The organism is Streptomyces rhizosphaerihabitans, from assembly GCF_025399795.1.
In the GTDB taxonomy this organism is placed as follows: domain Bacteria; phylum Actinomycetota; class Actinomycetes; order Streptomycetales; family Streptomycetaceae; genus Streptomyces; species Streptomyces rhizosphaerihabitans.
In genome coordinates, this window is sequence record NZ_JAODTZ010000023.1 from 1 (window position 1) to 115,343 (window position 115,343).

93 protein-coding genes and 5 pseudogenes (1 of these 98 running past the window's edge) are annotated in these 115,343 nt (G+C 70.7%); 42 read left to right on the plus strand and 56 right to left on the minus strand.

Annotated features, from left to right (window positions below; translation table 11 throughout):
- The 3 genes from N4G66_RS22775 to N4G66_RS22785 form a co-directional block, all read right to left on the minus strand.
- A partial coding sequence (locus N4G66_RS22775; protein WP_261706012.1) for a hypothetical protein occupies positions 1-412 on the minus strand: 412 nt, incomplete at its 3' end.
- Positions 413-438: 26 nt separating this feature from the next.
- Complete coding sequence (locus tag N4G66_RS22780) at positions 439-828, minus strand: hypothetical protein (RefSeq protein ID WP_261706013.1); 390 nt, start codon at positions 826-828, stop codon at positions 439-441.
- Positions 829-854: 26 nt separating this feature from the next.
- Positions 855-2,204, minus strand: coding sequence for a GH25 family lysozyme (locus N4G66_RS22785; protein WP_261706014.1), 1,350 nt, complete (start codon positions 2,202-2,204; stop codon positions 855-857).
- Positions 2,205-2,610: 406 nt separating this feature from the next.
- Between N4G66_RS22785 and N4G66_RS22790 the strand changes: the two genes are divergently transcribed.
- The 3 genes from N4G66_RS22790 (at position 2,611) to N4G66_RS22800 (ending at position 6,902) form a co-directional block, all read left to right on the plus strand.
- Positions 2,611-3,231: a toll/interleukin-1 receptor domain-containing protein gene (locus N4G66_RS22790; protein WP_261706015.1), complete on the plus strand. Its 621-nt coding sequence runs from the start codon at positions 2,611-2,613 to the stop codon at positions 3,229-3,231.
- A gap of 303 nt (positions 3,232-3,534) precedes the next feature.
- Positions 3,535-5,037, plus strand: coding sequence for a TIR domain-containing protein (locus N4G66_RS22795; RefSeq protein WP_261706016.1), 1,503 nt, complete (start codon positions 3,535-3,537; stop codon positions 5,035-5,037).
- Positions 5,038-5,048: 11 nt separating this feature from the next.
- On the plus strand, positions 5,049-6,902 hold the full coding sequence (locus N4G66_RS22800; RefSeq protein ID WP_261706017.1) for an SPFH domain-containing protein: 1,854 nt from the start codon (positions 5,049-5,051) through the stop codon (positions 6,900-6,902).
- Positions 6,903-6,977: 75 nt separating this feature from the next.
- Here N4G66_RS22800 and N4G66_RS22805 read toward each other — a convergent pair whose 3' ends face one another.
- The 11 genes and pseudogenes from N4G66_RS22805 to N4G66_RS22860 all read right to left on the minus strand — a co-directional run.
- Entirely contained in the window at positions 6,978-7,835 is an 858-nt protein-coding gene (locus tag N4G66_RS22805) for a S8 family peptidase (RefSeq protein WP_261706018.1), read from the minus strand.
- The gene (locus N4G66_RS22810; RefSeq protein WP_261706019.1) at positions 7,832-8,197 is read right to left on the minus strand and encodes a hypothetical protein; all 366 of its coding nucleotides are present in this window, start codon (positions 8,195-8,197) and stop codon (positions 7,832-7,834) included. The genes N4G66_RS22805 and N4G66_RS22810 overlap by 4 nt, the downstream gene beginning before the upstream one ends.
- A 12-nt stretch (positions 8,198-8,209) precedes the next feature.
- Positions 8,210-8,461 carry a hypothetical protein gene (locus tag N4G66_RS22815; protein ID WP_261706020.1) on the minus strand — a complete coding sequence of 84 codons (252 nt, stop codon included), beginning with the start codon at positions 8,459-8,461 and terminating at the stop codon, positions 8,210-8,212.
- A complete protein-coding gene (locus N4G66_RS22820) occupies positions 8,458-9,330 on the minus strand; it encodes a LamG domain-containing protein (protein ID WP_261706021.1) in 873 nt (290 codons plus the stop codon). Before N4G66_RS22820 ends, N4G66_RS22815 begins: the two co-directional genes overlap by 4 nt.
- Before the next feature lie 33 nt (positions 9,331-9,363).
- Entirely contained in the window at positions 9,364-9,663 is a 300-nt protein-coding gene (locus tag N4G66_RS22825; protein ID WP_261706022.1) for a hypothetical protein, read from the minus strand.
- Between the two features lie 17 nt (positions 9,664-9,680).
- Complete coding sequence (locus tag N4G66_RS22830) at positions 9,681-10,817, minus strand: cyanobactin maturation protease PatG family protein (RefSeq protein WP_261706023.1); 1,137 nt, start codon at positions 10,815-10,817, stop codon at positions 9,681-9,683.
- Positions 10,818-11,296: 479 nt separating this feature from the next.
- Positions 11,297-11,992 carry a hypothetical protein gene (locus tag N4G66_RS22835; protein WP_261706024.1) on the minus strand — a complete coding sequence of 232 codons (696 nt, stop codon included), beginning with the start codon at positions 11,990-11,992 and terminating at the stop codon, positions 11,297-11,299.
- 66 nt (positions 11,993-12,058) lie between these two features.
- Positions 12,059-12,772, minus strand: coding sequence for a GvpL/GvpF family gas vesicle protein (locus N4G66_RS22840; RefSeq protein ID WP_261706025.1), 714 nt, complete (start codon positions 12,770-12,772; stop codon positions 12,059-12,061).
- A 658-nt stretch (positions 12,773-13,430) separates the two neighbouring features.
- The gene (locus N4G66_RS22845) at positions 13,431-13,799 is read right to left on the minus strand and encodes a low affinity iron permease family protein (protein ID WP_261706026.1); all 369 of its coding nucleotides are present in this window, start codon (positions 13,797-13,799) and stop codon (positions 13,431-13,433) included.
- Positions 13,800-13,801: 2 nt separating this feature from the next.
- Positions 13,802-13,978 carry a CsbD family protein gene (locus N4G66_RS22850; protein WP_261706027.1) on the minus strand — a complete coding sequence of 59 codons (177 nt, stop codon included), beginning with the start codon at positions 13,976-13,978 and terminating at the stop codon, positions 13,802-13,804.
- Between the two features lie 630 nt (positions 13,979-14,608).
- Positions 14,609-15,118: pseudogene (locus N4G66_RS22860) on the minus strand (DUF5709 domain-containing protein); the annotation flags it as partial.
- Between the two features lie 178 nt (positions 15,119-15,296).
- Here N4G66_RS22860 and N4G66_RS22865 point away from each other — a divergent pair.
- The 4 genes from N4G66_RS22865 to N4G66_RS22880 all read left to right on the plus strand — a co-directional run bounded on the left by N4G66_RS22865 (position 15,297) and on the right by N4G66_RS22880 (position 23,400).
- Positions 15,297-15,470 (plus strand): CsbD family protein, encoded by a 174-nt coding sequence (locus N4G66_RS22865; RefSeq protein ID WP_261706029.1) that lies wholly within the window; start codon positions 15,297-15,299, stop codon positions 15,468-15,470.
- A 529-nt stretch (positions 15,471-15,999) separates the two neighbouring features.
- Entirely contained in the window at positions 16,000-17,472 is a 1,473-nt protein-coding gene (locus tag N4G66_RS22870) for an MFS transporter (RefSeq protein WP_261706130.1), read from the plus strand.
- A 578-nt stretch (positions 17,473-18,050) separates the two neighbouring features.
- Positions 18,051-20,339 (plus strand): M4 family metallopeptidase, encoded by a 2,289-nt coding sequence (locus N4G66_RS22875; protein ID WP_261706030.1) that lies wholly within the window; start codon positions 18,051-18,053, stop codon positions 20,337-20,339.
- 517 nt (positions 20,340-20,856) lie between these two features.
- The gene (locus N4G66_RS22880) at positions 20,857-23,400 is read left to right on the plus strand and encodes a discoidin domain-containing protein (RefSeq protein ID WP_261706031.1); all 2,544 of its coding nucleotides are present in this window, start codon (positions 20,857-20,859) and stop codon (positions 23,398-23,400) included.
- 121 nt (positions 23,401-23,521) lie between these two features.
- Here the strand turns inward: N4G66_RS22880 and N4G66_RS22885 are convergent, their stop codons facing one another.
- The 8 genes from N4G66_RS22885 to N4G66_RS22920 all read right to left on the minus strand — a co-directional run bounded on the left by N4G66_RS22885 (position 23,522) and on the right by N4G66_RS22920 (position 30,539).
- Complete coding sequence (locus tag N4G66_RS22885) at positions 23,522-23,815, minus strand: hypothetical protein (RefSeq protein ID WP_261706032.1); 294 nt, start codon at positions 23,813-23,815, stop codon at positions 23,522-23,524.
- A 364-nt stretch (positions 23,816-24,179) separates the two neighbouring features.
- Positions 24,180-25,046, minus strand: a complete 867-nt coding sequence (locus N4G66_RS22890) for a Ppx/GppA phosphatase family protein (protein ID WP_391858866.1) — start codon at positions 25,044-25,046, stop codon at positions 24,180-24,182.
- A 281-nt stretch (positions 25,047-25,327) separates the two neighbouring features.
- Entirely contained in the window at positions 25,328-25,804 is a 477-nt protein-coding gene (locus N4G66_RS22895) for an ATP-binding protein (protein ID WP_261706033.1), read from the minus strand.
- A 115-nt stretch (positions 25,805-25,919) separates the two neighbouring features.
- The gene (locus N4G66_RS22900) at positions 25,920-26,360 is read right to left on the minus strand and encodes an OsmC family protein (RefSeq protein ID WP_261706034.1); all 441 of its coding nucleotides are present in this window, start codon (positions 26,358-26,360) and stop codon (positions 25,920-25,922) included.
- 154 nt (positions 26,361-26,514) lie between these two features.
- Entirely contained in the window at positions 26,515-27,192 is a 678-nt protein-coding gene (locus N4G66_RS22905) for a response regulator (RefSeq protein WP_261706035.1), read from the minus strand.
- Entirely contained in the window at positions 27,189-28,547 is a 1,359-nt protein-coding gene (locus N4G66_RS22910; RefSeq protein ID WP_261706036.1) for a sensor histidine kinase, read from the minus strand. The genes N4G66_RS22905 and N4G66_RS22910 overlap by 4 nt, the downstream gene beginning before the upstream one ends.
- A 211-nt stretch (positions 28,548-28,758) precedes the next feature.
- Positions 28,759-29,607 (minus strand): ABC transporter permease, encoded by an 849-nt coding sequence (locus tag N4G66_RS22915; RefSeq protein WP_261706037.1) that lies wholly within the window; start codon positions 29,605-29,607, stop codon positions 28,759-28,761.
- Positions 29,604-30,539 (minus strand): ABC transporter ATP-binding protein, encoded by a 936-nt coding sequence (locus tag N4G66_RS22920; RefSeq protein ID WP_261706038.1) that lies wholly within the window; start codon positions 30,537-30,539, stop codon positions 29,604-29,606. The genes N4G66_RS22915 and N4G66_RS22920 overlap by 4 nt, the downstream gene beginning before the upstream one ends.
- 239 nt (positions 30,540-30,778) lie before the next feature.
- Between N4G66_RS22920 and N4G66_RS22925 the strand changes: the two genes are divergently transcribed.
- The 3 genes from N4G66_RS22925 (at position 30,779) to N4G66_RS22935 (ending at position 34,562) form a co-directional block, all read left to right on the plus strand.
- Positions 30,779-31,399 carry a TetR/AcrR family transcriptional regulator gene (locus N4G66_RS22925; RefSeq protein WP_261706039.1) on the plus strand — a complete coding sequence of 207 codons (621 nt, stop codon included), beginning with the start codon at positions 30,779-30,781 and terminating at the stop codon, positions 31,397-31,399.
- Positions 31,396-32,163 (plus strand): DUF2993 domain-containing protein, encoded by a 768-nt coding sequence (locus N4G66_RS22930; RefSeq protein ID WP_261706040.1) that lies wholly within the window; start codon positions 31,396-31,398, stop codon positions 32,161-32,163. Before N4G66_RS22925 ends, N4G66_RS22930 begins: the two co-directional genes overlap by 4 nt.
- 251 nt (positions 32,164-32,414) lie before the next feature.
- Positions 32,415-34,562: an MMPL family transporter gene (locus N4G66_RS22935; protein ID WP_261706041.1), complete on the plus strand. Its 2,148-nt coding sequence runs from the start codon at positions 32,415-32,417 to the stop codon at positions 34,560-34,562.
- Positions 34,563-34,729: 167 nt separating this feature from the next.
- Here the strand turns inward: N4G66_RS22935 and N4G66_RS22940 are convergent, their stop codons facing one another.
- The gene (locus N4G66_RS22940; protein WP_261706042.1) at positions 34,730-35,758 is read right to left on the minus strand and encodes an NAD-dependent epimerase/dehydratase family protein; all 1,029 of its coding nucleotides are present in this window, start codon (positions 35,756-35,758) and stop codon (positions 34,730-34,732) included.
- A 123-nt stretch (positions 35,759-35,881) separates the two neighbouring features.
- Here N4G66_RS22940 and N4G66_RS22945 point away from each other — a divergent pair, with 123 nt between their 5' ends.
- The 9 genes and pseudogenes from N4G66_RS22945 (at position 35,882) to N4G66_RS22985 (ending at position 47,329) form a co-directional block, all read left to right on the plus strand.
- Complete coding sequence (locus N4G66_RS22945; protein WP_261706043.1) at positions 35,882-36,460, plus strand: TetR/AcrR family transcriptional regulator; 579 nt, start codon at positions 35,882-35,884, stop codon at positions 36,458-36,460.
- 226 nt (positions 36,461-36,686) lie between these two features.
- Positions 36,687-37,517, plus strand: a complete 831-nt coding sequence (locus tag N4G66_RS22950; RefSeq protein WP_261706044.1) for a PP2C family protein-serine/threonine phosphatase — start codon at positions 36,687-36,689, stop codon at positions 37,515-37,517.
- Between the two features lie 224 nt (positions 37,518-37,741).
- The gene (locus N4G66_RS22955) at positions 37,742-38,737 is read left to right on the plus strand and encodes an MASE1 domain-containing protein (RefSeq protein WP_261706045.1); all 996 of its coding nucleotides are present in this window, start codon (positions 37,742-37,744) and stop codon (positions 38,735-38,737) included.
- A gap of 270 nt (positions 38,738-39,007) precedes the next feature.
- Entirely contained in the window at positions 39,008-40,648 is a 1,641-nt protein-coding gene (pgm, locus tag N4G66_RS22960) for a phosphoglucomutase (alpha-D-glucose-1,6-bisphosphate-dependent) (RefSeq protein WP_261706046.1), read from the plus strand.
- Between the two features lie 193 nt (positions 40,649-40,841).
- Entirely contained in the window at positions 40,842-41,309 is a 468-nt protein-coding gene (locus N4G66_RS22965) for a DUF5990 family protein (protein WP_261706047.1), read from the plus strand.
- Between the two features lie 176 nt (positions 41,310-41,485).
- Positions 41,486-42,517, plus strand: a complete 1,032-nt coding sequence (locus tag N4G66_RS22970; RefSeq protein WP_261706048.1) for a medium chain dehydrogenase/reductase family protein — start codon at positions 41,486-41,488, stop codon at positions 42,515-42,517.
- A gap of 61 nt (positions 42,518-42,578) precedes the next feature.
- A complete protein-coding gene (locus N4G66_RS22975) occupies positions 42,579-43,157 on the plus strand; it encodes an ester cyclase (protein ID WP_261706049.1) in 579 nt (192 codons plus the stop codon).
- Between the two features lie 179 nt (positions 43,158-43,336).
- Entirely contained in the window at positions 43,337-43,720 is a 384-nt protein-coding gene (locus tag N4G66_RS22980; protein ID WP_261706050.1) for a DUF2267 domain-containing protein, read from the plus strand.
- 523 nt (positions 43,721-44,243) lie between these two features.
- Positions 44,244-47,329: pseudogene (locus N4G66_RS22985) on the plus strand (BTAD domain-containing putative transcriptional regulator).
- A gap of 157 nt (positions 47,330-47,486) precedes the next feature.
- Here the strand turns inward: N4G66_RS22985 and N4G66_RS22990 are convergent.
- On the minus strand, positions 47,487-47,819 hold the full coding sequence (locus N4G66_RS22990; protein ID WP_261706052.1) for a putative quinol monooxygenase: 333 nt from the start codon (positions 47,817-47,819) through the stop codon (positions 47,487-47,489).
- A gap of 254 nt (positions 47,820-48,073) precedes the next feature.
- On the opposite strand from N4G66_RS22990, the pseudogene N4G66_RS22995 reads away from it, so the two are divergent.
- Positions 48,074-48,190 (plus strand): annotated as a pseudogene (locus tag N4G66_RS22995) (helix-turn-helix domain-containing protein); the annotation flags it as partial.
- 39 nt (positions 48,191-48,229) lie between these two features.
- Here N4G66_RS22995 and N4G66_RS23000 read toward each other — a convergent pair.
- The 5 genes from N4G66_RS23000 to N4G66_RS23020 form a co-directional block, all read right to left on the minus strand.
- Positions 48,230-48,901, minus strand: coding sequence for a VOC family protein (locus N4G66_RS23000; protein WP_261706053.1), 672 nt, complete (start codon positions 48,899-48,901; stop codon positions 48,230-48,232).
- Between the two features lie 61 nt (positions 48,902-48,962).
- Positions 48,963-49,769, minus strand: a complete 807-nt coding sequence (locus N4G66_RS23005) for a phosphatase PAP2 family protein (protein WP_261706054.1) — start codon at positions 49,767-49,769, stop codon at positions 48,963-48,965.
- Positions 49,770-50,723 (minus strand): YihY/virulence factor BrkB family protein, encoded by a 954-nt coding sequence (locus N4G66_RS23010; RefSeq protein WP_261706055.1) that lies wholly within the window; start codon positions 50,721-50,723, stop codon positions 49,770-49,772.
- The gene (locus tag N4G66_RS23015) at positions 50,724-52,466 is read right to left on the minus strand and encodes a diacylglycerol kinase family protein (RefSeq protein WP_261706056.1); all 1,743 of its coding nucleotides are present in this window, start codon (positions 52,464-52,466) and stop codon (positions 50,724-50,726) included.
- 359 nt (positions 52,467-52,825) lie between these two features.
- Positions 52,826-53,323: a lamin tail domain-containing protein gene (locus N4G66_RS23020; protein ID WP_261706057.1), complete on the minus strand. Its 498-nt coding sequence runs from the start codon at positions 53,321-53,323 to the stop codon at positions 52,826-52,828.
- A gap of 234 nt (positions 53,324-53,557) precedes the next feature.
- On the opposite strand from N4G66_RS23020, the gene N4G66_RS23025 reads away from it, so the two are divergent.
- From N4G66_RS23025 to N4G66_RS23040, 4 genes are all read left to right on the plus strand, one after another.
- Positions 53,558-53,872: a DUF6400 family protein gene (locus tag N4G66_RS23025; RefSeq protein ID WP_261706058.1), complete on the plus strand. Its 315-nt coding sequence runs from the start codon at positions 53,558-53,560 to the stop codon at positions 53,870-53,872.
- Entirely contained in the window at positions 53,859-54,116 is a 258-nt protein-coding gene (locus N4G66_RS23030; RefSeq protein ID WP_261706059.1) for a hypothetical protein, read from the plus strand. Before N4G66_RS23025 ends, N4G66_RS23030 begins: the two co-directional genes overlap by 14 nt.
- Positions 54,117-54,511: 395 nt before the next feature.
- Positions 54,512-55,003: a hypothetical protein gene (locus N4G66_RS23035; protein WP_261706060.1), complete on the plus strand. Its 492-nt coding sequence runs from the start codon at positions 54,512-54,514 to the stop codon at positions 55,001-55,003.
- Between the two features lie 573 nt (positions 55,004-55,576).
- Positions 55,577-55,948: an alpha-amylase gene (locus N4G66_RS23040; RefSeq protein ID WP_261706061.1), complete on the plus strand. Its 372-nt coding sequence runs from the start codon at positions 55,577-55,579 to the stop codon at positions 55,946-55,948.
- A 101-nt stretch (positions 55,949-56,049) separates the two neighbouring features.
- On the opposite strand, the gene N4G66_RS23045 is transcribed toward N4G66_RS23040, so the two are convergent.
- Entirely contained in the window at positions 56,050-56,550 is a 501-nt protein-coding gene (locus tag N4G66_RS23045; RefSeq protein ID WP_261706062.1) for a cysteine dioxygenase, read from the minus strand.
- 37 nt (positions 56,551-56,587) lie between these two features.
- On the minus strand, positions 56,588-57,478 hold the full coding sequence (locus tag N4G66_RS23050; protein WP_261706063.1) for an amidohydrolase: 891 nt from the start codon (positions 57,476-57,478) through the stop codon (positions 56,588-56,590).
- Between the two features lie 146 nt (positions 57,479-57,624).
- Between N4G66_RS23050 and N4G66_RS23055 the strand changes: the two genes are divergently transcribed.
- Positions 57,625-58,629, plus strand: coding sequence for a LacI family DNA-binding transcriptional regulator (locus tag N4G66_RS23055; protein WP_261706064.1), 1,005 nt, complete (start codon positions 57,625-57,627; stop codon positions 58,627-58,629).
- Positions 58,630-58,671: 42 nt separating this feature from the next.
- On the opposite strand, the gene N4G66_RS23060 is transcribed toward N4G66_RS23055, so the two are convergent.
- The 4 genes from N4G66_RS23060 to N4G66_RS23075 form a co-directional block, all read right to left on the minus strand.
- Complete coding sequence (locus tag N4G66_RS23060) at positions 58,672-59,361, minus strand: hypothetical protein (protein WP_261706065.1); 690 nt, start codon at positions 59,359-59,361, stop codon at positions 58,672-58,674.
- Positions 59,358-61,007, minus strand: a complete 1,650-nt coding sequence (locus N4G66_RS23065; protein ID WP_261706066.1) for a serine/threonine-protein kinase — start codon at positions 61,005-61,007, stop codon at positions 59,358-59,360. Before N4G66_RS23065 ends, N4G66_RS23060 begins: the two co-directional genes overlap by 4 nt.
- 210 nt (positions 61,008-61,217) lie before the next feature.
- Positions 61,218-61,793 carry a hypothetical protein gene (locus N4G66_RS23070; protein WP_261706067.1) on the minus strand — a complete coding sequence of 192 codons (576 nt, stop codon included), beginning with the start codon at positions 61,791-61,793 and terminating at the stop codon, positions 61,218-61,220.
- Positions 61,794-61,853: 60 nt separating this feature from the next.
- Positions 61,854-62,714 carry an oxidoreductase gene (locus N4G66_RS23075; RefSeq protein ID WP_261706068.1) on the minus strand — a complete coding sequence of 287 codons (861 nt, stop codon included), beginning with the start codon at positions 62,712-62,714 and terminating at the stop codon, positions 61,854-61,856.
- Positions 62,715-63,083: 369 nt separating this feature from the next.
- Between N4G66_RS23075 and N4G66_RS23080 the strand changes: the two genes are divergently transcribed.
- A complete protein-coding gene (locus tag N4G66_RS23080) occupies positions 63,084-63,824 on the plus strand; it encodes a flavodoxin family protein (RefSeq protein ID WP_261706069.1) in 741 nt (246 codons plus the stop codon).
- A 1-nt stretch (position 63,825) separates the two neighbouring features.
- On the opposite strand, the gene N4G66_RS23085 is transcribed toward N4G66_RS23080, so the two are convergent.
- Positions 63,826-64,881, minus strand: coding sequence for a PucR family transcriptional regulator (locus tag N4G66_RS23085; protein ID WP_391858862.1), 1,056 nt, complete (start codon positions 64,879-64,881; stop codon positions 63,826-63,828).
- A 237-nt stretch (positions 64,882-65,118) separates the two neighbouring features.
- Positions 65,119-65,688: a TetR/AcrR family transcriptional regulator gene (locus N4G66_RS23090; protein WP_261706071.1), complete on the minus strand. Its 570-nt coding sequence runs from the start codon at positions 65,686-65,688 to the stop codon at positions 65,119-65,121.
- 71 nt (positions 65,689-65,759) lie between these two features.
- On the opposite strand from N4G66_RS23090, the gene N4G66_RS23095 reads away from it, so the two are divergent.
- A complete protein-coding gene (locus N4G66_RS23095; RefSeq protein WP_261706072.1) occupies positions 65,760-66,251 on the plus strand; it encodes an FBP domain-containing protein in 492 nt (163 codons plus the stop codon).
- Between the two features lie 347 nt (positions 66,252-66,598).
- Here N4G66_RS23095 and N4G66_RS23100 read toward each other — a convergent pair whose 3' ends face one another.
- Positions 66,599-67,249, minus strand: a complete 651-nt coding sequence (locus N4G66_RS23100; RefSeq protein ID WP_261706073.1) for a hypothetical protein — start codon at positions 67,247-67,249, stop codon at positions 66,599-66,601.
- A gap of 463 nt (positions 67,250-67,712) precedes the next feature.
- On the opposite strand from N4G66_RS23100, the gene N4G66_RS23105 reads away from it, so the two are divergent.
- Positions 67,713-68,138: an ATP-binding protein gene (locus tag N4G66_RS23105; RefSeq protein WP_261706074.1), complete on the plus strand. Its 426-nt coding sequence runs from the start codon at positions 67,713-67,715 to the stop codon at positions 68,136-68,138.
- Positions 68,139-68,472: 334 nt separating this feature from the next.
- Here the strand turns inward: N4G66_RS23105 and N4G66_RS23110 are convergent, their stop codons facing one another.
- The 3 genes and pseudogenes from N4G66_RS23110 to N4G66_RS23120 all read right to left on the minus strand — a co-directional run bounded on the left by N4G66_RS23110 (position 68,473) and on the right by N4G66_RS23120 (position 72,797).
- Entirely contained in the window at positions 68,473-71,118 is a 2,646-nt protein-coding gene (locus N4G66_RS23110; RefSeq protein WP_261706075.1) for an alpha-L-rhamnosidase-related protein, read from the minus strand.
- A gap of 376 nt (positions 71,119-71,494) precedes the next feature.
- Positions 71,495-71,629 (minus strand): annotated as a pseudogene (locus N4G66_RS23115) (IS5/IS1182 family transposase); the annotation flags it as partial.
- A gap of 67 nt (positions 71,630-71,696) precedes the next feature.
- Positions 71,697-72,797, minus strand: a complete 1,101-nt coding sequence (locus N4G66_RS23120; protein ID WP_261706076.1) for a winged helix DNA-binding domain-containing protein — start codon at positions 72,795-72,797, stop codon at positions 71,697-71,699.
- Positions 72,798-73,194: 397 nt separating this feature from the next.
- On the opposite strand from N4G66_RS23120, the gene N4G66_RS23125 reads away from it, so the two are divergent.
- Positions 73,195-73,719: a hypothetical protein gene (locus N4G66_RS23125; RefSeq protein WP_261706077.1), complete on the plus strand. Its 525-nt coding sequence runs from the start codon at positions 73,195-73,197 to the stop codon at positions 73,717-73,719.
- Between the two features lie 123 nt (positions 73,720-73,842).
- Entirely contained in the window at positions 73,843-75,735 is a 1,893-nt protein-coding gene (locus N4G66_RS23130; protein ID WP_261706078.1) for a glycoside hydrolase family 15 protein, read from the plus strand.
- A gap of 58 nt (positions 75,736-75,793) precedes the next feature.
- Here N4G66_RS23130 and N4G66_RS23135 read toward each other — a convergent pair whose 3' ends face one another.
- Positions 75,794-76,615 (minus strand): maleylpyruvate isomerase family mycothiol-dependent enzyme, encoded by an 822-nt coding sequence (locus N4G66_RS23135; protein ID WP_261706079.1) that lies wholly within the window; start codon positions 76,613-76,615, stop codon positions 75,794-75,796.
- 412 nt (positions 76,616-77,027) lie between these two features.
- Positions 77,028-77,531 carry an AAA family ATPase gene (locus N4G66_RS23140; protein ID WP_261706080.1) on the minus strand — a complete coding sequence of 168 codons (504 nt, stop codon included), beginning with the start codon at positions 77,529-77,531 and terminating at the stop codon, positions 77,028-77,030.
- 460 nt (positions 77,532-77,991) lie between these two features.
- Here N4G66_RS23140 and N4G66_RS23145 point away from each other — a divergent pair, with 460 nt between their 5' ends.
- Positions 77,992-78,339, plus strand: a complete 348-nt coding sequence (locus N4G66_RS23145) for a DUF1330 domain-containing protein (RefSeq protein WP_261706081.1) — start codon at positions 77,992-77,994, stop codon at positions 78,337-78,339.
- 158 nt (positions 78,340-78,497) lie between these two features.
- On the opposite strand, the gene N4G66_RS23150 is transcribed toward N4G66_RS23145, so the two are convergent.
- Both N4G66_RS23150 and N4G66_RS23155 read right to left on the minus strand, forming a co-directional pair.
- Positions 78,498-79,730 (minus strand): carbohydrate-binding protein, encoded by a 1,233-nt coding sequence (locus tag N4G66_RS23150; protein ID WP_261706082.1) that lies wholly within the window; start codon positions 79,728-79,730, stop codon positions 78,498-78,500.
- Between the two features lie 253 nt (positions 79,731-79,983).
- Entirely contained in the window at positions 79,984-80,631 is a 648-nt protein-coding gene (locus N4G66_RS23155) for a TetR/AcrR family transcriptional regulator (protein WP_261706083.1), read from the minus strand.
- Positions 80,632-81,205: 574 nt separating this feature from the next.
- Between N4G66_RS23155 and N4G66_RS23160 the strand changes: the two genes are divergently transcribed.
- Complete coding sequence (locus tag N4G66_RS23160) at positions 81,206-82,645, plus strand: lipase family protein (protein WP_391858863.1); 1,440 nt, start codon at positions 81,206-81,208, stop codon at positions 82,643-82,645.
- A gap of 80 nt (positions 82,646-82,725) precedes the next feature.
- Here N4G66_RS23160 and N4G66_RS23165 read toward each other — a convergent pair whose 3' ends face one another.
- From N4G66_RS23165 to pnuC, 3 genes are read right to left on the minus strand one after another with little or no spacing between them, the layout of a single operon-like run.
- Positions 82,726-83,457: an NUDIX hydrolase gene (locus N4G66_RS23165; RefSeq protein WP_261706085.1), complete on the minus strand. Its 732-nt coding sequence runs from the start codon at positions 83,455-83,457 to the stop codon at positions 82,726-82,728.
- Positions 83,454-84,545: an AAA family ATPase gene (locus N4G66_RS23170; protein ID WP_261706086.1), complete on the minus strand. Its 1,092-nt coding sequence runs from the start codon at positions 84,543-84,545 to the stop codon at positions 83,454-83,456. The genes N4G66_RS23165 and N4G66_RS23170 overlap by 4 nt, the downstream gene beginning before the upstream one ends.
- Positions 84,542-85,150, minus strand: a complete 609-nt coding sequence (gene pnuC, locus N4G66_RS23175) for a nicotinamide riboside transporter PnuC (protein WP_261706087.1) — start codon at positions 85,148-85,150, stop codon at positions 84,542-84,544. Before pnuC ends, N4G66_RS23170 begins: the two co-directional genes overlap by 4 nt.
- 257 nt (positions 85,151-85,407) lie before the next feature.
- Here pnuC and N4G66_RS45690 point away from each other — a divergent pair, with 257 nt between their 5' ends.
- From N4G66_RS45690 to N4G66_RS23190, 3 genes are all read left to right on the plus strand, one after another.
- Positions 85,408-86,343 (plus strand): hypothetical protein, encoded by a 936-nt coding sequence (locus N4G66_RS45690; RefSeq protein ID WP_315903682.1) that lies wholly within the window; start codon positions 85,408-85,410, stop codon positions 86,341-86,343.
- A complete protein-coding gene (locus tag N4G66_RS23185) occupies positions 86,271-89,216 on the plus strand; it encodes a hypothetical protein (protein ID WP_261706088.1) in 2,946 nt (981 codons plus the stop codon). The genes N4G66_RS45690 and N4G66_RS23185 overlap by 73 nt, the downstream gene beginning before the upstream one ends.
- 259 nt (positions 89,217-89,475) lie before the next feature.
- Positions 89,476-92,271 carry a hypothetical protein gene (locus tag N4G66_RS23190; RefSeq protein ID WP_391858864.1) on the plus strand — a complete coding sequence of 932 codons (2,796 nt, stop codon included), beginning with the start codon at positions 89,476-89,478 and terminating at the stop codon, positions 92,269-92,271.
- 154 nt (positions 92,272-92,425) lie between these two features.
- Here the strand turns inward: N4G66_RS23190 and N4G66_RS23195 are convergent, their stop codons facing one another.
- The 3 genes from N4G66_RS23195 to N4G66_RS23205 all read right to left on the minus strand — a co-directional run bounded on the left by N4G66_RS23195 (position 92,426) and on the right by N4G66_RS23205 (position 95,942).
- Entirely contained in the window at positions 92,426-93,313 is an 888-nt protein-coding gene (locus N4G66_RS23195; protein WP_315903683.1) for a nuclease, read from the minus strand.
- Positions 93,314-93,798: 485 nt separating this feature from the next.
- On the minus strand, positions 93,799-94,629 hold the full coding sequence (locus N4G66_RS23200) for an aldo/keto reductase (RefSeq protein ID WP_261706090.1): 831 nt from the start codon (positions 94,627-94,629) through the stop codon (positions 93,799-93,801).
- A 158-nt stretch (positions 94,630-94,787) separates the two neighbouring features.
- Positions 94,788-95,942, minus strand: coding sequence for a S1 family peptidase (locus N4G66_RS23205; protein WP_261706091.1), 1,155 nt, complete (start codon positions 95,940-95,942; stop codon positions 94,788-94,790).
- Positions 95,943-96,466: 524 nt separating this feature from the next.
- On the opposite strand from N4G66_RS23205, the gene N4G66_RS23210 reads away from it, so the two are divergent.
- Both N4G66_RS23210 and N4G66_RS23215 read left to right on the plus strand, forming a co-directional pair.
- Entirely contained in the window at positions 96,467-97,639 is a 1,173-nt protein-coding gene (locus N4G66_RS23210) for a serine/threonine-protein kinase (protein WP_261706092.1), read from the plus strand.
- Positions 97,640-97,976: 337 nt separating this feature from the next.
- Positions 97,977-99,731, plus strand: a complete 1,755-nt coding sequence (locus tag N4G66_RS23215; RefSeq protein ID WP_261706093.1) for a tetratricopeptide repeat protein — start codon at positions 97,977-97,979, stop codon at positions 99,729-99,731.
- A 131-nt stretch (positions 99,732-99,862) separates the two neighbouring features.
- On the opposite strand, the gene tnpA is transcribed toward N4G66_RS23215, so the two are convergent.
- Positions 99,863-100,291, minus strand: coding sequence for an IS200/IS605 family transposase (gene tnpA, locus N4G66_RS23220; RefSeq protein ID WP_261706094.1), 429 nt, complete (start codon positions 100,289-100,291; stop codon positions 99,863-99,865).
- Positions 100,292-100,338: 47 nt separating this feature from the next.
- On the opposite strand from tnpA, the pseudogene N4G66_RS23225 reads away from it, so the two are divergent.
- Together N4G66_RS23225 and N4G66_RS23230 are read left to right on the plus strand one after the other, a co-directional pair.
- A pseudogene (locus N4G66_RS23225) lies at positions 100,339-101,581 on the plus strand (RNA-guided endonuclease InsQ/TnpB family protein).
- A 330-nt stretch (positions 101,582-101,911) separates the two neighbouring features.
- Positions 101,912-103,180, plus strand: coding sequence for a family 16 glycosylhydrolase (locus N4G66_RS23230; RefSeq protein WP_261706095.1), 1,269 nt, complete (start codon positions 101,912-101,914; stop codon positions 103,178-103,180).
- Between the two features lie 124 nt (positions 103,181-103,304).
- Here the strand turns inward: N4G66_RS23230 and N4G66_RS23235 are convergent, their stop codons facing one another.
- A complete protein-coding gene (locus N4G66_RS23235) occupies positions 103,305-103,586 on the minus strand; it encodes a glutaredoxin domain-containing protein (protein ID WP_261706096.1) in 282 nt (93 codons plus the stop codon).
- A gap of 252 nt (positions 103,587-103,838) precedes the next feature.
- On the opposite strand from N4G66_RS23235, the gene N4G66_RS23240 reads away from it, so the two are divergent.
- Positions 103,839-105,932: a SpoIIE family protein phosphatase gene (locus N4G66_RS23240; protein WP_261706097.1), complete on the plus strand. Its 2,094-nt coding sequence runs from the start codon at positions 103,839-103,841 to the stop codon at positions 105,930-105,932.
- Positions 105,933-106,021: 89 nt separating this feature from the next.
- On the plus strand, positions 106,022-107,101 hold the full coding sequence (locus N4G66_RS23245; protein ID WP_261706098.1) for a YihY/virulence factor BrkB family protein: 1,080 nt from the start codon (positions 106,022-106,024) through the stop codon (positions 107,099-107,101).
- Between the two features lie 3 nt (positions 107,102-107,104).
- On the opposite strand, the gene N4G66_RS23250 is transcribed toward N4G66_RS23245, so the two are convergent.
- Entirely contained in the window at positions 107,105-109,171 is a 2,067-nt protein-coding gene (locus N4G66_RS23250) for a SpoIIE family protein phosphatase (RefSeq protein WP_261706099.1), read from the minus strand.
- Positions 109,172-109,426: 255 nt separating this feature from the next.
- On the opposite strand from N4G66_RS23250, the gene N4G66_RS23255 reads away from it, so the two are divergent.
- Positions 109,427-111,892 (plus strand): SpoIIE family protein phosphatase, encoded by a 2,466-nt coding sequence (locus tag N4G66_RS23255; RefSeq protein WP_261706100.1) that lies wholly within the window; start codon positions 109,427-109,429, stop codon positions 111,890-111,892.
- 43 nt (positions 111,893-111,935) lie between these two features.
- On the opposite strand, the gene N4G66_RS23260 is transcribed toward N4G66_RS23255, so the two are convergent.
- On the minus strand, positions 111,936-113,717 hold the full coding sequence (locus N4G66_RS23260; RefSeq protein WP_391858865.1) for a SulP family inorganic anion transporter: 1,782 nt from the start codon (positions 113,715-113,717) through the stop codon (positions 111,936-111,938).
- A 54-nt stretch (positions 113,718-113,771) separates the two neighbouring features.
- Positions 113,772-115,343, minus strand: partial view of a cation-translocating P-type ATPase gene (locus N4G66_RS23265; protein ID WP_391858867.1) — the 3' portion only. Its footprint extends 1,146 nt past the window's final position; 1,572 of the gene's 2,718 nt are visible here — the last part of the coding sequence; its start codon lies beyond the right edge, outside the window; the stop codon is at positions 113,772-113,774.

Consider the following 115,343-nt stretch of genomic DNA (forward strand, 5'->3'; position numbering starts at 1 on the left):
AGGCGAGCTGGAACGTCACGTCGTGCACGTCGGTGTCATAGGCGTGGATGCGCAGGACGAAGCGCGTGCCGTCCTTGACGTCGGTCGCGACGGTGCCCCACTCGGTGCCGTGCGTGGTGTACGCGTTGTTGTTGCACAGGCTGGTGTGGTCGACGAACACCACACAGGCGTCCAGGAACGCCGCCTCCGGCGTGTTCGCGCCGAGTCGGATGTTGATGTCACCGCACCGCGAGGAAGTGGTGTAGGTGCCGTACTCCTTGGCGGCTCCCTGGTAGTGGTACGTCAGGGTCTTGGCGCCGCCGTAGCAGCTGACCGCGGCGGCCGAGGACTGTGCGGAGGCGGGCGCGACTCCCACTCCCAGCAGCGCGGCCGCGGTGAACAGAACCGAGGCGAACGCCCTGCTTCTGATCATGGTGGTCTCCGTTCGGGTGAGGGGGGTCAGAAGGCGATCTGTATGGTGGCCGAACTGCCTTCAAGGTCCACGCCGTTGGGCACGGTGAACCTGGTGCCGTCCAGGACGTCGGTGGCGATGGTCGTCCAGCTCCGGCGGACTTTGGTCCAGTAGTTGCAGACCCCGGTCTTCTCGAACGTCACGCAGGCGACGACGTAGTCCGCGTCGCCGCCGGTGACGCGCATGTTGATGTCCGTACAGCGGCTGGTGGTCCGGTACGGGCCGAAGTCGCGCACCTCCCCGTAGTGCACCGTGACTGCCCCGTCGTAACAGCTCGTGGCGGCGGCGGTGGTGGCGGCCGAGGCGGGCGCCGGAACGGTGAAGCCCAGGGTGACGAGCAGGGCTACGAGGGACGCGCGTGCGAACCGGTGGGGCATGGGGATGCTCCCCGGTACGGCCGGGATCACCGGTTGGCCAGACGGTCCAGATCGGCCTGGGTGCCGTTGAACACGTCCCCGGTCGCCGGTGCCTGAACGCCCGGGAAAAGTGCGGCGTCGGTGTACTGCCACATCGCCCAGGTCGTCGAGCCGTTCGGAACTGGCGGCTGGGTGATCGACTGGCGGTAGTCCGCGAGTTGCAGCGGATACCGGGCGAAGGCGGTGGTCGAACCCATGCAGTCGTCCAGGAAGGACTTCTGGGTGTAGATGATCGGAGTGCGGCCGAAGGCCGCCTCCACCCGGTCGAGCCAGGCCTTGGCGTCGCTCACCGTGCCGTAGGTGGGGCAGCGCCCACTGCCGTCGTCCATGCGTTCCAGGTCGAATATCGGCGGCAGGTCGCCCGCACGCTGCCCGGTGTACCCGGTCGCCCGCACCGCGGCGATGAACCGGTCGGCCTGCGCGGCACCCGTGTCGGCCGCCGTGCCCGTGTAGAAGTGGTAGGGCGCGACGGCCAGCCCTGCGGCCCAGGCCTCCTGAAGGTCGGTGGCGAGGTATTCGTCGGTGACGTTCATGCCCCGGGTGGCCTTGACCGTCGCGAACTCGGCACCCGAGGCCCGCACGGCCTTCCAGTCGATCGGCGCGCCGCCCGGGTGCTGGTACTTGGCCGTGTCCAGGCCGTCGATCGCGTAGCCGGCCGGGCGCGGTGGCGTGCAGTACGTGTTACGACTGGACCAGTCCACCAACTTCGCCCAGGTGTTCGGGCCCGCCACGCCGTCGGCGCTGAGGTTGGCGCAGTGCTGCAGCTCGATGACCCGGGACGCGGTCCCGCCCCCGAAGTCGCCGTCGATCGTCAGCGGCGGATAGTGGAACGCGTCCATGGCCAGGTTCAGACGGCACTGCAATTCCTTGACTTCAGTGCCCTTCGCGCCCTGTTGCAGTGTGGGGCGCGTGTCGGTGTGGCCGCACACGGTCGTCTGCGCCGTGCTCGACGTGCCCTTGGTCGCACAGGTGTGCGGTTGCGCGGCCCAGGTGTTCAGCGCCGCCCAGGTCTGCGGGCCGAGCACACCGTCCGCGCCCAGCCCGGCACACCGCTGGAACTCCTTGACGCGTGTTTCCGTTCCGGCCCCGAACGAGCCGTCCGCCGCGATCGGCGTGTACCGGCTCGGCTTCGTCGCCAGATCGAGTTCGCACTGCGCTTCGACCGCCGAGTCCCCCGTCGATCCCCGCTGCAGCGTGGGCTGTGCGCTCGTGTGCCCGCAGACCGCGACCGCGGCGGTTGCGGAGGACTGCGCCGCCTGTACCGCCGTCGGCCCGTACAGGGGCAGGGCCGCTGCCACGGCGAGGGTCAGACCCCGCAGAAGCGTCCTTTGTCCCATCTGGTGTTCCCCCTCATGTGAGTCGCCGGGAGGTCCCCGGCAGGGCCATGCTGGCAGCGGTCGTCCTGGAGGCCGGATCCCCTTGCCCGGATTGGGACGCCGGGACAGTCACGCGCCTGTGACCTGCGGGGGCGGGTCACCGATGGGATGAGCACGGGACACGGGCGGCGGAGGCGGAGCACGACGGGGAGGCGCAGCGGGGTGCTGAGTGAGGCGGAAGATGTCCGGTCCCGGGTTTCGGCGGCGCGACGCGGCGGGGTCGGTGGGCGACCGGCCGTGCTTGGCGGACAGGATGATCGTGGTGCTGCCGGCCAGGTTCCGCTCGGCGATCTCCGAAGCAAGGGCACCGAACCGGGCGTTGACGAAGTCCCTTTATTGTGAGGCTTGTCGTCCTAGACTCCCGCCCATGGACGGGATCATCGGTGACGTGGCCACGGCCGTCGGGCTGGTGACCACGCTGGCGTCAACGTACTTCGGCTACCTCGGCGTTCGGCATTTGATTCGACGACGGCACGGCGGTCGGCCCGAGGGGGAACCGGTGGCGCAGCCGTTGTCGGGACCGACCGGATCAGTGGCCGCCCCTGGGGACAACCGCCCTGGCGCGCAGGGTGCGTACGACGTCTTCGTGTCGTACGCGGACACGGAGAGCGGTGCGGCGGAACGGCTGGCGGGGTGCCTGCGGGAGGCGGACGCCTCGGTGTTCCTGGTGCGGTGGGTCGAGCCGGGGCTGATCCCGCTCATGGAGGCCGAACGGGCTCTGGAAGGAGCCGCGTTGGGGGTGCTCCTCTTCGGGCGTACGACGATGGATGACGCCCGGATCGCCGACGAGTACGCGGCGCTCCTCCAGCGCGCGCACCAGGGCGGCCTCCGCTTCGTACCGGCGCCGGTCGACGATGTCACGCTCCCGGCGTTCGCCGCCGTCCGTCAGCCGGTGGACCTGCGCGCCCCCGGCTCCGCCCGGTACGAGGCCGAGGTCGGGCGGCTGATGCGGATCGTGCGTGGACGGCGCCGCGTGCCGGACGCGTGATGCCTCATGCGATCCCTCACCTGACGCCTGACGCCTGACGCCTGACGCCTGACGCCTGACGCCTGACGCCTGACGCCTGACGGACCGGTACAGGCTGCTCCTGGGGGGACGTTCGTGGGGGTGCAGGGAAGCGCGTGCAGGCACCAGGATCCTCGTCCTACCGCATTGGGTGCCCGTAGGGGACCAGTTACGCGAAGGCCGGCCGGAGAGGGGTATTCCGCCCGTACTTTGGTCGCCCGCAGTGGACGGTTCGGTTCTGCCGCGTACCGGGAGTCCGGCGGTCGGTCGAGGAGGTCCGCACGGTTGAACCAGTCCCTCTCCGAGGAATTGCCACCGCCCTACGACGTGTTCCTCTCCTATGCGGCCGACGACGCCGCCTGGGCCAGGACCCTGGCCGAACAGCTGGCCGGGCACGGGCTGTCGCCCTTCCTCGACCAGTGGAGCATCGAGCCGGGCGACATAGTCCTCCACCGAGTGGAGGACGCCCTGCGCGCCTCAGCCCACGGGATCGCCGTGATCAGCCCGGCGTCCGTGCGCGACGCGCGCGCCATGGACGAGTACGCCGTGCTGGCCACCGAGGCCGCTTCGCGCGGCCTGCGCTTCATCCCGGTGCTCCTCGGACATGTGCCCACGCCCCCGTTCGCCGCCCACCGCGTCTGGCGGGACTTCAGCGACGCCACCGGCCGGGAGTTCACGCTGCGGGCCGCCGAACTCGCCGCCGTCATCGCGGACCGCCCCGCCGGGGCGGACGGCTCCCCTTCCCCGGACACCCTCCGCGCCACCCACCCCACTCCGCCCCGGCCGGTCACACCTCCGCCCCGTCCCGCCTTCGTCGTCTGCTACGCCCCGGGTGACGCCACGTACGGCTCGCGGCTGGCCGGGCAACTGCGCGTGGCCGGGCTGCCGGTGTGGTCGACGGACGATCTCCGTCCCGGAGACGCCCACTTCTGGACGATCAGACAGCAACTCCGTCACGCGGTAGCGGTCGTTGTGGTGATGACTCCCCGGTCGCAGGACTCCGACGACGTCACCCGCATGATCCTGGAGGGCCAGGTACACGGGAGGCCCTTCGTGCCCGTACTGCTGGACGGCGACGTCAACTACCACCTGGCCGCCACCTGGTACGTGGACGCCCGCGACGGAGCCCTGCTCGACACGGCGCGACTCGACCTGCTGCGCCAACTGCACGAGGACGTCCGGGAGAACCGCCCCGTGCGGCTTCCCGAGGCGGCACACCGCTTGTCCGGCGGCTCGCGGCGCCCGGTGGTGGCCATGACGGGCTCCGCCGGGCTCGAAAGGCTGCGCGCCCATCTCGCCGAGGACGAGTACGAGCACGCCGACCTGCTCACCACGCGGCTCGTCCTGGAGGCGGCGGGCCGTCTCACGGAGGGCTGGCTGCGCGAACGGCAGGCCAACGGAGTCCCGTTGGACCTGTTGGCCGGCATCGACGCGCTGTGGAACGCGCGTTCCGACGGCCGCCAGGGCTTCGGCCGACAGCTCGCGCAGACCCCCGCCCGTGGCCGACGTGCCCCGCGCTTCACCGAGTTGGGTACGGCCCTGGGCTGGCGCGACGCCCCCGAGGCCCCCGTGCCCCGGCTCTACCGCGATTTCGTACGGCGGTCCGCACCCGTCGGCGAACTGGGCGGACCCAGGGCCGACTTGGAACCCGGCCCGCCCCGGCTCCCCGGATTCTTTCCCACCCTCCGGGATCCCGGACACGAGAACGACCCCGACTGGTACGACCGTTGGAGCTCAACCGTGCTGACTGCGCACGCACGGCTGCGCGAGTGGAAGGCTGCCCGCTGATGCTGATCCTGATGGTGTTTCTACTCCTGCTGGGGGCCGCCGCGTGGGCCGGCTGGGCGGGACGCGTACTGGTGCCCGCCGATCACGTCGGCATCGTCACCCGCCGTTTCGGCCGCTCCCACGACGATCCCGCGTTCAACGAGATCAATCCCGACAGCGCGAAGGGTGTGCACGCGCGCACCCTGCTCCCGGGCGGGTTCCACTGGCGCGCACCGGTGCTGCACACCGTGGAGTACGTCCCCCGCGTACACGTTCCGGCGGAGATGATCGGCCTGGTCACAGCCACGGAGGGCAGGGACCGCACCGACGGGCGCATGCTGGGCCGCCATGTCGAGTGCAACAGTTTCCGGGACGGCCAGGCCTTCCTGCGCGGCGGCGGCGAACAGGGCGTCCAGGTGACGATGCTGGCCGGCGGTCAGTCGTACTACCTCAACACCCGGCTCTTCAAGGTCGAGATGCGCCCACGCACCCATGTGCCGGCGGGCACGATCGGTCTGGTGCAGGCCAAGGCAGGGGCCGTACGGCCGCCGGACCAGCGGTTCGGCCGCCATGTCGAGTGCGACAGCTTCCAGGACGGCCAGGCCTTCCTGTCCGGCGGCGGCGAGCAGGGCAAACAGCTGGCCATTCTGGGCGGCGGTACCTCGTACGCCATCAACCCGGCCCTGTTCGACGTCATCACGGTCGACAACGTGGCCGACTCGAGCGAGGGACTGACCAAGGCCCACCTCCGGGAGATCGCCATCAACGAGGGGTACGCCGGAGTGGTCGTCACCCTGGACGGGACCGAACCCCGGCAGGACGACGAGTCCGGCACGGTGGCCCCGCGGGTGCCAGGCCACAGCAGCTTCCGCCGGCCCTGGGACTTCCTCGCGAACCAAGGACTGCGCGGTATCCAGGCGGAGACGCTGGGACAGGGCACCACGTACGCCCTCAATCCCTGGTTCGTCCGCGTGATGCTGATCCCGACCCGGGTGCTGATCCTCACCTGGCACAACAAGCAGGGCGCCGAGACCGACAACTACGACGCGGACCTCGGGCAGATCGTCGTCAACGTCCAGGGCTTCGACCTGGCGGTGACGCTCTCGCAGAACCTGCAGATCCCGCCGCGCGTGGCGCCGAAGCTGGTCAGCCAGTTCGGCAACGACCGCGACTCCGACCTGGGCGGCCTCGTGAACGACCGGGCCCCCATGAAGCGGTTCGTCCGGGACGTCCTCGGCCTGGCCGTCGCCGGATACTTCGCGGAGATCGCCACGACCAGCTCGGTGCTCGACTTCCTCGCCAGCTACCACGACGTCCGCAAGGAACTCACCGACCGGGTCATGCACGCGCTGGAGAAGTGGGAACTGGGCATGCTGGGCACCACCCTCGGCAGCTTCACCCCCACGGACCCGGTCCTCCTGGAACGCCTCAAGGAGAAGTTCTACGAGGAGATGCGCGGCGAAAACCTCGGCGTGAGCCTGCAGAACGCCAAGCTGGAGGATCTGATCGACAAGTACCGCGCCCGGCAGGAATCCCGGCGGGTCGCCCTCGACCTCAAGGCGGAGGTGGCCCTGCTGGGCCCCGACAACGTGTCGATGATCCGTATCGTGCGGGAGTTCGCCAAGTTCGACGTCCCGGAGTACATCGGCGGCGGCGACATCTCGGCACTCGTCCAGGCCCTCCCCATGACCACCATGCAGGACCTGCTCGCCCGGTTGCGCGAGCTGCGCACGGGCCAGGAGATCGCGGCCGCTCCGAAGCGGCGGGAACTGACCGAGGACGGGACGGAGACGATCGACGCGGACACCGACGGGGTCGAGTACGAGGATCTGGGCGCGGACGCGGACGAGGAACACGACAGGCACGACGGGCACGATGAGGAGTAGCCGACGACGACCGTCTCGGACCCGTCATCGGGCGCCGGAACTCCAGCCTCTCCGACCCCGCGACGGGGCAAGCGGTCAAGGTCCGAGTGCCCGCAGGCTCGCCGACCCGTTCAGCAGAGGTGGCACGACGCTGCGCCGTGCCGACCCGGGCAGGCAGAGGGCCGCTCGGATCCGGGCTGCGGGCAGGTCTGGTGTGGTGGACCACAGCAGGGCGGCCGTGCCGGTGACGAAGGGCGCGGCGGCGCTGGTCCCGCTGAAGGGCTGGTAGCCGCCGCCCGGTGCGGTCGTGAGGACCTGCAGGCCGGGTGCGCGCAGGCCTGAACGGCCGATGCCGATGCCGAGGTTGGCGCCGGGCAGCGGTCCGCCCAGCGGGTCGCAGGCAGTGACCGGCAGCGCCCAGGGATGGGCCATCAGCGGGGCGGGGCCGATGTGGCCGTGGTTTCCGGCGGCCACCACGACGAGAACGCCGCGGCTCCTGGCGTGGTCGAAGGCGTCGTCCAGCGCGCGGCTCCGGGTCAGCGCCCGGCCGCCGGCCCCGAGACTCAGATTGACGATCCACGCCCCGGCCTCCACGACGTCGACGACCGCCGTCGCGAGCCCGTCCGGGGTGAGCACCGGGCAACTGCCGCCCGACGGCGCCTCGCACAACACCGGCCGCAGCAGCAGGGTGCAGCCGGGGCAGAGCGCCGGAGCGGCGGAGCCTCGCCGCGCGCCGAGGATGCCCAGCACCGCCGTGCCGTGCCGGCAGGCGGCGCTGTCCGCGATCCGGCAGGCTGCGGGAGCGCCCGGCAGGGTGGTGATCCGGGCGCCCGCGAGGTCGGGATGACCGAGGTCTCCGGGCCCGTCGACCACTGCGACGACGATCTCGGGACTGCCTTCACCGGCCGTCACGGGCCCCGACAAGTGGGTGAGCTCCGACCACCAGGCGGTCACTGCACGTACTGGGTGATGAGGCCCGCGGGGAGGTTGTGCGGCTGGAGGGCCTCCAGTGCGACCCTGGTTTTCGCTCCGCAGAACGGCTTGCCGGTCGTATCAGTGAGCGCATAGCAGTCGTCCGTCGCGCAGCACTCGTACTGGTTCCAGAAGTCCTTCTCCCCGAAGCACGGCACCAGCCCTTGGGGGCAGTTGTTGGGCGCGGTGCCGTTCTTGATGTTGATCATTTGGTTGACGTCCGTGACGGTGGTGAGTGCCATCATCCGGACCCCGGACACGGCCTGCGCGCCCGTCGAGGTGGTCGCGTACACGCCGATCGCGCGGCCTGTCGCGTGCTCCGCCGTGAGCCTGGGTATCTTCAACTGCCTTCACTCCTAAGTGGTGTTGAAGCACGTCGAGATGCAACGGGTGTCCGTGACGCCCGCACAGGTCTGCCAGCAGCCGACATTGGAGCCGCAGAGGCTCCCGCAGTGGGCGGCGGCCGTCGGGCCGACGCAGCCGCTCAGGCAGGAGACCGTGGCCATCGGCCGGACCCCCGGTGCCGGGCCCGAAGGCGGTCCGGGGGCCGCGTAGGTGAAGGCCGCGGGGCCGATAGCGTGGTCCGCGGTGAGCCGGGGGAGTGTCATCGGGCGGTGCCTCCCGCGTTGAGCAGGCGGGCCATCGGCTGTGCCGTCTCGGCCCGTACGAGGGTGGTCAGGTTGGCCACGGTCCAGACGGGCTCGGTGGCGGGGTCACCGTCGCCCAGGCGCAGGTGGTTGCCGGGCGGTGGCTGGTAGCGGACGGGCAGCAGCGGGCCACCGGGGGTGGCGTAGTCGAAGGCGACGGTCCCGTAGCCCTCGTTCATCCGCCAGTCGGCGGCCAGCGAGTCGGTCACGGCGTTCTGGAAGCCGATCGGCTCGTCGTACATCCCGGCCAGCGCGCCGGCGGTGTCCAGGGCGATCCGGCGTACCCGCAGCCGGGTGAGCATCCCCTGGAACGGGGCGCCGTCCTGGCCGGGGGAGCGGCCCAGTGTGAGAGTGCGCGGTTCGTCGCCGAGCAGCAGCTGTGGGGCGAGGGGGACGACGGCGCTGACGGAGGTGGGGCCGCCGTCGCTCACCAGGAGCGTCAGTTGGGTCGGGTTCGGGCTGTAGACCAGGGCGACGTGGAGCCAGTTCGAGGTCAGCCGGTCGAAGGGCAGTTCGCTGAGGTCCGGCCTGGTGCCGGGCAGGGCGCAGGCCACCTTCCGGCCCGGCCCGTACGCCAGGGAGACCACCGGACCGCTCGCGCCCCGGACGTCGAGGACGGTCTGCGGGGCCTCGGACCCCGCGGTCGGGCCGCCCGCGGTCCAGGGGGCGGGCCCGGGGCTCATCCAGAACGTGACGGTGAAGGCCAGGTCGCTCGCGTTCTGCGCGAACAGGTCGGCGGGAAGGGACGCGGTGGCCAGTTCGCGCCCGCCGTCGAAATACAGCGCCATGTTCAGGAGCGGGGCGAAACGCGGCAGTGAGACCGTGGTCATCCGGCGGTCATCCTTCCCTCGGGTCGGCCCGGTTCAGTTCAGGCACTCGCGGATGCAGCTCAAACCCGCCGCCGGGGCCTTCGACACCCAGCACGCCGGGTCGAAACCACAAGTGGTGGCGAGGGACACCGCGTTGGGGATTCCGCAGCCCAGCAGGCAGGGCACCTTGCCCAGTACGCCGCTGAACACGCTGCCCAGGGTGTCGAGGAAGCCCGTCCCGGCGACCGTACCGGGCGCGGCCGCCGCCGCTGTCCCGGTCGTCGTGCCGTAGGCGGAGTAGACGTGAAGCGCGGGTCCGAGGCCGGCCTCGGCGGTCAGGCGGGGTGTGGTCACGGCGGTTCACTGCTCCCTCAAGGGTGGTCGAAGAAGAGCGCGAGTTCGTTGAGGAGGAACGGGAACTGGCCGGTCACGTCGATCCGGGTGAAGTAGCGCGTGACCTCCTGCGTGTCGGTCTTGGTGAAGAGCAGGATGACGTCCTGGATCCGGCGGGTGCGGGCCAGCGGGTCGGGCTGCGCGGTCACGGAGTTCAGCCGGAAGCCGTTGATCTCCCGTTCGATCACCTTCTTGTACAGCGCCAGGGACTTGAAGGTCAGGTAGTTGATCGCCCGGTGCTCGTCGGTCTGGCCGGTGTTGTCGCTGAGCAGTGTCAGCGTGGCGAAGGCATCGCTCGCCCTGGCGGCGATGAAGTCGTCGGCCGACTGGCTCAGATGCTGGTCCGCGATGTACTGGCCGATCGCGGCGACCAGAGCGGTGTCGTTCCTGATCTCGGCGACGATGCTGTTGACGAAGGCCTGACCGGTGAAGCTGAACACCTGCTCGCAGGCGGCCAGCGGCAGTTGGACGCCGTTGCACATCGACGGCGGCGCGATGCCGCCCACCGAGCCGACGACCAGGGCGAAACTGAGCAGATTCGGCGTGGGCGCCAGACAGGTCACCAGGTCGGTGAGTTCCACCTGGGAACGCGGCTTCAATATATAGAGATCGATATCCCCGCTCTGGAAGATCCAGCACATCTGCCGGGCCAGATAGAGATTCTGCCCCTGGCTGAGAACCGCGAACTTGTCGGCATCGCTGATAGTCAGTGTTTGCGCGGGGGATTTACCCCACGCCTGCATGAATTCTTTTTCGATGTCCAGCGACGGGAAACGCGCGGTCACGGTGCCGATCGCGTAGAGATGTCCCTGCGTCGCACCGCCGCTTCCTCCGCAGCCGCACCCGCCACTCGCGCCTCCCGTGTCCCCGCAGGTACCGCCGCATTCCTCGCAGGCCGGCACCACGACCGGGGGCCCTCCGGAAGGCACCTCCAGCACGGCGCTTCGGGTTGCCGCGTCCACCGTTTCGGTGTGTTCCGCCATGAAGCCGCTACCCCCACAATTCACGAAATGAAATGGGTGATTCCGCGAGCCGGCGACCTCGGTAGAAGCGGAATTTCTGGATCCTCCCTGGTCCGATTCCCGGAAGCCGTCCAGCGGATATTCTCGGGGCATGTCGCAGATGTCAAGGGACGCCGGTTCATGTTTTACGGAAAAGGGGACGAGTCGCGCGGCCGGAGGCTTCGACTATTCCGGGAACCTCCAGGGGAGGAGTACGAACAAGATCCATCGGTACGCTCTCGTCTCGGCCTCTCGCCGCACGGTGGCGGGCGCATCCGCCGGCCACGTTCCGGCGCTCGTCGCCGACGCCGGGCACGCCCGTCGTGCCGCTGGTGGAACAGATCGCGGACGAGGTGTGGCCGCGGCACTTCCAGGGGCGGGATCGTCCACCGGCTGCCGCCGCCGTTGACGCAGGTCACGACGGCCCGGTGCCGGCTGGTGCCGCCGCGTTCCGTGCAGTTGACGTTCCCGACTGTCCCGGAGTCACCGGGCCATGACGTGCAACTCCCGTCGGCCGCCGTCGCCGTGGTGGTCGTCGCGGGTGCGAACAGGCCCACGGCGAGAGGGGGCGAGAAGTTCGCGCAGTGCGCCGGTCACGATGAGTTCTCCCGGGGGCGCAGGTCGCGGGTGGCGATGCGCTGCCCGCCGGTGTCGGCGACGATGAGGTTCCAGGCCGTTCCGGCACCGTCGTCGCCGTCCCACCAGCGCGTGAACTCGTGGGCCAGGCGCCGCACTTCGGGTCCGTCGACTCCAGCGGTGTACGTGGTGGTGACCTCGACGTCGTACTCGGTGGCGTCGAGGTGGACCAATGTGACCCGGGTGACGTGGCGGGCCGAGTCGGCCGCCTCGCTCTTCCGTGCCCAGCTCCCGAAGCGGTGCAGCAGGTCCGCGTCCGGCTCGCGCCGGGTGATGGGGCCGCTCGGCGCGGTGGGGGTGCTGTTTCCGGTGCCCTGCTTGCAGCCCAGGATCCATGCTCCCCGGTCGAGGTCCACCACCGCCGTGGGCTTCGCGGCGAGGGAGCGGCGGACGCACCCGCCGTTCACCTCCCGCACCGCTGCGCCCTTGCCGCCGTCCTCGAACAGCCGCTTTCCCACGGCGAATCCCGCGTCGTACGCCTGCCGGTATCCGGGCGCGGACGCGGCCGGCCGACCGGTCCCGTCGGACGGCGCCGCCGACGGCCGGGAAGCGTCGCCCGTGGAACCGCACGCGGACGCGGCCAGGCACGTTCCTACGATGAGACCGAGCGCGCGGGCCCGGCCCATGGAGCCGATGATGGGGTGAGGTGTCATCGCCATATCGGGGCAGATGCCTTTTCCGGGCCTGGGGTTGCTCGGCACGCGCCCGGGCGTCCTCTGTCAGCTGAAGCTGTACGGAGGGAGCGGACCGTCGAGCCGGAAGTCGAAGCCCTCGCCCATCTGGTGGGCGAGGCTCAACTCCGTTGCGAGGAACAGCTCGTCCTGCTCCTCGTTCACCAGGAAGGAGACACTGAGGAAGTCCGCCCCGTCCGGTTGAGCGGCGTCGATCTCCCGGGCGAACGGACGAAGCGCCTCGATCACTCCCGACGCCAGGGCCTCCTGCCGTGCCCGCGTTTCCACCGCGACCAGTTCGCCGAGACGCGGTGCCGCGGTGGGGTCCGCCGTGCCGTCGCGGACCCGGTCGTTGAGCCGTCGGGCCGCCTCCGACTCCGAGAGGATCTCCCGCAGCAGCATCTCCTCGTCCTGCGACGCCTTGAGGTTGTACTCGACGCATCCCTCCAACCGGCCCAGCCGGTCGGCGAATTCGTCCGCCCGCGTCTCCAGCGCCGACCGGACCGCTTCGTCGTCCGGGGCGGTGCAGCCGAACTTCAGGGGCAGTACGGTGCCGTCCGCCATCAGGCGCTTCTGGACTTCCTGATGCGCGTCGATGTCCCGTTGTCCGAGGGGCAGTTCACCCGGCGCGTCACTCACCACCGCGCAGAGCGGGCCCGCGCTCACCGTACGCAGCCGGGCGGGCGATGTGCCGACACCGTCGAGATCGTCGAGGCGCAGTGGATGGTCCTTGAAGGTGATCGAGTAGACGTGTACGGCCATGGCTCACTCCTCCGCGTGAGACGCGCTGCTCTCCCGCTGGGAGGAGCGCCGGGCCGGTCGCCGACCTTGCACGACCGTCTCCTCCGGCCCCCGCCGTTCCCCTGGCCCGCCTCTCGCCGCAATCCCGGCCTGTCACTCCTCGGAACCGCCGCGTCGACGGCATCGGAATGGCGTCCAGGGCTCCCTCGGGCATGCCCCGCTCCCGATTCCACGGAGCGGCCGACGAGGCGGGTCGGCATGGACGGGGCTATTCCCGGAACCCGGTGCCGCCTCCGGCCTGCGGAACCGCCGTCACGGTGCCTCCCTTCACCGGCTGTGATGTCTCAGCGCCGGTCGACCTGCCCGTATGGGGCGCGGCGCCCGTCGGGGCCGGTCTGATGACCGTTCGGCGGGTTCTGCCGTCGCAGGTGTCTCCGGTCGTCACGGTGGACACCGCAACATGCGGTGGAACGCCCGATACCTCCGATACCATCATATAGGCGCTATTTGTAGCATCAGGTAAGGCGGACTCCTCATGAGGCCGTCTCGTCGGATCACGCGGCCCGGGGGAGTCGCGGGCCGCGTGATCCGACGGCGACCGATTCATGAGGGGTACTGCTCATGCGGGGCACTCCCAAGATCGTGTGCGCGATCCCCGAGCCGCCAGGTGTGATGATCCCTAGGTTTCGTCCTCCATGCGGATCACCCTCCTGAGGTCCTCGTGCGCCTTGCCGGGCGCGCCTTCCTGCGCTTCCGGCAGCGCCGCCGCGATGGCGTCCAGCTTGCGCTGGATCGCCCGCTCGGACCGGAGTTCGGTGTTCTTCAGCAGGGCGAGGAGCAGCAGCGTCACCGCGGTCATCGTCTCGCCGGCAAGGAGGAGCCATTCCACGGCGAGCCCTGCGATGTGCGCTGCGACGGTGAGAGAGACCAGCCCGACGCAGACCACGAAGAAGACCGGCGAGCTGGTGAACCTCGACCCGGACTCGGCGAGCCGCTCGAACCTGCCGCGTTCGTCGCCACCGCGGTCGGCGGGATGCTGAAGAGTCACGTTCAGTGCTTGGTCCAGCTGCGCACGCGCGCCGTGGTCTTCTCCGTCATCTCCTGGGCCTTGCCGCGCAGTTGCTCGCGGCGCCCCGCTCGTTGCACCGACGTGTCGCCCAACGCCTTTCCGACGGACTCCTTCACCTTGCCCTTGAACTGTTTCGCCTTCGCATTGCCCTTGAACATCGTCGTCGCCGTCCTCTCGGGCGCTCCGTGCCGCGACGCGGCAGGCCACGCCTCTCCTCCTCACCGTGTGGCTTCGCGGACGGCATCGCAAACCGGCCATGTCCGTCCGCGCCCGACACCTCGCGGTGTGCGGGCGGGTTTCCCCGCGCGGCCGAGGGGGACCCGATGCTGACAGCCCGGAGCCGTAGGAGAGGCCGGACCCGCCGGGTCCGAACGCAGAAGAAGCGCTGAGTAACCGGGGCCGAGCAGAGAAGGAAGATGAAAGCCGTGACCGCGGACATCGGTAGCAGGACCACCACACGACCCGAGACGGGATGGGCCATGGCGCGGCGTCGGCGCGAGAGCGGTCCGCGGACCTGTGTTCCGGCGACGGCCGACCGAACGGCCCGCACGGAGCGGTTCGCCCCCGAGTGGAACATCGTGAGGGGTGAGGACTGACCAGCCGTCACCTCGGCTCCGTACGTGCACCTCGGCTCCGTACGAACGCGGGGCCGGCGCGTTTCGGGCACCCGCGTCCCGGCACCCGCGTCCCGGCATCCGCTAGGGAGCGGTGTCCGTCTCGGAGCGCAGTCGGCGGACCTCGTCCTCCGGGGGGCGACGCACGTCCTCGTCCGGCATCCGCTCCGGCATGTCGTTGTCGGGAATCAGGTGGCCGGCCGCCTCCTCCGCGGAGGCCCCGCCGCCGTCGGAGCCGACGTCCTCGGCGATCATGTCGTGCTCGGCGTCCTGATGGGCGCCCTCGTCGAGGGCCAGGATCCGGTCCGCACGGTCCACGCCCACCTCGTCGTCCGGGAGTTCGCCTTCACCATCCTCCAGGCCGCCCGTGCTGTCGTCTTCGTCGGGCTCCTCCAGTGCCGGATCCGTCCGTTCCTCGGCCAGTTTCTCGGCCAGGCTCTCCCCTTCGCGCTGCTCGCGCGCCGTAGTGCCTCGATGCTCCACGGCGAGCGGGCGCTCGGGCGGTGACCACCCTTCGTCGAAGGGATCCGAGCCCCGGTCCTCAAGGGTGTCCTCCGGATCGAGGATGCCCTCGTCCTCGCGGACATCAGGGCTTCCCGGCTGGTAGACCTCATCACCCATGACGTCGTCCTCGCTCTGGCTGCCCAAGACGGGCGTGACCCTCCGGACGGATCGAAGTGTCATCGGCCCATGTATCCAGGCTGGCCCAGCCCACCCATTCCGGCACGCCGGAGCCGCACATGACCACGGAGGGTCACCGAGCGACAGGGTACCGATCCTCGATCTTCACGTTTGGCGCGGGCTGGGCGGGTCACTCGATCCCTGACACCCGAAGTCGATCGTGATGGGGAAGTGAGACATCGTGGGTGGCGAGCAGAAGGCCAAGGCCAAGATGGAGCAGGCCAAGGGCAAGACGAAGGAAGCGGCCGGACGCGCCGTCGGCAACGAGCGGATGACCGCCGAGGGCCGGGCCGAGAAGGCGAAGGGCGACGCGCGGCAGGCCAAGGAGAAGACGAAGGACGTCTTCAAGGGCTGACAGCTCACGCTGAAGGAGTCGGTGCGGTCGTTTGCCGTTTCGACCGAACACCGTGGGGCCCGTTCCGGAGAACGGGCCCCACATCCATGCGCCCGTCACGTCCATGTGCCCGCCACGCCCAAGCGGCCCGTCACGTCCATGTGCCCGCCACGCCCAAGCGGCCCGTCACGTCTATGCGCCCCACGCCCAAGCGGTCCGCCACGTCCATGCACCCGCCACGGTCATGCGCTCGTCACGTCCATGCGCTCGCCACGCCGGTGCGGCCTGCCGCGGCCATGGGCCCAAGATGCCCGCACACCCACCACTGCAATGGGCCCAGCGCGGCGATGCGCCCACCACAACCATGTGCCCGCTACGACGCCCGCCCGCTTCTCGCGGTGGGCCGCGCTGCGGAGCCCCGCCTCTCGCGGTGAGCCGCCGGGATCCCGTGTTGCCGGATGCCCACACGGGCCGAAGATGGTGGGGGAGCGGCGGAGAGGAGCCCCCTGGCGTGGGACCGGACACGCACGCAGACGCACGCGGGGACAGGATGCCGGCGGCGGCCGAGGGGGCCGATCCGCGGCGATGGCGCGCCCTGTGGGTCACCCTGGCGGCCGGGTTCATGAGCCTGCTCGACGTCACCATCGTCGCGGTGGCCCTGCCCTCGATGCAGCGCGACCTGCACGCCGGCGCCCCGTCCATCCAGTGGGTCGTCTCGGGCTACGCCCTCACCTTCGCGCTGGTCCTCGTGACGGCCGGACGGCTGGGCGACGCCGTGGGCCGCCGGCGGATCTTCCTGTCCGCGCTCGCCGCCTTCGTCGTGTGCAGCGCCGCGGCGGGCGCCGCCCCGACCATCACGCTCCTCATCGTGGCCCGACTGGCGCAGGGCGTGGCCGCCGGCTGCCTCGCACCGCAGAACTCCGCCCTCATCCAGCAGATGTTCCGCGGAGCCGAGCGCGGCCGGGCCTTCGGGCTCTTCGGTGCCACGGTCGGCATCTCCAGCGCGGTGGGCCCCGTGGTCGGCGGGCTGATCCTCATGCTCGCCGGCGGGCCCCAGGGCTGGCGCTGGATCTTCTACGTGAACGTACCGGTCGGAGCCGTCGCCTTCCTGCTGGGTGTGCGTCTGCTGCCCAAGGTCGCACCGGGCCGCCGCGAGCGACTGGACCTGCGAGGCGTCCTGCTGCTCGGCTGCGGTGTGCTCGCGATGATGCTTCCGCTGGTGCTCGCGGAGTCCGGCGGAGTACGGAAGCTGTGGTGGCTCTTCCCGGTGGGGCTGGTCCTCCTCGTGGCGTTCGCGCGGTGGGAGCGGCACCTGGCGGCGGGCGGCGGTCAGCCGCTCCTGCATCCCCGCCTGGTGACGAGCACGCGGGGCTACGCGGTCGGAGCGGCCATCGCCGCCCTGTACTTCGTGGGGTTCAGCGGAGTGTGGCTGGTGTTCGCCCTCTACTACCAGAACGGTCAGGGCTACTCTCCCCTGCGCTCAGGACTCGCCGTGACCCCATTCGCCATCGGTTCGGCCGCGGCGGCCGTGGTGGCCGGGCGGCTGGTGGAGCGGTTGGGGCGGCTGCTGACCGTCTGCGGTCTGGCCGCGGTCGCTGCCGGACTGGGCGGAGCGGTGCTGGTCCTGGGCCTCGCTCCCGGCGACACCGCCCTGTGGTTCGCGGCTCCCGTCCTGTTCGTCGGCGGTCTGGGCAGCGGCTGCGTCATCTCGCCCAACGTCACGATGACACTGCGGGACGTGCCGGTGCGGATGGCGGGGGCGGCCGGTGGCGCGTTGCAGACGGCCCAGCGGCTGGGCGGCGCCGTCGGTACGGCCGCGCTGCCGGGGCTGTTCTACGTGGTGCTCGGCACCGGCCGTCACGATTACCGCTCCGCCGTGGTGATCGCCATCGGCTCCGGGATCGTGTTCATCCTCGGCGCCCTCGGTCTCGCCGTTCACGACTGGCTGCGCGACCGCAAACCCCAGCCTCCGCCCTGCCCACCCGAACTGTCGCACGGCCACACCCACGCGAGTCAGCCCTGAGGGACGGCCCGCTGCGGGCCGATCCTCGGAGGGCAGTGTCCACCGAGGATCGGCCGATCAGCCGAGTAACCGATCAGCGGAGCAGCTGACCAGCTGAGCGTCCGGCGGCCCGCCGAGCGCACTCTTCTCCGCCAGGAGGCATCCGGACGCCGGGCCGCACGCGTCAGCGATGGCAGCCGCGTTCACAGCTGTCTCACAGGGGCCGAGAAGGTCCGACCGGGGTGATGAACTCGCAGTAGGCAATGGTCAGTTCAAGCCGATCTCTTGTCGCCTTCATGACAAGACCATCGGCGGGATGTCACTCTGCTGTCGAACATTCACGCTTCGTTCACACCCCCCACCCCTCATCCCTCACCAGCGCACCCGCGTCAACGCATCCGTCACCCTCGCGGTGCGCACGCTCATGATCCGCCCCTCATGATCCGCCCCCTCACGATCCACGCGCCGCCGAGTCCGCGAGCGCTTTCGTGCGGGCACTTTCTGCGGCGCTCCTTCCAGTCCAGCTCTCCGCGGACCGGCCGTATCCCGTCGGTCCGGTCGCCCAGGGTCTCCACCCGGGCCAGCCCCCGCAGAAGGAGATGACCTTGAACCGGCAACACCCTTCCGCCCGTCGGCGCAGACGCGCCGCAGTCCTCGCCCTCACCACCGCGAGCTCGTTATTGGCCCTCGCCGTCCAGCCGGGCTCCGCGTCCGCCGCCTCCGCGGACCCCGTTCCCGCGAGAAGCGTTGCCAAGATCGTCGCCCAGCCCCGGGCCGGTGCCGCCCAGATGCCGCTGTCGCCCGCCAGACGCACCGCCCTCGTCAGGAGCGCCGCAGCGACGGTGGGCACCACCGCGAAGCGGCTCGGACTCGGCACGCGGGAGAAACTCGTCGTCAAGGATGTCGTCCAGGACGTGGACGGTACGACCCACACGCGGTACGAGCGCACCTTCGCGGGACTTCCGGTGGTCGGTGGTGATCTGGTCGAGCACCTGAAGGACGGCCGGAGCACCGTGTCCGAGGCCGGTCGGGCCACCATCGCCGTGCCGAGCACCAAGCCGAGGATCGCCGCCGCCGAGGCCGCGGCGAAGGCCCTCGCGGTGGGCAGGAAGGCGGCCGTCGGGCGAGCCCGGGTCGACGGGGCACCCCGGCTCGTCGTCTGGGCCGCGGGCACCCGCCCGGTCCTTGCCTGGGAGTCGGTGATCGAGGGCTTCCAGCACGACGGCACACCGAGCGAACTCCATGTCGTCACCGACGCGGCCACCGGCAAGGTCGCCTCCCGGTACGAGGGCGTGGACACCGGCACGGGCACGGGCCAGTACGCGGGCACGGTGCCGCTCTCCACCACGCCGGCCGGATCGACGTATCAACTGGTCGACGCCGACCGTGCGGGCCACCGCACCTACGACCTCAACCAGGGAACCTCGGGCACCGGAACGCTCTATACGGATGACAACGATGTCTGGGGTGACGGTACCCAGAGCGACCGGCAGACCGCCGGCGTCGACGTCGCCTACGGAGCGGCAGCGACCTGGGACTACTACAAGGACGTCTTCGGCCGTAACGGCATCCGCAACGACGGTGTGGCCGCCTACAGCCGGGCCCACTACGGCAACAGCTACGTCAACGCCTTCTGGTCCGACAGCTGCTTCTGCATGACCTACGGCGACGGCTCGAACAACGCCAAGCCCCTGACGGCGCTGGATGTGGCGGCCCACGAGATGAGCCACGGCGTCACCAGCGCCACCGCGAACCTGACGTACTCGGGAGAGTCCGGCGGGCTCAACGAAGCGACGTCGGACATCTTCGCCGCGGCGGTGGAGTTCCACGCGAACCTCCAGGCCGACGTGCCCGACTACCTGGTCGGCGAGAAGATCGACATCCGCGGCAACGGCACGCCGCTGCGCTACATGGACAAGCCCTCCAAGGACGGTTCCTCCCGCGACTACTGGGACTCCTCGCTGGGCGGCATCGACGTCCACTACTCCTCGGGGCCGGCGAACCACTTCTTCTACCTGCTCTCCGAGGGGAGCGGCCCGAAGACCGTCAACGGCGTGTCGTACGACAGCCCGACCCACGACGGCCTGGCCGTGACCGGTATCGGCATCGAGAACGCCGCCCGGATCTGGTACCGCGCGCTGACGACGTACATGACGTCGACGACCGACTACGCCGGTGCCCGGGTCGCCACCCTCCAGGCCGCGGCCGATCTCTTCGGGGCCTACAGCGGCACCTATCTGGCCGTGGCCGACGCCTGGGCGGGCATCAACGTCGGTGACCGCATCGCCCTGGGGGTCAACATCGCCCCGGTCGCCGACCAGACCTCGGGGGTCGGCCAGGAGGTGTCCCTCCAGGTGAACGCGTACACCACCAACACCGACGCGAGCCTGACCTACGCAGCCACCGGCCTGCCGGACGGTCTGGCCATCAGCGACACCGGACTGATCTCCGGGGTCCCGACCACGATCGGGACCAGTGACGCGACGGTCACGGTGACCGACAGCACCGGCGCGGCCGTGTCGGTGGCCTTCCAGTGGCGGATCGCGAACATCTACGCCAACAGCACCCGGGTGGACATCCCCGACCTGGGGGCGGCGGTCGAGTCGCCCATCACGATCACGGGCCGGCCCGGCAACGCCTCGGCGGCCACCGAGGTCTACGTCAACATCATCCACACCTACCGCGGTGATCTGAAGGTCGACCTCGTCGGCCCCGACGGCACCGTGTACTCGCTGCTGAACCGCAGCGGCGGTTCGGCCGACAACGTGGACCAGACGTTCACGGTGGACGCCTCGGCGCAGCCGGTCGACGGCACCTGGAAGCTGCGCGTCCAAGACCTCGCGTCGATCGACGTGGGCTACATCCAGCAGTGGCGGATCACGCCCTGACCCAGGATCGAACCGTGCCCGTCCGGACCGCTTTCGCGGACCGGACGGGCTTGCTGTTTGTGCCGAGTGCCCGCGGTCGTCCCGCCGTTGCGGCGGCAGGCGTCCCCGGACGCTCGGCTTCTGTGCGTCCTCGGCTGTTTGTCCTCGATCGTGAGTTTCGTGATCTTCCCGAACGCGGGTTCCGTGACGGGCTGCCCGGGTGTCCCGCGCCCCTCCACGCCCTCCCGTGTCTTCAAGCCTTGACGGATCCGAGTGGCCTCCGGTCCGTCCGTGACGCCCCCCGTCCAGGTCAAACCCCATGAAGTGGCCCACCAACGGGGCCTCCGTGCGTACGAGTTGAAGAAACTCGTGTCGTGGGACTTGCCACCTTGATGGTTCATTACTTAAATCAAAGCGTGAACTAAGAGTGCCGGAAGGCCAGTTCATACCCCTCCCTCTCACATGGCAGAGCTGTGTCCTCAGCTCCCGATTCAGTGTGTCCGCTCCGCTCGTCACCCCACCCGCATGGAGTCACGGCATGAAACTCAGAACCCTGGGTGTCGCGCTGGCCGCAATGGCCGCGCTCATCACCCTGCCCTTGCAGAGACCGGCCGCCGCGGCCGATCTCCCGCTGTCCCAGGGCAAGACGGCAACGTCGTCCTCGGACGAGAACGGGGGCACTCCCGCCGCCTACGCCGTCGACGGCGACACCGCCACCCGGTGGTCCTCGGCCGCCACGGACACCCAGTGGCTCCAGGTCGACCTCGGCGCCTCGGCCACGATCACCAAGGTCGTCCTCAACTGGGAGGCCGCGTACGGCAGTGACTACCGCGTGCAGACGTCCCCGGACGGCAGCACCTGGACCGACATCAAGACCGTGACCGGCGGCGACGGGGGCACCGACACCCTCGACGTCTCGGGCCAGGGCCGCTACGTACGGATGTACGGCGTCCACCGTGCCACCCCGTACGGCTACTCCCTCTGGGAGTTCCAGGTGTTCGGCACCAGTGGCACCACCACGCCCGCGACCTGTGACGCGGCCAACGCGGCGCAGGGCAAGACGGCCACCGCCTCCTCCATCGAGAATGCGGCGAGCCCGGCCTCGGCCGCCTTCGACGGCAACACCGGAACGCGCTGGGCCAGTGCCTTCTCCGACCCGCAGTGGGTCCAGGTCGACCTGGGCGCGACCCGCGACCTGTGCCGGATCGACCTCAACTGGGAGGCGGCGTACGGCAAGGCCTTCCAGGTCCAGGCCTCCACGGACGGCCAGAACTGGACCAACCTCAAGACCGTCACCGACGGCACCGGGGGCACGGCCTCCTACGACGTCTCCGGCCAGGGCCGCTACGTACGGATCTACGGCACGACCCGGGGCACCGCGTACGGGTACTCCCTGTGGGAGGTCGCCGTCCACACCGGTACGGGAACCGGCACCCCGCCCGTGCAGGGCGGTGGCGACCTCGGACCCAACGTCATCGTCGTCGACCCCTCGACGCCCGATCTGCAGGCCAAGTTCGACCAGGTCTTCGCCCAGCAGGAGTCGAACCAGTTCGGCGCCGGCCGCTACCAGTTCCTGATGAAGCCCGGCACCTACAACGGCATCAACGCCCAACTCGGCTTCTACACCTCGGTGTCGGGTCTCGGCATCAACCCCGACGACACCCACATCAACGGTGACATCACCGTGGACGCGGGCTGGTTCAACGGCAACGCCACCCAGAACTTCTGGCGTTCGGCGGAGAACCTGTCGATCACCCCCTCCAACGGCACCGACCGCTGGGCGGTGGCACAGGCCGCCCCCTTCCGCCGTATCCACGTCCAGGGCGGCCTCAACCTCTCCCCGAACGGCTACGGTTGGGCCTCCGGCGGCTACATCGCCGACTCCAAGATCGACGGCACGGTCGGCCCGTACTCCCAGCAGCAGTGGTACACACGTGACAGCTCCGTCGGAGGCTGGACCAACGGCGTCTGGAACATGACCTTCACGGGAGTCCAGGGAGCACCGGCCACGAACTTCGACTCCGGCCCCTACACCACCTTGGACACCACCCCGGTCTCCCGCGAGAAGCCCTACCTCTACCTGGACGGCAGCACCTACAAGGTGTTCGTGCCCTCCAAGCGCACCAACGCGCGTGGTGTCTCCTGGCCCAACACGGCCGGTACGTCCATCCCGCTCGACCAGTTCTACGTCGTCAAGTCCGGCGCGACCGCGGCGACCATCAACGCGGCGCTCGCCCAGGGCCTCAACCTGCTGTTCACCCCGGGGGTCTACCACCTCGACCAGACCATCAACGTGACCCGGGCCAACACCGTCGTCCTCGGTCTGGGCCTCGCGACCATCGTGCCGGACAACGGCATCGACGCCATGCATGTCGCGGACGTCGACGGAGTCAGGCTCGCCGGATTCCTCATCGACGCCGGCCGCTCCAACTCCGACACCCTGCTCCAGATCGGCCCGTCGGGCTCCTCGGCCGACCACTCCGCCAACCCCACCACGATGCAGGACGTGTTCGTCCGGATCGGCGGCGCGGGCCCCGGCCTCGCCACCAACTCGGTCGTGGTCAACAGCGACGACGTCGTGATCGACCACACCTGGCTGTGGCGCGCCGACCACGGCGAAGGGATCGGCTGGGACACCAACCGTGCCGACTACGGCCTCGTGGTCAACGGCGACGACGTCCTGGCGACCGGCCTGTTCGTCGAACACTTCAACAAGTACGACGTGTTGTGGAACGGCGAGAACGGGCGCACGATCTTCTTCCAGAACGAGAAGGCGTACGACGTGCCCAACTCCGCCGCCATCACCCATGACGGCATCGTGGGATACGCGGCCTACAAGGTCGCCGACTCCGTCGCCGTGCACGAGGCATGGGGTCTGGGAAGCTACTGCAACTTCACCACGGACCCCTCGATCGTCCAGGCGCACGGCTTCCAGGTCCCTGTGAAGACAGGGGTCAAGATGCACGACATCCTGGTGATCTCCCTGGGTGGCAAGGGCCAGTACGCCCACGTCATCAACAACACCGGCGCACCCACCTCGGGGACGGACACCGTCCCGTCGAAGGTCACGCAGTTCCCGTGACGTGACCTGAACGGCGCCGACTGACAGGCACGCGGGTGCCGGTGCTCCACCCCGTTGAGGGGGAGCACCGGCACCCGTGAGTCGTCGGTGGCGGGCCGGACCCGCCGGCGCCGTCGTGCGCTCAGGCGGAGCGGTGTCCCGAACGGGAGTCCAGCGTGGCTCCCGTCGTGTCGAGCGGCGCGTCGAGAGGCAGGTCGTGAGCCCGGGGTGCTTCCCTGTCCGGCGGTCCGGCCGATCCGGCCGGTCCCATCGGCTCCACCAGGGCGGCGTGGGCGAGGAGGCGACGGGCCAGTTCACGTGCCTCGGCGGGGGTCAGGGAGGCCCAAACCCCGTGCTCGTCGCCCTGGTCGGGGCCCACGTCCAGAGTGACGCGGCCGATCGGCCGGTCCGGCGTGGCCAGCCGCAGCTCCTTCACGGAGATCCTGCGGCCGCAGGAAGTCACCAAGGGCAAGTCGCCCGGCTCACCCGCCCCGGCCCCCTGTAGCCGCCGTTGTCCGGACGCCATCATCGCTCTCACGCCTTTCCACGAACAGAGCCGCCGGGCGGCCCACCGCACCAGGTGACACTCCGCGTCCCGGCACCAGCCGGGCTATTCAGATCAGCGTCGAGCGGTACGGGTTTGTTCCCCGTCTCCGACCGTCACGCGCCCGCGCAACCGGTCGCGCCGGGCCGCCTGTCGGGCCCGTGCGTCTCGAACGCGCGGTGGTGTTCACGCGTTTGACGGAATCCGGTGGTCGCGAGTCCGGCGCCGCTGGATCCGCGACCGGTGACCGGTCGGGTCAGCGGTGGGCGGAACCCTTGGGGCGCAGGGCCCCGAGGCGCTCCAGGAGCAGGCCCTCCCTGGTGGACCAGGGGGAGATCTCCACGCTCGTGGCCCGGCAGGCCTCCATCAGGGCCTCCGCGACCAGCGCCCCGGCCAGTGACTGCCCGGCCCGGTGACGTGAGATACCGGGCAGCCGGCCGCGGCCCGCGGACCCGTTCTTGGCCAGCACGCCGACCGCGGCCCGTACGTCGTCAAGGGTCAGCCGCTGCGGGGCACCGGAACGGTCGCGGCCGGCGTTGGTGGTGTAGCGGGCGAGCTGGGTGAAGGTCTTGGAACAGGCCAGCACGCGCCCGTCCGGCTCGGCCCTCGGCAGGTCGGCCACCTCGGTGAGGCGGTCGCTCAGGTGGTCGCGTACCTCGGCCAGTCGCCGCTTCGAGGACACGGCCTCCCCGAGTTTCCAGTCGCGGGTGACCGTCCGGGCGCCCAGCGGCAGGGAGAGGACCGTACGGGGCTGCTTGGCCGTGCCGGACGCGATCTCCACGGTCCCGCCGCCGATGTCCAGCACCAGCAGGGAACCGGCCCGCGTGCCCGCCCAATGGCGTGCGGCCACATAGGCCAGGCGGGCCTCCTCCTCGCCGGACAGCACCCGCAGCCGGGTGCCGGTGGCGTGGGCCACCTGGGCGAGGACCTCCTCGCGATTGGGCGCGTCGCGAATCACCGACGTGGCGAAGGCGTACACCTCCGGCAAGGACTCCCGGTCCTCCGCGAGTGTTTCGGCCACGGCCCGCTGCACACTGCGTACGCCTGATTTGCCCAGCCGTCCCGTGGCGTCGAGCGTCTCGTGCAACTGGAGCCGTACCTTTCGGGACAGCACGGGCTCCATGTCGACCCCGGCGCGTCGCCGCGCCACGGTGAGCAGCGCGCTGTGACATCCGACGTCTAGTACACCTGCCTGCCGCACTGTGTTAACCACCCGTTTTCCTGCCGAAGGAGATCTGCGAACTCACCATTGTCCCGCAAGGCGGCCACTGTGACGCGACACGATTTCGTTTCGGCTCTTCAGGGCGCTCTTCAGGGTGCCACGGCGACTCCGCGCGGCTGCCGACGGCGACTTCGCACGCACTACCGTGTTCCCCGCTGTCGCACGGGTGACGGGGCTCGGTGTCAGGTGACCGGGTGGCTCAGATCACTGTCCGGCGTGTCGGCCAGGGTCACCACGGCGGTGATCCGCTTGCCCACGGGTTCCCGGTGCATCTCGAAGGCGTGGCACACGGCCATCACGATTTCCAGCCCGTGCTGGCCGACCCGGCCCGCGTCGGCGGCCCGCGCCACCGGAAGGGTCGGGTCGGAATCCCAGACGGTCGCCTTCACGGCGCCCTGGTCGACCTCCAGCGACAACAGGCAGGGTCCGGCCGCGTACTTGACCGCGTTGGTCACCAGTTCGCTGACGACCAGGGGCACCATGCCCATCACCCGTCCGGAGACGGGCAGTCCGGCGACCGCCTGCACCCGCGTCAGGAAGTCACGGGTGAACGCCCGCGCCTGAGCGATGCACGCGGAGTCACCGTCGTACGCGACGGACGCCTCGATGAGTGCACCCCGCTGTTCTTGCTGTCCCGCTTCGCTCACCCGTCGGCCCATACGATCCGTCCCGCGTCCACCCTCTTCGACGTTCGGCGTCTGCCCCGGAAACGCCGCTTCACTCCACCCGGCCGCGTCATCGTTCGCCGGGGCCCGCCGCCGGGTCCCGGCACGGTCAGCCGTCGGCGATCGTCACGGTGACGGGGGTGCCGGCCTCCACCGTGCGGCTGACGGTGCAGAGCTTGTCGTGGGAGGTCTTGACGGCCCGGGGGAGGATCGCACGGGCGCGGTCGCCGGATTCGCCGTCCGGGAACGCCACGGAGAAGGTGACCGCGAGGTCGGTCATCCGGTTTCCGAGCTCGTCGGCGATCTTGTTTCCGGTCACGGTCAGGGTGAACGTCGAGGGCTCCGCATGACGGGCGGTCGCGACATCGACGTCGGCCGCGGTGCAGCCTCCGATGGCGGCGAGCAGCAACTCGACCGGGGTGAACGCGTCCTCCCCGTCGGGGCCGGAACCGGTACCGAAGGCGATCGTCCCGCCGCGCGCGTTCGTCGCGGTGAAGTGCCCGGTGCCGGTCCGCTCCACGGTGACGCGGCGCAGGTTGTTGTCGGTCATACCGCCGACCCTAATGTCGGGGCGCAGCACCCGCCTCGGATGCGCCTCCGCCCGGTCACCGACCGCGGCCACGCCGGCCGGTCGTCCGCCGGCGGAGGCTTTGCGCCGGCTGCCGAGGCGGAGTACGCGCGCAACCCCCGACGGCCTCGGGAAGTCAGTCGGGTGGGTTCGGGCGGACGACGCCGAGGTCGTAGGCGAGGATGACCGCCTGGACGCGGTCGCGGGCTCCGACCTTCGACAGGACGCGGCCGACATGGGTCTTGACGGTGGATTCCGCCACGACCAGACGTTCGGCGATCTCGCTGTTGCTCCAGCCCTCGCCGATGGCGACGAAGATCTCGTACTCCCGCTCGGTGAGGGCGCGTACACGGGTGTCGTCCTGCGGTTTCCCGGTCGAGGAATCGCGGGGGAGGTGCTGGGCGTAGGCGTCCAGGAGGCGGCGGGTAAGGGCGGGGGCGATCACCGCGTCGCCCGCGGCGACCGCGCGGATACCGGCGAGCAGTTCCTCCGGATGGGCGTCCTTGAGGAGGAATCCGCTGGCTCCCGCGCGCAGGGCCGCGTAGGCGTATTCGTCCAGGTCGAACGTGGTCAGGATGAGGACGCGGGAGCGGCCGCCGGACGCGACGACCCGACGGGTGGCCTCGATGCCGTCCATGCCGGGCATCCGTACGTCCATGAGGATCACGTCGGGGCGGAGTTCGGCCGCCCTGCGGACGGCGTCGCCGCCGTGGGACGCCTCGCCGACGACATCGGTGTCCGGCGTGCTCTCCAGGAGCATGCGAAAGCCGAGGCGCTGAAGCGGCTGGTCGTCGACGATGAGCACACTGGTCACGCCGCACCGCCCGCGGCGGCCGACGGAGCGAGATCGGTGCCGGCCGGCGGCGTGAGGTCGAGGGTGGCCCGCAGGGTCCATCCGCCGCCGGGGGCGGGTCCCGCGACGACCGTCCCGTTGTAGAGGGCCGCGCGTTCTCTCATGCCGGGGATTCCGTGTCCTTCGTCGTCGTGCGGCCGGGAGCGAGGGGTGCCGGTGGCCGGGCCGGTGTCGTGGACGTCGATGTGCAGCAGGGTGTCCTCGACGCTCACCAAGAGATCGACGCGTGTCTCGGGGCCCCCGTGCTTGAGGGCGTTGGTGAGGGCCTCCTGGACGATGCGGTACACGGCCAGTTGGACGCCGCGGTCCAGGGTGCCCAGTTCGCCGCTGCTGCGGTGGACGACGCGCGGGCCGGCGGCCCGTATCCGCTCGCACAGGCCGTCGATGTCCCCGATGCCCGGCTGGGGGCTCAGCTCGGGCGTGGCGGGAGTCCGGGTCTGCTCGCGCAGGACGCCGAGCATGCGGCGCAGTTCGCCGAGCGCCTGCCGCCCGGTGTCACCGATGAGCAGCAGGGCCTGCTTGCCGCGTTCCGGCGCGAGGTCGCTCGCGTACGCGCCGCCGTCGGCGAGGGTGATGATGACGGAGAGGTTGTGACCGACGATGTCGTGCATCTCGCGGGCCACGCGGGTGCGCTCGGCGGCGGCGGCCAGCTTGCTGCGCTGGTCGCGTTCGACCTCCAGCCGGGTCGCGCGGTCCCGCAGGACGGCGAGTTGACCGCGCCGGATCCGTACCGCAAGTCCGAGCGCGACGGCCGCGGTTATGGTGCTGAACAGGAAGAACAGCGCGTCCAGGACATGCACGTCGGACGGCAGGCGTACGGCGACGAGCCCCAGCGCTCCGGCCGTGACCGCGCAGGCCGCCGGCAGCCGTCGCAGCTCTCCGTGCAGCACCAGGCTGTAGAGGGCGATCAGCACGGCGATGTCGGCGCGCAGCCAGACGCCCAGGGCCAGCTGGAGGATGAACACCGCGGTGATCAGGGCGAAGGCGAGAGACGGTCTTCTGCGCCGCCACAGCAGCGGGAGCACCAGTCCGGCCTGCAGCGCCAGCGTCCCCGGCCAGGGCAGGTGGGTGAACTGGGTGTCGAACCCATGGTGTCTGCCGTCGTCGTCGTGCACCAGATCCGGCACGCAGAACAGCAGCGCCACGACAGCCGTCACCGTCGCGTCGAGGATCCACGGACGCTTGCGGTCGCCCTGCTTGAGCCGACGGCCGAGGCGGGACAGCGCACGGGCCAGCGGGTGGTTCCACGGCAGGTCGGCCTCGGCGAAGGGCCGGTCGTCCGCCGGTTCGAGCAGGGCGGTGTCGTCGATGTCCATGGGAGTCACTGGTCCGCGCTCATGGGTCTCACCTGTCCATTGTGGGTCCGGCCGCGTCCTCGTACGTGCCTGCTCGTGTCCTCGTACGGGCGCCACCGCGCAGGTCGGGCGGGATGCCCGGTACCCGGACGGCACGACACCGGACCGGGTGATCCGGTCGGGTGCCGTGCCGGTCGTGCGGCGCGATGCGCGATCCGCGGTGCGCGGTCTGTCAGGCGTCCGAGCGGACGAGACGGTAGGCGGCACCCGCCAGGGCGAGCACGGTCCAGCCGAGGAAGACCACGAGACCGGCGGTGGGCGACAGGGCGGTCGAGTCGTGGGTCAGCGCGAACATCGACTCGCCCGCACTGCTCGGCAGGTACGGGCTGATGTTGTCCTGCCACGAGCTGGGCAGCAGCGAGATCAGGCCGGGCACCAGCATCAGCGAGGCGACCAGGACCGAGATGCCACCGGCGACCGAGCGGAGCAGGGCGCCCAGGGCGGTGCCGATCACGCCGACCAGACCGAGGTAGAGGCCCGCGCCCAGCAGGCTCCGGACCACGCCCGAGTGGGACATGGTCAGGGCCGCGGGGGTGCCGGAGACGATGCCGCTGTCGATCGTGAACGCGACGAAGACGCCGATGGTGGCGACGACGAGGGCGACCAGGCCGAACACCGCGGCCTTGGACCACAGCACCGGCAGACGGCGCGGCACGGCGGCCAGCGTGGAGCGGATCATGCCGGTGGAGTACTCACCCGCGGTGACCAGCACGCCCAGGACACCGAGCGCCAGCTGCGCGAAGTTCGTGCCGAACACGGAGAGACCGAGCGCGGTGGCCGCGACGTCGTCGCGGTGCATGGGGCGGCCGGAGTTCAGCTCGGACTTGTAGTGCGCGGCGGCGATCACGCCGAACCCGACGAGGAACAGGAGTCCGAGGCCGAGGGTGATCCAGGTGGAGCGCAGCGACCACAGCTTGGCCCACTCGGAGCGCAGTACGCGGCGTCCGGTGACCTTGTACGTCGGGCGTGCCGCCCGCACCGGTGCGGGCGCGGGACTGTCGGTGACGGTGACGGTGCTCATGCCGCCCTCCCAGAGGTCTCGACGGTGGCGCTGGCGTGGTACTCGACAGCGTCGCGGGTCAGATCCATGAACGCCTCTTCGAGAGAGACGGTCCGGGAGCTGAGCTCGAACAGCGGGATGCTGTGCTCGGCGGCCTTGAGACCGATCGCCCGCGGGGTCAGACCCGTCACCTGAAGCTCTTCGGATCCGGCCGTACCGGTGATCTCGACGCCGGGGCCGGCCAGTACCTCGCGCAGCCGGGCCGCCTGGTCGGTCGCGACGGTGACGGTGTCACCGCCGGCCTGCTGGATCAGCTCCCGCACGGTGGTGTCCGCCAGCAGACGCCCACGTCCTACGACGATCAGGTGGTCGGCGACCAGCGCCATCTCGCTCATCAGGTGAGAGGAGACGAAGACCGTACGGCCGTCCGCCGCGAGCCCGGTGAGCAGGTTGCGGATCCACAGCACGCCCTCGGGGTCCAGTCCGTTGACCGGTTCGTCGAGCATGATGGTGGCCGGGTCGCCGAGGAGTGCCGCGGCGATGCCGAGGCGCTGGCCCATGCCGAGGGAGAAGGCGCCCGCGCGCTTCTTGGCCACCGTCTGGAGGCCGGTCAGCTCGATGACCTCCTCCACCCGGCGGCGCGGAATGCCGTGGGTGTAGGCCTGGGCCATGAGGTGGTCGAAGGCGGACCTGCCCGGGTGGATCGACTTGGCCTCGAGCAGCGCGCCGACTTCCTGGAGGGGGGCGGTGTGCTGGGCGTAGTGCTTGCCGTTGACCGTGACGCTGCCGCCGGACGGCGCGTCCAGTCCGACGATCATGCGCATGGTCGTGGACTTGCCTGCGCCGTTCGGGCCCAGGAAGCCGGTGACGGTACCGGGCTTCACGACGAAGTCCAGCTGGTCCACCGCCGTCTTCTCCCCGTACCGCTTCGTCAGCTGATGTGCCTCGATCATCGATGTTCCCTTACGTTCGGGGGCAGGCCCCCCACCTGACTGCTCACCCTCAACGCTAGGAGACCATCGCCCCGGATCCGTGGCACCTGAGAGCTGGGTTGCCGTGCGGCCCGTAGTACCGCGGTATCACTCGGGTCGGGCGCTCGGATGACAGGTCCGGGAACCGGTGGACACTGACGGCCACCAAAATGGCAGAGCTGACAATTGACAGACCTGGCGCCAATGGTGAGGGTGTCACCATGCCAGAGAGAACCGAGAAGCCCGGTCTGCGCGAGCGGAAGAAGGACGAGACCCGGCGCGGGCTGCGCGAGGCCGCCGGGCGGCTCTTCGCCGAACACGGATTCGCGCACACGACCGTGGCCGACATCGCCGCGGAGGCGAACGTGTCGGAGCGGACCTTCTTCCGCTACTTCGACAGCAAGGAAGCCCTGCTGCTCCCGGACGGGATCGAGCTCTTCGCGCGCATAGAGGCAGCCTTTCTGGCCCGGCCGGACAGCGACACCCCGCTCGAAGCGGCCTGCGGTGCCATCACCGACGCGGTGTCCTACTTCGCCGCCAGCAGCCTGACCGCGCTGGCCCATCCGCTCGACGAGATCCGCGAGCAGGCGCGCGAAGGGCTGTCCCGGCAGTTCCAGCAGTTCGAGGAACGCCTCACCGAACTCGTCCTGGAGCGCCTCCCCGCGGGGGCTCCGGACACCGACCTGCAGGCCGCCGTGATCGCCAACTGCGCGCTGTCGGCCGCGCGCGCCGTCCTGCGCACCCTGCGCAACCGCCGTACGGCCCAAGTCCCCGTGGAACCCGACCGCCTGCTCCCGCAGGCGTTCACCTTCCTGACCATGATCGGAGCCACCACCTCGTGAGCCATCGCCGTCGCGTCGTCGTCACCGCGATATGCCTGACCGCCGCCGTCGTGGGAGCCGCCGCCACCGACCTCGTCGTGGAGCGCAAGGTGCGGAACCGGGTCGCGGAGGCGGCCGAGTGCCGCCTCGGCGCCACCAGGGGGGTGCAGGTCGACCTCGACGACACACTGGCCGGACTCGAGGCGCTCACCGGTACGGTCGGTGGCGTCCATGTCAGCGCCGAAGGCGTGCGCCGCCAGGGCACCGACATGGACGTCGACGTCCACCTGCGTGACGTGTCGACCGGCGGCGCCACCTCCGGCGGAACCGCCACCGCCACCATCGCCTACGGCGCCCTGGACGAGACCGTCGGCGCACAGGGCGGCGCCGACGCGAGCGGGTTGAAGACGGGCACGGACGGTACGCATCTCACCCTCATGGGCGCGGCGGGCAGCACCGGTATGCCCGTCACGGTGGTGACGAACCTGTCCACCACGGCCCACAGCCTCACCATCACGCCCGCCGACGTCCAGATCCTCGGTCGTGAAGTGCCCGTGTCGGCGCTCTCCGCGCTCCCGGGCGCCGCGGGCTTCGCCGACAAGCTGAAGCCGCGCACCATCGACATCCACAAGCTCCCGGACGGGGCCACGCTCGTCGGCGCACATGCCGGGAGCGACGGTCTCGTCCTGGACTTCAAGGTGGCGTCCGGCCGTCCGGAGCCGGCGGTGAGGACGGCGAAGGCGGCTTCCGGCTGCGCTTCCGGCCGGGCGCAGGCCGACAGCTGACCGTGGATACGACCTCCGCCCGGGGTGCTGCGCCCCTGTCCGGAACCGCGGTGAGGGCCGGGCGAGGGCGGGGTGGGGGGCGGGGTGACGGCCGGGCGACGGCGGGGTGAGGGCCGGCAAGGGCCCGGTGGTGGCTGGGTGAGGGCGCGGGCGGGGACCGAAGCCAAGGGAAATGGCATGGCTGACAATTGACGGCCCTGCCATCTTCCCGGTTAAGTTGTGGCAGTCCTGTCACTTCTTTTGGAGGCGCAGTGTCCCTTCCCCCTGCCCCCCGTCCGACGGTCCTGCACCGCACGGGCGCCTTCTGCGCCCGGCACCCCGTGTGGGTGATCGCCGTCTGGCTGCTGGTCCTGGCGGCGGCGTTCGCGGGCCGGCACGCGGTCGGGGCGACCTTCGGCGACCAGGTCAGCCTCCCCGGCAGCCAGACGAGCATCGGCGCGGACCTGCTGGAGACGTCCGACCCGGCAGCGGGCGCGGCAAGCGGGAAGGTCGTGTTCCACGTCGGCTCCGGGAAGGTGTCCGACCACGACGCCGGGCTGCGGACGACGCTCGACCGCCTGAAGCGGCTGCCCCATGTCACCGCCGTCGCCGCACCGGTGACCAGCTCCGACGGCGTGACCGCGTACACCGCGGTGTCCTTCGACCGGAAGCTCAAGTCCCTCGGACACGCCTACACCGAGCGGCTCGACGAGGCGACCGCCCCCGCCAGGGACGCCGGGATCGGCGTCGGCTACGGCGGCGACCTGCACGAGATCGTGCGCGCGCCCGCCAACGACGCCGCCAGCGAGGCCATCGGCATCAGCGCCGCGCTGATCGTGCTGCTGCTCGCCTTCGGCAGCGTCGCCGCGGCCCTCATGCCGCTGGTCACCGCGCTGATCGGCGTCGGCGTCGGCCTCGGCGTGGTCGGCATCGTGGCCGGCACCCTCACTTTCGCCACCTCGGCCCCCACACTGGCCACGATGATCGGGCTGGGCGTGGGCATCGACTACGCGCTCTTCCTGATCACGCGGTTCCGCCAGTACCTGATCGACGGGCACGATCCCGAAGCGGCGGTCGGCCGCACAACAGCCGTCAGCGGCAAGGCCGTTCTGGTCGCCGCCGGCACCGTGGCCGTGGCCCTGCTCAGCCTGTACGCCTGCGGTCTGACCATGATCGGGCGGCTGGGTCTGGCCGCCACCATCGCGGTGGTCGTCACCGCCGTCGCGTCGCTCACCCTGGTGCCCGCTGCCATGGGGCTCGTGGGCCGCCGTATCGACGTACTCCGTGTCCGCCGCCGACCGGTCGCCGAGAGCGCCGGGGACCATGACGGATGGCACCGCTACGCGCGCCTGGTCGCCCGGCACCCGTGGAAGTTCTTCACCGCGGGATTCGTCCTCGTCGCCCTCTGCGCGATCCCGCTGTTCTCGATGCGCCTCGGGCACATCGACGACGGCGCGGATCCGGCGGGCAGCACCACCCGCGACGCCTACGACTGGATAGCCGGAGCCGACGGTCCCGGATTCGGACCGGGCGTCAACGGACCCTTCACCCTCGTCGTCGACCTCGCCGACGCGACCGCCTCCGTCGGCCAGGTCGCGGACCGGCTCACCCGTCTGACGAGGACGGACGGCGTCGCCCGCGTGACACCACCGCGGCCGAGCCCGGACGGCAAGATCCTCGTCACCACGGTCGTCCCCACCACGGGCCCCCAATCGGCCGACACGGGCGCCCTGTTCGCCACCCTCACCGACACCGCCCTGCCCGACACCCTCAAGGGCACCGGCGCGACGGGCCGTCTGACCGGCAGCACCGCGGGCCAGCTCGAGTTCCGCGACACCGTCACCGAACGGCTGCCCCTCATCATCGGCATCGTGCTGGTCGCCGCGTTCCTGCTGCTGACGCTCGTTTTCCGCAGCCTGGTGATCCCGCTCAAGGCGGTCGTCCTCAACCTGCTCACGACCGGCGCGTCGTACGGCGTGCTGGTCGCCGTCTTCCAGTGGGGCTGGGGCGACGACCTGCTCGGCATGAGCGAGCCCGTACCGATCGAGTCGTACGTCCCGATGATGATGTTCGCCATCGTCTTCGGGCTCTCGATGGACTACGAGATCTTCCTGCTCTCCCGCATCGCCGAGGAGTGGCACGCGACCCGGGACAACGAGCGGGCGGTCGGCACCGGTCTCTCGCTCACCGGACGGGTCATCACCTGCGCGGCGCTCATCATGACGGTCGTGTTCCTGTCCTTCACCGGCTCACCGGCCGTCGTGGTGAAGATGCTCGCGCTCGGCCTCGCCATCAGCGTCGTCCTCGATGCCACCGTCGTACGCCTGGTCCTGGTGCCGTCCCTCATGTTCCTCATGGGGCAGGCGAACTGGTGGCTGCCGCGCTGGCTGGAGGGCCGGCTGCCGCACGCGACTGTCTGATTCCGGTGAACTCGGGCGGGGACGGCTCCCGGTGGCCGCTCCGAACCTGCCATCGGTGTCCGGGAGTAGGTGTGCAGGCAGCGGTGTCACGGCACCGCTGTCCCGGCACCGCTGTCCTGGCGTCCGGGTCCGCCGGCGCTCACGCGGGTGGGGGTGGCCGGGGCCGGTCAGGCGCGGACGGCTCCATGAGCGATCAGGCTTCTCGCGCAGTCCACCACCGTCCGGCGAGCGGGACGCGGCTGCCAGTCGAGGAGGCGACGGGCTTTCTCGATGCTGTGACGGTTGCGTCGGCCGAGGGCCGGGGTGATCTCGCGCAGCGACGGGTCCTTGAACCGGGCCAGCAGGCGTACGGCGAAGTCGGGGACCTGGCGGATCGACACCCGGCTTCCCTCGGGGCCGAGTTCCTCGCGCAGCATGCGAGCCATCTCCGCCATCCAGATGAACTCCCCGGTGGCGAGGAAGCGTTGACCACCGGCCTCCGGGGACGTCATCGCCCGGATGTGCGCGTCGACGAGATCACGCACGTCCACGACCTCCAGCCCGATCCTCGGAATGCCGCTCATCTCTCCGGAGAGCATCCGTGCGACGATGCCGACGGACCCGATGCCCTGTGTCGTGAGGACCGGGCCGAACACGGCTCCGGGGAGCACGGTGGTCAGTTCGGTCGGACCGTCGTGGTCGGCCATGAAGTCCCAGGCCGCGCGCTCGGCGAGCGTCTTCGAACGCCGGTAGGGGATCAGCGCCGGGTCGTCGGGATCCGTCCACAGCGTCTCGTCCGTCACGCCTTCCGTGGCGTACGACGAGGGGCTCGCCGCGTTCGCCGCCGACGTCATCACCACGCGTTTCACGCCGGCCGAGGTCGCCGCGCGCAGGACCCGCAGGGCTCCGTCGCGTGCGGGGACGATCAGCGCGTCCGGATCCTTCCCGGCCGCCATGCCGAGCGGAGACGCCACGTGCAGCACGTGATCGACGTCCTTCAGTGCGGTGTCCCAGCCCTCGTCGGCGGTGAGGTCGGCGACGGCGAAGGAGAGCCGGTCCGCCGGGTCGACGACGGTGGACACCGCATCGGTGACGTCCTTCGCCTTCCGCGGGTCACGCACGGTGGTGCGTACGTCGTAGCCCCGCTCCAGAAGCTCGGCGACGCACCATCCCGCGATGTAGCCACTGCCCCCGGTGACCAGAACCAGCTCGGCCATGATGTGTCCTCCACGGTGTGGATGATGATGTGGGAGAATGAAACGGAGGGCCCTCCGGTACGTTTCGAAGCTACCGGAGGGGTCTCCGTTTATCAATTCGTACGGGATGGACGGCCACTGCCTGTGAACGCGCAGCACTCGAAGCCGACCCGCAGGGACGCGCTCGACAACCGGGAGCGGATCCTCGCCGTGGCCCGTGAAGCGCTGGCCGAGGCGGGCGGTGTGTCGCTGACCGCCATCGCCAAGAAGGCGGGTGTCGGCATCGGCACGCTCTACCGCCACTTCCCGAACCGGGAATCGCTCATCATCGAGCTGTACCGGCACGACATCCAGCACCTCATCGATCTCGCGCCGGCGCTCGCGGAGTCGCACCCCCCGCTCCAGGCTCTGCGGCAGTGGTTCGACGAGGTCGCCCGCTACGGCCGGCTCAAGTACGGCGTTGCCGAGGTCATCCACGCCGCGACCGACCGCGGCCTCGACGACGAGTACTACGAACCCTTCCTCGGCGCCATCGCCGTGCTGCTCGACGCCGGAGCCGCCGAGGGCACACTCAAGGACGGTCTCGATCCCGAGGACGTCCTGCTGCAGCTCAGCGTGTTGTGGAGGATCGATCCGGCGCGCGGAGGCGACGTCCGTGCCGCGCGAATCCTCGACCTGATCGTCGACGGCCTTCGCAGGCCGCGCTCCGGGCCGGCGGCTTGACCGGTCCCGTTACCTGCTCCGTACTCGCCCCGGTCCCGGTTGCTGTCCCCGTCCCCGTCTCCGAACGGCTCGGACGTCTCCGGTCGAGCCCGCGGTCACCTCTGTCCCCCGCTCGCCGCAGCCGGGATGCGCCGATGTCAGGTCCAGCCGCCCAGGTCGTTATCATCCGATAGAGATGTTTCCTTAATATTTCTTTCATTGTGTGGCTTTTATCCCGGGGTGGTCGATGTCCCGCAAGCCGCCTACGGGCGACGACGACGAGCTGTTGGCCAGGCTCGGGTCGCTGACCGCCCAGGCGCGTGAACGCGCGGAGTTCCAGCGCTCGCAGGTCGAACTGGCCATCGCGCTGCAACGCGGCATGCTTCCCCGGGACATGCCGTCGGCCCCAGGATTCGATGTGGCCGTCCAGTACGCGCCCGCCTGCTACGGCCTCAACGTGGGCGGGGACTGGTACGACGCCTTCAAGCTGCCCGACGATTGCATCGGCCTGTCCATAGGGGACGTGCAGGGTCACAACATCGAGGCCGCCGCGTTCATGGGGCAGGTAAGGGTCGGCCTGCGGGCGCTGGCCTCCGTCACGAGCGACCCGGGCGAGCTCCTCGCCCGGACCAACGACCTCATCCTGTCCATCGGCACCGACCTCTTCGCGACCTGCACGTTCATGCGGCTCGACCCGGCCACCGGCGTGATGGAGAGCGCGCGGGCCGGGCACATACCCTGCGTCTGGGCGACGGCGGACGGGAAGTCCGGCATCACCGAGGACGAAGGCGGACCGCCGCTCGGCATCGAGGCGGGGATGCAGTACCCGGTGACCCGGCACCGGCTCACCACCGGCGGAGTCTTCGTCCTGCTGACCGACGGGGTGGTCGAGGGCCCTTCGATGACCGTCGACGAGGGGCTCGACCAGGTCGTACGGCTCGCCGGAATCGCCGCCGTCGCGGGCCTGTCGGCCGGTTCGCTGGCCGCCGCGGTGATCAGGGGCGCCGAGCGCGTGGGACACGAGGACGACGCGGCCGTACTCGTGGTCGGCCACGGCGCGCCCACCGTCCGGCCATAGGGCCACGAATGTCCGGCCTTGGGGGAGGCCACGACCGCCCGGCTCTTGACGAGGCCACGAGTGTCCGGCCCTCGGGGGAGGCCACTACCGCCCGGCCCTCGGGGCGCCACGACCGTTCGACCTCGGGGCGCCACCACCGTTCGGTCCCGGGGGCTGCCCATCCGGCCCCAGGACCGGATGCCGCTCGCCTCGCCGACAGGGCCCCGGCGGTGTCTGATGGCTCTGTGGTGGCTACACACGAGCTGCGCCGACCGGCCGTCGTCGCTCTTCAGACGCTGGTGATCGCCGCCTGCTACTACGGAGCAGGGCGGCTGGGACTCCTGCGGCGGCTCTCCGTCGAGGGAGCGGTGTTCACACCCATCTGGCCACCCACCGGAGTCGCCGTCGCCGCCCTGCTGCTCCTGGGGATCAGATCGTGGCTCGGTATCGCGATCGGGGCCCTCCTGGTCGTCCTGTCCCTCTCCTCGTTCTCCTCGTTCCAGCCCTCCGCGATAGGCATCGTCGCGGGCAACACCATCGCCCCGATCTGCGCCTACCTCCTGCTGCGCGGAGTGCGCTTCCGCACCGATCTCAGCCGTTTGCGTGATGGCCTCGCCCTGGTGTTCCTGGCGGCCCTGGGCAGCATGATGATCAGTGCGACGGTGGATGTCGGCCTGCTTGTGCTCACCGGCAAACTCGCCCTGGAGGGCTTCTGGGCGGTCTGGCTGGCGTGGTGGGTGGGTGACGCGATGGGCGTCCTGATCGTCACCCCGGTGCTCCTGATGCTGTACGCCGTCCGCCCGCCGCTGCGCCTGACACGGTGGAAGGAGGCCGCCCTGCTGCTGGCCGCGGTCTGCTTCATGGTGCCGCTCGCCACGCGCAGTTCCATCAGTCTGCTGTTCCTCGTCTATCCGCTGCTGATCTGGGCGGCGCTGCGTTTCGAGCTCCCGGGCAGTCTGGTGTGCGCCCTCTTCGCCTCCGTCATGGCCACCGTCGCGGCCACGGAAGAGGTCGGCCCGTTCTACCAGTTGAGCCATACCGCGATCATGGTCAAGCTGCAGGCCTTCAACGGAACCATGGCCCTGACAGCGCTCCTCCTGTCCGCCGTGATCACCGAACAGCGCAACACCCGACGTTCCGTGGAACTGGCCTGCCAGGAGCTGGTGCAGGTGCTGGAACACCTGACCGCCGGGAATCCCACGCCCAGACCGCCTCCCCCGGACGAGGACGGCCGGCACTGACGGCGGGGGAGGGGCGAGGCGAGGATCTCAGTCGTCCCGGGCCGCCCGCTTCTTTGCCGCTGCTGCCGCTGCTGCTGCCGCTGCTGCTGCCGCCGCTGCTGCCGCCGTCTCCTGCAGGTGCCCGGCCGCTCTCCCGTAGGGCTGCGGCCCGGCGTTGCCTTCGGCCATCGCCGCTTTGAGCCGTCGCGACGGCTGCCGTGCCGCCGCGGAGCCCGGTGGGGAAAGATGAGACCACCAAGCGAAGAACCACCGATGTGGAGGTGCGGGCACATGCAGCACGAGCGAGCGGGCCGTACGGCCGGCCCCGAGGACCTCGTCGACGTAGCCCGGTTGGTCACCGCGTACTACGCGCTCCACCCCGACCCGGCCGAACCCGGCCAGCGCGTCTCCTTCGGTACGTCCGGACACCGCGGTTCGTCACTGGCGACCGCCTTCAACGAGGACCACATCGCCGCGACGAGCCAGGCCATCTGCGAGTACCGCGACGGCCAGGGCATCGACGGCCCGCTCTTCCTGGGGGCCGACAGCCACGCGCTCTCGGAGCCCGCGAAGGTCACAGCCCTGGAGGTGTTCGCGGCCAACGACGTGACGGTGCTCCTCGACAGCGCGGACGGCTACACGCCCACTCCGGCGGTCTCGCACGCCATCCTCACCCACAACCGCGGACGGTCCTCGGGCCTCGCGGACGGCGTGGTGGTCACCCCCTCCCACAATCCGCCGGCCGACGGCGGCTTCAAGTACAACCCCCCGAACGGTGGCCCGGCGGGCTCCGAGGCGACCTCCTGGATCCAGGACCGGGCCAACGAACTCATCAGGGACGGCCTCAAGGACGTACGGCGCGTCCCCTACGCCAGGGCGCTCGCCGCCCCCGGCACCCGCCGCTACGACTTCCTCGGCACCTATGTGGCAGATCTGCCACAGGTGCTGGATCTGGACGCGATCCGCGCTGCCGGCGTCCGCATCGGCGCCGACCCCCTCGGCGGGGCCTCGGTCGCCTACTGGGGGCGCATCGCCGAGCAGCACGCGCTCGACCTGACCGTGGTCAACCCGCTCACCGACCCCACCTGGCGGTTCATGACGCTGGACTGGGACGGCAAGATCCGGATGGACTGCTCGTCGCCCTACGCGATGGCCTCACTCATCGAGCGGCGCGACCGTTTCCAGATCTCCACGGGCAACGACGCCGACGCCGACCGCCACGGGATCGTCACGCCGGACGGCGGACTCATGAACCCCAACCACTACCTCGCCGCCGCCATCGCCTACCTCTACTCCCACCGGGAGCGGTGGCCCGCGGACACCGGGATCGGCAAGACCCTGGTGTCGTCGGGAATGATCGACCGGGTCGCCGCCGACCTCGGCCGTCAGCTGGTCGAGGTGCCCGTCGGATTCAAGTGGTTCGTGGACGGACTGGTCGACGGCTCGATCGGATTCGGCGGGGAGGAGTCGGCGGGCGCGTCCTTCCTGCGCCGCGACGGCTCGGTCTGGACCACCGACAAGGACGGCATCATCCTGGCCCTCCTCGCCTCCGAGATCACGGGAGTCACCGGAAAGACGCCCTCCGAGCACTACGCCGGGCTCACCGAGCGCTTCGGCGAGCCCGCCTACGAGCGTATCGACGCCCCGGCGTCCCGCGACGAGAAGGCCCTCCTCGCCAAGCTCTCGCCCGCCCAGATCACCACGGACACCCTCGCCGGGGAAGCGGTCACCGCGGTCCTCACCGAGGCCCCGGGCAACGGAGCGCCGATCGGCGGGATCAAGGTGACCACCGAGAACGCCTGGTTCGCGGCCCGGCCGTCGGGTACCGAGGACGTCTACAAGATCTACGCGGAGTCGTTCCGCGGAACCGACCACCTCCGCCAGGTGCAGGACGAGGCGAAGGCGGTGGTCTCGGCGGCACTGTCCGGCTGAGACCACGCCACCGGCGCCGTGGTCCCCGTGACCCGGCGCCGGCACCCCTCGGGGGCGGGCGCGCGGTGTTCGGTGCCGAGGTGCGCGTTGTTCGGTGCGCGGCGCGGCGTTCGGCGTGTGCGGCCCGGTGTTCGCTGCATGCGGCACGTCTCATGGATCTCGCCGCCGTGCGGCTGGGCGGCATGATGGCCGCATGCGCATCCGTATCGACGCCGTCGACCTGCCCGGCCTCACGTGCCCGGCCCCCGAGGGCCGCACCGTCTCGGCGTACGACAACATCCACGTGGCTGTGCAACGCCGCGACCGCCCGGCCGAACTGCTCGATCCCCAGCCGGGCGACGGCGCGTCCGCGACCTGGACCCTCGAATGCACCGCGGCACCCTCGCCGGCGGGTGTCGAGGTGAAGGGTCCCTATGTGCAGGACCGGCTGGGCCACCGGTTCATCTATCTGTCGTGGGGCACCGTCGACGAGGCGGGCGTCTTCAGCATGTTCCGCCGCGCCAAGCTCATGCTCGACGCCGTCCCCTCCGACGTACTCGCCGCGGCGGCGCGCGAGGGTCTCCTCGTCGGGCGTCTGGGTCTGACCGACGAGTGCGGCAACCCGCGGTGCGCCCGCGTCGTGCCGCCGGAGATCGAGTGGACCGCCGAACCCGCCGCGTAGCCACCGCCCCACCGCTGAGGCGATGACGCGCTCGCCCGATGACGTGCTCGTCCCGACACATCGATGCCGTCACAGTTAGAACCTATAACGAAAGCTCTTGACGTTCACGCCTGCTAGTTATAACTTCTAACGAAAGCGATAGTTGATAACTCGCGCAGAGCGCAGTGGAGGTAGTCATGAACGCCGAAGGGCTCGTCGAGGTCGTCCTGCCGGGCAAGGTGGAGCCGGAAGGGCTGGAGATCCGGCACGGCGCCGTCCCTGTCGCCGGCCCCGGCCAGGTCGTGATCCGGATGGAGGCGACCGGCGTCTCCTTCGCCGAGCAGCAGATGCGCCGCGGGCGGTACTACGACCAGCCGCCGTTCCCCTTCGTCCCCGGCTACGACCTGGTCGGCACGATCCTCACCACGGGTCAGGGCGTCGACCCGGGGCTGGCGGGCACCCGGGTGGCCGCTCTCGTCAAGGTCGGCGGCTGGGCCACCCATGTGCGCGTGGAGGCGGCGGACACGGTGCCGGTGCCCGAGGGGGTCGGGGCGGCGGAGGCGGAGACCGTGGTCGTCAACGGCATCACCGCCTGGCAGATGCTGCACCGCAAGGCGCGGGTCCGGGCCGGACAGACCATCCTGGTGCACGGCGCCAACGGCGGCGTCGGATCGGTCCTGGTCCAGCTCGCGCACGCGGCGGGCGCAAAGGTGATCGGTACGGCCTCCGCACGCCATCACGACGCCCTGCGGGCACAGGGCGTCACCCCCGTCGACTATCGCACCGAGGACGTCCCGGCACGCGTGCGGGAACTCGCCCCCGGCGGCGTCGACGCCGTCTTCGACCACGTCGGAGGCCGTAGCGCCGTCGACTCCTGGCACCTGCTCGCCCCCGGCGGCACGCTCGTCGCCTACGGCAGCGCCTCCACCCAGGACGACACGGGCTCCAAGCAGGGGCCCGTACTCAAGCTCCTCGGCCGGGTGTGGATGTGGAACACCCTGCCGAACGGCCGTCACGCGTACTTCTTCAACGTCTGGGCGGGCCGGGCCCTGTCCAAGAACCGTTTCCGGGCCCGGCTGCGCGCCGACCTCACGCAGGTCTTCACCGCCCTCCAGCGCGGTGAGGTCACCGCCCGCATCGCCGCCCAGCTGCCGCTGACCCATGTCGCCGAGGCCCTGCGGCTGGCCGAGTCCGGCACGGTCGCCGGAAAGGTCGTCCTGAATCCGTAGGTCCATGGCGCAACCCCCTGACCGCAGCTCTTGCCTCTTCTCCGAAACGCGAGGACCTGCCATGACCGACATCCACGTCACCGCCCCGCGCCGCCGGGCGCTCCTGCTCGTCCTCGCGGCGCCGGCCGCCCTCGGGCTCACCGCCACGACGGCCGCCGCGGACACCTCGACGACCGGCTCGTCCGCTCGGGCGGCCTCCGGCGCAGGCCGTCACGGGACCGCCCGGAAGCCGAAGGCGATGCTCGACGCGTGGCTGCGCCTCTGGAACGGTGACTACACCCAGGCCCCGGGCATCATCTCGGCCGACTTCCGTGTCCACGCCGCCCTCCTCGACGGCGGTGACGGCAGTGCCATCCGGGGCGTCGACGGCCTCGTGGCCTGGATCGGACAAACCCGTGCCGCGTTCCCGGACCTGCGCTTCGCGATACAGGTCGCTCCCTTGGTGGACGGTCGGCACGCGTCCGTGCGGTGGACGGCCACCGGCACCTACGCCGGCGGCTTCCCCGGAGCCAAGGCCGCGCCCGGCACCGAGGTCGCCTTCACCGGCACCGACACCCTCCGCATCCGCGACGGCAGGTTCGTCGAGTACTGGGTCAATTCCGACACCCTGCAGCTCCTCACCCAGCTCAAAGTCATCTGAACCACGCCTCCGTTCCGCTGTGCTCGTGAACGGGCCGCCACGGCTTGCCCGCGCGGGCCCGGCGGCCGCGTGTCAGTGTGGTTTCAGGGCCGCGTGGCCGCGAGATCATCAGGACTTCGGGCGCCAGGCCCTCAGACCGCCGAGCCGTCGGACCGACGAGGCAGAAAAGGAGACAGCGCGTGGAGGAGAGGGAATTCATCCAAGCGGTGTCGGAGCGCACGGGCCTGTCGCGACAGGAGTCGGCCGATCTGACACGGGCCACGCTGGAGACGCTTGCCCACCGGCTGAGCGGGAGCAAGGACCGGGCCTTGGCGCTGGAGCTGCCGGAAGGCCTGGCCGAAGCCGTTCAGCGAGGTGCCACCTCGGCCATCGAGGTCTTCGGCTACGACGAGACCGTACGGCGTGTCGCCGAACGCAACATGCTCAAGAAGGACGAGGCCGACAGCGGCGTCCGCGCCGTGCTCGTGACGCTGCGCGAGGCGATCAGCGAGAAGGAGTTCGGCAACATGATGTCCCAGCTCGGAGCCGAGTTCTCCAACCCGGTCGAGGAATTCGTCGGCTGACTCGCCGGCACCTTCTCGCGGGGACGTGATCCAGCGCGTTCGGTACCCGCGTCCGGCCGAGGTCCCCGTTCGAGGCGGACAGCCCCGCGGCACTGCACAGCGCGTTTCATCCCGCCGTCTCCTGGCAGCAAGGGTTCGCGTCGCGGGCAGGGCGGCCGGCGGCCCCCAACCCGGCAGTCCCGGCACAGTGTGTGCCGGGCTGTCGGCATGTCGGCCCTGGTCCGCGGACGTGCCCGGCCGTCCACGGGCACCCTGGACGAGCCGCCGCATGTCTCGGCCTGCTCGTGTCCTGGCCTCTCGTGCCGGGCCGCTTTCGTGCCGGGCCTCCCACGGTGGGCTGCCGTTCGCGGCGCGCACGCCCGTAACTCCCTTGCGCCGTGCGGTCACTGAGCGCGGGGCCGCCCTCGCTGTTTGTGGCCGGACACCGTTGCACCCCGTCGGCCTCGCGCCGCACCCCGGATATCCTTCAGCTTTCCTCCTCGTCTCCGACCTCGGGTGCCCCCACCTGGAAGGGATCGCACCTGTGGAGTTCCGGCTGCTCGGCACGGTGTCCGTCGACACCCACGTGGGACCGTTGCCCCTCGCCCGGCCAAACGCCGCAGCCTGCTCGCCGCGCTGCTGCTGTCGGTCAACACACCCGTACCCGTCTCTCGTCTGACGGACTGCCTGTGGGAGGACGCGCCGCCGCTGCACGCCCGTAGCGTCATCCAGGGACATGTGTCGCAACTCCGCGCCCTGCTGGCCGGTGCGGACGCCGCCGCCTACGGGGTCGAACTGGCCACACTCGGCGACGCGTACGCCCTGCGGTCACCCGAAACCCTGCTGGATTCCCAGCGGTTCGAGGAGCTGCTCGCGCTGGCCAGGGAGCAGCAGGACGCGCACGACGCCGTGCTGATGCTCAAGGATGCCCTGTCCCTGTGGCAGGGGCCGGCCCTCGCGGGCGCGTTCCCGGGCCCGCCGCTCCAGGCGGCCGCGCACTCGCTGGAGGAATCACGGCTGGCGGCCGTCGAGCAACTGGCCAGCGCCTACACCGTGTTGGGGGAGCATGACCGCGCCGCGGCCGCCCTGCGCAGGGAAGCGGTCGTCCACCCCATGCGGGAGCCGTTGGCGGCTTCCCTGATGACCGCGCTGTACCGGGCCGGACGCCAGTCGGAGGCGCTGGCCTGGTTCCACCGCACCAGACGGCTGCTCGTCGACGAACTCGGTGTCGACCCGGGGCGCGAACTCGCCCAGGCGTACGCGCTGATCCTGCGGGGCGACCCCCTCCAGCAGGGCGGACCGGACACTCCGACGGACCCGGTCACCGCACCCCCCAAGGAAATACGCGACGGAGTCGGCCGACAGGGCACCGAGCCCGAGCCCGAGCCCGAGCCCGTACCCGTACCCGTACCCGTACCCGTACAGCAAAGGTCTGCACAGCAAGGGTCCGTACAACAGGGACCCGTGCAACAGGGACCCGTACGACAACGGTCCGTGGAGCAGGGGTCCCTGGAGCAAGGAGCAGGGGACCAAGGGCAAAGACACCAGCCAGGGCCTTGCGGTCCGTATCCGGTCACCTCGCCCGCCGACCGCGCGGACCTCTCGGCGAACGGCCTTCCTCTGACGGGGCCCGAAGCCCGTATCGACGAGGCCTCCGCCGCAACGCCCACCCGATCCGGGCCTGTTGCCCTCCCGCCCCTGGTCGGACTGCCGTACCCCACGGATCTGCTGCCGCGGGCACCGCGGGGATTCCACGGACGGGAGGCCGAACTGGCCGCGCTCACCCGGGCCGCCGCGGCCGAGGCACCCGTCTGCCTGGTCACCGGGCTGCCGGGGGTGGGCAAGACCGCCCTCGCCGTGCACTGGGCCCACCGGAACGCCGGCATGTTCCCGGACGGACGGCTCTTCGCCGATCTGCGCGGCTTCAGCGACACCGGCGAGACCGCCCTCACCGAAGTCCTCCGTGAGTTCCTGCCCGCGCTCGGCGTGCCCCCGCGCCGCGTGCCCGAATCGGCGTCGGCCGCGGCCGCGCTCTTCCGTTCCCTGACCCACCGGCGCCGTATCCTCGTCATCCTCGACAACGCCCGCGACTCCGCCACGGTCCGCGCGCTTCTTCCGGGTGGCGCCGACTGCGTCACCCTGGTCACCAGTCGGCACCGGCTGGACGGCCTGGTCGCCTCCGAGGCGGCCAGTGCCGTCCCGCTGGACAGCCTCGAACCCCAGGACGGCACCGCCCTGTTGGCCGGCGTGCTCGGCACGGACAGGGTTCTGGCCGAACCGATGGCGGCGCGCAGACTCGCCGAACTGTGCGGCGGACTGCCCCTCGCCCTGCGCGTCACCGCGGCACGGCTGGCCGGACGCCCGCAGCGGACACTCGCCGACCTCGCGGACGAACTCGCCGACGAACAGAGCCGGCTGACCTACCTCGACGTGGACGACACCAGTGTCTCCGCGGCCCTACGACTGACCGTGCAGCAACTGCCGCCCGACGCCCTGCACCAGTTCACCCGGCTCGGCCACCATCCCGGCTCGCACTTCGACCCCTTCACCGCCGCGGCCCTGGCCGACACGAACCCGCTCGTCGCCGCCGCGGCGCTGGAACGCCTCGCCGCCGCCCACCTGGTGACCGAGACGGCACCCGGCCGATGGGAACTCCACGATCTGGTACGCCTCTACGCCCGTACCCTGGATCCCGGATCCGGACGCGAAGCCCTCATCGGCGTCCTCGACCACTACATCGCCACCGCGCTCGCCGCCGCGGACACCGCGCAGCCGGGAGGCGAGCCCTGCTTCACCCTGCCGGACGGCTTCCATCGCCCCGCCGCCGTACGGGACTTCACCGACCGGGCGGCCGCCATGCACTGGCTGGCCACCGAACGCGAAGACCTGGCCCTGGCCGTCGTCGCGGCCCGGGCCGCCGGGCTCGACGACCGTGCCTGGCGCATCATCCTGCTCCAGTGGCCCCAAGTGGTGTGGCGGGTACGGGACAGCTGGGTACCGCTGCTGAACATCGCGCTGGAATGCGCGCGCGCAGAGCGCGACCCGTACGCCCAGTCACGCGTGCTCACGCTGCTCGGCTGGGTGCTGGGCGAGGAAGGCCGGCCGACCGAAGCCCTCGCTCTGCTGGAACTCTCGCCACCCCTCGCCCGGCAGGCGGGCGACCGGCTCGGCGAGGCGACCGCGCTGATCAACCTCGCGGTCGTCGAAGCCGCGCAGGGCGACCTCGGGGCCGGACTGGAGAACTGCACCCGGGCCATCGCGCTGGCCCGGGAGGAAGCCGACGCGCACACCGAGATGCTCGCACTCCAGCATCTGGCCCGCATCCAACTCACCGCGGACCAGCCCCGAGAGGCGCTCCGCTCGGCTCGTACGGCACTCGATCTCGGCCCCGAGCACGAGGAGGCGGCGCGCCGCGCGCTGCTGCTGACCGTCTGCGGCGAGGCCCAACTGGCGCTCGGCGCGGACAGTGACGGAATCCTGCTGCTGGACCGGGCCGCCGGGGAGGCCGAACGCGCCGGTTACGACGAGGGCGCCGTAAAGGCACTGGCGGCGCTGCTGCGGGTGAACCCGAGGGCGGACTACCGCGCACGGTACGAGGAAGCGGTGCGCCGGATCGCCGACGACGGGTGATGCTCACCACCCGTTCCCCGCCGCACGACCACGTACCGGCGTTCGTCGGCCGAGCGCGGGCTTCGTCGACGACGATCCCCGCTTCCCGGCCGGGGTGTGAGCGAGGACCGCACGAGGACGTGAGGCGTCCGGCGCCCGTTCCGGCGTCCGTCAGCCTCTACGACTGCTCCTCGACGACCATCTCGCCCAGGAGGGACCAGTCGTCCTGGGGGATCTTCATGTTCACGATGCGCGGTGTCGCGAGCAGGTGGCGGGGCAGGGTCTGCTGGGCGGCCCTGAAGTGCGCGGACTGGACGTGGGACGCTCCGGCCTCGTCGTCCCGGAAGGCCTCGACCAGGACGTACTCCGTCGGGTCGTCGAGGCTCCGGGACCAGTCGAACCAGAGACAGCCGGGCTCGGCGCGGGTGGCGGCGGTGAAGTCGGCGGTGATCTCCGGCCACTTCTCGGCGTCTTCGGGGCGGACACGGAACTTGACGGTAATGAAGATCATGAAGGCTCCTCAGATGGGTATTGAGCCATTCTGTGCCGTCCGCGGCAGTTGAACACCACGGCCCCGTAGGCCGACCGGGGGACCTCCGCGAGCAGGTGCGTCGCGTCCGCCGGCAACCCCTCCCTCCCGCGATCCGGGCCCGGACCCGGAGGCGCGCACGCGGGGACGCTCCCTGCATGGCGATACTCACCGGCCTCGGCCTCGGCCTCGGCGGCCTCGTCCTTCGCCCGGGTCATGCGTGTCGGCATCACCAGAACCTGTCGATCCTGAAGAACGGCCGGGCGCGAGCAGTGCGGTTCACCACGCTGACGCGGTTCTGCGAGGTATTGGAGTGCCGGCCGGGGGATCTCCTCGGTTGTCGCCCGCGCTGAGGACGGAGCCCGCGAGGACCCCGTGCGGCGGTGACCCTTCTAATCGCGGTCGACCGCCGTGCAGACACAGACTCTGTTTCCCTCCGGGTCGGCGAGCACCGTGTACGACGGGGAGTGGGAATCGTCGACCACTGTGCCCCCGGCGGCGACGGCGGCCCGAATGCGCGGCCCCGCCGCCTCGGGGGCCAGCCAGAGATCCATGTGCCGGCGCTGGCGCGGGGTCTTGTGGGCATCGGTCCGCTGGAACCACACGCTGGGGGCACGGTTCGCCGGGTCGAAGACCGTGTCGTACACCGTGTTGCCGGCGTTTCCCGTGAGCAGCGCTGCCCAAAAGGGGCCTGCCGCCGTGTCGTCAGCGGTGTCGAGGGCGATCTCCAGCTGTGCCACCTCTTCAGGTGCAGCCGTCAGCCCGTGCTCGTGGGCCAGCCTCGTGATGACGCGGGCCGGCTCAGAGTCTTTCGGGGTGACCCAGCGGGCGCCGGTCTCGTCGACGCTGAACAGGCTCACGTCGATGAGACCGGGCCCCAGCCTGATGTCCGGTACGTCATGTCCGGCGACGACCGATGCCTGCGCGATGGCGCTCACGAACGCGGCCCCCGAGCCCGTATCGGCTGTCCGGTAGCGGGCGGCGAGGAGTTGAGCGAGCTTGCGCCAGTCGTTCGACTCCTGCGCGATCGCTTCGAGAATCTCGCGGTTGCCGGCCTTGTCCATGGGCCCATGCTTCCAGGCCGTCTCCCGCGCCACGAAACAAACAAGGCGCACAAGGGAACCGTTACGTTCCGGGCCGTTCACCTTTCCCGCCGGATGCCCCGGGTTCGGGCCGTGCGTCGGTGAGTTCGGGCTCCAGGCCTTCGCCGACGGGGGCACGGGCCCGCCCCGCGTCGGCACGCCACGCCTCGAAGGCCCAGGTGGTGAGTGCGACGACGGCCAGACCGAGCAGCCAGCCGCCCACCACGTCACTGAACCAGTGCACGCCCAGGGCGACGCGGGTGAAGCCGACCCCGAGGACGGAGAGCACGGCCGCGTACCAGCACAGAGCTCGCCACGGTCGCGGCACCACGGGCAGCAGGACCAGCAAGAGGATGGCGAACGAAGTGGTGGCGGTCATCGCGTGGCCCGACGGGAACGAGAAGCCGGGAGCCCGTGCCACCGGATCCTCCAGCGACGGACGTGCCCGCTCGACGATTGTCTTCACCAGGAGCCCGATGACGCCGCCGGACACGGCTGTCACCGCGGACCAGGCAGCCAGCCGCCATGCCCGGCGGTACACCAGCCAGAAGGTCAGCAGCGCGACAGCCGTACGCAGGGTGAGCGGATCCCAGACCCGATCGGAGAGGAAGCGCAGCGTACTTGTCCAGGCGGGATGTTCCAGGGCGACGCCGTGCAGCCGCCGGGCGGCGCCCGCGTCCAGCCGGCGCAGGGGCTGCCATCGCCCCTCGACGAGGACGAGGAGCAGACCGAAGGGCACCGCGGCGATCGCCGCGATGACGGCCGAGCCGAGGAGCCGGGCGCCGAATCTGCGGTCGGCCGTGCGGCGGCGACGTTCTCGCAGGCTCCGCACCGTGACGCGCGCCGTCATTCAGACTCCCGGATCGGGGTGGACCGGACCGGGGCGCCGCGCACGTGAGGCCTCCAGCTGCGCGGCGAAGGACAGCCCGAGGAAGAGGGCGATCGAGGTCAGGTAGGCCCAGAGCAACAGCGACATGAAGGCACTCAGGGGGCCGTAGATGGTGTCGAAGGAGCCACTGACCCCGAGGTAGAGGCTCAACAGCCAGGTCAGCGCCGTCCAGAGCACCAGATACACGGCGGCGCCGAAGGCCAGCCAGGTGTATCCGGGCTGCCGACGGCGGGGCGAGCGACGGAAGATCGCGCTGGCCGAGATGAGGGCGAGAAGCAGACCGAAGGGCCAACGCAGCATGTCCCAGGCGGTCTTGGCGCCTCCGTCGAGGTGGTAGACGGTCACGACCGCGGACGCCAGGTCGCCGCCTGCCACCATCAGGACGAATCCGAGGCCGAGCGGGATGCCCGCGCTCAGGGACATGACCAGGCCGCGCAGATACTTCCGGTGGAAGACGCGGTCGCGCTCGTTCCCGTAGATCCGGTTGGCACCGCGCTCTATCTGGCACATCGCGGTGGTCACGTTGACCAGTGAGAAGGCCAGGCCGAACCACAGGGCGACCTGTGCCCCGTCGCCCGCCGTGTGCCGGCTGCGGCGCAGCGCGTCGTCGACGACGTCGGCGCTCGGGCCCGCGGCGATGCGGCGGATCGTCAGTTCGGCGACCCTGCCGATGTCCTCGGTGTGCAGGGCCGAGGAGAGACCCACGAACGCGATGGCGAGGGGGATCAGGGCGAGGACCGTCTGCAGGGCGAGCGCACGGGAATGGCTGAACCCGTCGGCGTAGCGGAAACGGATGAACGCGTCGCGCAGCAGCGGCCAGCCGCCGTAGCGGCGCAGGGACGCCAGTGCCTCGTCGGCGGAGAGCTCGTCCCCGGTCATGGCACGGGTCTCGGGGACCTTGGTCGCGGTACCCATTCACTTCTCCCGGGAGGGCAGCAGGACGGTCAGAGCGCCGGGCCTGACCTCGGCGGTGAGGCGCCGCCCGGGACCCACCGGGTCCCCGTCGAGTTCCCGGGACTGAGCGGTGTCGAAAGTGAGTTCTGCGCGCCGGAAGGTGAAGAACTCGACGGGGACACCGCCTTGGGCGGCGCCATCGGCGGCGATGGTGTGCACGGCCGACGGCCGGTGCGACTCGGCGCGGCCGCGCAGTAGTGTCCGTACGGCGCGCAGCCAGCCGACGGGTCCGCGGGGGTCGAGGACCAGAAGGTCGAGCAGGCCGTCGTCGGGACGGGCCTCGGGCAGCAGTGTCACCCCGCCCTGCACGGTTCCGACGTTGGCGACGAGCACCATACGGGCCGTGCGGCGGAAGGCGGGGGAGCCGTCCAGCCGGATCGTCACGCGCATCCGGGGTGTCCTCAGCGTTCCGATCCCGGCCAGAGCGTAGGCCGCCCAGCCCAGGTGGGCCTTGGCGCGAGGATCGGTGTGCTCCATCATCGCGGCGTCGAGGCCAGCCCCGGCCATCGCGGCGAACCGGGTGGCGGTCAGGCCGTCGCCCTCGATGCTTCCCAGGTCGAGACGGTGCGGACCGCCGCCCAGCGCGGCGTCGAGCGCGGCGGTGGGGGAGAGCGGCAGACCGAGATTGCGTGCCAGCAGGTTGCCGGTGCCGCAGGGGACGATGACCAGCGGAACACCGCTCTCGGCCAGGGCATCGGCGACGGTGCGGACCGTTCCGTCCCCACCGCAGACCACGACGAGTGTCGCGCCCTCGCGGACCGCGCGGGCCGTCTGTCCGGCCCCCGGGTCGTCCGCGGTGGTCTCCAGGAACACGGGGTCGCGGTGGCCGTGCCGTTCGAGGATCCGGCGCAGATCGTGGCGCGTGGCCTCGTGGGTCACCGTGGGATTGAGGATGACGGCGGTCGTGCCGGACCGGTGCTCACCGGCGGTCCGTGCGGCGGGTACGCCGGCCCCGGACGGCGCAGCGGCCACGGACCGGTCGACGAGCAGGGCGCGGCCCACGATCAGCAGCGACAGCCCGCCGTTGGCGAGGCCGCCCAGGACGTCCGTGGGGTGATGCATGCCCCGGTAGAGCCGGGCGGCGCCCACGATCAGCGGCAGGAGCAGCAGCAGTCCGGCCACGATCCTGCGCCACGGCCCGCGGATCCGGGACAGCGCGACCACCGCCAGACCGGCGTAGAGCGCGGTCGCCGCCCCGGTGTGTCCGGAGGTGTAACTGGAGGTGGGCGGCGAGGCGTCGAGGCGGTCCACGTCAGGCCGGTGCCGGTCCACCGATTCGGTGATGGCCAGGAAGACCAGGGACTGGAGGGAGACGGCGAGGGCGAGGAAGACCGCTTGGCGCCACATCGGCAGCCGGGGTATCAGAAGCAGGCCCAGGCAGGTCAGAAGCGTGACGGCGATGACCGTAAGGGTGTTGCCGGCTTCCGAGGCGATGGACGACAGCGTGGTGAGCGTGCCGGTGCGGGCCCGTTCGAGGTCCTCGTTCACGGCGTCCTCGGCCGTCAGCGGCCACAGCCCGCGGGCGGGACCGGTGATCAGGAGTCCGAGGCCCACCATCACCGCTGCCTGGCACGCGGTCAGCGCGCCGATGCGTGCGGCCGTCAGGCCGGTGCCCCGGGGAAGTGCGAACGAGCGGGCCGAGCCCACGACTTCGGTTCGGCTGCGGGACCTTCCGGCAGCTCTGTCCGGTACGGCGGTAGGCATCGGGACTCCCGGGGCAGCGCGGTTCGGCCGGATTCCGCCCGGGCCGCGCTTCCTCCCGGGTCCACCGCCGTGTGCCCCGAAACGCCTCGGGCAGGCCTGAGGAGGCCTGGAATCGGGGGAAAGCCCCGTTTCGGATGTATGCCGCGCAGTCGGGTTCGGATGGATGCCGCGCAGTCGGGCGGATGCCGCGCGGTCGGGCGCGGATCGACGGACCCGCTCAGGCGGAGCAACCGGACCCGCCCCAGGCGGAGCACCCGCGCGCCGCCGCGCGCCGGTGCGCCCTCACCTGGGGCGGTCGTTCCGTGCAGGCGGAGCCCGGCACCCGTCCGAAGACCGGTCGACAGGCTCCGAGGGGCGGCTCAGCCGTGATAGGAGATGTAGCCGTTGCCGTCACGGTCGTTGGCCGACTTGGTGTACGAGTGGACATCGGCGCGGGCGCCGGACGGCTTGTACAGGTAGATGCTGTCCTTGTCGTTGTTCCAGATGAAGTTGCAGTTCTGGCGGTAGACGACGTTGTTCGTGTCCGAGTCGGTGCCGTGGCCGCCGCGGAGCTTGATGTAGTCCCCGGGCTGGAGGTAGTGGTTCGCGGAGAAGGTGAACTTGTGGCCTACGGCGTCCTTGACGACGTAGCCCTTCAGGTTCACGGTCGTGCCCGACGAGTAGTTCTTGATCGTCAGGTACTCGTCTCTCGTGTTGCCGCTGGAGCAGCTGTTGGAGTCCCGGCCGGGCGCGTCGTACTGGACGCCCTTGATCTTCAGCGAGGACGAGTACTCCGTGGCCTGTGCCGGGGCCGTGGCGATGGCGGCGAGCGTGCCGGCAGCGGCGGCGGTGACGGCCAGGGCGTTGCGAATACGCATGAGGAATCCCCCCTCAGTGGTGCGGATGAAGCTCCAGGAGCATACCGATGATGTGATCAGTGGATGGCGAAAATGTGTGGGACGCGTAAACACCCTCGCGCCGAGGCCGTCCCGCGCCGCCCGGCGGGCGGACCTGTGGATCGGCCGAGGGGCCCGTCATCGAGGCCGCCGACCTGCTGTGACTTCGCCCACCTCCTCTTGTCCGACAAGAAAGGCATACCTAAGTTCTGTGCCATGGCCCCACAGAATCCACCGCTCCCCGAAGGTCCCGGCGATGCGGACACTCCGCGCTCCCCGGGTGCCGGTCGACCGGACGCCCCCGTGCTGGTCGAGTTCGACGTCGACCTCACCGCTCAGGAGGCCCTGCGTCAGGCCCAGGTCCTGGCCGCCCTCGGCCCCGACTGGGACCCGATGGAGGTAATGCGCGGAGAGGAAGCCGCGTACGCACTCCTGTACTCCGGTCTCGACGAGGAGCAGCAGCGCGTGTACGACGGCCTGGTCGCGTCCGGCGTGCTTCCCCGGCGTGGAGACGGCAGTGCTGCCGCTTGACCCGCAGGCGGACATCGGGCGCCGCGCCTGGGTGACGTGTCCGAACTGCGCCGACAGCCGCGGGTGCGCGTCGTGCGAGCAGCGGCGGTCGTGCTCCGACCACTGGCGCTACCTGCTCTCCACCACTGGAAGTCTGCTCCACCTGCAGTGCCCCTCGTGCACCCACGTCTGGGTGCACGAGACCGGATTCGGTGCCACCCGCTCCCTGTGGAACCGCATCGCGGGCGGCCGCCCCAAACGCTGACCGGCGCGCAGGTGCCACGAGCACACGTCTTCGCCCACCCCCCGGGCCCCGCACGTCATGGCGGGGATATCCTCAGGGACCCCAGGCGGGTCGAACTTGTCCGGCGCGCCGCTGTGGGAAGATCGCAACCCCGCACGACAGCAGTCCGGGCCCGTGCACGCCATCGCTCGTAGATTCGACGACGCTCGCGGCCCACCGGTGGATGACGGACCGGCCCGCGCGGGTAAAGAAACTATGCGCACCAGCGCGAACATCCCACTGCCGAAGGACTGCCGGTCTTGGACCTCCCACACTCCGAATCCCCTGCCGTGCGACGTCCGGGACGCACTTGGACCGTCCGCATCTCCGGCCACAGCGACCGCACCGCGTCGGTCACGTGCTCCTCTCCCTGCGCCATGCCGCCGCGATCCCGTGACCTCGCCGCGCTGCGCCGCTTCGCCGAGGCCCATGTCGGGGCGCATGCCCGCGCGGCCACCGTGCACGCGGACGCAGCCTGCGCCTGCCGGCAGACGCAGTGCGCCTCCCACGAGGACAGCCAGGTGCACTGCATGGGCAGTGTGCTGCTGGTGCTGCGCCATGATCCGGCCATTGCCCAGGTGTGGACCCTGATGGAAGTCTGCGCAGCGTGTGCCCCGTTGATGACGCACACCCGCGTCGTGGGCCGCGCCGTGCCCCGCACCCGCACGCCGTCCACGCCCACCCCGCCGCCGGCCACCGCCGGTGCCCCCGCGAGCGCGCCCGCGGTCCCCGGCGGATTCAGTGCCCCGAGCGGGCCCGGGTTCAACAGCGCCGACGCACCCCCGGCACCGTCACGTCGCCGCGCCGTCGGCCGTGGCCGCCCCCAGCCCCGACAGGGCCGGCGGGATCAGGGCAGATCGCGCGGCTGACCGGGTTCCCGGCGGCTGATCGCGGTCCCACCCGCGCCCGGCCGACCGCGGTCCCATCCCGCTGACCAGGGGCTCACCGGTCGGCCGACCACGGACCACCGCGGTCGGCCGTGGTCCCACCGCGGCCCCTCGGGGCCCCTCGGGGCCCGCCGGTTGTCGTCGACCGGTGGTCGACGCGTCCTGGGCGAAGGCGAAGCCCAGGTCCGCTTCCGCCCCTCGGCGAGAGTGTCCTGCGCGCCGGTCCGACCGGCGTGTCGGCCGACGACCGGACGACCCGGCCGTCGTACCCGGCTCTCCCCAGGGTTTCCGCCGGTCCTCACTCGTTCCGCGCGTGAGCGCCGTCGCGCACCCGTCCGTCCGCGGTGATCGGCGACGTGCCGAGATGCGCGTGTCGCTCCGGAGGCGAGCACAAGGACCGGATCGGGGCATTTCCATGAACAGCATTGATTCGGTTGAGAGTTCATCATCGACTGAAAGCTGTTGCAGGGCTTTGCGCAATTCTTGCAGGCGTTGCAGGGTGGCATCGCGCGGCGGCTCCAAGGCCGCTGCTTCGCCGACACGAGGGACGCCACCATGTTCTCCGCCAGCCGCTCCGTATCCCCGCTCCGGCTCAGGACGGTCCTGGGTCTGTCCGCCGCCGTTCTGGGCCTGTTGGGCGCGACCGGCGCACCCGCCGCCGCGCGAGACGCCGGCCCCGGTGTCCTCGCCGACGATGTCGTCCAAGCGGCAGCCGTCCCGGACTGCGTCCACTACTACAGCGACTGGCGCTACACGACCGTCGTCAACGACTGCGACACCACCGTGAACGTCACCGTCGAATACACCGACGGCCAGGGCGCCCCCTGCCGCACCCTGCTTCCCCGGGCCATCGCCACCTTCGCGGGCTACGGCCCCCAGCTCAACTACGTCACGGGCCTGAGCACCTGCACACCGGCGAACGTGTGAGGTCGTCGCACATCGCGCCGACCCGGGCGACGGATCTCCCCCCTCGCCCGGGGTCTCCTCCTTCGCCCGGGACTCCGTTCCGTGCGGGCGGGCCGGCGCCGTCACGCGGCGGGGCTGTCCAGGGGCCGGAGCTCGTCGGCGTACGAGACGGAGACGCGGCGCATCAGACCGTCCTCGGAGATGTCGTACTGACCCAGGCGCCACAGCGGCGGCGAGTAGGCGTGCAGGGAGACCGCGTCGTCCGTGGCGCCCGAGAGGCGGTGGATGTGGTCCGGGCCGAAGCAGAACGAGTCACCCGCGCCGACGCCGACGGACAGGTGACGGCCGCCGATGCGGGGGTTGGACTCGATCAGAGCGCCCTGGACCACCCGGACGGCACCTGAGGAGACGTCGTGGTCGTGCCAGCCGGTGTCGCTGCGCCGGGTCCAGCAGAGCAGCCAGACGTCGACGTACTCGTCACGGTGCAGGGAGGCGTAGTGCCGCTCTTCGTGGGAGAAGGCGATCCGGTCGCGCCAGAGCTCGGGCCGTGCGGCGAGGTCGTCGACGAGCCGTTGGAGTTCGTGCTTGTCGAGCGTGCGGTCCGGCAGGGACGAGTACGTCACGGTGATGTTCCCTTCCAGGAGTGGTCCGCCGGGCGGCTCAGGTGCGGCCGTGCAGCAGACGGGCGGGGTTGACGGTGCACAGGGCGTGGACGGCGGCGCCCGCCCCCAGGTCGGGGATGACGGGCGGCGCGTACGGCCGGTCGCTGCCACTGACGACGACATCGATGCCGACGGCCCGGACGAGAGCGTCCACGGCCCGCGTGCCGTAGGACGACGTGTCGTAGAAGACGTCGAAGTCGACCTCGCCACGGCCGCCGCCCCGGGCCGCGAGCCGTTCACCGTGCAAGGGGGCCAGGCCCGCGAGTGCGGCGAAACAGACACGCAGTCCCGGATGGCGGGCGCGGCCGAAGGCCCGGAACGCGAACCACGCACCGTGCAACTGCTGTTGGTAGGGGACCAGGGCCGCCCACCAGGGCGGCGCCTGGACGGCGGGCGGAGCCTTGCCGGGATGGACGAACAGGGGCTTGTCGAGGCGGGTGAGGAGGTCCAGGAACGGGGCGCGGTCGCGCCAGCCCGCCGCGTCCAGCAGTGCGGTGGCCGGGAGTTGAAGACCCACGCAGCCCCGGCGCAGATCGCGCTCCACCGCCTCGGGGTCCGGCTCGCTCAGACAGGGGGATGCCCAGACGCCGAAGGGCGCCGGGAGGGCGAGCACCCCCTCGTGGAAGGCGTTCAGCAGCGGCAGCGCTTCGGCCGCCGGCAGGTGCTCGATGCCCAGCGGGCTGGAGAGGGAGACCAGGGCGAGGTCGAGGGAGTCTGCGGCGGCCAGACGCGTGCGGGCGTCCACGTCGTGGTCGGCCGGGTCCACCTCGTAGGGCGGCTCGCCCTCCAGGCGCAGCGTCCAGTCGTCGAGGTGCGGCGGTGTGGTGCGCGCACGCAGCAGAGCGACGAAGTCGGGCGGCCAGATGTGCTGGTGGACGTCGATGGGCACCTGAAATCCTTGAGGAGTCCGTACGGTGACGACGCGGGAGTGCTATTGGTTAAGCGCTTCAGTGATGCGCTTAACTTAAGCGCTTAACAACAAGGCGTGTCAAGCACATGCCAGCGATCCGGACGGGGCCCGGTAGGCTTCCCGGCATGGTCAGGCCCCAGAAGCGCACCACCCTCAGGGAGGTGGCCGAGGCCACCGGCCTCTCCACCGCCGCTGTCTCCTACGCCCTGCGCGGCAAGCACGTCTCCAAGGAGACCGAGGAACGCGTACGCAAGGCCGCGGCCGAACTCGGCTACGAGGCCGACCCCATCGCCCGAGCCCTCGCCAGCGGCCGTACCAGCATGGTCGGCGTGCTCGCAGGTGATCTCCAGGACCTCTGGCAGCAGCAGCTCATGGCGGCCATCGGCCGGGAACTGCTGGCCGGCGACCGCTACGCGCTGATCCTGGACGCGGGCGGCGACCCCGACCGGGAGCTCGTCCTCGCCAAGCAGCTGCGCGATCAGCGTGTCGACGCGCTCGTGGTGTCCCCGGTGAATCCGGCGGCGAAGGCGTGGGAGGCGATCGCCGACGCGCTGCCGGTCGTCGCCGTCGGTGACTCACTGAGCCGGGCGCGTACGGCCGGGCAGGTCATCTTCGACAACCGGGCAGGGATCGACGCCGTACTCGAGTACCTCCACGGTCTCGGCCACCGCAGGGTGACCGTGCTGACCCCGACCCGGCCGAGCACGCCCGACCGGCCCGCCGACGTGTATGTGCGCGAGGCGGCCGACCGGATAGGGCTGCGAGCCGAACTCGTGCCCTGCCCACAGGAGCTGGGCGCCGCGACCGTCGTCGCGCGGCGCGTCCTCGACGGGGACCGACGCGCCACCGCCGTCTTCTGCTTCTCCGACTCCCTCGCCTACGGGGTGTACGCGGCGGCGGCGGAGGCGTCACTCGTCGTGGGGCGCGACGTCTCGGTCGTCGGGTTCGACGACCACCCCGTCTCCCGGGTCCTCACACCACCGCTGACCACGGTCGGCTGGGGGCTCACGCAGATCGCCGCGGAAGCCGCCCGGTTGACCGCTTCCGCGATCGAGGGAAAGCGGGCGCGCAGAAAACGGATCCTGTGCGCTCCGGTGATGTGCGCGCGGGGATCCGCCGTGGCCGTCTGAAGGCCACGGCCGTGCCGTCGGCCGGACGCCCGCCGGGCCAGGTCACGGGCAGTGGTACGTGAGCCCCGTCGAGACGGTTCGGCGCACGGGTGAGAGCAGACGCAGCTCGGCGCGGGCCGTGTAGCGGCCGTTGCCCTGGAACGTCCACAACAAGTGCAGCCGTGCCTGTTTCTGGCCACGCGTCATGTCCTCGTGCAGGACGTCCGAGGAGGTGCCGTCGCTGCGGACCCAGCGGTACGCGAGTGAGCCAGGCCTGCCGTTGGTGGTGACCGTGGCCGTGACATCGGCGGTCTCGTCGCATCCGGGTGAGGGCGACAAGGTGGAGACCGCGACGTCGTCCACGCCGAGGGACGGCGCGGAGCGGTGCCAGAGGAGAAAGGCGACGACTGCCAGCAGCACCACGGTGGGCAGCGCGTGTCTGCGCCAGGTCCGGCGGCGTACCGGGACTGCCGGAGGAACCCCGGTGACCCGGCGCATGGTGTCGGCGTTCACACCGGGTCCGAAGCGCAGCAGGGTTCCCTCGACCCGGTCGGGAGGTGTCTCCTCGGTCGTGGAATCAAACAGCGCCACCGTCGCCGCCATGGGACCCGACAGCGCCACCGTCACCGTGTCCCCCGAGAGGGGAAGCGTGTCGGGGGAGTCCGGCCGTTGGATCCAGTGGCTGGCCAGCGCGGTCGCGCTGTAGTCGTCGTCGGGGGAGGGGGCGCCCGCGGCGCCGGGGTGTTCAGTCACGAGATCATGCACCGCCGCGTCAGTAGCTGTTGCCAGGCGCCGCCGTCAGCGGAGGCCGGCTGGGTCCTGGCCTGGACACCCCAGTAACAGCCCGCTCCCTGGAACGTATGGCCGAGAGCGATGGTGTACTGGGTCGAACCGCTGCGCTGGTACGTCTCTGTCGCCCCGTCCTGGGCTCCGGCCTGCCCGCTGACCTCACCGGTGAACCACGCGACCGTGATGGTGACCGGTCCGGTTCCGTCGGTGGTGACGGTGGCCGTCGCCGCCGCGGTCGCCGTGCCCGTCTGCCGGAAACCGCTGAACGTGACGGACTTGACGTTGACGCCGATGGTGGGCGACGGGGAAGTCGTGGTGGGCTCGGACGTTGTCGCGGCCGGTGACGTCGGGGGCGCGACGGTGGCGGACGTGGAGGCGCCGGCCGTCGCGGACGCCGACACGGTCGGCTGGGCGGTGGAGTCCGTGGCCGAGCCGGAAGGCGTGGGCGCATCCGAGGTGGCTGACGAGGAGGACGGAGTCGGCGATCCGGGGTCCGCCGACGCCGTGGGGCCGCTGCCACCGGTCGGCTGTGCGCTGGTGGTGGCGAGTGCCTCCGCCGCTCTGCGCGGCGTGCCGAAGTCCGGAGCGTGCCGGTCGATGCCGTACGTCAGGAGGAGGGCCGCGACGAGCGCGGCCCCCGACACGAGCAGTGTGCGCAGGCTCGGCTGCCAGGCACGGAGCCAGTCGGGTGTCCCGCCGAGGATCGTGCGCGCCGTGTCCGTGGCCCGGCGCGGAACGGAGGGGACGGAGGGAAGCAGCAGCAGGGACAGTGCCGCCAGCGCCGCGAGCCGCCCGCGACCGCGCTCCTCCCAGTCCGGGCCGTACGCGCCGCCGGCCGTGGCCTCGAGTTCCGCGACGAAGTCCTCGGCATGGGCGGGCCGTTGCTCGGGCGACTTGGCGAGGCCGCGCTGGACGAGGGAGCGCACCGGTTCGGGGACCTCGTCGGCGGGGATGGCTCCGTCCACGTGCTGGAGGGCGAGTTCGGCCAGGTTCCCGCCCGTGTAGGGCTTGCGGCCGGTCAGGCACTCGAAGAACGTCGCGGTCGCGGCGTACACGTCGGCGGCCGGCGAGGCGGGGGCGCCGGTCCACTGCTCGGGAGCCATGTACGACGGCGTGCCCGCGATGCCCGCGGTGGTGCCGTCGGTGGCGGCGATCCCGAAGTCGACGAGCTTCGACGTGCCGTCGGGACGGACGAGGACGTTCTCCGGTTTGTAGTCACGGTGGACCACGCCGACGCGGTGGGCGTCGGCGAGGCCGAGCAGCGAGCCCTTGAGGAGGACCAGCGCGGCTTCCGGATCGAGGGGAGCCTCCCGGGCGAGCAGGGCCCGCAGAGACACGCCGTCCACCAGCTCCATCACGATGGCCGCGCCCTCCGGCCCCTCCACGTACTCGTAGAGGCCTGCCACATGGGCACTCCGCAGCCCGCCGAGCAGCCGGGCCTCGGCCCGGAACTCGTGCACGAAGCCCGGACGGGTACGCAGCGACTCACTGAGGTACTTGACCGCGACCGGATGGCCGGTCTCCTCGTGAACGGCCAGGGCGACGCGTCCGCTCGCCCCCGAACCGAGCTCGCGGGATTCGGAGTAGCCCGGTACCGCCCATGTGCTCATGACCCATGCCTCCCCAAGACGTGGGGCGCGTGAGGCATTCCGGTCCCCACGCGCTCCAGTCGTGTGCTGTGAGACACGATTGGAGCCACTTCGGTTGCAGGCGGCCGGGGAGCGGATCGCCCGCCCGCCGTCACTCGCGTCACACGGGCTGTAGCCGCCGGTCCTCGCGCCACCTTGTTCGCCGGCCGACCAGTGCCTTCGGCGGCGTGTTCAGGGGGTCGCGAACGAAACGATGACGCGGGCCGGTGTCCGGAAGCTGTCGGAGTCGATGGAGGAGCGTTCGATCAGGATCTCGGCGCCCGGCCCCCCGTCCGTGCCCGTGGCCTGGTAGCTCCAGGCAGGTCCCCTGAGCGCCGGGCCGCACAGCCCCTCGGGTCGTTCGCCGTCGCCGAGCCCGTACGGGCTGCCGTACCGCTCGTCGGGCAGGGGCGTCCCTTCCGGGACGACGCCCGCGCGATGCAGGTAGTCGGGCATGAGATCGCTGAGGAAGGAGACCTCGGCGACGCCATTGCGCGTGACGTAGTGAATGTCCGAGGCGTCGGCGGGGATCGGAACACCCCCGGCCGAGATCACGTTCGGCAGCCGGCTTTCGCTGCCGTCACACGCCCGTGTGTCCCCGAACGGATGGAACAGCTCGTCCTGGAACAGCCACACGAACCCTCCCGCCATCAGCGCGAGCACGGCACCCACCACGCCCGCGCACCCCAACCACCGCCGCGATCCGGGGCGTTCGTGCTCCGGGTCGCTCTCGTCGTCCGGATCGTCCGCGTACGGGGCCCCGTCCACCCCATCTGCGTACGGGGCCTAGTCCACCGCGTCCGGACCGGCACTGCCGAAACGCATGCGCTACCCCAGCTCGGCGATGTCCTCGGCGCTCAGTTCGAGCGCGCCGGCGGCGATGTTCTCCTCCAGGTGGGCCAAGGAGCCGGTGCCGGGGATGAGGAGGATGTTGGGTGACCGGGCCAGCAGCCAGGCCAGGGCCACCTGGGGCGTGGTCGCGCGGTGGCGGGCGGCGACGGACTCCAGGTGTTCGGCGGTGACCGGCTGGAAGCCGCCCACCGGGAAGAACGGGACGTAGGCGATGCCGGCTTCCGCGCAGGCGTCGACGAGGGGGTCGTCATCGCGCTGGGACAGGTTGTAGAGGTTCTGGACGCAGGAGATCGGCGCGATCTTGCGCGCCTCCGCGAATTCGTCGGCCGTGACGTTGGAGACGCCCAGATGCCGGATCAGGCCCTCGTCGCGCAGCGCCAGCAGCGCTTCCAGCGGTTCGGCCAAGGACGGGGTCCCGGTCTCGGCGAGGTCACCCAGCCTGAGGTTCACCACGTCCATCCGGTCCAGGCCGAGCGAACTGAGGTTCGCCTCGATGCCGCGGCGCAGATTGTCGGCCGTGAGGCCCGTCTTCCCGGCCGCCGGCAGGGCGATGTCGGCGCCCTCGACCAGCGCGCCCACCTTGGTCACGATCACCAGGTCGTCCGGGTAGGGGTACAGGGCCTCCCGGATCAGCTCGTTCGCCGACACCCCGTCACGTGCGTAGTAGTACGAGGTGTCGATGTGGTTCACCCCGAGTTCCACGGCACGGCGCAGAATCCCCAGTGCGGTGTCCCGGTCCGGCCGGTCGCCTCTCGGCCAGCCGGTCAGCTTCATCGCGCCGTAGCCGATTCGTGCGACGCTCAAGTCGCCGCCGAGTGCCCATCGTTCAGTCGTCACGATCACCACCCTAGACCTCCGGCGCAAGGGTGATATCGGTGCCGAGGGACCCGTTCGGAAATGGCTTGCGGCCCGCGAGTCGTCTCGGTCGGGCCGTCGTACGACCGGCAGCCCGCCCCTCTCGAGGCGCGCACCACGAGGGCGTGCACCACAGGGCGCACGGCACGCGGTGTGCGCCCTATGGCGTACACCCGCACGGAGCGCGATACATCGGCGTACGCCGTACATGACGCGCGCCCGTGCGTCGTTCGGGGACAAGCCGGGGTGCACAGGAGACGCTGCTCCTGAGCAACCGACCCATCGGGCCCGACGCCGAGTCGTCCCGCATCCCGGCCCGTACCGCCGCAGCCCCGCACGAAGGAGTCCCCCGTGACCGAGACACCGTCGACCTCGGCAGCCGACGACGCGTACCGCTTCGACGACCTGCGCGCGCTGTTCATCAACTGCACCCTCAAGCCGGCACCCCAGCAGAGCCACACCCAGGGGCTGGTCGACAAGAGCAGCGCGATCATGGAGGCGCGGGGAGTCACGGTCGAGGAGGTACGTGCCGTCGACCACGACATCGCGCCGGGCGTCTACCCGGACATGACCGAACACGGCTTCGCCACGGACGACTGGCCGGCCATTCAGGAGCGGGTGATGGCCGCCGACATCCTCGTCCTCGCCGGGCCGATCTGGCTGGGTGACAACAGCTCGGTCACCAAACAGGTCGTCGAACGGCTCTACAGCGGCTCGGGACTGCTCAACTCGGCCGGTCAGTACGCCTATTACGGGCGGGTCGGCGGTTGTCTGATCACCGGCAACGAGGACGGTGTGAAGCACTGCGCGATGAACCTCCTCTACAGCCTCCAGCACCTCGGATACACCATCCCGCCGCAGGCCGACGCCGGCTGGATCGGCCCGGCGGGTCCCGGTCCGTCGTATCTCGACCCGGGTTCGGGCGGCCCCGAGAACGACTTCACCAACCGCAACACCAGCTTCATGACCTGGAACCTGATGCACATGGCCGCCCTGCTGAAGCGGTCCGGCGGTATCCCGGCCCACGGCAACCAGCGTTCGCAATGGGACGCGGGCTGCCGTCCTGACGCCCCGAACCCCGACTACCGCTGAGTCACAGACTCCGCGCGGGCCAGTCCAGCAGCCGGGCGCCGATGACCGCGGTCTGCAGCATGTAGCGCTGCGCGGGGTCGGCGGGGTCGGCCCCGGTGAGCTGGTGGATGCGTTCCAGACGGTACGTCAGGGCGCGCACGCTCAAGGAGAGGTGGCGGGCGGCCGCGGCCGCGACGCAGCCGGTGTCGAAGTACGCGGTGAGGGTGTCCAGGAGCGGCTGGGCGCCACCGCGGGCGCCGGTGAGCGGCCCCAGCGCGGCGAGGACCAGGTCGGCCATCGCCTGGCGGTCCCGGGTGAGAACGGGGTAGACGAGCAGGTCGGCTGCGCGCAGCACCGGAGCGTCCAGGCCGAGCCGCTCGGCGAGTTCGAGGGTGTTCAGCGCCTCCTCGTAGGACTGGACGACCCCGCCGGGGCCGGGCTGGGGCCGGCCGATGGCCACCTGCCCGCCGTCGGTCGCCGCGTGCGTCTGCTTGGCGAAGTGGGTGAGGACGTCCTCCTGTTCGCCCGGTGCGACGCACAGCATCCTGCCGTCCTTCGTGGTGAACAGGATGTTGCGGTCGCCGAAGCGGGCGATGAGGGACTGTTCCACCCGGCGGGGGACGGGCGCCGACTCGTCGTAGGCCGTCGGGCCCTGTGCGACGGCGACGGTGTGCGCGTGGGAGAGCCGCAGACCGAAGCGTTCCGCACGCTCGGCGAGGCGGCCCAGGTCGCTGCGCCCGTAGAGGAGGTCGTCGATGAACTCACGGCGCGCGGCCTCCTCCTTGCGTACGGCCAGGAACTGGGCCCGCCCGTAGCCCTCGGCAAAGGCGTCGATGACCTGTTGGACGGCGGCGAGCGTACAGTCGGCCGCACCTGGCGCGGCGGGCCAGGCGGCGCGGGCCGCGGAGAGGTGGGCGCTGACGAGGGCGGGCAGGCCGTGACCGGCGTCGGCGGCCCGTTCGCCCAGGGTCCGCCGGGACTCGATCTCGTCCCGGGTGAGGCGCCTGCCGGTGACGGAGACATCGGACAGTATCCGGGCATAGCCCTCCAGATACTGCTCGGTTATCTGCCGTTCCATCACATTGTCCCCCGGTTTCTTGACGGCCCGGTGACGACTTCTTGGCGGTGACCGGCACGCAGAGACTAAGCAACACTGCCGGGAACCGGCAATGCGCCCCTCACGCGCCGCGATGCACCCTGTGGGCAGGGGAGCACGGCGGATGGTCCTGTGCCGGACACCGGCAGAGTCGGCGGTGGCCGGCACAGGACCGGAAAGATGCCCGGGGGCGCCGGAAGCGGGCCGATGGCGTCGGTCTCAGGGCGCGGGCCAGTTCCGCAGCAGCGCGTCGAGGGCGTCCAGGACACGCGACCAGCTTTCCTGCGAGTCGGGGGCGCTGTGGCTGAACCCTCCGCCCATCTCCAGGCTGACATAGCCGTGGAACACACTGCCCAGCATCCGGACGGCATGGGTCTGGTCCGGTTCCGTCAGGTCGTAGCCGCGCAGGATCGCCCGCATCATCCGCGCGTGCTTGACGCCGGCGCTTGCCGCCGCCGTCTCCGGGTCGAGCCTGAGCTGCGCGGCGGCGTAGCGGCCGGGGTGTTCCCTGGCGTAGTCGCGGTAGACGTTCGCGAAGGCGGTCAGGGCGTCCTTGCCTGCCCGTCCGGCCAGCGCGGCGGCCCCTTGCTCGGCGAGCTCGTCCAGCGCGAGCAGCGCGATCCGGGTCTTGAGGTCGTCGGAGTTCTTCAGGTGCGAGTACAGGCTCGCGACCTTGACGTCGAACCGTCTGGCCAGCGCCGACACGGTCACCTGGTCGAAGCCGACCTCGTCGGCCAGCTCGGCCCCGGCCTGTGTCAGGCGCTCGGCGTTCAGTCCCGCGCGAACCATGCCCTTCCTCTCCCTCGGCGTAGTCGATTATGCATTTGCCTAATACCTTTAGGCAAATTACCGTGAGTCTTATGAAGCCGTTGACCGAGCAAGAGATCCGTGCCGTGTTCGTGAACTGCACCAAGGGTGAGGCGAAGCGCCTCTCCGTCCCGCGCGACCTGGCCGACCGGCCCTGGGGCGACCTGGACTACCTCGGCTGGCGAGACCCGCAGGCGCCGGAACGCGCGTACATCGTGGCCGAACTGGACGGCGGCCCGAAGGCCCTGCAGCTCCGCTGCCCCGGTACGACCTCGGGTCAACTGCGGCGCAGTATGTGCTCGATGTGCGTGACCACCCACACCGGCGGGGTCTCCCTGATGGTCGCGCCCAAGGCGGGGAAGGCCGGACAGCAGGGCAACTCGGTCGGCGCCTATCTGTGCAGCGACCTCGCCTGCTCGCTGTACGTACGGGGAAAGAAGGACGCCGGCGTCGGAGGGCGGCTCCGTGAGTCGCTGACCCTGGAGGAGAAGATCCAGCGGACCGTGGTGAACCTCGCGGCGTTCATCGCCAAGGTGACCGCCTGAGTGACTCTCCGGGCGTACGGCACCCGAGGCGAGGACGCGTCGGCCTGTCGGAGCCCGTGGCACGGCGCTCGGCCGCGGTGGTGGGCAGAGCCGCCGGGATGTGCGGGATCCCGGCGCGGTACCGGCTCGCCGTGTCGGCGGCGGGCCGCGGCGCGAACGCCGCGGCCGTGGCACCGGACTTCACCATGTCCTCGAAGGGGCGGAGACCACCTCCGGGAGAGGGCACATCAAGGTGTTCGGTGCGGAGCCGCGCCGGACATGGACGGCCGTCGCGAGCGCCCCACCGTTCCGCCCACGGTCGCGGAGGGGACCTCCAAGTCCCGTGCGGCGAACCGAGGTTGACGGGGTCAGTTGCTGTCCGCCACTGCCTTCGGCTCCGTCGGCCGGTCCGCGCTCGGTGCCGGCGCCGTCGGCTCCTGAGCATCGACGGCCGTGTAGAAAACGGAACTTCCCTGCTTGGCGCGGTGTGCATGGCTCTTGGCCACGAGGTTCTCGAGCGTCGTCCGGACGACGTTGGTCTGGATGCGACGGTCGGGGTGCGTCTGGCCGAGCGCCGTGGACACCTCCGCGGCGGAGCGCGGTTCCCGCTGTTCCGTGAGGTAGCGGCGGATGAGATCGATGAGCGTGGGCTGAGTCGAGGTGGCCTCGGCCGCCGGCTTCTTGGCTGCCGATGTCCGCGCCGCCGTCTCCTTCACGGCGTCGGCCTTCTTGGTCCGCGTGCGCTTGCCGGCGGCGGACTTGCCGGGAGCCTTCTGGCGGGGCACCGAGGACGCCGGCTTCGGCGCGGGCTCGGCCTCGACGAGCGCGCCCGTGGCGCCCAGTGCCTGGTGCAGGTTGGTGAGGACCGCGTGGTCGTGCTGCAGAGCGTTCAACTGCTCCTGCAGTGCGTCGATTTCCAGACCGACGCGCTCCTGCTCCTTGGCGTTGCGCTCCAGGTCGCCGACCACCTGAGCGGTGTACTGCGATGTCAGTTCGGTGGGAGTCTTGGTGTCGGGCACGATGGAGACCTCTCTTCGGCGCGCGGTCGCCACATGAACACACCGGGAAGGTGCCGGAGGGCGGGGCGTGTTCCTGTCGACCGGGCTGCATGGCTGGGCGGCCGCACTTGATGCGTATGCCCCGGCTTACAGATAGTACGGACACTGTTGGCCTGTTGTTCCCTTCGCGTGCTGGTTCGCCCCAAAGGGGAGCTCGGGTTGTGGTGCCGGATTGACACCCACAGGTGTCCTCAGTGCTCCGCACCCAGCCGCAGACGCGGGGTCCGGCACGCGTTCCCCCAAGCTCTTCGTACAGCGCGTTCCCCCCAAGCTCTTCGTACAGGGGGACATCGGCGGAGCATGCCCGGAGCGTCGCCGCGATGTCCCGGACGCGTTGGTGGTGGTGCCGACTGGGTCGGTGGCTTCCGGGTACCCGGCCACTACGAGAGGGCACGGGCGAGGCGATCGGGAGCGAGGTCGGGCGATGGCGGTCAAGGCGATGGGCTGGGCGCACTCGTTCCCGGTCTCCGGAGGCGTGAGCGCCGGGCGGCGCTGGACCCGTGGGCACCTGGAGTCCCTGGCGTGGACGGCCGAGGAGCCCGAGACGGTGGACGCCGTCGTGCTGACGGTGTCCGAACTGCTCACCAACGCCCACATCCACGCTCACAGCGACGCGTATCTCGTTCTCACCTGGGACGGCGACTGCCTGCACGTGAGTGTCCACGACGAGGACTCCACACTGCCGGTCCAGCGTGATCCGGAACCCGGCGCGGTGTCCGGCCGTGGGGTCGGCATCGTGCGGATGCTCGCCGACGAGTGGGGCATGGAGTGTCAGCGGCACGGGAAAACGGTCACGGCGTGCTTCCGCCCGGTCGGCGCCCGACGGCGACAGGACGGTGACGGTGGCTGAGGCTCCCTGCCGTTGGTGGGCGGAGTGCGTGCGTGGTGTTCGACGTGCCGATGCCGATGCGACAGATGTCATGGCCGGCGGAGCGGAACCCGAAGTGACACGAACACCGTTGAGCGCGGGGCCGACTTGCTGTCGTCCCCGCGCTCGGTGTGCCGACAGGCAACGGCACGCGAATGGTGTGCGGTCACCGACGGCGGCAGGCCGCTGAAGTCCCTCCCGGCCCCTGGCCCGCGCGACCCGGTCCCGTCGTCGGCGACGCTCCTCGCGGATGTCGGGACAGAGCGCATGGCCGGGCGCCACGAGGCCGGGTCGGATCGCCTCGGACAGCCGCGGCTCAGCCGTGCCGAACGGCGGAGAAGCTGTGCGTGCCCGCACGCAGGCCGGAAACCGTGATCCGTCCGTCCGTGACCCCGACGTCGCGGCCTGCCGACGCCCGGTGCCCGCCCCAGAGCACGCGCCCGCCCTTTCGGAGCGTCACATCATGACTGTCCACCGGGAACGCGACCGCACCCCGGGTTCCCGCGGGCACATGTACGGTCAACGCGAAGACCTTCGCGGTGTTCTCCCACGAGACCGCCAAAGGGCCCTGGGGTGTGGGCAGTTGTCCTTGGGCCCAGGCGATGCCGCCAGGGTGCGGCCGCACTTCCCAGGTGGCGTATCCGGGCGATGTCGGTACGGCGCCCAGCAGTTGGTGCGTCAACGCCGGGAGAACGCCCGTGGACCAGCCGTGCGCCATGCTGGTGTAGGCGCCCTCGTACAACGACCCGCCGGGACCGATGCCCTCCCAGTTCGTGATGCCGGGGTCGTGGCTGTCCATCCAGCCGTATGTGCGCCGGATCTGGTCGATGGCCGACTCGGCCCGGCCGGCCTCGAAGCGCGCCACGATCTCGGGGTACGAGGTGAAGGCGTACACACGCTGCGAGGCATCGCCGAAGATGGTGTCGTTGTCCATGAACGCGTTGCCGTAAGGCCGTTGCGTGGTGGCGTCGAGATGGGCGAGGGCCGAGGCGGCGCGTTCGCTGTCGGCGACACCCGCGGTGATGGCGATCGCGTTGCCGTCCTGAGCGTGCCTGACCGGTCCCGTCGCGGAGTCGAGGTAGGCGCCGGCGGCCTCGTCCCACAAGTGGGCGTTGATGGCGTCCTTGACCGACGCGGCCCGCTGGGTCCAGCGGTTCGCGTCCCCCTCCCGGCCCAGCCAACGTGCCATCAGGGCCGCGTCGTTGAGGGCCTGGACGTAGTTGGCGTTGTAGTAGGTGATGCGTCCGGTGCGGTTCAGGAAGGCGTAGTCGCCGTACCCGCCCGTGCCGTTGAGACCCTTGCTCAGGAGACCGGCGCTGTCGGTGACAGTCGGATACCAGGTGTCGAGCACCTTCAGCAGGTTCGGGTAGTAGCGGTTCGCGTAGGAACGGTCCCCCGTGTAGAGCACATAGTCCCAACTGCAGGTCACCCACCACAGCGGATAGTCGAACAGGGGCAGTGCGTAACCGGAGATGGAGGCGGGAGGGATCCAGCCGTCGGCACGCTGATGGTCGGCCAGGTCGGCCAGGACGTTGCGTGCGGCGGCGGCCGCGTCGTCATGCGTCAGATAGAGAGTGCGCGCGGACACCGCCAGGTCGCCGACATAGGGATCCCGGTCGCGCTTGGCACCGTCGTGCAGCACCGACTTGCCTTCGAGCGAAGGGCTCCAGGCGTTGCGCGGGTCGACGTCGTCCTGACGGAAGGTGTCCGTGACCAGCTCGTTGGTGTACGAGGCTCCGTACCAGTAGCGATTGAGGTCGTCGTCGGAGCACAGGAACCATCCCCGGTAGGTGCTCGGTGTGCCCAGATAGGCGCTGAAGTCGAGGCCGACCGAGTCGATCTCGACCGTTCCCCACGGCTGGGCGGCAGGCGCGTCGCCCGCCAGTGCGTCGAGTGTGATCCTGAGATAGCGGAAGCCGTGCAGTCCGTCCGCGTAGACCTTGTCGCCCGCCTGAAAGCCCTTGTGGTCGCTCCAGTCCGCGCCCGCGGCCGGTACGGCGAACTGGTCGGTTCCCTGACCCGCCCCGCCGGACTGGTCGGAGCGGGTGAAGTCGGAGCGGTCGGTCAGGAACTGCTGGGTCTCGGAGAACGCGAGCCGCACACCGGGGGAGTTGTCCGACGCGGAGGTGAAGCGGACGCGTGGGTATCCCACGACGACTTTGCCGAAGTCCACCGTGACGCTGGGTGCCACCACCGGCGCGACCGGCTCCGGCCACACCTCGTTGACCCGGGTGAAGGCCCCGCGCGGAGTGTCCTGGACGCCCGTCACCGTGACGCGGACCTTGGTGGTGGACACCTTGGCCACGAACGGCACGGCTCGCTGGATGACATCGTTGTCTGCGACGGTGGCGACCTTCTGCCACGCGCCGTTCTGCCACACGTCGACCGTGAAGGCGGTGGGGACGCCGTCGCTGTTGGAGATCAGCGTGATGCCCGACAGTTCCCGCGTCGCCGGAAGCGTGATGGTGAGGGTGTCGGGAAACACGCCCAGCGTGTCGTCGTTCCAGAAGGTGCCCGGATCGCCGTCGATGGCGTTCTTGGCGTCGTAGGTGCGCGGTTGTCCGTCGTTGCCGTTGTTGCCCGCGTGGGCGGAGGAGGCCTCGGCCACCGTGCCTTCGGGCCAGCGCGGGGCCGGTGCGGGCCGGGGGCGCCGCAGGACGGTGCGGGGGCCGCCGGGTTGCAACAGGCCCTCGGGGCCGACGACATCTCCGGTGGAAGCGATGACGCGTACGGGCTGTACCGCACGCGACGCCGGAGCCTGGACGTAGCCCTGCCAGCCTGTTCCGGAGCGGGGCGCGGTCGAGGGGGTCGCCGCACCGGCCGGTCTCTCGGCGGCGGACGCGGTCCCCGCGGCAGGGAGGCCCGCGGCGGACAGGGCGAGGGCGCCGGCCCCGGCGGCGATGACCCTGCGCCGGGGGAGACCGGACCACGGGGTGTTCTCAGAAGTGCTGTTCGACGGCATGACGCCTCATTCCTCAACTGATTGAAACGATTCAATCGTGGTGGGCGAGGTGACGCTACCTCAGGAGCCGGGCTGCGTACAGAGATTGGGCCGGGCCCGGCTGCGTGGGTTGTCGGCCTTCGGGCCGAGTGGGGCCGGTGCGCGTTCGCCGCCGAGCCGCGTTTGTGCCTGTCCGGCCGGCGGGCGACCGTGACCGGTCCGGTCCGATCGGCGTCGGCGGACGCCTGTGTGCTCACCACCCCGAGCCGGCGACATGTCGGCCCGGCACTCCACGTACAGGCACCTACGAGGACACGTTCGGCCGGCTCAGGGTTGTACCAGATTTTGTAGGCGGCTCCGAGTTGCGGATCAGGCCTACCAGGCGGTTTCGCTTGGATCACCGGGCGGACCAGGTGAAGATGCCTGCGATGTGGAGTCCGGCGAGGTAGATGGTGGCGGTCTTCTCGTAGCGGGTGGCGATGCCTCGCCACCGCTTGAGGCGATTGATGCACCGTTCGACGGTGTTGCGGTCCGGGACGCCATGGATGAGCTGAACGGCCGCCCCGCTGGACCGGACGGTGCCCGGCCGTTGTCGACGCCTACCCCGCGGCCGCCACGACTCGTACGCGGTCGCTTTCCCGGCCGGAGAGGAACGACGACAGTTCCTGGCCCTGTTCGGCGACGGCGGCCCGTTCGGATGGGGACAAGGAGCGCAGCGGGGTGACGACCACGGTGTCCGCCTCGGCCTTCCAGGTCGCGGCGACCCGGCCGTCGAGCAGTACCGCGCGCTCGCCCGCGACCGAGAGTCCACGATGGGCGGCGTCGACGATCCGGCCGCGGTCCTGGTAGCCGAGGATCGCGTTGTCGAACGCGGGGAGGAACCGCACCGGGGCGGGTGTGTCGGGATCGGGGCGCGGCGCGTCGGGGAGGTCCAGCAGTTCCCGGCCCGACTCGTCGCGGAAGGACACCAGCTCGTCCCGTACGGCGGCCACCGCGGCCGGCAGCCCGGCGAGGCCGCACCATGCGCGCAGGTCGGAGGACGTGGCGGGGCCGAAAGCGGCCAGGTACCGCCGGACCAGGGCCTGGCCGACCGGGTCGCAGCCGTCGGGGGCGGGCGGGTCCACGTCCCGGCCCAGCCAGGAGGAAAGGAGCACGTTGCGCACGCCCGCCTTGGTGCGCCACAGTCCGCGGGGCGGTGTCTGCGCGACCGGTACGAGTGCGGCGACCAGCATTTCGCCCAGGGCTCGCCGTCCTGGCGCGGGCCAGCGCGTGGCCAGTACGCGCACCATGTCGGCCGCCGTGCGCGCCTCGCCGTCGGCCATCAACGCCCGTCCCGCCTCGGCCAGTTCGTCGAGATCGACCCCGTCGAGCTCGCGGCGGTAGGTCCCGAGCACCTTCTGGCGCAGCATGGCGTCATAGCGGGCTCGCCAGCCCCGGACGTCGTCGGCGGCGAGGAGATGCACCGTGCGGCGCATGAGGTGGGTCCGCACCACGCCGCGCTGGATCAGCAGGTCGTCCAGGACCGCCGGGTCGAACGCGTGCAGTCGCGACCAGAGTCCGACGAAGGGTTCCTGCGGTTCCTGGGCCTGCAGGCCGCACAGGTGCGCGACGGCTTCGAGGACCGGAACGTCCGCGCGGTCGAGCAGCAGCTGACGGGCGAGCGTGGCCCGGTTGAGCGCCCGGCTGCCGAGAACGGTCATCGTGTCACCGCGCGGCGCTCGTCACGGGTGCGCGACTGTCCGGAAGGGCGTCCGGAGGGGCAGGTCTCCGGGGTGGACAGGCCGCCCCGCGGCACGGCCGTCGAGCCGCGCCGGTGACGGCTGCCGCCGGCGCGGCCGGCCCGCTCTCCACGGGGCATCGAGGGAGATGCGGTCGGGGTGGTCACGGTGATCGCGTCCTTCCGGTCGGTCGGGTTGTCCGGTACGGGAGCACCGTCGCAGGAATAGAGGTCAGGATGTGTCCGCTGCGCGGGGCAGTACCGGAGCCGCGCCGGGGCACCCGAGCCATGATTTTCGGCGCGTGTTCGAACCCGCCGCGCGGCGACCCGGACGGCACACTCGCCGGGCGTGGTCGTGGACTGCCGCCTATCTTGGATTGGTGAATGGCTCCAGCGTTCCACCTGAGCGTGGGGATCGTGCAGACCGGCCGGCAAGCCATCGAACCGACTACGCGGGCGCCATCTACGGCTCGATCCTGGCCGCCTCCGTGGTGGCCACCGCCGGAACGGGAGGGGACTACCCACGGCTCCAGGCCGTCGTGCTGCTGGTGATCACCGGCCTGGTCTTCTGGGCGACCCACGTCTACGCACAGCTCGCGGGGGAGCGCATCGTCGGTCAGGCCTGGTCCTGGCGGGAGATCCGCCGGATCGGTGCGCACGAGTGGTCCATCGTCGAGGCCGCCACCCTTCCTGCCGCCGCCGTGGCCCTCAGCGCCGTGTTCGACATGAGTGTGAACACGGGGCTGTGGATCGCTCTGGGCATCGCGGTGGCCCAGCAGGTCATGTGGGCGTGCCTCGGAGCAGCCCGGGCGGGCGCCTCCCGAGGCCTGGTCATCGCCGAGGGCTTCGTGAACCTGGCCCTCGGACTGATCATCGTGGCCGCCAAGGTGGTCCTCAAGCACTGACGGCATGGCCGCACGAACGTGTCGCCGCGGCCGTGTCCGGACGTACGAGCGCCCCCGAGTCCGGACAACTCGTTAGCCTGGAGCGGAGGGGGAGGCTCGGGTGACGGCCCAGAGGAGGCCGGTATGGCTGATGTGACTTCTGAGGCCAGAGGGGACGACGGGCCCCATGGTGGACCTGGTGCACCAGGTGGACCGCGTGGCGCAGGCACCCCCCGCTATCTGCCCATCGCAGACCACGGTCTGATCGGCGACCTGCGCAGTGCGGCTCTGGTCGGTACGGACGGCACGATCGACTGGTACTGCTGCCCGCGCTTCGACGCGCCCAGCGTCTTCGCCTCGATCCTGGACGCCGACCGGGGTGGCTGCTTCGAACTCGCCGCCGACGTCCCGGTCCGTACGAAGCAGTTCTACTTTCCCGACACGAATGTGCTGATCACCCGGTTCTTCGCGGACGACGGGGTCGGTGAGATCCAGGACTTCATGCCGATCGTCGACGACTCGCGCGAGGCCCGCCGGCACCGCCTGATCCGCCGTGTGGTGTGCGTCCGCGGAACACTGCCCTTTCGCGCGCGGGTCGCCCCCCGCTTCGAGTACGGGACGGTCCCGCACACCGTGCGTATGCATTCCGGTCAGGCTGTCTTCACCTCGCCCGCGCTCATCCTGGCCCTGACGTCCACCGTGCCGATCGAAGTCGCCGGACAGGACGTATGGTCGCTGTTCAAGCTGCACGAGGGGGAGTCCGCGGTCTTCGCCCTCGACCAGATCGACGACGAGGTGGGCCCGCGCTTCTGCGCCGTGACCGAGGCGGAGAGGGACTTCAACGCCACCGTGCGCTACTGGCGGCGCTGGCTGTCCCGGTCGCGCTACCGCGGCCGCTGGCGGGAGATGGTGCACCGCTCCGCCCTCACGCTGAAACTGCTCACGTACGCCCCCACCGGCGCCATCATCGCCGCGCCGACCACCAGCCTGCCCGAGAGGATCGGCGGCGAGCGCAACTGGGACTACCGCTACGTGTGGATCCGCGACGCCGCGTTCTGCGTGTACGCGATGCTGCGTCTGGGCTTCACCGACGAGGCCGAGGCCTTCATGGGCTTCCTCGCCGAGCACGTCCAGAGCGATATCCCCGAGAATGTCGGACCGGACGGCCCGCTGCAGATCATGTACGGCATCGACGGGCGCCGTGACCTGCCCGAGCGCGAGCTGACACACCTTGAGGGGTACCGCGGATCCGCTCCCGTACGTATCGGCAACGGCGCCGTCGGCCAGCTCCAGCTGGACATCTACGGCGCCCTCGTCGACTGCCTCTACCTCTACGACAAGTGGGGGCAGCCCCTCTCCAGTGCTCACTGGGACACCGTCAGCGGGCTCGTCGACTGGGTGTGCGACAACTGGGACCAGCCCGACGAAGGGGTGTGGGAGACCCGCGGGGGCCGCAAGCCCTTCCTCTACTCCCGCCTCATGTGCTGGGTGGCCATCGAACGCGCCATGCGGCTGGCCCGGCACCGCGGCCTGCCCGCCGACGTCATCCGCTGGGGCACCGTCCGCGACACGATCTACCGGCGGATCATGAGCCAGGGCTGGTCCCCCTCGCGCAACGCTTTCACCCAGACCGAGAACAGCGACATCCTCGACGCGTCGCTGCTCATGATGCCGCTCGGGAAGTTCATCTCCCCGACCGACCCGAAATGGCTCGCCACCCTCGACGCCCTGGGCGAGGACCTGGTCTCCGACTCCCTGGTCTACCGCTACGACCCGCAGGCCAGCCCCGACGGCCTCAAGGGCGAGGAGGGCACCTTCTCGATCTGCTCCTTCTGGTACGTCGAGGCGCTCACCCGCGCGGGCCGTCTCGACGAGGCCCGGCTCGCCTTCGAGAAGATGCTCACGTACGCCAACCACCTCGGCCTCTACGCGGAGGAGATCGGCCACACCGGTGAACAGTGCGGCAACTTCCCCCAGGCCTTCACCCACCTCGCCCTGATCAGCGCCGCCTTCAACCTCGACCGCAAACTCGGCTGACCCCCTCGGGGCCACGACTGAACGCCTTCGGGGCCGCCGGGGAGCGCGATCCGCGTGCTCAGGGCGCGGTGAACAGGCCCGGGAAGCGGGGCGCGAGCCAGGGCTTGCGGCCCCGGACGAGGATGCGGCCGCGGGCGATGGGGCTCACCTGTCCCTGGCGGCCGAGCGCCATCAGGAGGAAGGTGACCGGCTCGATGGAGATGGTGCAGTCGGGCCTGGCCGGTGGCTGCGGGTCGACGGTCAGCACGCCGTCGACAAGGGTCACGCCGAACCGGCCGCCGCCCCACAACCGGATGTCGTAGCGGGCGTTCATCCCGCTCGTGCGGAGCGGATTGGTCACCCGTGGCATCGCCGTGAGCATGAACGGCAGGGTCAGCCCGACCCGGGCTCGGTCGATCATGTGCGCCCGGCCCAGCGCGCGGGCGAGATCGTAACCGTGGCCGAGCATGTGCGTGAGCAGATACGAGCCCAGTTCCTGGGGACTCATCGAGCCCAGTGGAGTGACGACGGTCCCCTCCGCCGCACCCTCCTCCAACGCCTTCACACAGGCGTCGGCGTGTTCGACGATCATCGCCGCCAAGGGTTCGGCCGTCCGCTCCCCGAACTCCGCCAGCGACCGCTCGTTGGCCTCGGCGAGGCTCTGCGGGGTGCCGTCTCCGTAGCGGCGCGCATGCCCTGCCGCGAGCTCGGCCATCAGCTCGTTGGCCAGGGCCAGATGTGCCGCCGCCTCGCCGACACTCCACTCCGCCCCGGGAATGCGGCGTTCCATGTCGGCATCGGTCCGCAGCAGCGCGGCGATCTCCTCCGCGGTCTCGTGTATCGCCGCACCCAGCCCTTCGGGCAGCGACCTCCGCACGTCCTGCCCAGCCACTGAGTCCACGTTCTCGCCTTTTCTGCCGGCCCCGCCGCACTCCGGGCTGCGGGCAGACCGTGGTGGGACGGGGCGTTGTTTGCTCACCGGGCGTACAGAAGACCAGGCAATGGGGGGCAGCGACAAGACTCTGAGCAGGGAGAACGCGCCTAGAGGCAGGACGTCCGGGGCAAAGCGGGCATTCGTTTCAGGAATGGGTCGGCGTCGGGTGGCTGTTGCATGTCTCCACCTGTGGCGCGGGCCGGCCGGAGGGAGCGCGGCGGCCTCCCCCGTTGTCCAGGCAACGCACCCGGCCCGACGCCGTCCCCGACACCACGTCCGAGGTCGACGAACCGCGGCCGCACGGATGATCAGGAGGCGGGCGGTACTCGCCGACCACGGTGACCGACGAGGTTCGCCGGGGTGGCGGTTCCGGCGGGTCTCAAGGCGAGGACTGCATGAAGACCTGCTCGCCTTCACCGTTCGGTTCCTCGAAGTCGGCCAAGTAGCGGTGGAACAACTCCTGATTCACGGTGACGGAGTCGGCGCCCTCCTCGCCGTTGCGGACCTTGAGCCGACGCTCCAGCGTCGTCCGGTCTGCCTTGAGATGGACCAGTTCCCAACAGCAGCCGTGGCTCTCGACCAGTGCCTTGTAGTCGTCCCGGGCGGCGCGACTCCAGAAGCTGTAGTCCACCACCACGTCGCGTCCGGCCGTCATCAGCTCGACCAGCTCTTGCCGCTGCTCGCTGCGGACCTCTTCCTTGAGCTGGTCGAACGCCGCCGCTTCCAGTACCAGGCCGGCGTCGCGGCACCCGAGTCGTCGCCAGACCGCCTCGTCGATCGAGAGCCGGACATAGCCACGTCGCACCAGCTCCATCGCGTAGGTGGTCTTGCCCGACCCCGGAAGACCGCACATCAGGACAACAGTGCTCACTTGTTGTGTCACGGAGCCAGGTTAGTGCGGAAGACACATCATCCTCGGGGGCGAGACGGGCATCGCCTGCGGCGTCGCCCCGAGCGTCGTCCCAAGCGCCGGCCCGAGCCGCACCCCGGCCAACCCGGCGAACCTTCATGGGTACGGCGACTCTTGTGGCCCAACCGCCCCCGGCCATGCCGTGCTTGCTCGATCGGCCTTCGCTACGGACTCCTGGCCGGAGACCCGGTCGAGCGCTCCTCCAAGCCGGCCTCGCCGTCGCGTGCCTGGGCCCGGGCCGACCGTCGCGCTCCTCCGGGCGGTCGGCGGGCCGGCGTCGGAGGCCGAGGACGCGATCCGCGATCGTTCGTCCGGACAGGCCCGTCCCGCTCCGGCTTCCTGGAGGGGCCGCTTACCTCTCAGGTAATCGACTCCGGTGAGCGTGGACGGCAAAGTCGTTCGTGTACGGAGCCCGAACGGCCGGAAGGATGCCATGACCGCGTACGCCATAGCCCACCTGCGGGAAGCCGTACCGCACCCGGAGATCGCCGAGTACATCGAGCGGATCGGCGCCACCTTCGAGCCCTACGGTGGCCGCTTCCTCGTGCACGCCACGCAGCACGAGGTGGTGGAGGGCAGCTGGCCCGGCCATGCCGTGGTGATCGGCTTCCCCGCCATCGCCGAGGCGCGGGCCTGGTGGGAGTCACCCGCGTACCGGACGATCGCTCCGCTGCGCTCGCGGCACATCGAGGGGGGCATCATCCTGGTCCCGGGCGTTCCCGAGGGCTACGACCCGAGGGCCACCGCCAGGGCGATGCGGGATGCACTGCCGGCCGAGTAGTTCGCGTGCCGGCCGGGGAGGCAAACGCACTGAGGGGACGGCGCCGCCCGGACCTCGGGTGACGTCATCCCCTCAGGGGTACTGCTCGGCGGGAAGCCTGGAGCCGATGGAGCCGGACGGGGCACCCGTTGGGCACCCCGTCCGGAGCCGATCAGGTGTCAGCAGGCGCCTTCGTCCTGCCACGGACCCCAGTCGACGCCGGTGGGCGTCTCGTTCTGGGTCCACCACTTGGCTTTCCAGTTGTGGTTGTTGTACGAAGCCTCGTTGCCGGCGGTGTAGACCGTGGTCGAATTCCAAGCCGTCTTGCAGCCACTGCTCGGCGGCGTGGGAGTCGGGGTCGGAGTCGGCGTGGGCGTCGGGGTGGGGGTGCCGGTGGGCGGGGTCGCGCCGGCGAACTTCACCGAGTACTTCGCGAAGTCCCAGGAGTTCTGGGCCACGCTGGAGCAAGTGCCCGACGTACGGCCGCCGTTGTCGGCGGGCGAGCACTGACGGTCCCGGTTGAGGGACCAGAAGGTGAAACGGTCCATGTTGTGGCTGGTGGCGAAGTCCAGCACCGTCTGGAAGTCGGCCTGGGAGAAGTACTCGCCACTGTCACTGCGGCCGTTCATGCCCGAGAAGCCCTCATGGGCGTACGCGGTCGCCTGGTTCCAGCCGAAGGTCGACTGGAGGATGGTGTTGAAGTTGGCGAGCGCGCTGGTCTGGGACGCGGCGCCGTTGAAGCCGCCGTCGAACGGCATGATGGAGAAGTTGTTCGGAGTGAAGCCCTGCGACTTCGCCTCCAGCAGCATCTGCTTGCCGAACCAGCCGGTTCCGTCCGCCGTTCCCGGCGTGGTGACGGACACGTACAGGCCCGGGTTGTTCTGCTGAAGGATCTTGGCGGCGCCGATCTCGTTCTTGATGGCCGCCGTGTTCTCGTACTCCGGCTCCTCAAGGTCGAAGTCGACCGCGTGCAGACCGTACTTGGTGATGACCTGCTGGTACGCGGCAGCTGTGGCGGCCGCGTCCGAGCAGGTCTGGCCGAGCTTGGTCCCGCCGTAGCCGCCGATGGAGATGGAGACGTCGCCGCCCTTGGCACGGATGGTGTTGATGACCGACTGCACGGCGGTGTCCGAGGAGACCGCTGCCGTCCCGCCCCAAGTGGGCGAGCATCCACCGCCGTTGGGGGCAAGGACGAAAGCGAGCTGGAATGCCTTGAGACCGGTCGCGTCCATGATGGCGCCCGCGTCCGGCGGATCGTTGTCCAGCGGCATCAGGTAGGGGGCGGCGGCGTACCACCGGTTGCTGAGCGCGGTGGTCGCGCCCGAGGCGCTGCCCGCGACGAGCGCGGTCGTGCCGACCGCAGCCAGGCTGACGGCGGCTGCCGCGCCCAGACATGCGCGAAAACGTCTCACTGTGCCTCCAGAGGGGTGGGGGAGTCCCAGCTTCCGGTCTCTGTCGCGATCACGTCAATAAGTTGGACTAGACCAGACGGGTCTTTGGACTAGACCAGGTGAACTCTTTACTCGGCCGTCGTTCGCTTCTCGTCGCTTGTGGGGTGCGGGGGGACGATTCGCTTTTCGTGAGCCCCGGTGCCCTCGCGCAAGCGCTTGCCTCGTTCGGTAAGGGTCGACTCGGCTCCAACTGGCCAGGTCTGGCGGGTCGTTGTCAGTACGGCAGGCCCTCCGACGCCGCGTGCAGGGCGGCGTGCAGGCATGCGGCGAGATCCTCTTCCGAGGCCTTCGCCTCGTCGGCGAAACGCACGGCGAAGTCCTCCGCCGCCGCGCGCAGGGCGCCGTTGACGGTGGCCGCGTGCACCTTCACCCGTAGATCGTCGGCGCTCCTGCCGGAACGCCGGGCGAGGAGTTCGGTGAGGACGGGCAGGGCGTCGTCGTGTGCTTGGAGCCAGACGGCGCGCAGCGCGGGCTCGGCGGGGGTCATGCGGATCAGGTCGAGAACCGCGGGGTCCGCGGACGGGAGTCTCCCGTGCCGGCAGGAATGGGTCAGGAAGTCCAGCAGGCCGGTCTCCGGCGGCCAGTGCCGCAGTTGATCCGTGGCGGCGTCAAGTCCCGCTGTGAGCAAGGGGCGTACGCAGCTCTCCTTGGTGGGGAAGTGGCGCCACAGCGTGCGGGTCGAGACGCCCACCGCCTCCGCGATCTGGTCCCCCGTGGTGTTCGTGACGCCCTGTGAGACGAATAGGCGGACGGCCTCGCGGGCTATGTCCAGACGGAGGGCCTCCTTGCGTCGTTCGCCCAGTGACGGCCTCGCGGCCCCGGTGGCCGTCGCGGCCCGGTCTGCGGGTGCCGCATCGCGCACCGTTGCCCCACCACCCCTGTCTCGTCGACCGCTGGCAGCATAGCGAGCCCATCGGAAATGACGCACGCAGACATCTTGTCACTGAGTGACATCCGCTCCTACTCTCCTGATGTGACTCGGGAGTAACTAACGGGCGTCGCACGGGACTTCGGCGCCCGTTGCTGCCGAGTGCAGACAACAGGAACAGGGCAGCACAGGGCAGCACAGGACAGCGCGCAACGGCGGAGCCGCAGCCACGAGCACCGGGGTCCGCCGTATACAGATCCCCCCCAGGACATCCGCCTCGCCCGCCGTCGTACGACGTGTGGGCGGGCGCCGCACCGCGCGCCGCCCGGCCGACGGCGCGCGGGCGGTGTATTCGTCATGCCCGCCTCCGCGATGCGGGCGGGTGCGGCCTCGTCCTGCCCGCATCCGTCTCCGGGCGCTGCCCTTTCCCCGCACCGACCTGAATCCGCCACCAGCAGTCCCGAGACGGCGGCTCGGTCGGCACCTCAGCCAGAGCCGGCGTCACGCCATTGACGCCGTCGGCCGCCCGCACGACCCCCACGTTTTGACGAAGCAGGGAGTGAGCCGCATGGAACGACCCCACAGCACCCGTCAGCCGCATCCGGCGTCCAGCCGACGTCCCCACGCAGAGCGGTCTTTGCCCTCCGTGCCCTCCGCGCCCCCCGCGCACGCCGGGCCGGCCGCAGCGAACCGCAGCCGCCTCCTCGCCACCGCACTCGCGGCTCTCGCCTGCCTGAGCGTCCAGGCGATCCCCGCCGCGGCCGCCGGCGCGGACGACGTGATCTCCCGAGGCGTGACCATTCCCGCGTTCTACACACCGCCCGCGAGCCTCCCCTCGGCCAACGGCGCCCTCGTCCGCAGCGAACCCCTTCCGCTCGCGCTCAGCCTGCCCGGCCTCGACGGTCCGCTCCCCGGCACCGCGACCCGCCTGATGTACAAGTCCACCGACTCCAACGGGCAGCCCGTAGCCGTGACCGGCGCCTACATCGAGCCCTCGGCCGCCTGGAAGGGCGGCGGCCCGCGACCTCTGGTGGCCGTGGCCCCCGGCACCATGGGCCAGGGCGACCAGTGCGCGGCCTCCATGGGGCTTCAGCACCCGATCACCCTGAACGGCGAGACGGTGTCGGTCGGTTACGAGGATCTCGCGATCTACCGGCTCCTGGCGTCCGGCACGGCGGTGGTCGTCACCGACTACGTCGGGCTGGGCGCGACCGACCGGCTCCACACGTACGTCAACCGCCTCGACGGCGGACACGCGCTCCTCGACGCCGTCCGCGCGGCACGCGCGCTGACCGGGGCATCGATCACCTCCGCCTCGCCCGTCGGCCTCTTCGGCTACAGCCAGGGCGGCGGCGCCAGCGCGTCGGCGGCCGAACTCCAGCCCTCCTACGCCCCGGACATCACCCTGGCCGGCACCTACTCCGGCGCACCGCCCGCCAACCTCACCGATGTGGTCAAGGGCATCGACGGCAGCGCCCTCGCCGGTGCCCTCGGCTGGTCCCTCAACGGTTTCCTGCAGTCCGACCCCGACCTGCGGGCCATCGCGGACGCCCACCTCAACGCCGCCGGGAAGGCCGCGCTGAACGACCTGTCCACGATGTGCGTCGGCGACGCGATCCTCGGATACGCGTTCAAGAAGAGCACGTCATGGACGACGAACGGCGAGTCCGTCAGCGACATCGTCGAGAGCACACCGGCGCTCCGGGCCACGCTCGACAACCAGCGCATCGGCAATCTGAAGCCGACCAGTCCGGTACGCCTGGCCACCGGCATCCAGGACGACATCGTCCCGCACGCCCAGGCACGTCAACTCGCCGTCGACTGGTGCCGCAAGGGCGCCGACATCACCTACGACGCCATCAACCTGCCGAACCTCGGCGACGGACTGCTCACCAACCACGTCGCGCCCCTCATCACAGACCAGGGCGACGCCATCTCCTGGCTGACCGACCGCCTCTCCGGCAAGCGCGCCACCTCCAACTGCTGGACGATGCCCCTGCAGCCCTGAGGCACCTGGTGCGGGCCCCGGCGCGGATCCACGGCGCCGGGGCCCGCAGCACACCGGGGCGCCGGTCGGGGCGGCGGCGGTCATCGGGGGTCTTCCGGTCGGAGCAGGGGCGGGTGCAGGGCGGTGGCCGGGCCGGCGCGGTAGAGCGCGGCGGGTTTGCCGCGGCCGCCGGTCAGGCGGGCACCGCCGGGGACGGCCTCCACGAAGCCGGGGGTGGCGAGCACCTTGCGGCGAAAGTTGGGGCGGTCGAGGCCGGTGTCCCAGATGGTCTCGTAGACGGCCTGCAACTCGCCGAGGGTGAACTCGGGCGGACAGAAGGCGGTGGCCAGGCAGGTGTGTTCCAGCCCGGCCCGGACCTGTTCGCGGGCATCGGTGAGGATGCGGTCGTGGTCGAAGGCGAGGGCGGCGGCCTCGGCCTCGGCGAGCGGCACCCAGCGGGCCTGGGCGGCGTCGCCGCCGGCCACGGGTTCGGGCAGATCGGGGACGAGCGCGGCGAAGGCAACGGAGACCACCCGCATCCGGGGGTCGCGGTCCGGGTCGCTGTAGGTGCGTACCTGTTCCAGGTGGACGCCGTCGACCAGGGACTCCGGCAGGCCGGTCTCTTCGGCGAGTTCGCGGCGGGCGGCCTCCTCGGCCGACTCGCGGGGCAGCAGGAAGCCGCCGGGCAGCGCCCAGGCGCCCGCGTACGGCTCCTGGCCGCGCCGGATCAGCAGCACATGCGGGGCGGCGGCGCGCACGGTGAGCACGGCGAGGTCGACGGTCACCGCGAACGGTTCGTACGCGGACGGGTCGTACGCGCCGGTGGCCGTCACCGGTGCTCCGGGAGAGGGTCGTTGAAGTGCCAGCCCTCGGCGAGGAGGCCGTCCACCGCCGCCACGGCGGTGCGCAGTCGCTCCTCGGGGCTGCCGGTGACCAGCAGGAACCGGCGGCCGGTGCGCTCCAGTTCCTCCCGGAACCGACCGGTCATCCATGGGCGCAGGTGCGGGCCGTCGCGCAGGCCGTCGTCCTCGAAGGGCACGCCCTCGTGGTCGGTGAGCAGGTACAGGTGGCGCGGGGTACGGGCGGCGACCGCCGCCACCTCGGGGCTGGGCGAGCCGAGGTAGCGCTCGTGCCAGATCGCGGTGGCGAAGGAGTCGGTGTCGCAGAAGAGTACCGGGGAGCCGCTGCGGGCCGCCCGCTGTTCGTCGTCGTCCTGGCGGCGGGCGATGACGGGGAACTCCTCGGAGGCGAACTCCACTTCGGCCCAGTCGGCTCCGGGGTCGGTGGCCCGTAGCGCGGCGAGCTTCTCCTCGCTGTACGCGCGCCCGTACTCGGGCACCCAGCCGGTGTCCGTCCAGATGCCGCCGCGCGCGCGGTAGTGGGCGGCCAGCGCCCGGGAGAGGGTGGTGGTGCCGGTGGACTCGGCGCCGAGGACGACCACGCGCCGGGCGAGGGCGGCGCGCACGCCCGGGCCGAGGAACTCCCAGCAGCCCACCGGGTCCTTGCGTACGGCCGTGCCGGAAACGGGGTATGCGGTGCGGTCGGGGTCCACGCCGACCTCGGCCGCGCCGAACCGGCGGGCCAACTCGGTGCCGTAGGACTCGGAGGTGAACACGGCGTCCACGGATTCCGGGACGGCCGTGCGGAAGACCGTCATGTGGGCGTCCCACACCGCGGGGTCGTGCAGGTCGACCGGGTGGTCGTCGACGGCGCCGACGACCTCGGCCCCCGGGTGGGCCTCGCGCATCCACGTCACCCGGTCGCTGAGCGGCACCGACTCCACGGAGGCGGCGCAGACCAGGACGGTCAGCCGGGTGCACTGCGCGAGGGCGGTGCGGACGAGGTGGTGGTGGCCGGCGTGCGGCGGATAGAACTTGCCGAGCACCAGGCCGTGCCGGTACGGGCGGCCGGCGGCGCTCACGCGGTCACCGCCGTGGCGGGGCGGGGGGCGACGGTCGCGAGGGTGCGCCGCCAGCCGAGGAGGCCGGCCACGCACAGGGCGAGGAAGCCGACGTACAAGAGGGAGGTCAGGTACAGGCCCTTGTAGGCGTACAGCGGGATGTAGACCAGGTCGGCGGCGATCCACAGCCACCAGGACTCCAGCAGTTTGCGGCACTGGCCGTAGGTGGCCGCCAGGGAGAGGGCGGTGGTGAGCGCGTCCCAGAAGGGGACGGTGGAATCGGTGGCCCGGTCCAGCAGCAGGGTGAGGGCGGCGGTGCCCAGCACTCCGGCGGCGGCGAGCCAGGCCCATTGGACACCCGTGGTACGGCGCACCGGCAGGGTGCCGGCGGTGGCCGGTCCGTCGGCGTGGGCCCAGGTCCACCAGCCGTAGGCGGCCAGCGCGATGAAGACGACCTGGAGGCCGGTGTCGGCGTACAGGCCGGCCTGGAGGAAGAGCACGATGAAGAAGACGTTGTTGGCTATGCCGACGGGCCAGTTGGCGATGTGCTGGCGGGCCACCAGCCAGACGCAGACGGCGCCGGTGGCGAAGCCGAGCGCTTCGGTCCAGCTGAGGTTCCAGTTCACGGACGAACTCCTTTATAGTCATCGTGACTATAAACAGGACGGCAGGTGGAGGGCAAGGGAGAAGCCCGTGGCGCCTGCGGCACCGCGTGGCGGGGGTGGTCACCGCAGGCGCCCGGCCGTCGTCACTGGACACCAACGCCGGGGAGGGCTTCGTCCGATGGCGACGACATCCTGCGCCGCGCCCGCCAGGTCCCGCATCCCTGCCGGCCTGAACGTGATCCTCGACCGGCCAACCCTCGCATCAACGCAACACGCTGATGCTCTGCAAGCCCTTGGCGGCGGAAGCGCAAGGTGAAAGATCAGGCCGAGTTGTCCAGTTGATGAGCATCACGCCGACGCTGACACCACTGGCCGGACCGGAAGGGGCGATCGACGCCGGCGCCGAGCTCGTTGCCGACTCCCTCACCGGCCTGGTGCTGGGCCGGCCCGCCGCGGAGCCCAGCGGCCCGCATGCGCGGCAGCCGGTCGTGGCCAGGGTCAACATCGCAGGCCTGAAGACCGTCCCGGCCGCCGCGCACCCCGGCTTGGAAGTCCTGTCCATCGGCGTGTGTGACGGTGCGCCATTCAGCCTTGCCCCAGTCACCGGGCTGCCCCGCCTGCGCACGCTCACCGCCTACCCCGGCACGCCGGCCGACCCTCTGGAGATCACCGAACTCACCGGACTCGAGTTCCTGAAGCTCGGCCCGGGAGAGTGGCGCGTCCTCCTCGACGCCGGAGCCGCCCCGCGCAGCCTGTCGTCCGCCGCCATCGTGGTACACGGCGGTCAGGACGTCCTGCCCATCGTGGACATCGCGAACGAAATCCTGGCCCTACGGGACCGGCCCCAGATCATCCAGACCCTCCTTGAGGGTGACCTCGGTCCCGTGGCACAGCCGGCCAACGGGTCGCACGGGCCTACGCGTACGGGTGGAAGTGAGCGGCCCCGCGCGTACGGCCGTAGAACAGGCACGATCACGGAAAGCGTCGCGCACCGCGCCGAGGCCGTCCGCCCGCGTGTGTCCGATCCGAAAGGCAAGCGGCCGCAACCGCTCAATGGGCGCCTATTAGATGCAAAGCAGCTTGAATCGGCCCGGATATACCTAGGCTCGCCTCCTGTTTCTCAGCATCCGGGAGGCCCCGCGTGCCGCAACCCCATCGGACGGACGAACATGATCTCGTCCTCCCCAGCGGTTTCGACGACATCGTCCGAGTGATCGACCGCTATGTCGTCGACCGCCGAGCCGGCATTCCGCCCGGGCGGCAGAGCGCACGGCACCGGCTGCCCGCCCTGTTGCTCACCCGCGAGGCGGCGGCCGACCCGATCGCGGAGGGCGGCCCCGGAGCCGGCCTCGCGGCGGACGACACCGGGCGGGGCGGGCCGGATCCGGCGCTCTCGGCCCTGGTGCACGTCTACCACCACCGCCTGCTCCGCCTCAGCACCGGTGAGACCGGCCACCTCGCCAGCCTCGCCCCGCACGCGCTGGTCGACGAGGAACTGCTCGCGTGCGACCACCCGGGCGAGGACGCCGAGGGGCAGGACGGCCCGCACGTACGGCTGCTGGACCGGGTGGCCAGACAGCTGCGCGTCACCATGCCGGACGGCTCCGGCACCTTGCGGCTGACCGAGTTCGACGCCTGTCTGTCGGTGCTGCGCGCCGCCGTCGTCGCGGGGGACGTGGCCGACGAACGACGGGCACTGCGCGACCGGATCTACGACAAGTACGCCTGGAGGTTCGGGTTCGCCTCCGAGGTCACGGCCCTCGGTGAGGAACTCGGAGCCAAGCAGTGGTCGGCGATCACGAAACTGGTGACCACGCCACTGGCCTGGCTGTGGCGGTGGTCGTACGGCGTACGGATCGACCGCGGTGCCCGCTTGCGGTGGGTCGGCGGGATGCTGGACGAGCCGGGGCGCAGCTTCCTCAACGCCGCGATGTCCCTGCGCGACGCTCATGTGCGTTCCCGGGCCCAGGACAGGGCCGATCAGGGAGCACCGGCCGACGCGGGTGCGGCGGCGGCTTCGGCCAGGTCCGCGGTGTCCGCCGTGTCGGCCCGCGACGAGGCCGTGGTCCGCCAGGTCCTGCTGACCGCGCTTCTCCATGACCTGACGCGGGCGGCCCGCCCGCCGGTGTGGAGCGTGCGCAGGCCACGGCGGCGATGGCCCTTCGTCCTGCTGCTCCCGACGGTCGGCGGCGACGACTCCCCGAGCCGCAAACTCCTGAACTCCTTCTCCGCCGTCTCCGAGGACGTCGGGACCTGCCCGCTGCTCGTGCTGGGCGCCGCCACGGCGGACATCCCGCCGTACGCCGTCGGCCTGCCCCGCGCCGGCGTCCCGAGCCAGGGCATCCGGCACGGGGCCCACGGCACGACGGCTCAGACGGTGGCCTCGCTGCTCGCGGCGGGCGCTTCGGGGCAACCGGTCGAAGCGGTGCGCGCCGTGCCGCTCTCACGCGTGCCCGACAACGGGACGAGCGCCGAACGGCCGGCCGTGCAACGGACCGTGCGCGCCCGCGAGCGCCGCGTGGGCGACTGGCTGCGTCCCGCGGTGGCCGCCGTGGCCGTGATGGCGGTGGTCGCCGCCGGACTGTTCCAGGTGCTGAGGCCCGGCGGGACGCACCCCCGCGCCGAGCCCGTCGCCGGGTCCCGCGCCACCGACACCTGGTGTCCGCGGGTCAGCACGGGCGAGCGCGTCGGGATCACCGACGGCAGCGACACGTGCGAGCTCGCCCATGGCCTGTACGCGCCCGAACTGCGAGCGCTCGAAGCCCGACTGGGCCGCCAGAACGCGGACGTCGACCGGACCGAGCCGTATCGCACCCTGGTCTTCTTCGCTCCGCTGAGCGTCGGCTCCACCTCCCGCCGCACCGTGCCGACGGGCTTCCAGATGCTGCGGGGCGCGCTGCTCGCCCAGAAGGAGGTGAACGCCCTCAACCTCAAGTCCCAGATGCCGATCCGGCTGCTCGTCGCCAACGCGGGGGAGTACTTCGCATTCGGATCGCACGGCGGACTCAACACGAAGAACCACAGCGGTGTGGATGTGGCCCATATGATCGTCGACCGGATCCACCGGGACCACATCGCCGGTGTCATCGGCCTCACACAGAGCCGTCCGGAGTCCCTCCAGGCCGCCATCGAACTCGACGCCCAGGGCGTCACGGTCCTCGGCATCGGAGTCTCGGGCCAGCCCATGGTCGAGGGCGACTCCCCGGTGTCGTACTTCCAGCTCTCGGCGCCGGACGCGCGGGTCGCGCGCATCATGGCGACCTTCGCCCGGCGCTCACCCCGGCTGGCGGCCCTGACCAAGGCCGCTCCGGGGCACACCGCGCCCGCCGCGGTCCTGGTCTTCGACCCGCACGACACGTACTTCAGCGCGGATCTGAAGAAGCGGTTCACCGACGCCTACGGTTCGGCGGGGCCGGTCTACCCGGTGCCGTACGGCGAATCGGGCAACGACAGCCAGACGTCCTCCGTGGCGGCCGGCATCTGCGCGCTGATCCGCAGGACCGACGGTTTCGTCCTCTACGCGGGCCGGTCCAGCGTCATGTACGACCTGTTCTACTACCTGCAGAGCGACAAGCAGTGCCGTACGCACCAGGGGCGCGTCGCCGTGCTGGCCGAGAGCGCCGCTCCCAATCTCGTGCTCCACCCGGAACTGATGGCGCAGCAGTACGGCTCGCTCAGCCTCTTCTACAACCAGTTCAGCCTGCCCGACGCCAAGGGGCCCTTCGCCACGAACTTCCGCAAGACCTACGGGGTTTCCACCGACAGCGACGCCGCCGCCGGCTACGACGCGGTGAACGTCTTCTTCCGGGTGATGAACAAGATCTCGGTCACCGACCCGCAGTTCACCCCCAGCGCTGTCGTCACCTTTCTCCAGTTGACCGGAGTCGCCGACTACGTAGGAGAGTCGGGGATCATGACCATCGGAAAGGGCCACAAGTATCCGGTGAACAAGGAGGTCGACATCCGGGAGATCACCGGGGACGGCACCAGAATCACCGACCTGACCTGCGGAGCCGTGGCCGCGGAAGCCGCCCCGGTGACGCGCTGGGGGCCGTCAGGGAACTTCCTCTGCCCGCAGGACGACTGACGACGGCCTCGCGTCACGCGTCCGGGCACGGTGGCCCGGACGCGTGACGAAGGTCGGCAGCCGCACCGACTCCGCTGCCGGTGCACCTCCCCGCCTCGCCGGACTGTCCGACTCCACTTCTGTGCAAGGGAGTTGAGGCAGTGAAACGCCGGCGACATGAGGCAACCCCTCGGCTTCGCCTGCCGTCCTCGTGGGGCGGGGGAGCGTCTCGGGACCAACGGGGCGACGGGGGCGAATGCCGACCAAGAGGAGAAGAACCTTGTTCCGAGTCCGGCGAATAGGGATCGTCGCTGCGGTGTTACTCGCAGCGGTCGCAGGGTCGCCAGGATCGACTCAGGCACAGCAGAACACAGCCGGCTCCGCACGGTCCGCGGGACTTGCGCCGGCCGCGGACTCCGACGGCCCGCTTCCCGCCGGGTGGAGCGTCACCGGCGAGGGAGCGGCGCGACAACTGGTCTGGCGCGCGAACGCTCCGGTGCCCATCAGTGATTCAGGCGTCGCGTTCTATGCCGGGGACCGGTTCCTCGGCCGGCCCGCCGGCGCGCCGGACGGCCGTTCCTTCCGGCTCGCGCTGGGGGCGGCACAGCTGGGGAAGCCGTCGGACCTTCAGGCACGGACCGGTGAACGGCGCCTGGACGCGGCGGGTGTTGAGCAGAACCGGCCCGCCGGGCAACGGCCCGGAATCACGGCCCAGCCCTCGACTCGGCTTCCGGCCAACGCGGTTGACCCTGGGAAGCCGGGCGCGTACCGGACGGTCACGGGCGACTACGCGCTCGCGTCGATCCGCCTGCCCGGGTTCTCCCAGCCGGTGGAGATGCGTGCGGTGGTGGTCGCGCCCACGAACGCCCCGGGACACCGTCCGCTGGCCCTGTTCCTGCACGGCCGCCACTCCACCTGCTACACCGGCCACGGCGACGAGACCGGCGGTGAATGGCCCTGCCCGGCGGGCGCGAAGCCGATCCCGAGCTATCGGGGCTACCTCGCCGACCAGAAATTGCTGGCCTCGCAGGGATATGTGACCGTTTCCATCGCCGCCAACGGCGTCAACGGACAGGACTACGCGGCGGAGGACGGCGGCGCGCAGGCTCGATCGTCCCTGGTGCGCCAGCACTTGGCCCGCTGGGCGGACTGGGCGGCACGCCCGGCCTCGGCGCCCGCGATCGTACGACGGGCGGCCGCCGCCGATCTGTCACGCGTCCTGCTGGTCGGCCACTCGCGCGGTGGCGAGGGCGTGAACCGGGCCGCGATGGACAGCCTCTACCCCGCTCCGGCCGACCGGGACGGCTACCGCGGGCCGGTGCGCTGGCACATCCGGGGCACCGTACTGATCGGCCCCACCATCTTCGGCCAGAACCCGGCACCCGACGTACCGTCGGCGACGATCCTGCCCGGCTGCGACGGCGATGTGTCCGACCTCCAGGGCGAGATGTACGTGGACGCGACGCGTGGGGTCAGCCGTGGTGCCGCCCTGCACAGCGCCGTCTACATGGTCGGCGCCGACCACAACTTCTTCAACAGCGAGTGGACACCGGGCCAGGCCCAGGCACCGGCCGAGGACGACTTCTGGAGCGGGGACCAGCGGGACCGGGTGTGCTCACCGGGCACCGCAACGAGATTGACGGCCCGTCAGCAGCAGACCGCCGGCGCGACCTACATCGCCGCCGCCGCGCGGCTGTTCGTCGCCGGTGACGACCGTGTACGGCCGCTGCTCGACGGCTCGGGCCGCCGCGCGCCCTCCGCCGACCCCGCGCGGGTCCTCACCCACGCGGTCGGCGCACGCCGCACTCCGGCGTTCCTTCCCGACGGACCGGTCTCCGTCGACGGCGGCCGGCTGTGCCAGGAGGTGGACGAGAACGAGTCCGCGGCCTGCCTCGGCTCCGGTACGAACGGCGTCTCGCCGCACTTCGCCCAGTGGGAGACCTCCAAGGAGCCGGGCCGGCGCGCCGTGGCGCTGCGGTGGACAGCCGTAGGCTCCCCGGTCAGGGTCCGCTCGGCGAGGCCGGTCTCGATCTCCGGCTCCCGGGCTCTGGCCATGCGTCTGATCGTTCCGCCGAACACCAGGGACACCCGGCTCGACGTCGCCCTGACCGACACCTCCGGCCACCGGGCGGTCCTGGGGCGCGTCCACCTCGACGGCCTCCCCGGAACCGGCCGCACCGCCTCCCACTGGGCCCAGGAGGTCCGGCTGCCCCTGACAGCCGCCACCCGGGCGGGAGTCGACCTGCACAGGGTGGCGACGCTTCAGATCGTCCCGCGCACCCGGTCCGGGCAGGCGTGGCTCATCGACTCATGGGGATGGCGTGCCGGAACCCCCGCCGCGCGGGCCGCGGGCCTGGCGCGCGTCGACATCGGCCGGCTGGCCGTCAAGGAGGGCGACACGGGCGTCCGGACCTACCACGTGCCGGTGAAGGTCTCCGGGCACGGGAGCGGCACGGTCCGCCTGTTCGTCGCCGATCCGGAAACGGGCCGGACCATCTCGCGTGAGGTGGCCGTGCGACCAGGCGGCCGGAGCCCTGATGTGAAGGTGGAGGTCCGGGGCAACACACGCTTCGGCTACGACGTGTCGCACGACGTCTTCGTGAAGGCGGTCCACGGCACGGTGATCGGCGCACACCGAGGCGGTGTCACCGCCCTGAACGACGATCCGGCGCCCACCCTCAAGGTGACCCCGGCCGCCGCCCGCGCCGCCGAGGGCCGGAGCCTGACCTGGCGGGTGTCCCTCTCCACCGCGGCCGACGTGGACATCTCGGCCGACATCGCCGTCCTGCCGGTCACCGGCGGCGCCGAACTGTCCACCACCGACGTCGATCCCCAATGGCTGCGGGAGAACTCAGGCAAGGAACCGCTGCCGTCACGGCCGCTGTCCCAGGTGAGCGGACTCCTCCTCTTCGCCGATGTCCCGCCCGGCCGGACGAGCGCCGAGATCACCATCCCCACCGTCGCGGACACCGTGACCGAGCCCGAGGAGACGGTACGGCTGCGCCTGACCGTCGACGACGGCACCGGTGCGCACGACGGGCCGGAGTTCACCGGCACGGTGTACGACCCCGCGTAGCCCGCCGCTGACCCCGCGCGCCGGCCGGACCCGGACCCTCGGAGCCGGGCTTCCGGCCGGCGCGCGGGACCGGCTTCGCAGGCGTGGACGTATGAACGCCTGCTTCTCGCCCACCACTCGGGCAGTTCTCGTCCGCTTCTCGTCCGCTTCGCGTCTACTTCTCGTCGAAGACGAGATCCTCCGGAAGACGGTTGAGCCGTACGGTGTCGCCGTTCGTGACCTCGACGACCGTGTCGAAGCCGGTCCACTGTCCGCTGGACAGGACGAACAGCCGGTCCTCACGCTGCTCCAGATAGGGGCGGAAGCCGTCCAGGGACGGGTCACCGTCGTTCAGCTGGAGGTAGTCCGCCAGACGGCGGAAGAGCTTGGGCAGCAGCACCGCGGAGTCCGTCAGCGTGGGCCGGCCCTCCACCTTCGCCCCGCTCTGGGTCTCGTCGGCCGGCCACAGCCCCCGTCCGTCCTGACGGGCCTCTCCCGCCGCCCCGGACAGCTCCTGACGGAGGTCGACGAACAGGTTGCGGTAGAAGGTGGGGTAGGCCAGGCCTTCGGCGAGCTGATGGCGGTTGGCGGTCTGCCGGAGATGCTCGACCGTGACGGTGACGAGCTCGCCACTGGCACCCGGGGCGTCCGTCCCGCGGCCCGCCAGAGCCACACAACGCCCGTGGACGTCCGCGCTGCGGGTCAAGATGTAGCCGGGTACGGATTCGGGCGCACTGTGTTTGACGATTCCGTTCGCACCGCGCTCCACCTCCCCGAATCCAAGCCAGCCGAGCAGGGCGTCCGCGGCCTGACCCGCGTACGGCGCGGGCTGATGGAGTTCGGGCCCGTGCGGAGGCCGATAGTGGGTCTCCAGGGTGTCGATCCCGTCCAGCCGGAGCTGCGCCCCGCCGACCCGGTTGCGGCGCACCTTCCGTCCGCGCAACAGGTCCCAGTCCCCGGGATCGTCCGGAACGAAGCGAACCGAGTCGCCGTCGGGGCTGGCCCCGACGATTCTGTACGACCCTTTGATCAGCAGCATCGGCATGGTGGTTCCCCCATCCATCGCAAGGCCCCTCCACGATGACCCGCCCGGCGTCCCGCGGCACCTCGGCGGAGCGCGATGGGTACCCGAAGTCGTGCAATGAGCGGACCGTCGCGCGGCGTCCGGCAGGACGTGGCGTACGACGTGCGCTTCGGAGACGGTGCGGTTCAGCCGGGCGGGGTGGGTTCCGTAGACGATTTCACCCTCGGTCACGACCGGTTGCATCCGGCCTTGCCCGTTGACGTCGGCGGGACTTCCGGCGAACCAGGTGATGACGGCGCGGTCCTCGAGGAGAGTGACCAGTTCCAGGTGCACGGCGGGAAAACGTCGGCGTCGCATGCCGGTCGGGTGCCCACGCGCGGTGAACGGCGCCGGTGCCGCCGGAGGCGGGAACCTGAAGTGACACCGTGGGAGGGACGTCGCGTCCGGGCTTTCGAGGAACCGGAAGGACCCCTCGCGTCGGCGCCCCGGCGCGGAGGGGCGACGCGAGTGCGGTCCTTGAGCGCTCAGAACTCCTCGTGTGTCGTGGGGTCACCGCCCAGCCGCCGCCGCGGACGGTCGGCGACGGCCGCCATCTCGGCGGGGGTCAGCTCGAATCCGAAGATGTCGAGGTTCTCCCGCTGTCGCCCGGCGTCGGCGGACTTGGGAATGGGGACCGCTCCCAGTTGTGTGTGCCAGCGCAGCACGATCTGACCGGGTGTCACGCCGTGCGTCTCGGCGATCTTTCCGAGTGCCGGGTCGTCCAGGAGGCTGGTACCACGGCCCAAGGGACTCCAACTCTCCGTGACGATGCCCTTGTCGGCGTGGAACGCGCGCAACTCGTCCTGTGGAAGGTAGGGATGGAGCTCGATCTGGTTCACCGAAGGCAGCACCCCGGTTTCCGCCTCCAGCCGGGTGAGGTGTTCGGCGGTGAAGTTCGAGACGCCGATCGAACGCACCAGGCCGGCGTCGCGGAGCTCGATCATCGCCTTCCAGGAGTCCACGTACTTGTCCACGCGAGGCAGCGGCCAGTGAATGAGGTAGAGATCGATGTAGGAGAGCCCGAGGCGGCCGCGTGACTCCTCGAAGGAGGCGAGGGTCTCGTCGTGACCGTGGTGCCTGCCCGGCAGCTTGGTGGTGACGACGATCTCCTCGCGAGGGACGTCGGCGCGGGCGACACCTCGTCCGGTGCCGGTCTCGTTGCGGTAGTTGGTGGCCGTGTCGACAAGTCGGTAGCCCATGCCGAGCGCGTGGCTCACGGCTTCCTCGGCCTGTGTGTCGTCCATCGGCCAGGTGCCCAGGCCGACGGCCGGGATCTTCGTACCGTCATGGGCCGTGTGGGCCGGGATGCTGATCACGGGAGAGCCTTTCCGAATCTGCGAGAGGTACGTTCCCATCGTGCACGGCTGCCGCCGTCGTGGCGACATGGGCGCGCCCCTCGACGCAGGGGTCCCCCGATCCCTGCGTGACCCGCCGGTGCACCGGCCCACTTGACGGGCGGGCCGGTGCGGTCGGGTCACGCGGTGTGCAGCGTGAGCCCGTAGCGGTTCAGGATCTCGTTCACGGGCTGGTACCAGGTCTCGCCTCCGCTGGTGCAGTTGCCCCAGCCGCCGGAGGTGACGCCCTGCGCCTGGTCACCACTGATGAACGAGCCACCGGAGTCGCCGGGTTCGGCGCAGACGCTCGTCTTGGTCATCTGGTGCACCGCGCCCTGGCTGTAGTTGACGGTCTCGTTCTTCGCGAGCACGTTGCCGCAGTGCCAGTGCGACGTCGACCCCGAGCGGCAGATCGACGCTCCGACGGGGGCCTCGCCCGAGCCTCGGACGAGCTGGTCCGAGACGGTTCCCCAGCCGAGGACGACGGGGACGGTCCACCAGCCGCTGCCCACGTTGACCCAGGCGTAGTCGTTGTCCGGGAACGAGGAGCCCTGGAAGTTGCCGATGTAGCTGTGATCCCAGCCGCTGACGCCGGCGCCCGGCTGCGCGCAGTGTCCCGCGGTGACGAAACCGCCGTACACCGAGAAGCCTATGGAGCAGCGGACGTTGCCCGTGTAGTAGGGGTCTCCGCCCACCGTGCCGGCGGCGAACGTCCTCGGTGCCTTGTCGGTCTGGCGCACGGTGACGGGACCGGATGTGCGGGCACGGGCGACGAAAGCCTGGACATCGTTGTCATGCTTGTGGGCTGAGACCACGTTGATGACGACCGAGCTCGCCTTGGGGTCGACGTGCCAACTGGCCACACCGGCCGGTGCGTCGAGTGCGTCGATGCGTGCCATCGTGGTGTCGAGCTGTCGCTGGCTGTGTTCGACGAGGGTGACCCGGGCGCCGGTCGCCTCCACGGCCTCGCGTGAGGCGGCCTTGGTGAGGGCCACGACGAGCCGACCGCTCTTGGCGTCGAACCAGGAGCCCCCGTACGAGGTGCCGGCCGCGCGCCGGGCGGTGCGCTCGACACCGCGTGCCGTTGTCTCGTCGGCGAGCCTGGCGGTCGCCTGCTGCTTGGTGAGTCCGAGGTCCTGCTGCATGGCCGAGATCAGTGCGGAGGAGGCGGGTGCCCGTGACGCTGCGGCGGTGAGGGGGGCTTCGCCGGCCGCGGCCTGGGTGAGTCCGAGCGCCGCGGTGCTCACGAGCAGGCCGGCGGACAGGGTGATGCGCAGAACTGTGGTGCGTCTCAAGGGAGTTGCCTTTCGTCGATCCGATGGTCGGTGAGTGGGGCGAAGGGCAGGAGAGAGCGCTCTCAGAGTTGCGTGAACGAGGGTAGTGGGTGGTCGTGACTAGGTCCATACCAATGCGCCGGCCGCTCGGACGGTCTGCTTCCGGGGGTGCGAAGGGTTTCTCGGATCGTGGTCGGCGGCACGGAGGCTCTTCTGCGGTGGACGTGGACGTGGACGTGGACGTGGGCGTGGGTGTGGGTGTGGGTGTGGAGGTGGGACGGCGTGCCGGAAGTCCCCTGCCGGTCCGCTGTCATATGTCCGCGTCGGCGAACCCTGGGTCGACTTTTGGTGTCACATTCAGTCAACGTCCGGTGGCACTCCGACCGGTTCTCCGCGATCTTGAGGCCGAGGGTGAACAGCGTCTGATCACTGTCGTGTTGGCAGTAGGCTCAACCTGCTGCGGCGCCCCGATGATCACTCCTGCTCGGTAGGGCATTGACCCGTGGCGATCGACGAGATCCCAACGGCGTGAGGATGAAGCACAAGTGCTGATAGCGGGGCGGTATCGGCTGCACACCACTCTCGGGCGGGGCGCCATGGGGGAGGTGTGGCGGGCCTACGACGAGATGATCGGCCGGTCCGTGGCCGTCAAACTGCTTCTCTCCCAGGACGCCGACCCGACCGCCGCGGCCAGGTTCCGTCTGGAGGCCCAGACCGCGGGCCTGCTCAACCATCCGCATGTGGTGGGCGTCCTGGACTTCGGGTCGTACGAGAACCGGCTCTTCCTCGTGATGGAGCTGGTCGAGGGCGACAGTCTCGCCCGTGTCCTCGCCAGTGCCGGGACGCTTCCCGCCGAGCGCGTCGCGCGGATCGCGGCACAGGCCGCCGCGGGGCTCGCCGCCGCTCATCAACAAGGCATCGTGCACCGGGACATCAAGCCGGGAAATCTGCTCCTGGACGCCGAAGGGAACGTCAAGATCGGCGACTTCGGGATCGCCCGCTTCCTCGACGATCCCGCGGGCGGCCTGACCGCGACCGGACAGATCGTCGGCACCAGTCTGTACCTGGCTCCCGAGCGTGCCCTGGGCAAGACCGCCGGGCCGCCGTCCGACATGTACTCCCTCGGCTGCGTCCTGTACCAGCTCCTCACCGGCCGACCGCCGTTCCAGGCCGGCAGCCCCGTGGCGGTCCTCCATCACCACCTCGACACCGCCCCCACCCCGCCCCGGGAACTCGGTGCCGACCTGCCGCCCGCCTTCGAGAACTACCTGCTCGGCCTTCTCGCCAAGCAGCCCGATGGCCGGCCCACCGCACTTCAGGCAGCCGCCTGGTACGGCACGGGCGCCTGGCAGGGGCGTCCCGAGCCGCTCCCGGCCGCGATGCCGGAGCCGGGGCGCCACCGGCAGGACCGACAGGACACAAGGGCCACCGGTCCCGCGACCACGTACGCCCTGCCGTCGGTGGCGAGGGACACCGCGGGCGGCCACCGGTCGCGCCGACGCCGGCGCCCGGGGGTCGGTGAGCTCCTCGCCGACCGGCGAAGAGCCGTGGGCGCGGCCGCCGGAGCGGTGGTCTTCCTTCTGGCGGTGCTCGTGGGCGTGGCGTGGTTCTCGCCCGACAGCAGTTCCGCGCAGACCCCGCAGCCCGGCTCGACCGGCGCGGTGAGCACGTCCTCACCCGCGGCCTCGGAGCCGGGGGCGTCTCCCGCACGGTCGTGACCGGCCACGCGGAGGCCGAGGCCGGCGGCGATGCGCCGATGCCCGGCCGGGGAGCGTGCGGGCGTGGACATGGCACACCCATGCGGAGCCACGCGGGTGTGATCCGAGGTGCTGCCCCGGATATCCCCGCCGGAAGCCGGAAGCCGGAAGCCGGAAGCCGGAAGCCGGAAGCCGGAAGCCGGAAGCCGGAAGCCGGATGGATGAACACGGCGGCCCCCTGGTCGCAGCGGCAATCGGGCTCCACAGCAGGCGAGTTGAGGTGACGTCGGCGTCCGTCCGGGCAACCAGGACGGACACTCGGACGTCCTCTGGTCGAGGATTCCCGAGGGAGGCGCTGATGGGGCTGGTGCGTACATTGCTGCCGCTGTCGCGGGAGGCGGCCCGGCTGAGTCCGCGTCCAGGGCGGCAGTGGCACGGCGCCGCCCTGATGCGCTGCCTCACCCCCGGCTGGGTGCTGTTGCGGCCCGCGTCGCCGCAACGCCGGGTCGCCTGGGCCGAGGAGGCGGTGGCCGTGTACCGGGCGCTGGTCGAGACGGAGGAGCCCAGCCCGCGACACCGGGACCTCCTGGCCCGCAGTCTGGTCCAGCACGCCTCCGCGTTGCTGCTCGTCGGCCGCTGTGAAGAGTCCTGCACGGCGATGGACGCGTCACTGGCCGTACCGGGCGCGCGGTGGTCGCCGGCGCGGCGGACGCACCTGCTGCATCTTCGGGCGCAGGCGCAGTTCGACCTGGGGCGTCGGGACGACGCACTGGTCTCGGCGGGGGAGTGCGTGTCCGCCTACCGCAGTCTTCTCCCCACCCGCCGGGATCGTGCCCTCGGCGGTCTCCCGGGCGCGTTGCGCACGTACGCGCTGGTGTCGGCCGCCCTGGATCGCACGGAGGAGTCCGTGGCCGCCTACGAGGAGTGCGCCGGGCTGCTGCGGACCATGTCGGTGCGGGAACTGGGGCGCGTGGCGCTGTTGCGGGTGCGCGTACTGAGTGAACTGACCAACCGATTGCGGGCATTGGGCCGGTACGAGGAAGCGCTGTCCGTCGGCCTGGAGGCGCGGGACGCCACCGACCCGATCACCCTGTGGGCCTCGCGCGGCACCGTACGGCCTGTGCGTGTACGGCTTCTCGTGGACCTGGCCCGTTGCCTGGAGGCCACCGGAGACCTGCCCGCGGCCCGGACGAGCGCCGAGAAAGCCGTCGATGAGGCCCGGACCCTGACCGGCAGGGACCGGAGGGCGGGGGAGTCGCTGCTGATCACGGCGCTCGACTGCCTTGCCGACCAGCTCGGCGCACTTGGCGAACCAGGAGCGGAGTCGATCGCGCGGCGAGAGACGGTGGACGTGTCCGACGCCCTCGTCGCCGAGCGGCCGGATGTCTACGATCCACTCCTCGCTACTTGCCTGGAGCGGCTGGCCGACTGCCACAAGGCGGCCGGTGACGTTCGGGCGGCGGTGTGGGCGAGCGAGCGCGAAGTGGCCGTACGCCGACGCGCGGCGAACCTCGACCCCGCTGGTCACGAACCGCAACTCGCCGCTGCTCTATCGGACTTGAGCTCGATCCGGCAGGACGACGGAGACCTCGACCGCGCGATCGGGGACGCCCGGGAGGCGGTCGCCCTCACCCGCCGCCTGGCCGAGTCCGACTGGTCGGCCCATCATTCCCTGACGGCCCGCCGTCTGCGTGTGCTCGGCCGCGCGCTGCGCTGCAACGGCGACCACGAGGCGGCTGTCGCCTGCTACGCGGAGTCGGAGAGCATCCTTGGCGACGAGTCGGCGGGTCCCGGCAGGGACCGGCACGCCGCCGACCTGGCCGTCACCCGGTCCGGCCTCGCCCTCGCGCTCGAAGCGGCGGCCCGCGCCCACCTGGCCGACGGCCGTACCGACGAAGCGGTCACCGCCCTGTGCTCTCTGCTGGCGCTCACCCGCCGCACCGACCGGACGGGCGTCCACGTCCGCTGTCTCCGCGCCTTCGCCCTTGCCCGCGCGGAACACCGGGACACGGTCGTATCTGCCTGGACGCGAGCGACCGGTGAGGACTTCCCGACGTTCGTGTACCGCTGGTCCGGAACCGGGAGCAAGGACCGCCTGCCGGACGGGAACTGAACTCCGGCGGCGATCGGGCGGATCCATCCCTTGATCTTCGCAGGGAATCCCGGCCTTCGGGCCGGGCGGGAATGCGGTCCTTGGCCCGCAGGCGCGAAGCGCCGGAGTTCGCTGCGTCTGGGGGGTGGGGGTCAGGCCGGCCGTTTCTGGCTCTCGATGTACTCCTTGACGATGCTCAGTGGCGCGCCGCCGCAGGAGCCGGCGAAATACGACGGGGACCAGAACACCGAGCTCGTCCCGGCCGGATCGATCCGGCCGGTGTACTCCGCGCGCAGGTAGCGGGAGCTGACGCCTTTGAGGCTGTTGACGAGCTTGGACAGGGCGATCTTCGGCGGGTAGTGCACGAGCAGGTGAACGTGATCGCCTTCACCGTTGAACTCCCGCAGCTCGGCCTCGAAGGACCGGCACACATCGCGCATGATCTCCTCGCAGCGCCTGAGCATGTCGTCGTTGAAGACCTCCCGCCGGTACTTGGTGACGGACATCAAGTGGGCGTGCAGGTGGTCGACGACGTCATTTCCTCGTTTTATATGGGGATCTGGTTTCCAATGTGGTGACATACGTTGAGACAGTAGGATCAAGCCAACCTGACCGGAGGGTGGGTTGGATGATCCGTGCGTACAAGTTCCTGCTGCGGCCCACCGTCCGGCAGGCGCAGGCGCTGGGCGAGATGCTGCGGGATCACTGCTCTCTCTACAACGGGGCTTTGCAGGAGCGCCGTGACGCCTGGCGGCACCCGTCGAAGACCAGCGTCCAGTACGGGGTGCAGTCCGCGCAGCTCAAGGAGATCCGGGCGTTCGACCCGGAGCGTCAGGGCCGCTGGTCCTTCTCCTCGCAGCAGGCCACTCTGCGCCGCCTGGACAAGGCGTTCGCCGCGTTTTTCCGTCGGGTCAAGTCCGGCGACACCCCGGGTTACCCGCGTTTTCGCGGGGTGAGCTGGTTCGACACGGTGGAGTTCCCGAAGGACGGGGACGGCTGCCGCTGGGACTCCACCCCGCACGACCCGGTCACCCGGGTCCGCCTCCAGGGTGTCGGCCATGTGAAGGTCAACCAGCACCGCCCGGTGGCCGGCCACGTCAAGACGGTCTCGGTCAAGCGCGAGGGCCGCAAGTGGTTCGTGATGCTCACCGCCGAACAGGACCAGCCAAAGCCGCTGCCCGCGACCGGCAGCGTGGTCGGGATCGACCTGGGCATCGCGAACTTCCTCGCCGACTCGGGTGGCGCCTTCGTGCCCAACCCGCGCCACGGCCGCCGTGCGGCCGCCAGGCTCCAGGCCGCGCAGCAGGCCCTGTCCCGGTTCCCGCGCTGCAAGGCCAGGGACCGCACCGGCAACCACCGGCGCGCGGTGGAGAAGGTCGCCCACCTGCACGGCAAGGTCCGCCGCCAACGGCTCGACCACGCGCACAAGACCGCGCTCGGCCTGGTCCGCGCGCACGATGTCATCGCGCACGAAGACCTCAAGATCCGCAACATGAGCAGGGCCCCGGCGCCGAAGCCCGACCCCGGCCGGTCGGGCGTGTTCCTGCCGAACGGGGCTGCGGCGAAGGCCGGGCTGAACCGTTCGATCGCTGATGCCGGTTGGGGGGTGTTCCTGACGATCCTGCACGCCAAGGCTGAAAGCGCCGGACGGGGAGTGATCGCCGTGGACCCCCGCAACACTCCCCCAGACTCCGTCCGGGGGCACCCCCACCCGCACCTGCCCCCACTGCGGGCACACCGCCAAGGAGAACCGGCCCACACAGGAAAAGTTCCACTGCGTCGCCTGCGGACATATTGCGCACGCGGACACCGTGGGAGCACTCAACCTTCTACGGGCCGGGCTGGTCCGTCGCGACGCCGACCCGGCATAGCGAGAAGCCCCGTCCTGAAGGACGGGGAGGAGTCACGACAGACCGGACGGGTGACATCCCGAAAGCGGAACGCTCCTTCTTAAGTACGGGTTAAACGCGCCTTAAGGAACCATGGGCACCGCGTGCTTCCGCAAGTAACCGCAGCTCAGAGTGATTTGGTGTGCTCGGCTGTCAGTTGGCCTCTCAACAACTCGTGCGTAGCATCGGGGCCCACCGGTGCCGTCCACCGTTGGCAGGAGAGCGCTCTCATCGATGCTCTCTCATCGCCCGCACAGCGGGCACGGGCCGGAGTACGGGTTCAAACTCCCCACAGACAATGTGTGTTCAGCCATGGCTGCTCATCGCGCACGTCGATGGTCCCTCGGAGGACTGGCGTTGCTCCTCGCCACGGGCGTCGCCGGTGGCGTCCTCTTCGCCACCACGGGTCCCGCCGCGAACCAGGCCCACGCCGCCTCGGTCGTGCAGACCTGGTCCGACGAATTCGACGGGGCCGCCGGAAGCGCGCCGAACTCCGCCAAGTGGACCTTGGAGACCGGTGGTTCGGGCAACGGCAACCATGAGCTGCAGTACTACACGAACAGCACCGGCAACGCCGCCCTCGACGGGAACGGCCACCTGGTCGTCACCGCGCGCAAGAACAGCGACAGCGGACTCCAGTGCTGGAACGGAACCTGCCAGTACACATCGGCCCGGCTCAACACCGCGCGGGCCTTCACCCAGGCCTACGGCCGGTTCGAGGCCCGCATCAAGGTGCCGCGCGGACAGGGGGTCTGGCCCGCCTTCTGGATGCTGGGCGACAACCTGGGCAGCGCGGGCTGGCCGAACAGCGGCGAGATCGACGTCATGGAGAACGTCGGCAAGGAACCCGGCACGGTGCACGGGACCATCCACGGCCCGGGATACTCCGGCGCCGGCGGCATCGGCGCCGCGTACACCCTGCCGGGCGGCAAGGCCTTCGCGGACGACTTCCACGTGTTCGCCGTCGACTGGAGCCCCACCGCCATCACCTGGTCCGTGGACGGGCAGACGTACGAGACCCGCACACCGTCCGACGTGAACGGCAACAAGTGGGTCTACGACCACCCGTTCTTCGTCATCCTGAATCTCGCGGTCGGCGGTGACTGGCCCGGCAGCCCGGATTCCGGCACCTCCTTCCCGCAGACCATGACCGTCGACTATGTGCGGGTCTCGGCCGCGGACACTTCCCAGCCCACCGCCAGGACCGGAGCCATCAAGGGCATCGGTGGCATGTGCCTCGACGTGGCGGGCGCCTCCAGCGCCGACGGGACACCGGTCCAGCTGCACGGCTGCAACGGGGCCGACGCCCAGAAGTGGACCGTGGGCAGCGACGGCACTGTACGAGCCCTGGGCAAGTGCCTCGACGTACTCGCCGCCTCCACCGAGAACGGGGCCGCGGTTCAGCTCTACAGCTGCAACGGTACGAAGGCGCAGCAGTGGACCCTCACCTCCGCCGGTGATCTGACGAACACCGGCGCGGACAAGTGCCTCGACGCCAAGGACAGCTCCTCGGCCGACGGCACCCGCCTGCAGATCTGGACCTGCGGCGGAACGGCCAACCAGAAGTGGACGCTCGGCTGACCGGGCCTCTTCCAGGACGCCGAGCCCACGGCGATCCGCCTGACCCTGACCCCCTTCCAGGGTCCTGGCGCCCTGCCCCTCGCGGGCAGGGCGCGGAACCGGGCGGCGAGCGCCGGGGAGAGGGTCAGGGCCTGCCTTTGGTGAGGAAGTGGGGCGCGTGCGTCGCCACCGCCGACATGACCTGCCGCTTCGACGGGTTCACCATCGAGGTGCCCGCAACCGTCACGGTCGGGACGGTCTCGTTCCCGTCCGCGACCGAGCGGACGAAGGCGGCTGCCTCGGGGTCCGCCCAGATGTTCTTCTCGGTGTACCGCAACCGGCTGAAGCGCAGCCGCAGGCGCAATTTCATGCAGTACGGGCACAGCGGCCGCCAGTAGACGACCACGCCCTCGTCGTTCCCGGTCACGGATCTCCCCCCCCTTGATCGTCACGGTGTTCCGGGCAGCGTAGACGAGCGGCCGGGCGGTGCCCAGGGCGTCCGGAACCCGGGCGGGGCCGGGTCGGCCGAAGGAGAGGCCGTCGCGCGAGGCGCGTCTGTTCGCTTCGGCAGGGGATATCGATGCAAACCGGTACTCCGGTCGCGCGCCACGGGTGAGCGAATATGGTGGAACCCTGACAAATCGGAATGCATGGGCGGTTAACGGTCTACGGAAGTGTCATGGGTGCATCGCTGGACGGACTGGGCCGACCGGGGTCGGAGCTGGACGAGGCCGTTCTCAGGGCGCTCTTCTCCGAGTCGACCGTGGGCCTGCATGTCCTCGACTCACAGCTTCGCCTGGTGCGGTTCAACACGGCGGCCCGCTATGTCCGGGCGTTCGCCCTGGAGGAGGCCCTGGGCCGTCACCCGAGGGAGTGGGCCGGTGACTTCTACACGGGAAACTATGAGGCGACCGTGCTGGAGGTGCTGGACACGGGTGTGCCGGCTCTGGACGTGGAGGTGCGCGGCCACCTGAGTCCCGACAAGCCCGAGATCGTCCTGTCGGTCTCCTGCTTCCGGCTGGAGGACGCGGCCGGCGGGGTCATGGGGGTGGCGACGGCGGTCGTGGACATCACCGAGCGGAAACGGGCGGCTGCGCGTCTGGCCCTGCTGGAGAGTGCGAGCGGGCGCATCGGCACGACGCTGGACATCTTCCGTACGGCGCAGGAGTTCGCCGACGAGATGGTGCCCGCGCTGGCCGACACGGTGGTGATCGAGGTTCTGGACTCCGTCCTGCGGGGCGAGGTATCCGCGCCGGGCACCGTGATGGAGTTCGGGGCTCTGCGGTGCACGGGCCGTCGTTCCGTCGCTCCGGAGGCCGAGCGGTACCTTCCCTCCATCGGTGAGGCGATCGGCCTGTCCTCGGCGACCCCGTTCGCCCAGTGTCTGTCCGACCTCCAGCCGCGCATCATCGAGCACTTGAGCCCGGACGCGGGCTGGCTGGGGCGAGAACCCGTGCGGGGGCGCCGCATGATCGAGGCGGGGGCGCATTCGGTCCTCGTGCTGCCACTGGCGGCCCGCGGCTCCGTGGTCGGAGTGGCGCACTGCTTCCGGCACAGCACCCCGCACGCCTTCGACGACGGCGAACTCGCGCTGGCGGCCGAACTCGCCGATCGCGTGGCCCTGTGCCTGGACAACGCCCGGCTGTACACCAGGGAGCGATCGGCGGCCCGCGTCCTCCAGCTCAGTCTGCGACCGGCCCGGATCTCCGGCCATACCGCGGTGGAGACCGCCTACAGCTACTGTCCGCTCGGCGCCGGCGGAGACTGGTTCGACGTGATCCCGCTGTCCGGAGCGCGGGTGGCCCTGGTGACGGGCGACACCGAGGGCAGGGGCCTGAGGGCCGCCGCCACCATGGGTGAGGTGAGGGCCGCGATCAGCGCGCTGGCCGTGCTCGACCTGGCACCCGACGAGGTCCTGGAGCGCCTGCACGACCTGGTGACCCGGCTTCGCGGAGAACGGCCCCGTGAGCCGGATGCCCCGGCCGACGACGAGCTCCAGGACACGACCTGCGTCTACCTGGTCTACAGCCCCGTCACCCGCCGATGCGCGGTCGCGAGTGCCGGGCATCCGCCTCCGGTGCTGGCCCTGCCCGACGGGACCGTCGAGTACGCCGTGGTGCCCACCGGGCCGTCGCTGGGCCGGGGTCTGGCGAAGTACGGCACGGCCGAGTTCGAGCTCGCCGAGGGCAGCATCCTCCTGATGTCCAACACCGCCATGCTGCGCGCTGTCTCGGAGGACCCGTACGAGCAGTTGGCCCGGATCAGCGGTGCGTTGCTGCCGGCCGACCGGCCCCTGCAGAAGATCTGTGACGAGGTGCTGTACCGGCTGACGCCGGAGCACGCGGAGAACGACGCCGTCCTGCTGCTGGCCCGTACCCGCGCCCTGGGAGCGGATCAGGTCGCGTCGTGGACGCTGCCCAACCACCCCGCCTCCGTTGCGGAGGCGCGCGCCTGCACCGAGCGCGCACTGGCGGCCTGGGGCCTGGAACAGCACGCCTTCACCGCCACTCTGGTGGTCAGCGAACTCGTCACGAACGCGGTGCGTTACGCGGACGGTCCCATTGAAGTACGCCTCATCCTCGACGGCTCCGCCATCGTCTGCGAGGTGACCGACGACAGCAGTACCGCGCCGCATCTGAGGCACGCGGAAGAGGTCGACGAGGGTGGCCGGGGCCTCTACCTCACCTGGCAGGTCAGCCGCCGCTGGGGAACCCGTCCCGAGGCCCGCGGGAAGACGATCTGGGCGGAAATCGCCCTGTCCGAGGGCGGATGAGAACGCGAGGCCGTTGGGCCGGCGAGTGAGTGCTCCGGGTACGCGGAGCAGGGCGCCCTGGTGAGGGAGGGAGCCGGTCGGGACCGGCGGTGACGGCCGACCGGGTGACCTGGCGCGCGTCGCCCGCCCGGCCGCCGCCGCCCGGCCGTGTCGTCCGTCCCTGCCCGGACGGCCGTCCGTTACGCTCGCAGCGCCATACCGGGCCCGAATATACGGAGGACAGGACGGCGGGGATCAATCGCGAGCGCCTCGTCAGGACGCTGACGTTCTGGCTGCGTCCCGCCTTCGCGTTGCGGGTCGTCAACCGTTTCCAGAAGATCGTCGGTTTCGACCGCTCGATGGCCCTGGCATCCAGTGCGCTCACCGCGCTGATCCCGCTCACGATTCTCTGCGGCGCCGTGCTGAGCAGCTTCTCCGACTACGACGCCGCCGAGCGGATCATCCAGCGCTACGGCCTCACCGGGCAGGGCGCCGAGGCGGTCAGATCACTGCTCGCCCCCGCCGAGGGCACCACTGCCAGCGTGGGTGTCTTCGGCGGTGTGTTCCTGATCATCTCCGTACTGAGCTTCTCGCGCGCGGCGCAGCGACTGTTCGAACAGACCTGGCAACTGACCCCGCTCAGCGTCCGCAACACCAGGAACGGCCTGTGGTGGATCCTCGGGCTCGGCGGCTACGCGGCGGCCACCGGGTGGCTCCACGCGGTTCTGGGGGGGAGCAAGCTCGGGGTGGTGGCTTCGGTGTGCGAGATCCCGGTGAGCGTCGTCTTCCTCGTCTGGAGCGGCTGGGACCTGTCGGCGAAGCGGATCCCCTGGCGCGATCTGTTGCCGTTCGGCATCACGGCGGCCGTCCTGACCGCGCTCTACTCGGTGGGCGCGACCGTCTACCTTCCGCGCCTGTTCAACTCCTACGCGGCACGCTACGGAGCCGTCGGTGCCGTATTCGCGATGATCTCCGCGCTCTTCGCCGCGATGTTCGTCATCGTCGCGTCGGCGGCCCTCGGGCGTGAGATGCGCGACGAGTTCACCCGGATCCGTGGGGGCGACCGCCCCTCGGACGACGAGGTCCGCCGCCAGTGGGACAGTGTGGTCGAACAGGCCCGGTCGCGCTGGCGCACCACACGCGAGCAGGTCTCCTCCCACCGCCGCACCAAGGACGCGAAGAAGCCGTAGGGGCTACTTCGCGCGGGCGACGAGGAGGGCGACGTCGTCGTGGTCGTCGGAGTTGCGCAGGCCGTACAGCAGAAGGTCGCAGATCTCCTCGAGCGGCAGGCCCGGTTCGTCGAGGAAGCTGAGGAGGACGTCCAGGCGGTCGTCGATGGGATGCAGCCGGGTCTCGACCAGGCCGTCCGTGTACAGGACGAGCAGGTCGTCGGGGTTGAGTTCCACCGTGGTGGTCTCGAAGGGGATGCCGCCGACGCCGAGGGGGGCGCCCGACGGCAGGTCCAGCAGCTTGGCGGCGGCGCCGGGACGGGCCAGCGCGGGCGGCATGTGTCCGGCGTTGGCGATGCGGCACTGCTTGCTGTGGGGGTCGTACACGGCGTAGAGACAGGTGACGATGTAGTGCTCCAGGTCGCACGTGATCTTGTCGAGGTGGTGGAGCACGTCTCCGGGGTCGAGGTCGAGGTCGGCGTAGGCGCAGGTGGCGGTGCGCAGCCGGCCCATGGTGGCGGCGGCGTCGATGCCGTTGCCCATGACGTCGCCGACGACCAGGGCGGTCCGGTCGTCGGCCAGCGGAATCACGTCGTACCAGTCGCCGCCGACCTCACTGGTGGCCTGGGCGGGCTGATAGCGGGACGCGACCTCCAGACCCGTGAGGTGGGGCGGATGCTCGGGCAGCAGACTGCGCTGCAGGGTGACGGCGGTGTTGCGCACGCTCTGGAACCACCGGGCGTTGTCGATGGCCACGGCGGCGCGGGTCGCCAGCTCGCTCGCGAGGACGACATCGTCGTCGTCGAAAGGAAGCGGGTTGCGGGTGCGCTTGAGGTCGAGGGCGCCGAGCACCTCACCGTGCGCGATCAGCGGAACGGCGAGATACGAGTGGACGCCGGCCCGTGCCAGGAGGGCGGTGCCCTCGGCGTCGCGGGCGATGCGCGGCAGATCGTGCTCGCCGACGTGCCGCACCAGGACCGGTCTGCCGGTGTGGACGCACAGGGTCACCAGGCGGTCACCTTCGTACGTGGCGAGGTCACCGGGAGGGTCGGCGGCGCGCAGTGCCACGGTGGGGTGGGACGCCTTGAGCGCGAGAGCGCGGAAGAACTCCGGGCCGTTGTCCGGCCTGCGCTTGCGCCGGCAGGCCAGGACGGAGTCGAGGACGTCCACGGCGACCACGTCGGCCAGCTCGGGGGCGGCGATCTCGGCCAGTTCGCGGGCGGTCTGCTCCACCTCCAGGGTGGTGCCGACGCGCGTGGAGGCGCTGGCGATGAGCGCGAGACGACGCCGGGCCCGGTCGGCCTCGGCGGCCGCGCGATGGCGTTCGGTGACGTCGACGACCGAGGCGGCCGCCCCCAGGACCCGTCCGCCCGCGTCCTCCAGCCGGTAGAAGGACAGGGACCAGGCATGTTCGTGGTCGGGATCGGCCGGAGGGCGGCCCACGTGGTACTGGTCGAGCAGCGGTGTGCCCGTGGTGAGCACCTGACGCAGCGCCGACTCGACGGTGTCCACATCGGGAAAGGGCAGAGTCTCCCGCAGGTGACGGCCGACGTGGTCCTCGGCGGGGATGCCGTCGATCCGTTCCAGCGCCGGGTTGACCATGAGATAGCGCAGGTCGGGGTCCATCAGGGCCAGACCGATCGGCGACTGGTTGATCAGCTGTTCGCACAGGGCCAGATCGGTCTCCACCCGCTGGAGCAGAGTGTGGTCGGCGGCGATACCGAGGGCGTAGACATCCCCGAGATCGTCCAGGAGCCGCATGTTGCGGAACTCCATCAGACGGGTGCTGCCGTCCTTGTGCCGGATGGGGAAGGCGCCGGCCCAACTGCGCCCCGTCTCCAGCACATCGGCGAACAACTTGGTGACGGACTGCATGTGCTCGGGGTGGATGATCAGGCGCGCCGCGTACTTGCCGAGAGCCTCTTCCGCCGAATAGCCGATGAGTTCCTCGGCCTGAGGGGTCCAGAAGACGATGCGTCCCTCGGCGTCGAGGACCATCGCGCCCACGCTGAGCACATCCAGCAGGCCGGTCGGCCGGGAAGGGTCGGGCTCGTAGCCTCCACTGTCGGACTGCGAGGAATCGGCTGTCATTCCTGGCCCTCCTCCACCGGCCGCGGCGCGGTGTGCCGGGCTCCGTCGCCGTCGCCGCGCACCTGTGTGCCGACCCCGGCCCTTCCATGCTGCGCCCTGCCCTCGGCCTTGCCCACTCCAGAGCGGCGCCTTGGCATGTTCGGGCCAGGGAGCGGGTGCCGTGCGGACGCTGCCCGGATCCGGTGATCATCCGCCGGACCGTGCACATCGGGCGGACAAGCAGGAACATGGTCGTGTGTAAAGGATGAGAGCTTCATGGTTTCTGCGCAGGAAGGTTCCGATGCGCCCGCGTCCGAAGGACCGGGCGATCCCTTCGACGCGTCCACCGACGCGGCGGCGGTGGTGTCCGGCGACGGGGTGGTACTGGGCTGGACCCGGGGCGCCGAATCGCTCCTCGGCCACCCGGCGGCCGAGATGGTCGGTACCTCGGCCGCGCATCTGCTCGCGCTGCCCCGGGACCCTTTGCGGGTCAGGGGTGTCGCGGATCGGTGCCGCGCCGGAATGGGCTGGAGCGGCCTCATCCCCGTACGGCACCATGACGGCCGGCGCATCGACGTGGACCTGCGCGTCTCCGCGTCGTTCCGCATGGGCGACAGCGAGTGCTTCCTGATCTCGGCACGGGACCGGAGACGGCAGTGGACGGTGGGCCCGGCCTTCCTCGACGGATTCCTGACCCACTCACCGGTCGGCATGGCGGTGCTGGATCTGCAACTGCGCTACGTCTGGATGAACGACACCCTGGAACATCTGGGCGGCGTACCCCGTGAACAGCGGCTCGGGCGCCGGCTGACCGAACTGCTGCCGGGGCTCCAGGCGGAGACCATCGAAGGACTGATGCACAAAGTCCTCGCGACCGGCGAGCCCGTGATCGACTACGAGTACCTGGGATGGAGCTGGGCCGACCCGCATCGCCGACACGCCTATTCCACCTCGTTCTTCCCGCTGCTGGGCGTCGACAACTCGTACACCGGTGTGTGTTACATGGTTCTGGACGTCACCGAGCGGTGGAACGCCCGGCAGCTCCTGTCGCTGGTCAACGAGGCCGGGACCACCATCGGCAGGACCCTCGACGTCATGCGGACGGCACAGGAGCTCGCGGACTTCGCCGTTCCGCGCTTCGCGGACTTCGTCGTCGTCGACCTCCTGGAATCCGTCCTCAGCACCGAGGGGCACGGAGCCTGGCTGTCGGACGCGGGACCGGCACCCGCCAAGCCGATGATGCGGCGCGCCGGTCTGAGCTCGGTGCGGGAGGGCTGCCCGGAGGCCGTGGCCCGGATCGGGGACCGGGCGGACTTCCTTCCGCCGCCCCACGACGTGCACCTGCTCACCAACGGCGAGCCGGTCCTCGTCCAGGTCCTGGACCCGAACGACGACCTGTGGATCGCCGAGGAGCCCGCGAGAGCGGAAAGCATCCGCCGGTACGGGCTGCACTCCCTGATCTCCGTGCCGATGCGGGCGCGCAACACCGCCCTCGGCCTCACCACGTTCGTACGATCCATCAATCCGGTCTCGTTCCAGCCCGACGACGTCCTGCTGGCACGCGAGGTGGTGGCACGCGCGGCGCTGTGCGTCGACAACGCCCGCCGCTACACCCGCGAACACACGGCGGCGGTCACCCTTCAGCGCAGCCTGCTGCCGCACGCCCTGACCGGCGGGACAGCGCTGGAGATCGCCTCCTCCTATCTGCCGGCCGACCCGAGCGGCGGGGTCGGCGGCGACTGGTTCGACGTCATCCCGCTGTCCGGTGCCCGCGTCGGCCTGGTCGTCGGCGATGTCGTCGGCCACGGCATCACCGCGGCGGCCACCATGGGCCGGCTGCGCACCGCGGTGCAGACCCTCGCCGACATGGAGATGCCTCCCGACGAACTGCTGGCGCACCTCGACGACCTCGTGCTCCGGCTGAGCGAGGAGCGGACCCATGGGCAGGAGGCCGACCGGAGCACGACCGCGTCCTTCCTCGGAGCGACCTGTCTGTACGCCGTCTACGATCCCGTCACCAGGCGCTGCACGATGGCCCGGGCCGGACATCCGCCCCCCGTCGTCGTCGCCCCCGACGGGCAGGTCACCTTTCCGGAGCTGCCCGCGGGCCCTCCGCTCGGGCTCGGCGGGATGGCGTTCGAGAGCCATGAACTCGAACTCGCCGAGAACAGCCTGATCGGTCTCTACACCGACGGCCTCGTCGAGGGCGGGCACTACGACATGGAACTCGGCATGGCACGCCTCGGGGAACTGCTCGCCCGGTCGGACCCCGACCTCGAAACACTGTGCTCGGACGTCGTACGGCAGCTCGTGCCCGTGCCCCAGCCCGATGACATCGCCCTGCTCCTGGCGCGCACCCACACCCTGGGCGACGACCACGTCGTCTCGTGGGAGGTGCCGGTGGACCCGGCCGCCGTCTCCGACATGCGGGCCCGTGCCACACACGTCGTCGAATCCTGGGGTCTCGGGGAACTGACCATGACGACGCAGCTCATCGTGAGCGAACTCGTCACCAACGCGATCCGCTACGCCGAACCGCCCATTCGGCTGCGGCTGCTCTGCGACACCCGGCTGACCTGCGAGGTCTCCGACGCCAGCAGCACCGCCCCACGGCTCAGACACGCCCGGAGCATGGACGAAGGTGGCCGCGGTCTCTTTCTGGTGGCCCAGCTCGCCCATCGCTGGGGCGCCCGCCACTCGGCGGAGGGAAAGGTCATCTGGGCCGAACAGGAGATTCCGTGAGTACGCCGGACCTCAGCGGCCGGTTCCGCGCGGGCCGCGTTCCTCAGCCGAGGCCGGCCTCCGGCCGGTCCGCCCGGCCGGGATCGCCGTCCTGGCCGCCGGGATCGAAGCCGTGGCCTTCGCACCAGGAACGGTACGCGGCGACCGCCGTGGGCAGTGTGGGGAAGATCCGGTCCTCGCCGACGGACGCGCTCAGCCCGTAGGCGTCCAGCTCGTCGCGCAGATCCTGCTTGACCCGGGCCATCGCGAACTCGATCCCGCGCCTGTCGAGTTCCTGCCGCAGCTCGTCCAGCGAGTCCAGCGCGGTGATGTCCACCTCCACATTGGCCTCCGCGTTGAGGACGAACCACCGGACCGGGACCTCCTGTTCGGCCACCGCGCCCAGGGCGCTGCGCCGGAAGTCCTCCGCGTTGGCGAAGAACAGCGGGGAGTCGTAGCGGTAGACCAGCAGACCGGGAATCACCCGGGCCTCGGGGAAGTCGTCGACGTCGTGCATGCCCGCCATGCCCGGCACCAGTCCCTGGACCGCGTCGTGCGGGCGCGCCACTCTGCTCAGCAGCTCGGCGACCGACAGACCGACGGCCACCAGCACCCCGTACAGGATGTCGAGGGCGAGGACTCCGACGAGGCAGCCGAGGGCCAGCAGGAGTTCCCGGGCCCGGAAGGACGCCAGCCGCCGGAAGCCGGCCAGGTCGATCATCCGGATCGCGGCGTAGACGACCAGCGCACCGAGGACGGCCATGGGGGTGTTGGTGAGCAGAGGACTCAGGAACAGCAGGACGGCCAGCACGGAAACCCCGGCCGTGAGCCCGTACGCCTGGGTGTGCGCGCCCGTGGACTGCGCGAGAGCCGTACGACTGGCGCTGCTGCTCACCGGGAACCCCTGAAGGGTGCCCGCGCCGAGGTTCACGGCGCCCAGGGCCAGCAACTCCTGGTTCGCGTCCAGCGCCGTACCGCCGTCGTCGGTCGTGAAGGCACGCGCGGTCAGGATGAAGTCGGTGTAGCCCACGAGCAGGACACCGACGGCGGGCAGCAGCAGTTCGCGCAGGTTGCCGAGATCGGGCAGCTGAGGGTGGGGCAGCCCGGCCGGGATCTCGCCGATCACCGCGAGGCCGTGGTCCTGGAGGTCGAACGCCGCGACCACGGCCGTGCCGAGGACGAGGGCCAGCAGGGGCCCCGGGATGCTCCAGCGGAAGCGCGTGGCCAGGTACAGGAAGACCAGCGTCACGGCGCTGAAGATCACCGTCGTGGGATGGATCTCGTCCAGGTTCCCGAAGAAGGAGGCCAGTTTCGGGAAGAACCCCGAACCGTCCGTCGGGACGCCGGTGAGCTTGGTGAGCTGATCCACCATCATGATCAGCGCCACGCCCGCCAGATACCCGATCAGCACGGGCCGGGAGAGCAGATCGGCCACGAATCCCAGCCGCGCCGCCCACGCCACGAGACACATCAGACCCACCGCGAAGGCGAGCGCGGACGCCAGGACCGCGTACCGCGCCGGATCGCCGCCGGCGAGCGGCCCGACGACGGTCGCGGTCATCAGCGCCGTCGTCGACTCGGGCCCCACCGACAGAAGTCGGGACGAGCCCAGCAGGGCGTACAGCACGATCGCGGGCAGGATCGCCCACAGACCCACGACGGGCGGCAGCCCCGCGACACTGGCGTACGCCATGACCTGCGGCACCAGATAGGCCGCGACCGTCACCCCGGCCAGCAGGTCCCCGCGCAGCCAGCTCCGCCGGTACCCCCGCAGCACCGCGACGCCGGGTACCGCGGGCACAGCGCGACGCCACCCTCCGCCTGGGGTGCCGGGGTGCTTCGACACGGCTGTCCTTCGGGTAGGTCCGCGCCGGACGGGCACGGACACGGGCCCGCGCACTCAATCGGTGCGCTGCGCCCTGCGGGCCAGGAGCTTACCCACCTCCCACAGGACCAGGAGCGCGACGGCGGACAGCAGGGCCCAGCCGAACTGCCGCAGATCGATCCGGGTGGTGCCGAGGATGCGACGGAACCCGTCCATCTGGGTCACCAGGACCGCGAGGACGAACTGGGCCAGTGCCGTCCAGTTCATCTGCTTGCTGTCGAACGTGCTCGTCGTCAGTACCGAGTCCGTCTCGCTGCGGCATTCGAACGCGGCCACGATCAGGCAGAGCGCGAACGCCGTGAACGCCATCGAACTGCCGATGTGGACGCTGTCGAAGCGGGATTCGCCCAGCTTGATCAGCCCGAGCAGGATGAGCGTGATCGCCAGCCCGCTGAGGCCGACCGTCACCATCACGGGCCGGGTCAGCACCGTCTCCCCCCGGGGACGCGGCCTGCGCCGCATGAGCCCCGCGCTCTCCTTGTCGAAGCCGAGCGCGAAGCCGAAGGAGGCGTTGACCACGAAGTGGATCCACAACACCTGCGGCGGGGTGAAGGGTTCACCGGCCGCGATGTTGAAGATGGTCGCCCCGAGGAAGGTCAGGACGAAGGTGACCAGCAGCAGGAGCACGAAGCGGATGTACTTGGTGAGGTTGTCGTAGAGATTGCGGCCCTGTTCCACGGCGTAGACGATCGTCGCGAAGTTGTCGTCGGACAGGATCATCCGCGCCGCGTTCTTCGCCACGTCCGTACCGCTGCCCATGGCGATACCGATGTCGGCGGACTTGATGGCGGGAGCGTCGTTGACACCGTCGCCGGTCATCGCGACGACATCGCCCTTCTTCTTGAGCGTGGCCGCCAGCAGCACCTTGTGCTCCGGCGCGACCCGACCCACCACCCCGATGTCGTCGATGCGGGCCAGCTGCTCGTGCTCCGGCAGCGCGGCGAAGTCCGCACCGAGGACCGCCTCGCCGGGGATCCCGAGCTGCCGGGCGATGGCGGCACCCGTCGTGACGTCGTCCCCGGTCACCATGCGGACCCGGATGTGGGCGGCCTGGGCGCTTGCCACGGCGGCCCGGGACTCCTCGCGGGGCGGGTCGACCATCCCGACCAGGCTGGTCATCCGCAGGCCGGTGACATAGGCGAGCAGATCTCCGTCGGGATCGAAGTCGTCCGGGTCCAGATCCCGGGTCGCCGCCGCCATCACCCGGCGCCCCTCACCGCCCATGCGCTCGGCCTGTTCATCGGCGCGCCGGCTGAGCTCCTCGTCCCAGGGGACGGTCGCGCCGCCCGACAGAGCGGTGGCCGCGCGGGCCGTCACCGCCGGAGCCGCACCTTTCACGAAACAGCGCACCACCGGCCGGCCCACGGCGTCGACGGCGGAGTTGAAGGTCGCCATCAACTTGTAACCCGGGTCGAAGGGCAGCGTGGCGAGACGCGGCAGCCGCTCGTGCGTGGCGTCGATGTCCAGCCCCGCCTTGTGGGCCAGCACCAGGAACGCGCCCTCCGTCGGATCGCCGACGACCTCGCCGTCCACCAGCTTGGCGTCGTTCGCGACGAGGTACGGAAGGATCGCGTCCTCGACGCCCGC

Coding starts and splice junctions, on each gene's coding strand:
- N4G66_RS22780 (WP_261706013.1), bottom strand. CDS start 828: ATGCCCCACCGGTTCGCACGCGCGTCCCTCGTAGCCCTGCTCGTCACC.
- N4G66_RS22785 (WP_261706014.1), bottom strand. CDS start 2,204: ATGGGACAAAGGACGCTTCTGCGGGGTCTGACCCTCGCCGTGGCAGCG.
- N4G66_RS22790 (WP_261706015.1), top strand. CDS start 2,611: ATGGACGGGATCATCGGTGACGTGGCCACGGCCGTCGGGCTGGTGACC.
- N4G66_RS22800 (WP_261706017.1), top strand. CDS start 5,049: ATGGTGTTTCTACTCCTGCTGGGGGCCGCCGCGTGGGCCGGCTGGGCG.
- N4G66_RS22815 (WP_261706020.1), bottom strand. CDS start 8,461: ATGACACTCCCCCGGCTCACCGCGGACCACGCTATCGGCCCCGCGGCC.
- N4G66_RS22820 (WP_261706021.1), bottom strand. CDS start 9,330: ATGACCACGGTCTCACTGCCGCGTTTCGCCCCGCTCCTGAACATGGCG.
- N4G66_RS22830 (WP_261706023.1), bottom strand. CDS start 10,817: ATGCCCCGAGAATATCCGCTGGACGGCTTCCGGGAATCGGACCAGGGA.
- N4G66_RS22835 (WP_261706024.1), bottom strand. CDS start 11,992: ATGACACCTCACCCCATCATCGGCTCCATGGGCCGGGCCCGCGCGCTC.
- N4G66_RS22840 (WP_261706025.1), bottom strand. CDS start 12,772: ATGGCCGTACACGTCTACTCGATCACCTTCAAGGACCATCCACTGCGC.
- N4G66_RS22850 (WP_261706027.1), bottom strand. CDS start 13,978: ATGTTCAAGGGCAATGCGAAGGCGAAACAGTTCAAGGGCAAGGTGAAG.
- N4G66_RS22870 (WP_261706130.1), top strand. CDS start 16,000: ATGCCGGCGGCGGCCGAGGGGGCCGATCCGCGGCGATGGCGCGCCCTG.
- N4G66_RS22875 (WP_261706030.1), top strand. CDS start 18,051: ATGACCTTGAACCGGCAACACCCTTCCGCCCGTCGGCGCAGACGCGCC.
- N4G66_RS22880 (WP_261706031.1), top strand. CDS start 20,857: ATGAAACTCAGAACCCTGGGTGTCGCGCTGGCCGCAATGGCCGCGCTC.
- N4G66_RS22890 (WP_391858866.1), bottom strand. CDS start 25,046: ATGGAGCCCGTGCTGTCCCGAAAGGTACGGCTCCAGTTGCACGAGACG.
- N4G66_RS22895 (WP_261706033.1), bottom strand. CDS start 25,804: ATGGGCCGACGGGTGAGCGAAGCGGGACAGCAAGAACAGCGGGGTGCA.
- N4G66_RS22900 (WP_261706034.1), bottom strand. CDS start 26,360: ATGACCGACAACAACCTGCGCCGCGTCACCGTGGAGCGGACCGGCACC.
- N4G66_RS22910 (WP_261706036.1), bottom strand. CDS start 28,547: ATGGACATCGACGACACCGCCCTGCTCGAACCGGCGGACGACCGGCCC.
- N4G66_RS22915 (WP_261706037.1), bottom strand. CDS start 29,607: ATGAGCACCGTCACCGTCACCGACAGTCCCGCGCCCGCACCGGTGCGG.
- N4G66_RS22920 (WP_261706038.1), bottom strand. CDS start 30,539: ATGATCGAGGCACATCAGCTGACGAAGCGGTACGGGGAGAAGACGGCG.
- N4G66_RS22925 (WP_261706039.1), top strand. CDS start 30,779: ATGCCAGAGAGAACCGAGAAGCCCGGTCTGCGCGAGCGGAAGAAGGAC.
- N4G66_RS22940 (WP_261706042.1), bottom strand. CDS start 35,758: ATGGCCGAGCTGGTTCTGGTCACCGGGGGCAGTGGCTACATCGCGGGA.
- N4G66_RS22950 (WP_261706044.1), top strand. CDS start 36,687: ATGTCCCGCAAGCCGCCTACGGGCGACGACGACGAGCTGTTGGCCAGG.
- pgm (WP_261706046.1), top strand. CDS start 39,008: ATGCAGCACGAGCGAGCGGGCCGTACGGCCGGCCCCGAGGACCTCGTC.
- N4G66_RS22965 (WP_261706047.1), top strand. CDS start 40,842: ATGCGCATCCGTATCGACGCCGTCGACCTGCCCGGCCTCACGTGCCCG.
- N4G66_RS22970 (WP_261706048.1), top strand. CDS start 41,486: ATGAACGCCGAAGGGCTCGTCGAGGTCGTCCTGCCGGGCAAGGTGGAG.
- N4G66_RS22975 (WP_261706049.1), top strand. CDS start 42,579: ATGACCGACATCCACGTCACCGCCCCGCGCCGCCGGGCGCTCCTGCTC.
- N4G66_RS22990 (WP_261706052.1), bottom strand. CDS start 47,819: ATGATCTTCATTACCGTCAAGTTCCGTGTCCGCCCCGAAGACGCCGAG.
- N4G66_RS23000 (WP_261706053.1), bottom strand. CDS start 48,901: ATGGACAAGGCCGGCAACCGCGAGATTCTCGAAGCGATCGCGCAGGAG.
- N4G66_RS23005 (WP_261706054.1), bottom strand. CDS start 49,769: ATGACGGCGCGCGTCACGGTGCGGAGCCTGCGAGAACGTCGCCGCCGC.
- N4G66_RS23010 (WP_261706055.1), bottom strand. CDS start 50,723: ATGGGTACCGCGACCAAGGTCCCCGAGACCCGTGCCATGACCGGGGAC.
- N4G66_RS23015 (WP_261706056.1), bottom strand. CDS start 52,466: ATGCCTACCGCCGTACCGGACAGAGCTGCCGGAAGGTCCCGCAGCCGA.
- N4G66_RS23020 (WP_261706057.1), bottom strand. CDS start 53,323: ATGCGTATTCGCAACGCCCTGGCCGTCACCGCCGCCGCTGCCGGCACG.
- N4G66_RS23025 (WP_261706058.1), top strand. CDS start 53,558: ATGGCCCCACAGAATCCACCGCTCCCCGAAGGTCCCGGCGATGCGGAC.
- N4G66_RS23035 (WP_261706060.1), top strand. CDS start 54,512: ATGCCGCCGCGATCCCGTGACCTCGCCGCGCTGCGCCGCTTCGCCGAG.
- N4G66_RS23040 (WP_261706061.1), top strand. CDS start 55,577: ATGTTCTCCGCCAGCCGCTCCGTATCCCCGCTCCGGCTCAGGACGGTC.
- N4G66_RS23055 (WP_261706064.1), top strand. CDS start 57,625: ATGGTCAGGCCCCAGAAGCGCACCACCCTCAGGGAGGTGGCCGAGGCC.
- N4G66_RS23065 (WP_261706066.1), bottom strand. CDS start 61,007: ATGAGCACATGGGCGGTACCGGGCTACTCCGAATCCCGCGAGCTCGGT.
- N4G66_RS23085 (WP_391858862.1), bottom strand. CDS start 64,881: ATGGAACGGCAGATAACCGAGCAGTATCTGGAGGGCTATGCCCGGATA.
- N4G66_RS23090 (WP_261706071.1), bottom strand. CDS start 65,688: ATGGTTCGCGCGGGACTGAACGCCGAGCGCCTGACACAGGCCGGGGCC.
- N4G66_RS23095 (WP_261706072.1), top strand. CDS start 65,760: ATGAAGCCGTTGACCGAGCAAGAGATCCGTGCCGTGTTCGTGAACTGC.
- N4G66_RS23105 (WP_261706074.1), top strand. CDS start 67,713: ATGGCGGTCAAGGCGATGGGCTGGGCGCACTCGTTCCCGGTCTCCGGA.
- N4G66_RS23110 (WP_261706075.1), bottom strand. CDS start 71,118: ATGCCGTCGAACAGCACTTCTGAGAACACCCCGTGGTCCGGTCTCCCC.
- N4G66_RS23120 (WP_261706076.1), bottom strand. CDS start 72,797: ATGACCGTTCTCGGCAGCCGGGCGCTCAACCGGGCCACGCTCGCCCGT.
- N4G66_RS23130 (WP_261706078.1), top strand. CDS start 73,843: ATGGCTGATGTGACTTCTGAGGCCAGAGGGGACGACGGGCCCCATGGT.
- N4G66_RS23145 (WP_261706081.1), top strand. CDS start 77,992: ATGACCGCGTACGCCATAGCCCACCTGCGGGAAGCCGTACCGCACCCG.
- N4G66_RS23160 (WP_391858863.1), top strand. CDS start 81,206: ATGGAACGACCCCACAGCACCCGTCAGCCGCATCCGGCGTCCAGCCGA.
- N4G66_RS45690 (WP_315903682.1), top strand. CDS start 85,408: ATGCTCTGCAAGCCCTTGGCGGCGGAAGCGCAAGGTGAAAGATCAGGC.
- N4G66_RS23195 (WP_315903683.1), bottom strand. CDS start 93,313: ATGGATGGGGGAACCACCATGCCGATGCTGCTGATCAAAGGGTCGTAC.
- N4G66_RS23215 (WP_261706093.1), top strand. CDS start 97,977: ATGGGGCTGGTGCGTACATTGCTGCCGCTGTCGCGGGAGGCGGCCCGG.
- tnpA (WP_261706094.1), bottom strand. CDS start 100,291: ATGTCACCACATTGGAAACCAGATCCCCATATAAAACGAGGAAATGAC.
- N4G66_RS23230 (WP_261706095.1), top strand. CDS start 101,912: ATGGCTGCTCATCGCGCACGTCGATGGTCCCTCGGAGGACTGGCGTTG.
- N4G66_RS23240 (WP_261706097.1), top strand. CDS start 103,839: ATGGGTGCATCGCTGGACGGACTGGGCCGACCGGGGTCGGAGCTGGAC.
- N4G66_RS23250 (WP_261706099.1), bottom strand. CDS start 109,171: ATGACAGCCGATTCCTCGCAGTCCGACAGTGGAGGCTACGAGCCCGAC.
- N4G66_RS23255 (WP_261706100.1), top strand. CDS start 109,427: ATGGTTTCTGCGCAGGAAGGTTCCGATGCGCCCGCGTCCGAAGGACCG.